This is a genomic window from Haloarcula pelagica (genome assembly GCF_030127105.1).
GTDB classification, from domain to species: domain Archaea; phylum Halobacteriota; class Halobacteria; order Halobacteriales; family Haloarculaceae; genus Haloarcula; species Haloarcula pelagica.
Genome location: NZ_CP126161.1, coordinates 660,667 through 774,290, shown reverse-complemented (window position 1 = coordinate 774,290; position 113,624 = coordinate 660,667). Strand labels below are relative to the sequence as shown.

Below are 113,624 nucleotides of genomic sequence, written 5' to 3'. Positions count from 1 at the left end.
TCCTCGCGCTCGGAGACGGCCTCCACGACCCGGCGGAGGAGCAACTCGGTCTGCTCTTCGGTCGGTGTCTTCTCGATGTACTCCGTGATCCCGAGCGTGATCGCTTCGCGTGCCACCGACTCGTCTCCGTCGTCGGTAAACAGGACGAACGGCATCTCGGGCGCCCGTTCGCGGACCTCGCCTAGCAGCGCCAGCCCCGTCCGGTCGGCCAGGGCGTACTCGCTTACGACACAGTCGATCGACGCCGCTTCAAGTCGCTCGACGGCGTCGGAGACCCGCTCGCAAGTGTGGACCTCGAACGGAGTCCCGAGCGACTGTGCCGTCCGGGTCACAGTCGCTGTCGCGCCGGTGTCGTCGACGTACAGGAGTTCGATCGTCTCTGCGTCTTCGCCGTCGCTCCCCACGCCCCCGAACTGTTCGGGGCTGTTCATACACAGGTATGACGCTACGCGGGTAAAGAACGATGGGCTAGATGACGACCGAACGACCTATTCGTCGGGCGAACGCGCGGCCAGAACTGGCATCTCCTCGATCCGTTCGGGCGGGAGCGCCCCCCAGTCGACGCCGTCGGGACGGTCGTCGGGCGTCTCGGTCTCGACGGTGCGTTCGGGCGTGACTACCCAGTCCATCGGCACGTCGTGGGCGTCGACGGGGACCGAGGCCGACTCGACCGTGCCCGAGGGGCCGCCGACGACCTGCCGTTCGTGGACGGTCGTCACGACCGCCGTCCCGTCGCCGACCAGCCCCAGCTCCCGGAGGACGGCGAACTCCAGGTCGCTGAACCCCTCGCCTTTCCCGACTCGGGCGCCGTCCTCGGTGACGGCGACGCTCCCGGAGACGACGAGATCGATCTCCGGGACGGCCTCGGGGCCGACCTGGCTGGCGTGGTCCGCGACGTTCGAGACGGTGGGCGCCCGTTCGAGGTCGGCCAGTTCGGCGGGATCGAGTTCGTAGAAACACCGCTCGTCGCGTAGCCGCGGCACCGCCATGTAGACGGTCTTGCCCGCTCGCAGCGCACGGCGCCGGACGGGAAGCTGTGGCGCATCGGGGTTCGCCTTGACGATCTCGGCGTCACGCCAGATGTCGGTCTCGGCCAGCCGAGCGGCCGCTTCGTCGGCCCCGGCGACGTTCGGGATGCGCCCGTGTGGCGGAAACGGGAAGCGGGCGAGCCCCGCTTCGTCCAAGGTGTCCCACACGCGCTGGCGGATCGCTTGCTTGTCCATCGTCAGGAGGTCAGTTTCGCCTCGTCGGTCGTCGCGTCCAGTTCGGCCAGCCGCGCCCCACAGTCGACACACTGGACACCCACGACCTCGTGGACGCCACAGCAGGCCTCGACGGTGTCGCTGGTCTCGGCGACGGTCCCGCCACAGGCCGGGCACCGCTCGGTCAGCGTCCGGACGGTCCCGAGCGCGTCGAGTCGCTGTTCCAGGGGCACCGTCGGCCAGTCCTCGCGTCGCTCCCGGAGCACGGCGTCGGCCGCGAGGTCGACCGCCAGCGCGCTCTGTGAGGGCCAGTGGCGGACCCGTCGCTCGACGACGAAGGCCGGATACGGCTCGTCCTCGGGGGTGATCTCGGCCGGGGACACGTCGAACAGGGTCGCCAGGCCGTCCCGGACAGCCGACGCCTCGGCCGCCGGATCGACCCGCTCGGCGAGCGCCGACCGGAACTCGTCGGTCAGCGCCCGCTCGTCGTCGCCGCCTTCCACGACGCCGCCTTCCCGGAGATACTCGTCCACGTCGACGGCGTTCTCGCGGTGGTCTCTGACCCGCTCGATCGTCTCCCACTCCTGGTCGGCAGCCGGGTCCCGCGGTGACGCCGCCTCCTTCCCGAACGCCCGCAACACGGGTTCGGGGAGATACCGGGCCGTCAGCGCCGGCGTCCCGGGGACGAGATACCCCTTGAAGTAGATCGCCGCCAGCGAGAGGCCAAACAGGACGCCCCCGAGTTCGACCGCCAGGAGCGCCGCCGCGCTACAGCCGACCGCGGCGATCCCGAGGTTGAGGACCGTACACGGCCAGCAGCGGTTCTCGCCGGTGTACTCTGGGTGCTTGAGCCGTTCGGTCACCGACGCGCCGTCACTGCTCATAGCTCACGAGTGGGGCGGCCCGCTGGTAAAAGAGTCGGTCGCCCGGTCCTCGATGCGGATCGTCGTCTCCGCAGCGACACCCTTCCCGGCCGCGTCGGGCACGTTCAGCCGCGCCCCGATCGTGTACTCGCCGGGCCCTGCAGGCTCCCACTCGTCCTCGCTGACGCGAACGGACTGCTGCCAGGTCCGGGTGAAGGTCTTTCGCTCCCCGCGATCGAACGCGAACTCCCCGGGCTCGTCGGCGATCGTCCGCTCGACGTGGGACGCCTCCGGCACGCCGTCGACGTGCCAGGTCCACAGCAGCGGCGATTCGGTCGTCAGCGTCACCGGGATCGGGAGGGCGTTGCGCAGCGTCACCCGGATCGGGACGGCCTCCCCGACCGCGAAGTCGGGCTTCGGTGTCTCGACGCCGACCGACAGCGCCCGGTAGCACAGCCACTCCGGGACGAGCAGGCTGCTCAGGCGCTTGCCGGGCACCGACCGCATCGCCTGGGGCTTGACCTCGTCGCGCTCGTTGGGGGCAAACGAGTCGTCGTCGTCCCGGGAGACGGCCCCCGACTCGTAGATTCGACGCATTACAGCGTGTAGGGTGTCGGTCCTGGAAACTGTTTCGAGGGGTCAGTCGTCGGCGGCCGCGCCGCCGGTCGCGCTTGCGTGATCGTCGTCGAACTGGTCCTCGTACAGCAGACAGGCGATCGAGTGGCCCTCGGCGGGCTCGATCATCTCGGGGTGCTGTCGCTCGCAGGGCGACTCGAAGGCCTCGTTCAGGTCCGCGGTCGCGCCCGACAGGTCGCCCGCGTGGAGGTCGTCGATGGCGGCCGAGAGTTCGTCTTCCGCCTGCGGGTCCGGTACCCGTTCGGGGAGGTCGAACTCCTCGCGGACCAGCGCACCCAGCGTCGCCCGGTCGGCCTCGGCCGGGTCGTCGGTCTCCTCGGAGACGGCTGTGACCGACTCCAGACCGTCGGCCTGGCGAAGCCGGAGCTTCAGGTCCATGATCGACCGCCAGACTTCCTGTGGCATGTCGTAGCCCTCGGGCTGGATGATCTCGGGACAGCGGGTGTGGAACCGACAGCCCGACGGCGGGTCCATCGGCGACGGGACGGTGCCGGGCAGGAAGATCTCCTCGCCCTCCCAGAGCGGGTCGGGTTCGGGGACCGCGGACAGCAGCGCCTCCGTGTAGGGGTGATACGGCGGCTCGAACACGTCCCGCGTCGTCCCGACCTCGGCGAACTCGCCCAGGTACATCACGCCGATGCGGTCGGAGATGTGCTCGACCACGCTCAGGTCGTGGGCGATGAAGATGTACGACAGCCCGAGCTCTTCCTGGAGCTCCTCCAAGAGGTTGAGGATCTGGGCCTGCACCGAGACATCCAGCGCCGACACCGGTTCGTCACAGATGATGACTTCGGGGTCGACAGCCAGCGCCCGGGCGATGCCGATCCGCTGGCGCTGGCCGCCCGAGAACTCGTGTGGGTAGCGGTGGGTGTGGCTGGGGTTCAGACCGACGGTCTCCAGCAGGTCGTAGATCCGCTGGGTCCGTGCCTTGCCGGAGGCGATGTCGTGGATGTCCAGCGGTTCGCCGATGATGTCTCCGACCGTCAACCGCGGGTTCAGGCTGGCGAAGGGGTCCTGAAAGATGTACTGGAGGTCCTTCCGGAGGTCACGGAGTTCGCTCGACCCCATCTCCGTGAGGTCGTCGCCGCGGTAGTACACCGAGCCGTCGGTCGGTTCGGTGAGTCGCAACAGGGTCCGTCCGAGCGTCGTCTTCCCGCAGCCGCTCTCGCCGACCACGCCCAGCGTCTCGCCTTCCATGAGTTCCAGGTCGACGCCGTCGACGGCCTTGACGTACTGGTCGCCGCCGAGCAGGCTGTCGAGGAAGCCGCTGGAGGCGTCGTAGTACTTCGTGACGTTCTCCGCGCGGAGGATCGGTTCCTCACCAGGCATCCTGTTCCTCCTCGATGGTTCCGTCGTCGGCGCTGTCCTCGCCATCGCCGGCAACGTCGAGTTCACCGTCGACGACGACTTCGTAGTCGAGGTCACCGTCCAGGTCGCCGGTGTAGGCCAGACAGGCGCTGGCGTGGTCGGCGTCGTCGTCGGCGGGCTCGCCGGTCTCGGGGTCGACCAGCCCCGGCTGTTTGCGCGTACAGGACTCCTCGGCGTAGGGACAGCGCGGGTGGAAGCTACAGCCCGGCGGCACCTCCACGAGGTCCGGCATCGTCCCCGGGATGGTCTGGAGTCGCTCGCGGGTGTCGCCGATCCGGGGGATCGAACTCATCAGCCCCACGGTGTAGGGGTGTTTCGGGTCGTAGTACAGCTCTTCGACCGGCGCCTTCTCGACCGGGCGGCCGGCGTACATCACCATCACGCGCTCGCAGGTCTTCGCCACGACGCCCAGATCGTGGGTGATCAGCTGGACCGCGGTGTCGAACTCGTCGGCCAGATCCTCGATCTGGTCGAGGATCTTCGCCTCGGTGGTCACGTCGAGCGCGGTCGTGGGCTCGTCGGCGATCAACAGGTCCGGGTCACAGGACAGCGCCATCGCGATGACGGCCCGCTGTTGCATCCCGCCGGAGAACTCGTGTGGGTAGTCGTCGTACCGGCTCTCGGCGTCGGGGATCCCGACGCGGTCAAGCAGGCGGACCGTCCGATCGCGGGCGGCCGCGTCGTCGTAGTCCATGTGGTGACGGATCGCCTCGGCGATCTGCTCGCCGACGGAGTAGACGGGGTTGAGCGCGGTCTGTGCGTCCTGGAAGATCATCGCGATCTCGTTGCCCCGCACCGACCGGACCTCCTCCTCGCTCATCGAGAGGATGTCCTCGCCTTTGAACCGGATCTCGCCGCTCTCGATCCGGCCTGGGTCCTCGATGAGCCGCATCAGCGAGAGGGCGGTGACGCTCTTGCCGGCGCCGCTCTCGCCGACGACGCCGAACGTCTCGCCGGCCTCGATGCGATAGGAGAGGCCGTCTGCGGCCGTGACGATCCCGTCTTCGGTGTAGAAGTTCACCGTGAGGTCGTCGACTTCCAGCAGGCTCATCCGCCGCCTCCCTGGTCGACGTTGCCGACCTCCTGGGCGTCTAAGGCGTCGTTGACCCCGTCACCGATCATGTTCATCGCCATCACGAACAGGAAGATGGCGCCGCCGGGGAACACGGTCGCCCACCAGGGAATCGTTCCGGTCGGCCCCTGGATCAGCGTCTCGCGGGTCTGGTCGAGCATCGTCCCCCACTCGGGGGTGCCGGGCTCGAAGCCCAGGCCGAGGAAGCCAAGCGCGGCGACGCCGATGACGACCGTCCCGATGGCAAGCGAGGCCTGGACGATCAGCGGCGCCATGGCGTTGGGAACGATGTGGCGGAAGATGACCGACCGGTCGCGCGCACCGAGCGCCTGGGCGGCCAGCACGTACTCGTTTTCCTTCACCGAGAGGATCTCGCCGCGGATGATCCGCGCGTAGCCGGTCCAGCCGGGCACGGAGAAGGCGATCACGAGCGGCCAGTACCCCCCGCCCAGCAGCGCGACGATGACCAGCGCCAGCACGAGACCGGGGAACGCGATCATCACGTCGACGAACCGCATCAACACCTCGTCGATCCAGCCGCCGTAGTAGGCGGCGACGGCCCCGTAGACGAGGCCAAACGTGGCCGTGATTCCGACGACGACGAAGCCGATAGAGATGCTGCGTCGACCGCCGACGAGCACCCGGGAGAACAGGTCACGCCCGGAGGCGTCGGTCCCCATCGGGTGTGCCAGCGTCGGCGGATCGTACCGACCCACGTCCGCTGTGGGGTCCAGATACAGGATGTTGCTCGGGTCGTAGGGCGCGATGGAGATGGGCTGGACGGGGATCCCGCCGACGGTGATCGGGCGGGCGAGGATCGCCAGCAGCGACATCGCCGTGACGACGACGACGCCGAGCATGGCGACCCGGTTCTGACGGAACCGCCGCAACGCCCGGCGCCACCGACTCACCGTCTCGCCACCCGTGGCTTCGCTCCAGTCCGACAGTGCTTCTCGTTCGGTCACTTGGTCCGTGTCGAACCCGGTTACCCGGATCCGTCCTCGTTCAGTTGACATTGTCAATCGTACCTGATCCGTGGGTCCAGCACCGCGTACATGATGTCGGCCGCGAGGTTCGCCAGGATGATCGCGACCCCGATAAAGAGGGTGATCGCCAGGATGAGGTCGATCTCGCGGTTCCTGACGGCGCCGACGAGTGCCTGTCCAAGCCCCGGCCAGCCAAAGACCGACTCGACGACGACAGAGCCGGCGACGATGCTCGCGGTCAGGAAGGCGGCCACCGTCGTCACCGAGATCAGCGAGTTCCGGAGGACGTGTTTGAGCACGACCGTGCGTTCGGGCAGGCCCTTGGCGCGGGCGGCGGTGACGTACTCCTTGTTCATCTCCTCGGCCATCGACGAGCGCATGATTCGCATCAGCGTCGACGCCGACGCGGTACCGATGGTGATGCCCGGGAGGAGGAGATACCACAGCGTTTCGGGGTGATACAGCGGCTTTCGCGGTGGCAACACCGGCCACGCGCCGACGATGAGCGAGCCGACCAGAATCAACATCAGGCCGAGCCAGAAGTTCGGGATCGAGATGCCCGACAGCGCCACGAAGCGACTGACGTGGTCACCGAGTTCGTCCTTCCGGACGGCGGCGTAGATCCCGGTCGGGATGGCGATGACGACCGCGAACACCCAGCCGAACAGCCCCAGCGCGATCGTCTCGGGGAGCCGTTCGACGATCACGTCGCTGACGGCGCGGTCGGTCGCGATGACCGTCCCGAAGTCGCCCCGTAACACGTCGGTCAGCCACTGGATGTACTGCGACCAGATCGGGTCGTTCAGCCCGTACCGGGCGCGGAGGCGGGCCTCCTCGGCCGGCGAGATGTCCGGGTTCAACGCCACCACTACGTCGATCGGATCACCCGGCGTCAACTGGACGAGCGCGAACGTGATCACCGAGACACCGAACAGTATCGGGAACACCAACAACAACCGCTTGACGATGAAGCGTCGCAGGCTCATGTTCGGACTCGACCGTTACTGGTCGAGGTAGGTGACCTGTTGGTCGGGTGCGTTGTACATCGCGTACCCGACAACGTCCTGGGTACTCGGGTAGGTGTTGAACCCCTTGACGGAGTCGTTGACGACACCTACCAGTGTGCTGTGGGTCCCGTAGGAGTTGGCGTTCTGTTCGAGGATGGTCTCCCAGACCGTCTCGTAGCGCTCGGCACGGAGGGAGGCGTCCTCGACGACATCGACGCCGTAGCGTGCCTCGCGGAGCTGCTGGTTGAGGTCCTGGATGTCGATGTTCTGGAAGTTACAACACTGAGCGAAGTTGTCCGGGTGGTGGACCGACTTCGCGTAGCCGTGGGGGTTGAACCCGCCCGAGAGCCCGATGAAGGCGAGCTTGCCCTCCTCCCAGTAGTTCTCGCTGAGCAGTTGGCTGATGAACGTGAGGAACTCCTTGGTGTTGACAGTCACGTCGAAAAACTCCGTCTGGTTCATCGACTCGGCGATGAGTTCGACGGTGCGGACGCGGTCGTCGTTGTCGGAGTTCGTCTCCAGCGTGACCTCGATCGGTGTCTCGATCCCCATCTCGTCGACGGCTTCCTGGGCGAGCTGGGTAGCCTCCTCGGTGTCGTAGGTGTTGTAGCTCTGGAGGTTCTCGACCATCGCGTCGTAGTCGGTCGAACCGGCACCCGCCGCGAGCGGCGGGAGCGGGACCCAGGCGGGCTTCTCCCAGCCCTGGAAGATCTCGTCGGAGATCGTCTGGCGCGGGATGAGCTTGTTCACGGCGCGGCGGAGCTTCGCGTTGGTCCAGGGTTCCTGGCGGACCGGGAACTGCATGAACGTGTAGCCGGCGCCGTTTGTCGGGGCGGTCCGGAAGCCGTCCGACTCCTGGTAGTTCGTCAGCGTGCTGGCGGTCAGGCCGAAGGCCATGTCGATCTCGTCGTTCTGGAGCGCGGCCGACCGCTGTGCGTCCGAGGGAATGATCGAGATGTCGACCTCGTCGACGGCCGGGCCGTTCGGGAACTCGGAGGGGCCGTCGAACCAGTCTTTCATCCCGGTCTCGAACCAGTGGTCTTCGAACGCCGTGAAGCGGACGAAGTCCTCGTTTGCGAACTCGGCGAGCTGGAACGGGCCGGTTCCCAGCGGGGTGTTCCCCTGTCGGGGGTCCATCTGCCCCAGTTCGAGGTTGTCGGTGATCTCGGAGGGGTAGATCGGGAACTCACCCAGTTCGCGGATCGCGGCGGCGTCGGGCGTCTGAGCGTAGAGGTCGACGGTGTAGTCGCCGTCGGCGGCGATGTGGAGCAGGGAGTCGTACACCTGTCCCGAGAGACTGGAGTTCTGGAGGCGGTTGTAGGAGGCGACCACGTTGTCGGCGGTCATCTCCTCACCGTTGTGGAAGGTGACTCCCTCGTGGAGCTGGAACTGGAAGTGCATCCCGTAGGTGCCGTCGGCGACGGCGTCGGCCGCTTCGTCGACGGTGAGGATGCGGGCCTCGTCGCCGCCCGAGGGGCTGTCGGGGTTGTCCGGGTCCTGGATGACGATCTGTTTGTCCGTGTCGATGAACACGGCGCCCTCCTCGCCTTCGGCGTAGGGGGCTGTCGTCATGTAGTCGGTGTAGTCGGCCGGGCTCGCCTCCTGTACGTCGACTCGCTCGTAGGACTCGGCGAGCCACGAGTAGATCTCGCCGCTGGCGCTGGTCGTGGTCAGCCCCTCGAAGATGAGATTGTGCATGATCGACGCCTGTGCGGAGGTACTCTCGGCGAACTCGAACGTGTCGGGGTTGGCACCGACTGCCGTCCGGAAGCTTCCGCCTTCCTGGATCTCGCTGGGGGTAACTTCGACCCGGTCCTGGACGGGGTCGATAGAGCCGCCGCCACCGCCACCGCTGCCGCCGTCGCCTTGACAGCCGGCCATCGCAGCGGCGGCGATACCGGCCGCGCTCTGCATGAGTCGTCGTCGGGACAGTCCATCAGGGAGGACATCTTCAGGTACGTTAGTCATTGTGGGATCTCCTGAGCTACATTGACACTGAGACGCCTAAATTAAGAATGTTATGTGTGTTTATACTGGACGCAAACGCTGTAATGCGGTGAGGACATCGAGACGAACACCCGAAATACGTGTTGGTAATGCAACTGGCGGTTGGCCGACATCGGACGGCGCCGACCGGCCGGTCGAACCGTTATCGATGTCGCGCGAGCAGCGCACACGCGAGCAGCGCGAGGACGGCGGCGACAGCGGTGAAGCCGGGGCCGTTACCGCTCGTCGTCGGTTCGGCTGTGGTAGTCGTACCCTGATCGGGGGTCGCGGTCGCCGGTGATGTCGGGGTAGCAGTTGCTCGGTCGGTCGGAGTCACAGTCGACTGCGCTGTCGGAGTCGTCGTCGCCTGTTCGTCGTCCGACACAACCGATGAATCGGACCCATCGTCGTTCACGTCACCGGAGTCGTCCGCTGGCGCGGAGCCGCCACCGTTGCCCGATTCGTCGGGGGACTGAGTGGGAGTGGGGGTCGAGGTCGCTGTCGGTGTGGGCTCGGGAATCGGAGTCGCCGTGGGAGTGGACCCGCCGACCGCCGACCGCGGGACGTAACTGTCCTCGCTGTAGGCCTGTGGGTAGAACTGGCTGGTCAGGCTGTGTGCAGCACGGACGACGCTGCGGGGCGCCGGTTGGTTGAGATGTCTCGTCTGAACCTGGACAGTCGCGTTCCGCTGGCCGGCGGTCGTGCTCGCGTAGGGTTGTTGCTGGACGATACCGGGGTTGCGCGTCACCACGAGGACTTCGGGATCGAGTTGCAGGATGACCTCGCTGCTCAACTGGGGGTAGCCGGTGTGGCTCCGTGCGGCGACGTTGTCTCCGCCCGACAACTGGATCAGCGAGTTGATGAACGTGTCGTCGGCGGCGACGAACCCGCTCCCGAGCGGGTAGAGGACTCTCGGACGGCTGTCGATGCCGTCGGTCGTGTCCCTGATCGCGTTGACGTTGGCGTTCATCCAGGCGTTGGCCTGCTCAGCGCCCTGACAGTTACCGGTCAGTCGACCGATCGTGTTCGTCTTCTCGCTGATGGTGTCGATGTTCGTCGCGGCCCGGAGGTGGTAGACTTTCAGCCCCGCGTCGCGGAGCGGCCGCACGTCCCTGGCGCTGGCGTTCGGCGCGAGAACCAGATCCGGGTTCGTTCCGACGACTTTCTCGACGTTGACGCCGAACCCAGCGGAGACGTTCGTCCGCTGGTCGGCCCCGTCGAGATACGAGGCGTACTGGGTGAGTCCGACGACCTGTTCGCGGCCGCCGATCTCCCACATCGTCTGGGCGGCCGAGGGGTTGGTGGTCGTCACGCGCTCGGGCGGTTCCTCGATCGTTACTTCGGTCCCGGTCGCGTCGGTGATCGTGACCGGGAAGCTACAGTGGGAACTCGTCGTGGTCGCGGCAGTCGCCGTCGGCACGGCGGCGACCGCAGACACCACGAGAAGCAGTCCGACACACAGCGTCGTGTACCGTCTCATCGTATACGAGGGAACACAGGAACAATAAATATTTACCTACTCCAACTCAGCTTTCGAACATGCATACGACGGGGCGCGCACTCGGCTGGTCCAGCGGGCTCGGCTGCCTGTTGCTCGTCGTCGTCACGGTGAGTGCGGGTATCGGCCCCGTCTGGATCCCGCCGGCGGACGTGGGGAAGGTCCTGCTGAACGCCGTCGCCGTCCCCACGAGCGTCTCCGTCGCCGGAGGGAGCCCCGAACTCACCACGGCGCCGCTGTTCCAGTTTCCCGTCGAAGACCTCCAGCGCCAGATCGTCATGCAGGTCCGCCTCCCGCGGATCGTCCTGGGGGCGGTCGTCGGCTTCTCGCTGTCGGCCGCCGGGACGGTGATGCAGGGCGTGTTCCGGAACCCGATGGCCGACCCCTCGATCATCGGCGTCTCCTCCGGAGCGGCCGTCGGCGCCGTCGGGTTCATCGTGCTCCCCGTCGCGCTCCCCTGGGGGCTTGGACTACGGGCCGCGGCCTTCGCCGGCGCCTTGCTCGCCGCGTTCGGCGTCTACCTCATCGCGACTCGCAACGGCCAGACTCCCGTCGCGACGCTGCTGCTGGCCGGCGTCGCGGTCCAGACGTTCCTGGGTGCGGTGGTCTCCTTTCTGCTCCTCCAGAGCGGGGAGAGCATGCGCCGGGCCGTGTTCTGGCTGATGGGCCACCTCGCGAACACCGCCTGGGCCGATGTCGGGGTCAGCACGGCGTTCGTCGTCGCTCCGTTCCTCGCACTGCTCGTGTACACACGGGACTTGAACGTCCTCCTCCTGGGCAGCGAGGACGCCCACGCCCTCGGCGTCGAGGTCGAGCGAAGCAAGCGGGTTCTCTTGGCCGGGTCGGCGGTCGTCACGGCCGCCGGCGTGGCCGTGTCGGGCGTCATCGGCTTCGTCGGCCTCATCGTCCCCCACGCGATGCGGCTCGTCGTCGGACCGGACCACCGCGTGCTCCTGCCGACGGCGGCGCTCGCGGGGGCCTCGTTCCTCGTCGCCACGGACACCCTCGCCCGGTCGGGCAGCGCGGAGATCCCCGTCGGGATCGTCACGGCCGCACTCGGCGCGCCCTTCTTCCTGTATCTGCTGCGCAAACGGGAGGTCCACGAGCTGTGACCTGTCCCATCGTCGAGACGACGGACCTGTCGGTGTCGATCGCCGAGCAGGAGATCCTCTCGGGGATCGACCTGGCCGTCGCCGAGGGCTCACTCGTCGGGCTGGTCGGTCCCAACGGGGCCGGGAAGACGACGCTGCTGCGAACCGTCGGCGGCACGCTCGTCCCCGACGAGGGACGCGTCACCGTCGCCGACCACGAGGTCCACGAGCGCAGCGCCAGCGAGATCGGCCGGCTGATCGCCCGACTCCCACAGTCGACCTCGCTGTCGTTCGACTTCACCGTCGAGCAGGTCGTCGAGATGGGACGGACGCCACATCTGGGGCGGTTCGAGCGCGCCGGCTCCGACGACCAGGCGGCCATCGAGCAGGCGATGGAGCGGGCCGAGGTCGCCGAGTTCGCCGACCGGCGCGTGACCTCGCTGTCGGGCGGCGAACGCCAGCGGGTCCTCCTGGCGCGGGCGCTGGCCCAGTCGACGCCGGTGTTGCTGCTGGACGAACCGACCGCCAGCCTGGACATCAACCACGCCGTCCGGACGCTGGAACTGGTCGCCGACCTCGTCGCGGACGGCAAGACGGCCGTCGCCGCCATCCACGACCTCAACCTCGCGGCGCGGTACTGCGACGAACTCGTGTTGGTCGCGGGCGGTGAGATCCGGGCCGCCGGCCCGCCCGAAGACGTGCTGGGCGCCGAGACGCTGGGCGAAGCGTTCGACGCCAACGCCCTCGTCACGGACCACCCCGTGACCGACGCGCCGCTGGTGACGCCCCTGCCCGCACGGACCGCCGGGACGGCCGACGCACGCGTCCACGTCGTCGGGACCGGCCAGTCGGCGGCGACGGCGCTGTCCCGCCTCGCGGGCGCCGGGTTCGAGGTGACACTCGGTGTCGCTCCCGCGGGCGATGTCGCGACCGACCGTGCGGCGGCACTGGACTGTGTGGCGGTGACCGTCCCAGCGTTCGCCGGCATCGACGACGGCACCCGGGAGCGCGCGGTCGAACTGGCGGACCGGGCCGACGCCGTCGTGACGGCCGGCGACGTTGCACCCGGAAACCGCCCGGTCGTCGACGCCGCCGAGACGGTCGTCGCCGGCGACGGAGACGCCGACGCCGTCCTCTCTCGACTCCGTGCCGAACTCGACAGCGACCACCCGCGTCGGTCCCAGCCCCCGCCGGCACAGGACGACTGACCGCACGACTCAACACCGTCGACTCCCAACCGACGCCGTGGACGAGACTATCGACTGGCTCCGTGACCGCCCTTACTACGAGGGCCAGATCGCCGACCAGCGGACGGTGCCCGGCCGGGAGGCGACCGTCGCCGACTGCGATCTCGAATCCCGGCTGGCGACCGTCCTCGCCGACGAGGGGATCGACTCGCTGTACGCCCACCAGACCGCCGCCATCGAGGCGACACGCGACGGCGACAACGTCGTCCTGGCGACCGAGACGGCAAGCGGCAAGAGCCTCGCCTACACCGTCCCGGCGTTCGAGCGCGCGCTGGACCGGCGTGGGACCACGCTGTACGTCGCCCCGCAGGTCGCGCTGATCAACGACCAGACCGAGACCCTCTCGGAGTTGGCTCAGGGGCTCGGTTTCGCCTCCGGCGTCTCGGTCGCCCAGTACACCGGCCGGCAGTCGAAGTCCGAGAAGGAGGCGATCCGCGAGCGCCAACCGACGGTGCTGTTGACGACGCCTGACATGCTCCACTACGGGATTCTCCCCCACGGGCACCGGCTGTGGGACTGGTTCTTCCAGCGGTTAGAGACCGTCGTCGTCGACGAAGTCCACGGCTACCGGGGGATCTTCGGCAGCCACGTCGCGCTCGTCTTCCGCCGCCTCCAGCGGCTCGCAGAGCGGTTCGACAACGACCCCGACTGGATCTGTTGCTCGGCGACGATCGGTAACCCGGTCGAACACGCCGCGGCGGTCACCGGTCGCCCGGCGTCGTCGTTCGCGCTCGTCGACGAGGACACGAGCGCGAGCGGGCCGCGCCACTGGCTGCTGTGGAACCCGCCCGAGTACGAGTCCGACGGTGGCTGGGGCAGCGGCCGCCGGCGGTCCAGCCACGTCGAGACCAAGCGGCTGTTCGTCGATCTCGTCGAGCGGGGCTACCAGACAGTCGTCTTCGCGGGCTCGCGCCAGACCGCCGAGCGCTACGCCGACGAGAGCGCCGGCGACCTGCGGGACCGGGGCGAGTACGACCTCGCGAACGCGGTCGGCGCCTACCAGGCGGCCCTGACCGACGAACGCCGCCGAGACCTCGAATCCCGACTCCAGTCGGGCGACCTCCGGGGAGTGTGGTCGACCAGCGCACTGGAGTTAGGCGTCGACGTAGGCGGGCTGGACGCCGTGCTACTGGACGGCTACCCCGGCACGCGGATGCGCGCGTTCCAGCAGGCCGGCCGCGCGGGCCGCGGGATCGACCCCGCGCTCGTGGTGCTGGTCGGCGGCGAGGACCAACTGGACCAGTTCGTCATGCGGACGCCGGCGGAACTGTTCGAGAAACCGCCCGAGCAAGCCGTCACGAACCCGGAGAACGAGCAGTTGCTCCCCGATCACGTCCACGCGGCCGCCCGCGAGAACTGGCTCTCGCCCGACGACGACCGGCACTTCGGGGGCACGTTCCCCGACGTGGTCGCGGCGCTCGAAGCCGAGGGGACGCTGGACCGCCGGACGACCGACGACGGCGTCCGCTGGCTCGCGAACGGCTCGCCCCACCACGACATGAGCCTGCGGACCGTCGACGACCGCGACGTGAAACTGGTCGCCGACGGCGACGTGCTGGCGACTCTCCCCTTCGAGGACGCGTTACGGGACGCCCACCCCGGCGCGATCTATCACCACCAGGGGCGGCGCTACGAGGTGACCGACCTCGACCTCTCGGCGGGCGTCGCCGAACTCGACCGGACGTGGGCGGACTATTTCACACGTGTGCGCCACGACAAGACGATCACCGTCGAGGAAGACCACGACGAGCGAGCCTTCGACGCGCGGCCGGACGTGCCCGTCCGTTTCGCCTCGGTGACGATGCGCAAGCAGATCACCGGCTATGAGCGCCGCGACGGTTCCTCCGGCGAGGTGCTGGGCCAGCGGCCCCTGGACCTCCCGGAGACGACACTGGAGACGACGGCGCTGTACTACACCGTCCCCGAGGACATCGAGACCGAGATCCGCCGGGTGACCGCCGAAGGCGGCGACACCGACGGCGGACAGCCCACCGACGCCGCGCCGGCGGGTGACTTCCCCGGTTCGATCCACGCGGCCGAACACGCGATGATCTCGCTGTTTCCATTCCAGTATCTCTGTGACCGGGGCGACATCGGCGGGCTGTCGACGCCGCGACATCCACACACGGGCGAGCCGACGATCTTCGTGTACGACGGCTACCCCGGTGGTATCGGATTGACTCGCGCCGGCTACGAGGAGATCGACGCCCTCGCACGGACCACGCTCACGATGCTCCGTGGCTGTGGCTGTGCCGACGGCTGTCCGGCCTGCGTGCAGTCGCCCCACTGTGGCAACGCGAACGACCCGCTCGACAAGGCCGGTGCGATCGCGCTGCTGGACGGGCTCACGGGCGAGGACCGCTGACGAAGCGACTCACGGAACGATGTGGATGCGTCCGTCGCGGTAAATCGTGACCGTACAGCCCCCGTAGGTGAACGTCGCGCGATCGGTGGCAGCCCCCGTCGGCTGCTCGGGCCGGAACAGCGTCTCCAGCGCGTCGGGCTCGACCACATCCGCCAGTGGCGTGGTCGTCGAGACATCGTCGCCGGTCAGTGCCGCGACAGCAGTACAGACAGTGTAGTGCAGCGGGGTCGATCCACTCCAGTCGTGGTGGGTGTGGTAGGTTCCCGTCGCCGGATCGTACCCCCGTCGGCGCTCCGTTGTTCCGTTCGGTGCCGTCATTGTGGTGTGTATCTCTCGGTTCAGGACACACCACCTTTGTTAGCTGGAGCCATTCGAGACACTGTGACAGCTTACCAGACCGATAGCAGCCGGCTATCGGATTCCTTCGTGTGTAACCGAACGCCGGTCGTCGACCCTCCGGAAGGAGTCCTCGCCAGTCGTGCTCCGAGACCGCGTCCCTGGCCCGAACGAGACTCGATACTGACACGAACCCGGAACGACGACCGACGCCAGTGTCCTCAGCCGCCCCACTCCGCCGTCGGGATGGTCACCGTCACCGCGTTCCCGTCGGTAGCTCTGTCGAAACTGACTGCGCCGTCGGCATGAGTCACGACCCACTGCGTGATCCACAACCCCAGTCCCGTGCTGTGGCTCAGTTGGTCGACCGTCCGCTGGCCCGTCAGCACCTCCACCTCGAACTCCGGTATCGCGGGACACTCGTCGACGACACGGATCCGTGCCTCGCCGTCGACTATCCGAACGCTGACATCTACGTGGGGTGTGGACCGACTGCTGTGACTGATCGCGTTCTCTAGTAACTCCGTAATCGCGTGGTTGACGTTGTCTGTCGCCGACCCGACGACGCCGTCTTCGATGTCGGCCTCGATCGACGCCGCCGGGTACTGCCTGGAGAGCGCCTCGACTTCGGACCGGACGACCTCGCCGAGATCGACCGGCCGGACCTCCGGTTCGCCGACCATGATCTTCAGGATCGTCTGTTGCTTGTCCAGTTGCTCGATCAGTCCGAGCGCGGCGTCAAGGATACACTGCCCCGCTTCGGGCGCGGCCCCCGGGTTGTCGATGAGGTACTCCGCCCGACCGCTGATCACGTTGAGTTGGTTTCGCAGGTTGTGCCGGACGAGGTGGGTGACGATTCGCAACTGTCGCTCCCGTTCTTTCCGGTCGGTTATCTCCTGTGCAACGCCGAGTAGCCCTCGCGTGCCCCTCGTCTCGTCCTCCCAGCGGTCCTTCGAGGTCAGGAACCAGCGACCGCTTTCGGCGTAGTACTCCTCCTTGTTGTGTATCGGCTCGCCGGTCTCGATCACGGAGATGTCGTCCTCGTACGGTTCGCGTGCCTCGGCGTCGGGAACGACCCCGTCGATGTCCCGCCGGCCGAGGTACTCGTCGCTCCTGCGGTGGATGCGGTGTGAGATCGCGCTCTCGCTCACGACGACGTGCCGACCGCACTCGTCCTTGACGAACATGTGCTGTGGGATGCCGGTAAAAAACTGGTCGAAGAGCGTGGCTTTCCAGTCGTTCATCGACCGCGCGTCAGGGAAGGGGACGCCCGCGATCTCCGGGTCGTTCGTCTCCGGGATCACGGCCGCTACCGCCCCGGCCAACTCCGCTGCGGACTCGTCGCTGTCGGTGACGGGGACAACGTCGGCGAACGGTTCGCTGACGGCCTCGACCGGGACAGTGCCGTCGCTCGCGGCGACAGCGAGGACGACGGGCGGGTCGGGCCGGTCGGTCGTGGACTGATCCAGCAGTTCGACGGCGGTGCCGCCGGATATCTCGAACCCCGCGACGAGACAGTCGATCGATTCGTCCCGGCGTGCCAGCGCTTCGGAGAGCGTCTCGGCGACTTCGACGGAAAGAGCCGGTCGCTGGTGCCGTAGCTGGTCCGGGTGGATCGTCCAGTCCTGTTTCGGCTGCACGTACAGAATACGCTGGTCCGATCCCCCCGAAGAACTGGACATGCCGTTGATGGGTTGGCCGGGGGCATTAACTCTCGGTTTTCGTGGGGCTAAAACAACCCTCGAACTGGCGATTTCGCGTCTGCGTTGTGACCTCGCCCCGATCAGCCGACTCGCTCGTCTAAAATCAGCCTCGAATCGGCGGATTTCAGGGTGCTCGTCGCTTCAGTCCGATCAGCCGACTCGCTCGTCTAAAATCAGCCTCGTCTTCGTGCTTGCCACCTCGTCCAACTCCCGGGCTTTCGTGATGAGATCGTTGACCGCGTTCGTGTCGGCGGCGTCGACGACGACCACGATGTCTTCCTCGCCGGAGACCTGCCAGACGAAGTCCACTTCGGGCCACTCCGCGATCCGGTCCGAGACGGCCGCGGTGTCGACATCGACATCGACACTCACCTCGATCATCGACTTGACGTTGCCCGTCCGCGTCGCGACGGTGAACCGCTCGATGACGCCGTCGTCGACGAGGCGCTCGACGCGGTTCCGGACCGTCCCCTCGGAGGTCCCGATCGCGTCGGCGATCTCCGTGTACGGGGTGCGGGCGTCCTTCCGAAGGATCGAAAGTATCTCGCGGTCGAGTTCGTCCATCGAGGGTAGAATCTACCCCGGCCCCCCTCTTGAGGATTACGAAATTCGTAACTCGACTTCGAAAGCAACCCTTATCAGCCACTATAGTATACGCATCTCGTAATGGCAGACGCATACGTGGCGCTGGAAGGCGAGCGCGTCGTCGAGGCGCGCGCTCGCGCCCCCGGCACAGCACGCGGCGAACTGGTGTTTACGACCGCCTACACCGGCTACGAGGAGAGCCTGACCGACCCGTCCTACGAGGAGCAGGTCCTGACGTTCTCGTACCCGCTGATCGGCAACTACGGCGTCCGGGAGGAACGCTTCGAGTCCGACCGCGTCCACCCGCGCGCCGCCGTCGCCCGCGAGATGACCGACGACGTGGCCGAGTGGCTCGAAAGCGAGGGCGTCCCCGCCGTCGATCACCTCGACACCCGCGACATCGTCACCGAGATCCGCGACGAGGGCGCGATGAAGTGCGGGATCGCGGCCGGCCCCGACGCGACAGCGGACGACGCGCTCGAACAGCTCGCCCAGTGTAAGCACATGTCCGACCACACCGACATCGGCGAGCAGGTCTCCGTCGACGAGGTCCAGACCCACAACGCCGACGGCGACGGCGCCACGGTCGCGCTGGTCGACTGCGGTGCGAAGGGCTCGATCGTCGAGTCGCTCGTCGAGCGCGACGCCGCCGTCCACGTCTTCCCCTACGACGCGAGCGAGAGCGACGTGGCCGAGGTCGACCCCGACCTGCTCTTTATCTCGAACGGTCCCGGCGACCCACAGAACTTCGAACAGGCCGGCGAACTGGTCGATACCTATGTGGGGGACGTTCCGCTGGCCGGGATCTGTCTGGGCCAGCAGGTCGTCGCAAACGCCCTCGGCGGCGAGACGGAGAAGATGGAGTTCGGCCACCGCGGGGTCAATCAGCCGGTGCGTGACCTGCGCTCGAACCAGGTCGTGATGACAACGCAGAACCACGGTTACACGGTCGCCGACCCGGGTGACAATCTCAACGTCACGCAGGTCAACGTCAACGACGACACGCCGGAGGGGCTGGAGAACGATGACCTCGACATCATCACCCGCCAGTACCACCCCGAGGCCAACCCCGGTCCCCACGACTCGCTGGGCTTCTTCGACGACGTACTGGCGATGGCAGAGAAGTAACGCCGGTCAGGGAACGGGTGACGGGCGGGTTTCGCTCCCCGTCTACAGCCGGACGGCGCCCACGACGAACGCCGTGATCGGAACGGCGACCACGAGGTGCAAGACGACCAGCACTGCTTGTCCGACGGCTGTCACGCCCAGCGCCGGCGCCACGGCGACGACCGGGACGAGCATCCCGAGGAACACGACGGCCACCAGCGCCGCGAAGTTCCGGACCGGCCGGGCAGTCGTCCGGACCAGCCCCGCGTACACGAGGGCGGCACCGACACCGGCGACGACGACGCTCGTGACGATCGGGAACGACGCGAACGGGCTCGTCGCTCCGGAGGGACCGACCGGGAGGCCGAGCGTGGTGACGACGGCACGGACGAGCAACGCTGCGACGACGGCGACCAGGACACCGGCGGTCGTCCGCCGGGTCAGATCGCCGGCCCCCGTCGGCGCCGGATAGCGGGTTGTTGTCTCCATACCGACGGAGACGCTCCCCACGAGCATAACCTGTATAGTATCCAAGGGGTACCGCCCCGTCGTCACGTCAACCGGACCGAGACGGCCGTCCCGTCGCCGTCCGTCTCGAAATCGATCTCCCCACCGAGCATCGAGACGCCCCAGCTGACGATCCAGAGGCCGATCCCGGTCGAGTGCTCCAGCGATGTCTCTTCGCCCTTCCGGATCGGCGCCAGTTCGTCGGCCTCGATCCCCGGGCCGTTGTCGCTGATCGTGAGCTCGATCCCGTCGGCAGCCGAGGCCACTGCCGCGACTGCCCTCGGATCGTCGGTCTCGTTGTGTGCCAGCGCGTTCTCCAGGAGGCTCGACACGACGAGAGATAGCACCTGTGGGTCGGTCTCGACGATCGTCGGGGTCGACGGGAGATCCGCCTCGACGGTGGCGTTCGGGAACTCGATGTCGATCTCGGTCGTGAGCGCGTCGACGAGTTCCACAACGTCGACGGGGTCCGACCGCGGCTCTCTGCCCCGGAGACGCTCGAACTCCCGCGCTTTCTCGCCGGTGGCAAGCAGCCGCTCGCCGCTCGCTTTGATCGTCTCGGCGGAGGCGTCGATCTCCTCGTCGTCGCTGCGCCGGCTGACGAGATCGGCGTGGCCCATGATGACCGTCATCTCGTTGCGGAGGTTGTGCCGGATGACGCGGTTGAGTACGTCCAGTCGCTGTTCGCGTTCCCGCTCGCGCGTGATCTCCTGGAAGACGACGGTTCGGCCCACGCGACGGTCGGCCGGATCGGTCAGCGGTGACGTGACCACCGAGAACTGCCGGTCGCGGCTGTCGGTGGTAACCGAGACGATCTGCCGGTCGGCGCCGTCCGTCAGGTCCACGTCGACGAGGGCGGACAGTCGACTGCCCAGCACCGTCTCCCGGTCCAGACAGAACACGTCCGCAGCAGCGTCGTTGACCGTGACCACCCGGTCGGCGGTGTCGAGAACGAACGTCGGGCTCCCGAGGTCCTCGACGGCGGACCGTTCGGCCGCCCGTTCCGTCGTCGGGTTCGTCTCGAACATGTTGCTCCCGACGAACGCGTAGCCGTCCAGGGCGATGTGCCCGAGGAACAGAAGTGGCGCGAGGTTGAGCTGTGGAGCCGGGCCGACGTTGAACAGCCACGGCAGTGCACCCGCCGCCGGCGGGAGCGTGCTGAGCGCGACCGCGGCCGCCTCCGTCCGATACAGCGGGCCGTAGTTGAGCACCGTCTCGACGAGCAACAGCGCGCCGACGCCGGTACACACGAGCACGAAGACCGTGATCAGATACAGGAGCGGGCCGATCGTGTAGGTCGGCACGGAGAGCCCGAACACTGGTGCCGGCCGGACCCCGCTCCACAGCAGCGAGTGGTACTGCGGGGCCAGGATCAACCCCGAGATCGCCGCCGCCGGGGCCATAATCACTCCCGCCTGCCAGCTCCGGGTCGTCGCCGTGCGGCCGGTGTACTCCAGCGTGAACATCAGGAACAGCGGTCCGGTCCAGACTGCGGCGATCAGCCCGACCGCTTCGAGGGACATCCGGAGCGGGTAGCTGTCGACGAGCAAGCCGGCGCCGTAGGTGAGACACCAGAGCCCGATCGCCAGAAACGAGCTGACGAACCAACTCACCCCCGGACTGCCGCGGTGGCGCAGCAGATAGGCGGCCAGCCCGAACGCGCAGAGTCCGGCGCTCACGGTGCCCCCGACGATCAGGTAACCCAGAGGGGTTCCAACGACCAAGGTCCGCAACGCTTTCGGCGGAAGCGTCTTAGCAGTTTTGCCACAGAAACCGGTCGGTAGTGTTCGCCTACCGAGCGCGAACCGGCGGTGTCGAACCCGTCAGCGGCCCCACTCGCGCTGGGTCTTCGGGCGCTCGCCGACGGCCTGGACGGCCAGGGGCTGGTCGTCGGAGTTGATAGCTTCCAGCGCGGCCTCGGCGCTCTCGCGGGTCGAGAAGTAGGTCACGGTCTCCTCGACACACGCTTCGAGCACGTCCCGGTCCCGGGAGGCGACCAGGTCGATCTCGCCGTTCTGGATGGCCTCGACGACGGCCTCGGTGTCCTCGTAGTCGTCGAGACTCTTGACATCGAAGTGTTCCTCGTAGCCAAGCACCGGCAGGTCGACGATGGCGGTCCCCGACAGCGGGATCGGCTTGTCGACACACATCTGGGCCTTCTGGTAGGCCTTGCCGAAGGAGCCGGCGGTGCCCATGACCTCGCCGGTCGATTTCATCTCGGGACCGAGCCGCGGGTCCGAACCCGGCAGACGGTCGAACGGCAGTACGACCTCCTTGACCGACACCTGCTCGGGGATCTGTTCTGCCACGTTCAGGTCGGCCAGGGAGCCGCCGGCCATCACCTTCGCGGCGAGCTTCGCGATCGGAACGCCCGTCGTCTTCGAGATGAACGGCACCGTCCGGGAGGACCGTGGGTTCGCCTCCAGCACGTACACCTCGCCGTCACGGACCGCGAGCTGGACGTTCAGCAGGCCCACCGTGTCCAGCGCCTCGGCGATGTCCTCGGTGACCTCGCGGATGCGCGGCATCACGTCCTTGATCTCCTGGGAGCGGGGCGGGATCATACACGCGGAGTCGCCCGAGTGGACCCCGGCGGTCTCGACGTGTTCCATCACGCCGCCGATGAGCACGTCGTCCTCGTCGGCCACGGCGTCGACATCCAGTTCGACGGCGTCGGCCAGGAAGTCGTCGATGAGGATGGGCTTGTCCGGGGAGACACGCACTGCCTCCTCGATGTAGGTCTTCAGGTCGTCGTCGTTGTAGACCACGTCCATCGCGCGCCCGCCCAGCACGTAGCTCGGGCGGACCAGGACGGGGTAGCCGATCTCTTCTGCCAGTTCGAGGGCCTCGTCCTCGCTGGTGGCGGTGCCACCCTCGGCCTGGGCGATGCCCAGGTCGTCCATCAGTTTGTTGAACCGGTCCCGGTCCTCCGCGAGGTCCATCGCCTCGACGGAGGTCCCCATGATCTCACAGTCCAGCCCGCGGCGGTCGAGTTCCTGTTCGAGCGGGTGACCGATGTCGACGGAGGTCTGGCCGCCGAACTGGACCATCACGCCGTCGGCGTTGGTCGCCTCGACCACGTCGGCGACCTCCTCTGCGGTGACCGGCTCGAAGAACAGCCCGTCTGAGGTGTCGTAGTCCGTCGAGACGGTCTCGGGGTTGTTGTTGACGACGTGGGCGTCGATCCCCAGTTCCTCCAGAGCACGGACCGCGTGGACCGAACAGTAGTCGAACTCGACACCCTGGCCGATCCGGATCGGGCCGCCCCCGACCACGACGACGCTCTCGACATCGGGATCGATCTGGAGTTCGTTGCGGTCGATCCCCGAGATCGGATCGCGGGTCGAGTAGTAGTACGGGGTCGTCGCCTTGAACTCGCCCGCGCAGGTGTCGACGAGCTTGTAGTCCCGGTCGGTGGTGTCGGTCTCGACGGTGTCGACCGTGACACCGGAGCCATCTGTGGCTGCTTCGACTTCCGGTTCGTCGCCGCCGTCGTCCTCGATCCCCGCGGGGAGCCAGGAGACGTGGGTGTCCTCGAACTCGCCGCCGGCCAGTGCGGTGATCTCCTGGTCGGTGAAGCCGGCCTGTGCGGCGGCCTCGTAGTCGCCGTCCATCGCCGCCCGCGCGGCTTCGGCGACCTGCTCAAACCGCTCGACGTACCACTCGTGGATGTCGGTGAAGTCGACGACTGCGTCGACGCTGTAGCCGCGCAGGAACGCCTCGAAGATGGCGTAGGGCCGGTCGGGCGAGGCCCGTTCGAGGTACTCCGACTCGAGTTCGCCGTCGCCGACCTCGTTGAAGTCGACGGCCGGGTCGTACTCCGAGGAGCGCAACGCCTTCAGGAGGCTCTCGGGGAAGGTCCGGCCGATGGACATCGCCTCCCCGGTCGATTTCATCGCCGTCGACAGCTCGAAGTCCACGTCGGTGAACTTGTCGATGGGCCAGCGTGGCACCTTCGTCACGACGTAGTCGATGGCGGGCTCGAAGGCGGCGGTCGTCTCGCCGGTGATCTCGTTTTCGATCTCGTGGAGCCGCTTGCCGAGCGCGACCTTCGCGGTCACGCGGGCGATGGGGTAGCCCGTCGCCTTCGAGGCCAGCGCCGAGGAGCGGGAGACGCGGGGGTTGACCTCGACGACGCGGTACTCGCCGCCGGGCGTGCCGTCGTCACGCCAGGCGTGTTGGATGTTACACCCACCCTGAATCCCGAGTTCGCGGATGACCTTCAGCGCGGAGTCGCGCATCTCCTGGTGACCCTCGTCGGGGATGACCTGCGAGGGCGTCACGACCGTCGACTCCCCGGTGTGGATCCCCATCGGGTCGATGTTCTCCATGTTACAGATGATGATACAGGAGTCGTCGGCGTCCCGCATCACCTCGTATTCGAGTTCGACCCAGCCCTCGATGGACTCGGTGACGAGCACCTCGCCGTTCCGGGAGAGGCGAAGGCCCTTGCGCACCCGCTCGACGAGTTCGTCGAACTCGTGGACGACGCCGGAGCCGGAGCCACCCAGCGTGTAGGTCGTCCGGGCGATGACCGGTAGGCCGCCGACCTCGTCGACGGCGTCCTCGACCTTCTGCCGGAACGTCTCTTCGTCGAAGTCCGTGACGGACTCGTCGTCGTCGAGCGCGATGGTCGTCGACGCACACACCGGTTCGTCGATGTCCTCCATGCGCTGGCGGAACAGGTCGCGGTCCTCGGTCGCGTAGATGGTGTCCAGTGGCGTCCCCATCACGTCCACGTCGTACTCGTCCAAGACGCCCTCCTCGGCGAGTTCGGCGGTGACGTTGAGGCCGGTCTGGCCGCCCAGGCCGGCGATGACGCCGTCGGGGTCTTCCTTCCGGATGATCTCGCTGATGGCCTCGGTGTTGATCGGTTCGAGGTACACCTTGTCGGCCATCTCGGGATCGGTCATGATGGTCGCCGGGTTCGAGTTCACCAGGACGACTCGGGCCCCTTCCTCCTGCAGGGCGCGACACGCCTGTGCGCCGGAGTAGTCGAACTCGGCGGCCTGTCCGATCTTGATCGGGCCGCTCCCGATGAGAAGTATCGTGCGGTCTTCCTCGGCTGTCATTACCCGACCGGAGTCTACACATCGTAATAAGCCCGGCGAAAAGGTACGAAGCTCGAAGCCGAATTTCGAATATCGTAATGTGTCCGGTTCACACGGGTCCCGTTCACACCCGGTCGGTGTGTCAGTTCTCCGCGTCGCCCAACTGGTACCGGTAGGGTTGGCCCTGGATGACCTCTACCTCGCCGGTCTGGGCGCGCCGCCCCAGTACCGTCGCGACACGGTGGGCGCTGTCGAAGTCCTCGTCGTGTGCTGCGAGCACGTCGAGAATTTCGCGCGCGGTCAGGGGCCCCTCGGTGTCGGCGTCTTCGAGCACCGACCGGATGCGCTCGAACTCACCGTGACGTATGCGCATACCATTCCTTACAGCTCAATCCTCATATAACGCCGTCAGACAGCAGTCAGACGCCCGATCTCACGAAACCGCACGACGGCGACGACCCGCGTTTGTCACCCGCTGTCAGACAGTCGCTGTCTATCGCCGCCGGTCGCGTTGGGCCACACCTGCTTGACCCAGGTCGGGCGGTCCACAGCGGTCTCGTCGAGGGCGGTGTACTCGAAGCTGTAGCGCACGGTCGTGTTCTGTCTGGGGTTCCGGAAGGCGAGGTCCATCGAGCGCACGAGCCCGGTCGGATCGACGCGCGCACGGGCACGGAAGTCGTGTACGTCGTCCAGTGACGGCGGTTCCGGATGGGTCGTCCGTACCAGGTAGTACCGGCCCGTCTCGCCCTCGCGAACCGTGACGGTGCTGTTGCCCACTCCGAGAAAGTTCCGAACGAGGCGGCGAGTGAGCCCGCTGACTCGCTCGCGTGCGGGCACCGCTTCTCCGGTGACGTATTCGACGCCCAGCGGGCGCTCGTGGCGGCTGAACCGGGTCCCGCCGTCGACGAACGACCGGTCGCCGTAGCCGCCGGTCGCGGTCTCGCTCCGGTAGCGGTAGCGGCGTTCGTTCTCGACGCGCAACAGGCTCTCACGCTCCTGTCCCGCCGCCGCCCAGTCCATCGACAGCGTGTACGATCGGTTACGGACCTGCCCGGCGTGTGCGGCCGCGAGCGCCTCCGCGTCGACGACTCGCTCCGTCGCCAGCCCCGGAACCAGCGAGCGCCCGTTCTCGCCCGGCGTCTGCTCGGGGACCGGCGCGGGCGTCACCGCCGTGGGCTCGGCCGACTGCCCGCTCAGGGTGGTACAGCCGGCAGTCACCACGAGTACCGCCGTGACTGCCAGCAGGACGGGACGCCAGGCCATACCGACACTACGGCTCGACGGAGGAAACAGTACGGGTCGCTCTCGCCTCTCAGACCGCGCTGTCGTGGCGGTCCTCGAAGTCCCGCTCTGCGCGGTACTGGTCGACGAACGCCTCGACATCGAACTGCAGCATCTGTTCTTCGAACTCGTCCATCACCGCGTCGTCCTCGGCGTGGCTGACGGCGTGTTCCATCAGCTCGACGAGCAACTCCACGACGACTTCGTGGAGGCGTCGGGAGTCGAAGTCCGTCACCCAGGCCATCGAGTAGCCGACCGCACCGTCCTCGCTCGTGTCGGCGACGGCGACCGAGTCGGGGAACTCCTCCATCACCACGCCCAGCAGGTGGACGGTCGTGAATTCGTCGTGGTCGTCGCTCGGTTCCACGGTGGCCTGTAACACCTCGACGAGGAACTCCGGGACGAACCGGGCCAGCGGGTGCGGGTCGAGTACGACTGCGTGTGTGCCGCCACAGGCGCAGTCGAACTCCCGCAGTCCCAGATGGAGGTCGTGTGTGTCGACGTGTTCGCCACAGGGGAGTTCGAGCGCGGAGTCGCGGCTCCCGGGCACGCGCGGTTCTGCCATTACCCCGTGTTGGACCGTCCGGGGGTTAAACGCCGCGGTGTCGCCCGCTCAGAACTCGTCGGCCTGCTGGTCGGCCGTGGACTGCTCGTCGGCCATCGCCTGCTGGTATGCGCTGGTGACCACGGCGATCCCGAACACCGAGGCGATCTGGCCCAGTAGCGTCGTCAGCGCCGAGGAGATCGATCCCGGGAGTCCCAGCGAGGCCGCCCCGAGCGGGAGCGTGATCACGGCCCCCAGCGCGAACGTGACGATGATGAGGGCGACCACGCCACCGATGTTGTCTCCGACGAGGTCGATGCTGTTTTTCAGCGACTCGACGACGCCGCTGTCGTTGAGCGCGACCTCCTGCATGACGAAGAAGAACAACACCGCGAGGACGAGGCCGGGGATGACGAGCAACAGGAACCCGATCGCCAGCAGGACGGTCATCACGACCGACGCGCCCAGTGCGGTGAGTACGGTCGGGACGAGGTTGTCCGTCGCGGCCGACGGGAGCGGACTCGGCCCCTCGAAGGCGAACGACCGGATGGCGACGACACGGAGCGCGGTACCGAGCGCCCACAGCAGGACCGTCAGGGCGGCCGCGACGGCGATCGGGAGCTCCAGCCCCAGCGCGTTCGAGGCGCCGCCGAACCCGCCCTGCTGTTGCATCGCCGACGCCGGAACGTCGAGTGCGGAGGCGATCGACCGGTTGATCGCCAGCGAGAGCGACTGACTCACCACGGTGTTGAGTAGTCCGAACAGCACGAACACGGCGACGAAGAGGAGGCCGCGTTCGCTCGTCAGATCGTCGATTCCGTCTCGGAGGGCTTGCCCGACTTCCAGGGACATATTCGATTCCCACTCGGACAGCGTAATAAAGCTATCTGTCCCCGCGACCAGGACAGGTATCGACCCCCGCTACAGCACAGCGCCGTCGGCGTCACCGACCGTATCGCTCTCCGGGACGCCTCCAGCGGTTCCGGTGCTGACGGCCTGCTGGTAGGCGTCGGTCATCACCGCCAGCGCGTACACCGTCACATAGGTGGGAGCGACCGCCAGGACGAGCTGCGAACGGAAATCGGGAACTCGATTTGGTGCGGAAAAACTGTCGGGTCGTCCCGATCAGGGCCAGTCGTCGCGCTCGTCGTCCTCGTTAGCAGTCGCGGCCGGTGCCGACGGTTCGCCCAGTTCCCACTCGGCCGCCTCGGCGGCGTCCTCGACCGCCAGATACTCCCAGTCGACCCGCTCGGCGAGGGCGGCGTCGTCGTCGCCGCTCCCGACGTAGACGTGTCGGTCGGTGTCGAACTGCTCTTTGACGTTCTCCAGGCTCTCCTCGCGGCTCCGGGGGCCGGAGAAGAAGTCCTGCCGGACCCGGTGTTTCCGCGTGAAGTTCGTCACCACGTAGGTGGGTTGATCGGAGATGACGCCCACGTACTCGGACCACTGACGCGCGTCGTTGAACACGCTGTCCGGGTGGGCGAGTCGCTTCAGGGCGTCGAGGTCGAACGCGAGGGTCATGTCGCCGTTGCCGCCGTCCATACACCACTCTGGGCTACCTGTCGAAAAAAGGCCGTCGTTTGCTCGTTCGGTCCTGCGAGCGGGTTACTCGGCCTGGGGCGCCTGGGCTTTCACTTCCTCGACATCGACATCCTTCTCCAGCAGGAGCTCCTTCCTGTCCGCGACCCGGAGCTCCTCGCGCATGATCTGTTTGAACGCGGACTGCTGGGAGAGGTCCCCGATGAGCACGCCACCGACGAGCTGGCCGTCCTCGAACGCGAGGCGGCGCCACTCGGTGTCGCTGTACTTGCGTTCGGCCTCGTCGTCGCCACGGGTCGGGTGGCCAAAGGAGAGGAACGGGAAGTCGAAGTGCGTGATCGAGTACGAGGAGACCCAGCGGAACGCCTCGTCCTCGGCGTCGGCGACCATGTTGGTGCCGGCGACCGAGCCCTGCTCTTTCGCCGAGCCCCACGAGCCGTTCTGGGCGCGGTCGTTCAGGATCGTATCGTAGTACTGGGTGAGGTCACCGGCCGCGTAGACATCCTCGACGCTGGTCTGCATGTACTCGTCGACGACGATGCCGTCGTCCTCCTCGATGTCGAGGTCGCCCAGGAACTCGGTGTTGAAGTCCAGCCCGATGGCGACGCCGGCCCAGGACCCCTCGTAGCGGTTCCCGTCGGGGTCGACCGCGGCTTCGACGCGGCCGTCGTCGTCGACCTCGAAGCGGTCGACGCCGGAGTCGAACACCGGTTCGACGCCGTTGTCCCGCAGCGCCTCGTGGATGATCTCGGCGCCGTCCTCCGAGAGCGCGTAGCGCCACCAGCGGTTGCCACGCATCAGGTACTTCGCGTCGATGCCCTGGGCGCCACAGACCGCCGCCAGGTCGATCCCCAGCAGGCCGGCGCCGACGATGATGCCCTTCTCGCACTCCTCGGCGTGTCGCTTGATGCTCCGGGCGTCCTGGAACGTCCAGAAGTGGTCGATCCCGTCGGCGTCGGAGTGCTCGACGGGCAGTTGGGAGGGCGTCCCGCCCGTCGCCACCAGTAGTTTGTCGTACTCGTAGGTGACGCCCTTGTGCGTGTGGATCTCGTGAGCGTCGGCGTCGACACTCGTGACGTGTGTGTTCAGTTCGAGATCGATGTCGCGCTCCTCGTACCACTCCGGCTCGTGGATGGAGATCGGTGCCTCGGGTAGTTTCCCCTTTGCGAACTCCTTGATGAGGATGCGGTTGTACAGGGCTTCCCCCTCGTCGGTGATGACCGTCACGTTGGCGTCCGGGTCTGCCTCCCGAATCGTCTCGGCCGCGGATGCGCCCGCGATGCCGTCACCGATAATCACGTGCGACGTGCTCATAGGGGAGTGTTTGCTATCGGCCTTAATGTGGATTGCTATCTCCGTATCGGACCTGCGCCGCCGCCAGGACTGTACAAACAGTCAGTAGGCACGCCATTCAAGACGCTCGCGCCCCGAGTAAGCCGTGATGAAGCTCCGTCAGAACGTCAAGCACTTCGCGGCCAAGCAGGCACTGACACTCCCGGTCGTCGGCGAGAAGGTCAACGACCGCCTGGTCGGCCTGCACACCAACGTCTTCGCGGACAAGGCCGACCCCGACCACGCCGACGAGCGGCGTGCTCACCTCGACGACTTCTTCGACGCCACGATGGACACCTACGTCGCGGCGCTGGAGGCGGGCTACCCGGAGGCCGAGGCCCGCGAGATCACACACGTCCAGGCGAACTTCGACTTCTACAACCACGGCTGGACCGAGATGATGGAGTTCCCCGGCGACGAACTCCAGGACCACTACGACCGCTACGCTGAGTTTTTCGACCGCCACGGCATCACCATCTCGGACCCGCTAGGGGCGTTCGAACCGGCAGACGGCATCGCCGAGGCCCCTTCGACACCCGAGCGGCTCGACGACCCGGAACACCCCCACGCCGAGGGCGGCTTCGCCGACGATGTCTACGTCGAGACCGAGGACGGCGAGGTGATCGTCGGCGGACAGGACGAACCCGACGACGTTTCGCCGACCGAGGCGCCCGGCGTCGACGACGACGCGGAGAACGCCGCCGGCGACTGACCCCGCTCACTCCTTGCGTGTGTCGGTCCACCGCTTGCGGAGGTCAAAGAGCGCGATCACGGCAAGCCGAGTGCCGTCGCGGTGGTCGCCGGTGACGGCGAAGGCGTGGCGCCCGTTCCTGGTGTCGACGACTACGTCGTGATGTCCCGGCTCCGACTCGACCGAGCCGTTCAGCCCCAGCGTCCAGACGAAGGCGTCGCTCGGGCCGACGCTGGCCCGTTCCTGTCGCTGGCCCTCGTCGACGACGGTCCAGCCGTCCGGGTCGCGCCGGGCGAGCGTCCACCAGTCACCGCCGGTCGAGAACGGGACGAGCGAGCTGTTACTGAGGACGAACTCCATCCGCTTGCCGACCTCGCTGAGGGTGTCGACGAAGAACACGTCGCTGCCGGCCGTGAGCTGTATCGGCCGGCCGCTGGTCTCGACGCTCGAACAGACGTACCGCTCGGCGTCGCGTGGCAGCGCCGGACACGGGCCGACGGTGTCGTCCCCCTGTGACCGGTCGGCGGTCGCCGTGACCGTCGGCACCGGAGCCGGTGTGACTTGTTCACGCCCACCGCTGCCGGCACACCCGGCGACGGCGCCGGACACACAGCCCAGCGCAGCGAGGAGCTCCCGACGGCGCATACACCGGCTACGCGCTCCGCCCGGAAGCGTCTGACGCCGCTCCGTCGCTGGCCGGTTCTCCGTCGCCGGGCCACGGCGGCGCTCGCGGGTCATTCCACGCCCGGTTCGTCACGCCGACACCACGTCGAACAGGGCGACACACTCCGTGTGCAGCGGCAGGTCGCTGCTCACCGTCTGGACGACCAGGGCGTGTCGGCCGGGGGTGAGCGTCGTCGTCACGGGCTCACCGTCGTTTCGCCGAGGCGCGCTGTCGCCGACGACCCAGTGCAGGCGGCCGGTCCCGTCGAGCTCCGTCGCCGGAGTGTCCCCGGTACCGGCCGCGACGCGTGTCCAGCCGTCTTCCGTCCGGCGAACGTGGTACCAGTCGCTCGCCAGCACCGTCAGCGGCCGCCGGGCACGCCAGACGAGCGTGATCCGGAGCGGCTCGACCGGTGTGCCGTCGCTCGCGCGGACGACCGGCCGGTCCGGCCGGAAGGTCAGCGTGTCGCTCGTGCTGTCCGTCTGCGAACAGACCGTCTGGTCGGTGCCCTCGTCGAACCGCGGGCAGGGCTGGCCCCTGAACCACCGTCGCCGCTCGCCAGTGTCACCGTCGACGGCCGGGACCGGGGCCGGGGTGACGCCGCTGGCGTCGCTCGAAATGTCGCGGCCGAGTCCTCCACACCCCGCCAGCAGCCCCGCCAGGCCCGCGAGCACCTGTCGCCGTCGCATCGAACGGTGTGACGGTCGCCAGCGAGAAAAAGCCCGCTCCGGCTCAGTCGGTCCGCGTCGCCTGCGCGCCGACGGGCTCGCCCGCCCGCTCGGCGATCCGGTCGGCGCACTCGTAGCCGGCGACGATCCCGCCGTTGAGCGACCGCTCGGGATACTGGGCGCGGGAGGCCATCCCCGCGTAGTAGAGTCCGTCGGCCACCGCCTCACCCAGGTCGTAGGGGATCACCATGTCCAGGTACCCTCGTTCGTACACCGGTGCAGTCCGCGGGTTGCGCGCGGTCCGGACCCAGTTGACCGCCTCGCGGTCGAACGCCGGGAACAGGTCCTCGATGCCGGCGAGCCAGGTCTCCCGGACGCCGTCGTCGTCCTGCTGCCAGATGTCCTCCTCGGGGGACTGGACGTAGCGGGCGACATAGAGGAGGTGTTCGCCGCCGTAGCGATCGGCCGAGACGAAGTTCGTGTGTTCGATCAGCGCGCCGAAGGGCGCCTCGTCGGCGATGTTCAGCCAGTACGTCTCCAGCAGGGGTTCGTCCATGCTGACGACCGAGCAGACCGTCCCCTGGAAGTCGATCCCGCAGGTGTAGCCGGTCAACTCCTCTAAGACGTTGGGCATCGCCGCGACGACGACGCCGTCGACCTCGTGGACGGTCTCGTCGGTCCCGTCGGTGGCGGTCAGGGCGGAGACGGTCCCCCCGGCGGTGTCGATGTCGGTCACGCGCGTGCCCGTTTGGATGTTTTTCCGCCCGACCGCCTCGACCAGGGCGTCCAGTAGCCGGCCGAACCCGCCGTCGAGGTAGCCCAGGATCTCCCCGCGAAGGATGTCGCGCTCGCCGCGGAACTTGATCCGGCCCAGCAGCCAGGCGGCGCTCACGTCGTCTTTGCGGGCGCCGAACTTGGCGTCAAGCAGCGGCTCGAAGAAGTTGTCGTACACGCTCTGTGTGGTGTGTTCGACGACGAACTCCTCGATCGGTACGTCCTCGAAGTCTTCGAGGCGCTCGTACGTGTCGAACTTCGGAACCCCACCGCGGATGTCGATGTCGAGCGTCAACAGGCCGAGCCGGAACGTATCGTACAGGCTGAAGTGAGGGTACGCGAGGATCTCCCAGGGGGTGTCCATCGGATGGACGATGCCGTCGACGTAGTAGCCGTTCTCGCCGACGTGCCACTCCACGTCGCCGCCCAGCCCCAGTTCCTCGGCCAACTCGACGATGGTCTCCTCGGACTTCGAGAGGTGGTGATAGAACTTCTCGATGGGGTCTCCGGCGGTCTCGTACACGGCTGCAAGCCCGCCCAGGTCCTCGCTCGCTTCGAAGACGCGGACCTCGTGCCCGCGCTGTTCGAGTCTGTAGGCCGCCGAGAGTCCGGCGATTCCGCCGCCGACGACGCCGATCATACTCCGGCGTATCAGCCGTCGTGGGATTTAGTTTGCGTTTCGACCGTCACTGCGTGGGTTCGCTACCTTTTTCACCACACTGCTGAAATTCGCAGGCATGCTCACCGTCCGGGCACCTGCGACCAGTGCGAACCTCGGGAGCGGCTTCGACGTGTTCGGAGCCGCCCTCGAACGCCCGGCGGACGTGGTCCGGCTGTCCCGGGCAGACCGGACTACCATCGAGGTGACCGGCGCCGGGAGCCAGTTCATCCCCGAGGACCCGGAGAAGAACACGGTCGGTGCCGTCGCCGAGGCGCTGGACGCGCCGGCCCACATCCAGATCGACAAGGGCGTCAGACCCGCCTCGGGGCTGGGCTCCTCGGCGGCGAGCGCCGCCGCCGCGGCCGTCGGCCTCAACGAACTGTACGATCGGGGGTACTCCCGCGAGGAACTCGTCCCCATCGCCGCCAAAGGCGAGGCGGTCGTCTCCGGCGACGCCCACGACGACAACGTCGCGCCGTCGATCATGGGCGGGTTCACGATCGCCACGGAGTCCGGTGTCACCCAGATCGACGCCGACATCCCGCTCGTGGCCTGTCTCCCCGATATCGTCGTCTCGACGCGGGACGCCCGCCGGGTCGTCCCGGAACACGCCCGCGTCGACCAGCTCGTCGAGACCGTCGGGAACGCGGCCACGCTGACGACGGGGATGCACCGCGACGACCCCCACCTGGTCGGCCGCGGCATGCACGACACCGTCGTCACGCCGGCCCGCGCGGAACTCATCGACGGCTACGAGCGGGTCCGCGAGGCGGCGCTCGATGCCGGTGCCACCGGCGTGACGATCTCCGGGGCCGGGCCGACGGTGATCGCCGCCTGCGAGGAACCCGCTCAGAGGGCTATCGCCAGCGCCATGCTCGACGCCTTCGGCGAGCGCGGCGTCGACGCCCGGGCCTACCAGACCCGTATCGGCGCCGGCGCGCGCGTCTTCTGAGCAGTTACGACCGGTTCCGGACCGGTGTGTGAAACCCCCGATCGTGTGTCTCTGGCTCTGAAACACTGCTTCGGGACCTTTTGTGACTTGGTGTGTCGGTCCACCTGTCATGAGCACTGTCGCACTTTCGCCCGAACCGCTCGTTCGATCACCGACCGAACCCGGGGGTCGGCGATGAGACGCGCCCTGGTGCTGGCGACGCTGGTCGTCGCCGCCTCACTCTCCGTCCCGGTCGCCGTCTCCGGCCAGCAAGGCGGTGTGATCTCCGTCGCGACGACGACCACGCCGGACCGACCGACCCCCGATCAGGACGTGACCGTCAGGGTGAACCTGACGAACCCGACCGACGACCAGTCGTACAACGTCGGCTGGGTCGCGCTGCACAACACCACCGACCCGGACAGTACGATGCACGACCGGGTCAAACCCACCGAGACCCTCAGCGGCGGCGAGTCGGTGAGCTACGAACTGACGATGCCGGTCGACGAGACCGGGACACGGCAGGGTGTCGTCCACATCTTCGTCGATACCCTCCACGGTGACACCTACACGTTCACCCGGAACGTCAGCGTCACCGCAGTCCAGCCCCACCCGGCGCTGTCGCTGTCGACCAGTCCCGTCGGGCCGGACGGCCGGACCGATGTCTCGCTGTCTCTCTCGAACGGGCTCTCCGAGGAGATCCGGGGCGTCTCGGTCGAACTGTCGGGACAGAACTCCTCGCTGACACTCGACGAGGACCGCCGGGTCCGCTCGTCGGTCAGCGCGGGCAACGAGACGACGATGACGTTCCCTGCCAGTGACGCCGACCCCGGCCGACAGACGTTCGAGGCGAACCTCACGTACATCACCGAGAGCGGCCAGTACCGCACCGTCACGCGCTCGCTCTCGACGACGGTCGATCCCGTCGAGAACCCCGCGAACCTCACGCTGACCGGCGTCCGGGTCACCGAGGCCGACGGCCATCTCACCGTCCGCGGGAGCGCGAGCAACCTCGGCGGTGGCAACGCCACCGGCGCGATGGTCTCGGTCGGCGACTCCGGCGCCGTCGACCCGGCACAGTCCCAGTCTCGCTTTTTCGTCGGCGAGGTGCCTGCAAGCGACTTCTCGTCGTTCGAGGTCCACGCGACGACGACGGCGAACGGAACCGTCACGGTCCCGCTGAACGTGAGCTACGTCGTCGACGACACTCGCGTGACAAGCACCACGACGGTGACGTTCACGCCCAACGAGACCGACACCGAGCAGCCCAGCACCAGACAGTCCGCGCTCCCAGTCCCGCCGCTCGCTGCCGGCGGAGCGCTCGTGGTCGTCCTGTTCGGCGTCGTCGGCTGGCGGCGGCTCCGGGGGTGACGACGATGGCCGTCATCAGCACGACCGACGCGGTCAAGGAGTACGACTCCGGGGACAAGACGCTGCGAGCGCTCGACGGCGTCGACCTCGCGGTCGATCCCGGCGAGTTCGTCGCCATCGTCGGCCCCAGCGGTAGCGGCAAGTCGACGCTGTTGAACCTGTTGGGACTGCTCGACGAACCGACCGACGGCTCGGTGACCGTCGAGGACGAACCGGTCTCGGAGCTGTCGATCCGCGAACGGACGGACCTCCGCCGGGAGACGGTCGGGTTCGTCTTCCAGTCGTTCTACCTGGTGCCGACGCTGACCGCCCGGGAGAACGTCACGGTGCCGGCGCTGATCCGTGGGAACCGATCACGGTTACTCGACCGCGCCGAGGGGTTGCTAGAGCGGGTCGGGATGGGCGACCGACTGGAGCACTACCCCGACGAACTCTCCGGGGGCCAGAAACAGCGGGTCGCAGTCGCGCGCTCGCTGATCAACGACCCCGACATCCTGCTGGCCGACGAGCCGACCGGGAACCTCGATCAGGACACCGGCGCACAGGTTCTGGACGTGTTCGGCCGGGTCGCAGCCGAGGATGTCGCCATCGTCACCGTCACCCACGACGAACAGGTGACCGAGTACGCCGACCGGACCGTCACGCTGGTCGACGGGAGCCTCGACACATGATGGAGTCGGTCCTCTCGCGGCGCCTGCCGCTTGTCGCCTACGCCTGGGAGAACCTCACCAGGGCGCGCGCCCGGACGGCGCTGGCGATGGCTGGAATCACCATCGGGGTCGTCGCCATCGCCTCGCTGGGGATGTTCGGGGCCGCCTTCGAGCAGTCGACGCTGAACCGCGTCGACGACATAACCCGCAGCGTCTGGCTCACGCCCGGCGAGGACGCCGAGTTCGAGGAGTTCTCCAGGGACCACGTGGCGATGATCGAGCGGTCGACGGACAGTCCGGTCTACACGATCAAACAGCAGTCGACGGGGGTGACCGGGCTCAGAGCGACCGAGCAGGCCACGGTGTACGGCCTCTCTGATCCCGGGGCGTTCGTCGCGGCCGAAGACGGTCGCGTCCCGGAGACGTGGCGGTCCGGCGCGGCCGTCGGCCCCGACCTCGCGGAGACGCTGGATGTCGGTGTCGGCGACAGCGTCACGGTCGACGGGGAGACCTACCGCGTCGTCGCCGTGCTTGAATCCACCAGCCGCTCGTCGCTCGTCCGGACCGACAGCGCCGTCGTGCTCCCCCAGTCCCAGGTCGAGACCGACGGCTACCAGTCCGCGATCATCCGGGAGGACTCCCCCGAGGCGGCCTTCCGGACCGCCGATTCCCTCGACGCGGAGCTCAACGGCCGTAAGGAGCTCTACGCCGTCCAGGACGCAGAGCAGGCCATCGAACGGTTCAATCAGCAGATGGCACAGATCGACACGTTCCTGCTGGGCGTCGGGGGCGTCTCGATGCTCGTGGCCGCGGTCAGTATCCTCAACGTGATGTTGATGTCGACCATCGAGCGTCGGGGTGAGATCGGTGTCCTCCGGGCGGTCGGCTACCACCGCCTGGACGTGTTGCGCCTGATGCTCAACGAGGCGATGCTGCTGGGTGTCGTCGGCGCGGTCCTGGGGGTCGGCCTCAGCGTCCTGCTGGGCATGGCGATCAACGCTCAACTGCTGTCGGACCCGCTCGCGTTCACCGCAGAGGCGCTCCGCTACACCGTCGTCGGGTTCGTCTTCGGGACGGCGTCGAGCTTCCTCAGTGGGCTCTACCCCGCCTGGAAGGCCGCCAACGCCCGTCCGGTCGAGGCGCTGCGGGACTGACCCACTGTCTCTGGCCGTGAAACGCTGCGGCGGGTGTTTTTTTCCCTACCGGTCGTCCGTCTAACTGCCCGTCGGCCGGTCCCGACGCCGCTCCCCTACCCACCCCGCTGCCTGCGTGCACCCCCCGCTGACCCCCCCCGAGGCGTCTCCGACCGGCTTCGGTCGCCAACCGTCCCCCGACGGGCGCCCCTGTCACCGTTCCACGACCCCCACCGCCGTTCCGAACCCAGCAGGATTTTGGCAGTCTACGGGTAACACAGACCCGTGTCGTCACGAACGACCCTCCTCGCGCTCACTGCCGTCGTTGCCCTCCTCGTGGGGACGATCGGTGTCCTCGCGACCGCCGGCGGGACCCTCGTCGCCGGCACCTCGGTCGCCGACCCCTCTGTCACCGACGAGCCGCCACCGCCCGACACCACACCCCGGTCGCCGACCCGGGGCTCGGACATCGATCGGATGCACACGGCCGGCATCACCGGCGAGGGCGTCAGCGTCGGTGTCGTCGACGTGACCGGCTTCGATCCGGACCACCCCGGGCTGGACGGCCACGTCGTTGCCGCACGCTCGTTCTCGCCCGGTGACGGCGTCGAGAACGGCGGCCGGAACAGCCACGGGACCGCGGCGGCGTCGCTGGTCGCGCGCAGCGCCCCGGATAGCGACCTCTACCTCGCCAGCGTCGACACCGCGACGAGCTACGAGGCGGCGGTCGAGTGGCTCGTCGCGGAAAATGTCGATGTCATCGTCGCGCCGATGTCGTTCTACGGGAAGCCCGACGACGGGGAGTCCCACGTCGCCGACGTGGCGCGGGCGGCGACCGAGCGGGGTATCGTCTTCGTCGCGCCGACCGGAAACCTCGCGAGCGCACACTGGAACGGGACTTACCAGCCGGTCAACGGGGGCGTCCACAGCTTCAACGGGGGCACGCGGAACTACCTCCGGGCGACTGACCAGTCACGCCTGCGCCTGTGGCTCTCCTGGGACAGTTCCCGTCGCGGTGAGGACTACACCGCCGAACTCTACTGGACCAACGGGACGGCGCACCGACTGGTCGCTCGCTCGCAGCCGTACCTGGCCGACAGCGTCCCCAACGAGCGGATCGTCGCCGGCCTCCGCTCGGGTACGTACTACGTTCGGATCACCGGGCCCGCCAACGCGACCGGCGCGACGCTGGACCTCGAATCGCCGACCCACACCTTCCAGTTTCACTCCTCCGGAAGCATCACCGCGCCCGCGACGGCGCCGGCCGTCCTCTCCGTCGGCGCCTACGACCCACAGACCGGCGGGGTCAGGTCCTACAGCTCCCGGGCTACCGGGGGTGATGCCACCACCGTCGACATCGTCGCCCCCGACGGCCAGTCGGCCGCGACCAAACCGGAGGGGTTCACCGGTACGTCGGCCGCGGCCGCCTACACCGCTGGGACGGTCGCGCTGATGCTTGACGCCAACCGATCGCTGACGCCGGCGGGCGTCGAACGGGGAGTGACTTCGACGGCAAACGACGTTCGGGCCACCGGCCCCGACCGGGCCTCCGGCGCCGGGAGAATCCAGCCCGCGCGGGCTATAGTGGTCGTTCACAACCATTCAAACGACGATTTGAGTAACGGATAGGGATTTGTGGCTCTGCCCTGAAGGTTCGGCCACAGTCACATGTCGGGACTCATCTCACGTCTGCAAGACCGTTCGACGACGACCACGGCCGAGACGCCGCGTGTGATCGAGATGGCCGACGGTGACGCCGACGAGGTCCTCGACGCGCTGGGCTCGGAGACGCGGCGGGCGACGTTCCGAGCGCTGTTCGAGGAGCCCGGCACCGCCTCGGAGATCGCCGATCGGCTCGACACCTCGATCCAGAACATCGACTACCACCTCTCGAACCTGGAGTCGACGGGACTGGTCGAACCCGTCGAGACGGTCTACTCCGAGAAGGGCAACGAGATGACGGTGTACGGCCCGGCGAACGACCCGCTCGTCTTCGTCGGCAACCGACAGCCCCGCGAGACGGCCGACCAGTCGCTGACCGAACTCGTCGGCGGGATCGGCCTGCTCGCCGCCGCAGCCCTGTTCGTCCAGTGGGGTGCCGAACTGCTCGTCAGGAACCGGACCGCGCTCGGTGCGGCCGGCCCCTCCGGACAGGGCGCGGTCGCGTTCCCGGACGGCTCTGTCGGCTGGATGGTGTTCGAGGTCATCGAACCCGGTGTGCTCTTTTTCATGCTGTGTCTGGTCCTCGCCGCGGCGACGGCTCTGGCGACACGCCGGTGAGTCCGACCGACCGCTCCGCCGAACTGTCCGGTAGTTCACAGCTAGCGGGTTTCACGCCCCTTCATTTATTACCCTATTGCCCCGTGTCTGATATGGGGTGACAATGTGCAGACGACTGGGGACGCAATCCGTGTCCTCCACGTCGACGACGAACCGGAGTTCGTAGAGATGGCTGCGACCTTCATCGAAGCCGAAGACGGCCGGCTCGATGTCGAACCGGTGACCAGCGTCAGCGACGGGCTGGAGCGACTCGCGGCGGACGAGTTCAACTGTATCGTCTCGGACTACGACATGCCGGGGCAGAACGGGATCGAGTTCCTCGAAACCGTCCGGGACGAGTACTCCGACCTCCCCTTCATCCTCTACACGGGCAAGGGTAGCGAGGAGGTCGCCAGCGAGGCCATCTCTGCGGGTGTGACCGACTATCTACAGAAGAAAGGCGGGACCGAGCAGTACGAACTGCTCGCGAACCGTATCCGGACCTCGGTCGAAGGCTATCTCGCACAGCAGGAAGCCGACTGGCAAGAGACGATCATCGAGAACATGGGCGAGGGCGTCTACGTCTTCGACGACGCCTATACTCTCCAGTACGTCAACTTCCGGGTGTCGGATATCGACGTAATCTCCGAAGAAGACTGGGCTGGGCGCCCCATCTCGTACTTCGAAGCGACCGAACTCCTCTCTCCGGCCGAGATCGAAGAGGTCAAAGACGGGATCGACCGGATTCTCGACGACCGAACGGACGAGTGTCGGCTCGAAATCGAACCGTCACTCCCCGAATCGGTGGAGACACTCAGTCTCCGTCTGGTTCCCGTCCGGACACGGAGCGACGAGAACCTGGTCCTCGCCACGTCCCGAGACATCACCGGACGCAAAGAGCGTGAACGGAGTCTCCAGGAACTGAAACGCCAGTACGAGACGCTCGCCGAGCACTTTCCCGACGGTGCGGTGTACCTGATCGACGCCGACTTCGAGTACGTCCGCGCCCGGGGGAAAGAACTGCGGAACGTCGGTCTCTCGCCCGACGAGATCGAGGGGAAGACCCCCCACGACCTGTTCCCGAAAGAGATCGCCGACGAACTGTGTGAGGCGTACACGAGAGCCTTGGAGGGTACCGCCAACACGATCGAACAGGTGTACCAGGGCGAACGATACCGGGTACAGACGGCCCCCGTGCGGGCCGAGGAGGGGTCGATCGACCAACTCATCGCCGTCTCCCAGAACATCACGGAGTCCGCCCGGAAGAAAGAGCGTCTCGAACGCCAGAACGAACGTCTCGAGGAGTTCGCCAGTGTCGTCTCCCACGACCTTCGGAACCCGCTGAACGTGGCCGACGGCCGACTCGAACTCGCTCGACAGGAGTGTGACAGCGAGCATCTCGACGTGGCTGGGCGTGCACTCACCCGGATGGAGACACTGATCGAGGACCTGCTCGCGCTCGCACAACAGGGGCTCTCCGTCGGCGAGACGACCGCTGTCGCGCTCGCGGACCTCGCAGAGAGTTGCTGGCAGGCCGTCGAGACGGCGGACGCGACGCTCAGTGCCGAGACGGATTGCGTGATCCAGGCCGACCCGAAGCGGTGTCAACAACTGCTTGAGAACCTGATCCGGAACTGTGTGGAGCACGGCGGCGAGGACGTGACGATCACGGTCGGAGCGCTCGACGACGGAGACGGCTTCTACGTCGCCGACGACGGGCCTGGCATCCCTACAGACGAACGCGAGGCGGTGTTCAAGAGCGGCTATTCCACGACCGACGGGGGGAGCGGGTTCGGGTTGGCGATCGTCAGGGAGATCGTCCAGGCCCACGGCTGGGCGATCACCGTGACCGAGAGCGAGCACGGTGGCGCACGCTTCGAGATCAGCGGTGTCGAACAGGCTTGCTGAGCTACCCCTCGGCGACTGATTTCCATAGCCCCTGTTCGACCGTCTGATCGCTGCTTTCACACGATATCGGCAGGAACAGTGGGGGACCGGAACGGGGTGTGGCGTCAGTTACGGAACAGGCCCAACACGAGCCCCAGTCCCGCGATAGCCAGGACGCCGCCGACGGCGAGGGCACCGCTGCCCAGCAGCGACGACTGGGACTCCTCGCTCGGCGTCGCCGGCGGGGTCGAGTCGGTGTCGTTGGTCAGCGACCCCTGGACGGAGAGCGTGCCGATGTCCTCGGGGGAGCCCTCGGCCGACGAGCCGGCGTAGATGTCGATGTCGTAGTCACCGGGCGCGACCGCGCCGTCGGCTCGCTGTGTCGTCACGGTGACCGAATCGCCTTCCTGTGCGGCGACCAGCGCCGGCTGGTCCCCGTCGCCGGTCGCGGTCGTATCGAACAGGAGGGGGACCGCCCCGTCACCGGTGCCGTCCTCGACGGTCGCGATCACCTCGACACCGCTCTCGGGGGTTCCGATGGCGACCGTCGCGGTGCTCTCGTTCCCCATGCGCAGCGCCAGCGTCGTCTGCTGGCCCGTCCGGGTTCTGACGATCGTCTCGTCGAGCCCCAGTCCGGTTTCCGTGTCGCTCGCGGCGCTGGACTCGCTCGACTCGGCCGGCTCGCCGTCGGTTTCGCCGGCGTGGAGGACGATCGTCCCCTCCATCACTGGGTCACCGGTCGGAGCCTCGCTGGCAAACAGTGCCGTGTCGTAGCTCGCGGGGTCGAGTCGGTCGACGTTCAGGTCCGGCTCCGAGCGGATCGTCACGGTGTCGCCGTCGTCCCTGGCGGTCAGGGTCGGCTCGTCCGACCCGACCGCGCCGGTGTGGAACTGCACCATGACGTAGCGGTCGCCGTTGCCGTCCCGGACGGTCGCGTTCAGTTGGTAGTTCACCGCCGGCCCGCCGATGACGAGCGACGCGTTGTCGCGGTCACCGACGGAGACGTTGAGCGGGACGGTCCCGCCGGCCACACCTTCCGCGATGGGCGACATGTCGACGGTGCCGGTGTCGACACTGGCGGCCCGCGTCACGGACTTCTCGTCTTCCGGCGTCGGCGTCGGGGTCACGTCACGACAGTCGCTGTCGCACTCGACGACGGTGCCGCCAGTCTCGACGACCGTCTCGCCGCCGCTGAGGACAGTCACCTCGAAGTCGGTCCCGACGGGGACGCTACTCATGTCCGTGGCCGTCCGGAACGAGCCGTCGGACTGTACCGTCGCGGACCCCTGGCGAAGGAACGGCGCCGAGGGATCCGCAGAGCGGAGCCGCACGGTCAGCGCCGTCCCGGGATCGATGTCGGTCTGTCCCGTGATCAGCTGGCCCGGCGCACTGGCGACACGGACCGTCTCGCCCTCGTGTTCGAGGGTGGTCCCGTTGGAACCCGTCTGTGACTCGGAATCGGCCGGCACTTCACAGCCGCCCTCACAGGGGACGACCGTCCCGGTCGTGTTGGTGAGGATTCGGCTGTCGTACCGGACACTGGCGTTGAACGCCGTCTCGGGTTCGACCATCGTCATATCGAACTGCGCGGCGAAGGTGCCGTCCTCGTTCACGGTCACCGTCTGCTGTTTGAGGAACGGGGACGATTCGTTTTGCTGGGATTGGAGCCGGACCAGCACCGTCGTCCCGGGATCGAGGTCGGTCTCGCCGCTGACAGTCTGGTTCGCACCGGGTGCGAGCGTCACGGTTCCGCCGTCGGCGTCGAGCTGCGTCCCGCCGGTGTCGGCGGCACTGACCGGAGCCGCGAGCGCGGTTCCGACGAGCGCCAGGGCCAGCAGGACCGCACCGGCCCGGCTCATCGTCTCACCGCTCGGCGTCGGCTGTTCGCTGGCTGTGCTGTGCGCGTTCGACTGTGGTCGGTCGGTGGAGGGCACGGTTTCATGCCAGCTACTCGTACAACGGGCGTATAAAAAACCGCGCCGGAAACTCAAATCCGCAGTTGAACAGCAGTGCTGGACGACGGCCCCGACGGCCGGTCTAGGGCGACCGGTTGATCGGGACGAACGGCAGCGTCGCCATCGTCTGTGCGTCGTAGGACAGCGCGTCGGACTGGTCTACGCCCGACGGCGTGAAGATGTCCATCAGCCGCGGCGCGTTGTCGATCGCACCGGACTTGCCGCCGCCGAAGGTGTAGCCGCCGGCGGTCTCGGTGACCGGACGGAGCGACCCGCGGTCTTCCGAGCCAAGCGCCGGGACGATCTCCAGGTCCTCGATGTCGGTCCCGCCGAACGCCTCGGCCGGGACGACGATGCTGACCGTACCGGCCTGTCTGTCGACATCCCAGGCGAAACTCACCGGATCGCCGTTGCTGTCGGTGAGCGTGGTGCCGGTCGGGTCGACGGCGCTGTTGGTGAAGCCGCTGAGTTCGACCCGGTAGTGCCACGGCTCCTCGAACTCGACGGCCGGGTTGATGCCGTTGGACACCGGCTGGGTCGAGCCGCCGCTGCGAGTCGGGTCACGGACCCACAGGATAAACCAGTGGGGCGAGAAGTTGTTGAACCCGCTGAAGGCGTCGTTGAGCGTCTCGACCTCGAAGGTGAACGTGTACTGACTCGGCGTCGCCTCGATCTCCAGGGATTCGAGGTCGAACACGCCGTCGGGGAAGGCGTTCGCCGTCGGGTAGGTGTACCCGCCGGGACCGTTGTCGTCGCCGGTCGGGTCCTGGAGCGTGGTGATCGTCTGTGGCCCCTGGACGCTCACCTGCTCGGACGCGTAGGTCTGGCCGCCGGGCGAGCGGACCTCGACCTGGTAGGTTCCGGGCTCGTCGATGGTCTGGCGGAAGGTGAACGTCGCCCCGCTGGCCCCCGGTGCGAACCGGGCGTTCTCGACGCTCTGGACCTCGCCGTCGACCAGGACTTCCAGTTCCTGCCCGCCGATACGGCTGCTGTTGTTCGTCCCCGTCGCCTCGACGAACGTCTCCCGGATGAAGAACTGGCTCTCGACCGAGACGGAGACGGACTGGCTGGGTCGGGAGTAGGCCGGAAGCTGTGACACGTCCGAGGCCGACGCGGGGCGGAGCCTGACTGCCGTCCCGCCCGAGGCGGCCATCGTCACGAACAGGTCCGTGCTGCTGTCGACGACGACGTCGTCGATGGCGACATCGGTGAGGTTCGAATCGAACTTCGCGTCGGCGCCGTCCTCGTAGATCTCGGCCACGTAGTCCTGGCCGCTCTCGAGGAACGACAGCGACACGTCGAGCGTCCGGCCACCCTCGTCGGTCATGGCGCCGAGATACCACTCGTCGCCGCTCTGGCGAGCGGTCGCCATGTACTCCCCGATCTCGGCGTCGAGGACCCGCGTGTCGTCCCAGGCTGCCGGTACGTCCTCGATGAACTGGAAAGCGTCGACGGTCTCACCGGTGATCGGCGGCTCGCTGGGGGTCGGCATCGACCCGTCGGCCTCGGTGACCGCGATCGAGTCGAGGTTGAACCCGCCGTACTCGTCTTCGGTGATCCGCAGAGAGAGGTCGTTGTCGCCGGCGCTCAGCCGCACCGGCACCGAGACGGTGTCCCACTCGTCCCAGTAGCCGGTGTCGGGGATTCCGACCCACTTCTGTGACTCGCCGTCGACGTGGACCTGCGCGGAGGCGTAGGCGTCGACGCCGTTGTTGTCGTTGTCGTTTGCGACCCGGAGGTGGAGGTAGTACTCGCCGTCGCTGGGGACGTTCTCGACGGTCCAGTACGCTCCCGACCCCCGGTCGGCGGAGGCGGCGAACTCGACGTACTTCTCGCCTTGTGCGTTGGCCCAGGAGGCGCCCGAGCCGACCCCGTCGAGGTCGGCCCACTCGGCCTGGATCACGTCACCGAGCTCGCCCGTCGGCGGCTGATCGGCGAGGTAGGAACTCGGGAGGTCGGCGACCATCTGGAGGCCGCTGAAGTAGTTCGGGTACATCGCGAGCTGTTTCGCGCGCGTGGTCTCGATGCCGCCCGACCCCGAGTCCATGTCGAAGATGCCGGGCGTGAACTCGGCGGGACCGCCGAGCATCCGGGTAAAGGGGAAGGTGACGTGGTGTTCCGGGGTGATCGTCCCGAAGGAGTCGTACTCCTGGCCGAAGACGCCCTCACGGGTCAGCAGGTTGGGGTACTGGCGGCGGCGACCGGTCGGGTGGATCGGCTCGTGGACTTCGAGCATCTGCCGGTTGGCCGCGGCGGTCTCCGTGATGTTCGTGTGGTGGTTGACGAGGACCTGGTTGTGGTGGTTGTGGCCCTCGCCCGCGAGGTTCCCGCTGTCGTTGACGTAGCCGGTCTTGATCGTCCGGATACCCAGATCGTCGTACAGCCCGAAGGCGTTCGAGGCCTGGGACTGGTAGTTCTGGAAGTCCCCGGCCGTCTCGTTGTGCATCGTCATCTGGGTCGGTGGGTTGAGACTCGCCCCGTAGCTGGTGACCGCTTCCAGATCGAAGTCCGGGTACGGCTGGGAGAAGTCGAACTCGCTCCCGTCACCCGGGTACGAGGACCAGCCGACGTTCCAGCCCTCGACGAGGACGCCGGGGATGCCGTGTTCGCTGGCGAAGTCCATGTACATCTGCGCCCGGCCGGTCTGTGCGCCGTGGTTCCCGACCCGAACTCCGGGCGGGTTCGCGCCCGGCTGGAACGAGTTGGTGTCCGGGTTGTACTCCCAGTCGGCGCGGCCGGTGATCATCAGCCACCAGACGCCGATGAACTTCTGGGGTTCGATCCAGTTCGTCCCCTGCGTGAACACGCTCGGATCGTAGTCCTCGTTGAGGTTGAGCACGAGACTGGACTCGATCAACGCACCGGGACGGTCCGCGATCTGGACCGTCCGCCAGGGCGTCATGTGCGGTGCGGTCGCCGAGACCTTCGTCCCGTCGGGCAGGGGTGCCAGGTCGGATTCGAGGGTCGTGCCGTCGTTCGGGTTCGGCGACACCGACAGCGACGCGTAGTCGTCCAGATTGGCCTCGTGGATGCTGAGATAGAGGTCCCGGTCGTCGTTCGCCATCGTCACCGGGGTGTGGACCCCGCCGTTCGAGCCGGTGAGGCCGTCCAGTTCCGTCTGGATCTCGCTCAGCGCAGTCTGGTTGTACTCGTATTCGAAGCTGTTCCAGTCGTTCTGGATCCACCAGGCGTCGTGGTCCGCCGTCAGGTTGTACTCGGTCCGCTCGGAACTGATGACGAAGTTCCCGTTCGCGGACGTGTTGAAGTCGTCGTCGAAGACGAACCGGAAGCCGAAGCCGTCGTCGAACACCCGGATCTGGAGGTTCCCGGACCGACCGGGTCCGCTGTCTTCCTCCAGGCCGACGACGAGTTCGTTGTAGTTCTCCCGGATCGAGTCGTACTGGTCCCAGACCGGCTGCCAGGTCTGGTCGACGCTGTCACGGCTGCTCCCGGTGACGTTCAGGTCGGGCGCCGAGTTACCGACCGCGAAGTCGGTCTGGTTCTGGAGTTCGAAGCCCAGTCCCGAGGTGTCGATCACCGTCGCCCCCTCGTAGTCGACAGTGTAGGTCGGCCGCCCCGAGGAGACATCGACCGTCAGGAGGATGCTCCCGTCCGGAGACGCGACCGTCTGTGTCGGTGTGTTCTGCCCGCTTGTCACCTGTGCGGCGACGCTGTCGGGCACTTCAAGCGAGTACGCTGCGGCTGCCAGGACTGACGTGACTCCCCCCAGGAAGCCACGCCGGCTCAGACCACTCGAAGAGTGTTCCGATTGTTCATCAACCATTAACGAGTACAATCCTTACCCGTGACGAGATAAATCTACTGGATTTTTCATGCAGGTGGTGGCCGAAAGACGGGTACCCTGCTGGGACGTTCTCTCGGAGTGACTGGTCACTACCGGAACGCGTCGTCGACAGTGTTTGGACAACCATTTAACCCGGGCCACAGAAGTCGCGCCCATGTCGAACCCGCGACTGCTGATCCTGGGGCCACCCGGCGCCGGGAAAGGGACCCAGAGCGCGAACCTGGCCGAGGAGTACGGTATCGAACACGTCACGACCGGTGACGCGCTCCGGGCGAACAAGGACATGGACATCAGCGACATGGACACGGAGTACGACACGCCGCGTGCGTACATGGAGGCCGGCGACCTCGTGCCCGACGCCGTGGTCAACGCCATCGTCGACGAGGCGCTCTCACAGGCCGACGGCTTCGTCCTGGACGGCTATCCCCGCAATCTCGAACAGGCCGAGGAGCTCGAAGGGATGACCGACCTCGACGTGATCCTCAACCTCGAAGTCGACCGCGAGGAGCTCGTCGACCGGCTGACCGGCCGCCGGGTCTGTGACGACTGTGGCGCCAACTACCACGTCGAGTTCAGCCCGCCCGAGACAGAGGGCGTCTGTGACGAGTGTGGTGGCGAGTTGATCCAGCGCGAGGACGACAACGAGGAGTCGGTGCGCAACCGACTGGATGTCTTCCAGGACAACACCGCACCGGTCATCGATCACTACGCGGACCACGACGGCTTCGTCACCATCGACGGCGAGGGGTCCCCGGACGAGGTGTGGGCGGCCATCCGTGACGCCGTCGACGCACGGATAGAGTAAAACGTTGATAAACCGTCGCTGCTGTACTATTCCACAATGGCACGCACCGCGCCGAAGGTAGAACGACTGGCCGAGGACGGCGAGGCTCTGACCGACGCCCTCCAGGAGGTCCTCTCTGTGGCCGAGGAGAAAGGAACCGTCACCTGGAGCGATGTCAGCGACGAGATGACGAGCGGCGAGTGGGGCCGGCTGATCGAGTCCGGTCTGCTCGTCGACGCCGACGGCGAGGGGTTCGTCATCGAGGACCCCGAGGGCGTCCGCGAAGCGCTCGAAGAGTCCGACGCCGCGCCGAGCGACGACGAGGACGACGGCGGCTGGACGACCTGGGACAAGCTCGCGGGGCTCGCGACGCTGGGGATGTTCGCCGGCTACTCGCTCAACTCCGTCCGGGACGCCATCGGCGGCGTCCTCGACATCGCGCTCGGCCCGCTCGCGGACATCCTCCCGTTCTACGTCGTCATCCTCGTGTTGGCAGTCATCACTGGCGCCAACTCGACGATCCTACAGGACAACCTGATGGACATGTCAGGGATGGAGGACCACCAGCAGAAGATGCAGGACCTCCAGGACCGCCGGAAGAAGGCCAAGGAACGGGACGACCAGGAGGCTCTGGACCGTCTCGAAGAGGAGCAGATGGAGATGATGGGCGACCAGCTCGGGATGTTCAAGAAACAGTTCCGCCCGATGGTGTGGATCATGGTCATCAACATCCCCATCTTCCTGTGGCTCTACTGGATGGTCTTCGGCCCGGGACTGAGCCTGGAGGCACCGGTCATCACGTTCCCCATCTACGGGGAGGTCGAGGCCTGGCGCCAGGGCGTCGTCGGGCCGATGCAGGCCTGGATCGTCTGGTACTTCCTGTGTTCGCTCTCGTTCACCCAGGTCATCCGGAAGGCCCTGAACGTCCAGACCTCGCCCGGCGCCGGGTGAGAAAGACAGCCTCTTTTAGCCCGCCGCTTCGAGTGGGTGTATGTTGATCACCGTCTCCGGCCCAGCCGGGAGCGGCAAGAGCACGCTCGCGAAGAGCCTCGCCGACGCCCTGGACTACGACCACGTCAGCGGCGGCGATATCTTCCGCTCGCTCGCCGAGGAACGCGGGATGACGCCCCTGGAACTGAACAAGGCCGCCGAAGAGGAGGACCAGATCGACCGGGATCTGGACCGGCGGCTCCGGGACATCGCCAAGGAACGTGACGATCTCGTGCTGGAATCCCGCCTGGCAGGGTGGATGGCCGGGGAGTACGCCGACATCAAGCTCTGGCTCACCGCGCCGCTCGATGTCCGCGCCGACCGCATCGCACAACGGGAGAACAAGCCGTTCGATCAGGCCCGGACCGAGACCAGAGAGCGGGGGGCGAGTGAGGCCCAGCGCTACAGCGACTACTACGACATCGACTTCGACGACCTCTCGATCTACGACCTGTCGGTCAACACGGCCCGCTGGGACCCACAGGGCGTGTTGAGTGTCACCCTCCACGCCGTCGAGTCCTACAGTAGCGACGGCGACGAGGGGAAGGCGCCGATCGAGGGCATCCGCTACGAGTTCTGATGGCGCTCCGTGGCCCACCCGGCGACCGTGATCTCGATGCGCTCCGCACCTTCGGCGTCGTCAACCTCGACAAACCGCCCGGTCCGTCGGCCCACCAGGTCGCCGCGTGGGTCCGGGACGCGACCGGCCAGGACCGGGTGGCCCACGGCGGGACCCTCGATCCGAAAGTGACCGGCTGTCTCCCGGTCCTGCTCGGCGACGCCGCTCGGATGGCTCGGGTCTTCGACGACGCGATCAAGGAGTACGTCGCCGTCCTCGAACTGCACGGTACCGCACCGGCTGACTTCGATGCCGTCGTCGCCGAGTTCGAGACCGATGTCTACCAGAAACCGCCCCGCAAGAGCGCCGTCAAACGACAGCTCCGGAGCCGGCGGATTCACGCGCTGGACGTGCTCGAACGGGCCGATCGCCGCGCACTCCTGCGGGTCCGCTGTGCGTCGGGCACCTACATCCGGAAGCTCTGTCACGACATCGGCCTGGCGCTGGGGACCGGCGCCCACATGGGTGACCTGCGGCGGACGGCCACCGGGAGCTTCGACGACACGACGCTGGTGACGATGCACGACCTCGTCGACGCCCTGGCGTTCGCAGACGAGGGCGACGAGGGCCCACTACGCGAGGCAATCCAGCCGGCCGAGCGTTCCCTCGTCGCCCTCCCACGGGTGACGATCGCCCCCAGCGCCGCCCGCGAAGTGGCGAACGGCGCACCGGTGTACGCCCCCGGCGTGATCGGTGTCGAACCGGCCCCGGACGGGAAGCGAGGCCCCGAACAGGGCGATCCGGTCGCCTGCTACACCCCCAACGGGGCCGCTGTCTGTCTGGGAACCCTCGCCGGCGATCCCGACGCCGAGTCCGGTCTCGTGGTCGCACTGGAACGTGTCCTCGTCTGAGAGGTGCGCGCTCGGTGGGCCGAGACGGCGGCGCCGTCCGGCGACTCCACGTGTGCAACACTCACTCGTGACGCGCCGAAAACGACACCCCTAAGAGGGCGACCCTCGTCTGCCGAAGTACGGGACCGTGGGGTAGTGGTATCCTCGGCGCATGGGGTGCGTCGGACCTGAGTTCGAGTCTCGGCGGTCCCACTTCACAACACCTGAGAGTGGCTTCTTCGCCGCTCTTTCACGCTACAGTACACCGGGCGTGAGCCGCGCCCGAACAGCCGTCACGCGGTACAGTAGTCGATCGCTTCACGGACCGCTTCGGTCCGGCCGATAAACGTCGCGTGGTCGCCCCGATACACCTGGTCGTCGCGGTGTGGCATCCGGTTGTCACCGTCCCGGCTGATCAACGCGAGGTGGCAGTCGTCGGGGAGGTCGTCGGTCAGGGCGGCGACGGTCATCCCGTCCAGTTCGTCGCGGTCGATCTCGACCTCCTGTACGTCGCCCATGCGGTCGAGTTCGGTCATCCACTTCGAGATGGCCGGCCGCTCGATGACGTTGTCCATCGACCAGGCGACGGACATGCCGGTCTGGATCGGCTCGACATCGAGCGCTTCGAACGCGTCGATGTTGCCCGGATCGTTCACACGGGAGACGACCGTCTCCACGTCGAAGGTGGTCGCCGCGAGCTGTGCGATCAGGAGGTTCACGTCGTCGGTGCTGGTCGCACAGGCGACGACTTTCGCGTTCTCGGCGCCGGCCGCTCGGAGGACATCTTTGTCCCCGCCGTCGCCGAGTTTCGCCGAGAAGCCGGCTTCCCGGGCGGCCTCGACCGCCGCCTCGTCGTTGTCGACGATGATGATGTCTTCGCCCCTGTCCTCCAGTCGTTCGGCGAGCGCGGTGCCGACCCGCCCGCCGCCGATGATGATGACACGCATTGGAATCACGTCGAGTGCTTCGGCGATGTGGCGGGCGAACCCGCCCTGGACGACGACCGTCGAGAGGATCACCAGGAAGACCGTCCCGACCAGTGTCGTCGCCGCCTCGGGGTTGGTCGGCTGGAGCTCCAGGGCGAACAGCGTCGCCACGCTGGCAGGGATGATCCCGCGGGGGCCGATCACGCCGATGAAGGTCCGCTCGGCGAGGGTAAAGCGGTCGCCGGCCGTACAGAGCGCGACCACGACCGGTCTGATGACTGCCATCACGACCACGACGACGACGAGCCCGCCGACGCCCAGCGCGAGGAGATCACCCACCGAGAGCAGCGACGCCAGCGTGATGAAGACGAAGGCAAGCACCAGCAGCGTCACGTCGCCTTTGAACTGCTCGATCTCCTCGCGGTGTGGGAGATCGAGGTTCCCCAGAACGAGGCCGCCGGCCGCCACTGCCGCGATCCCGGCCTCCGAGACCACCGCGTCCGCGAGCCCGTACATCACGAGTGCCGCCACGAGGACGAGCAGTCGCGCGTTCTGTGGGGCGTTCTCCGCGGTGAGTTCGGTGTGTCGGAGCAGGTACCACACGCCGACGGCGACCGCACAGCCGACGCCGATCCCGACACCGAGGCGGACGGTGAACTCCCGCACGAACCGCAAGACACCGCTGTCGGCCAACACGACGTACTCGAAGGTGACGACCGCGAGGATCGCCGCGACGACATCGTTGACCACGCCCTCGGTCTCTAAGGTCGTCGAGACTCGCTCCCGGACGGCGATGACGTTCATGATCGGCGTGATCACGGTCGGTCCCGTCGCGACCAGCAAGGCGCCGATCAGCAGCGCGATCGGCCAGGCGGCACCGAGGACCGCGTAGACGACGGCTGCCGTCGCGAACAGCGAGATGGCGGCTCCGATGGTCACCAGCCGGATTGTCTCTCGGGGGGCTCGCCGGAGTCGTTCGACCCGCAAGTGGAACGCGCCCTCGAAGACGATGATCGCGACGCTGAAGCTCACGACCGCCGGCAGGGCGTCGCCGAACGAGTCCCGGGTGACGATCGGATCGATCGCCGTGATCCACGCCGGCGTCTCCCCGCCCAGCAGCGCCTGGGCGGCCACCGGGAGCCAGTAGCCGACCCCTTCCGGCCCAACAGCGATCCCGGCGAGGATGAGAAAGAGGACGCTCGGGACCGCCAGCCGGTCGGCGAGCACCTGTGCGGCGACCCCCAGCGCGACGATGGTGATAACCGGCCCCAACAGGGCGAGCGCTCCGCTCATCGTGGTGGGATCGGTGACTGCCGTCCGTCCGGATGTCCAACAGCCATGTACCGACACGAACGGGGAGGACGAACTTAATTATACGCGCCGTCGCGCAGTGACACCACACCGAGAGAACAGGGAGACTGCAAACCCCGGAGGCTCGGGATTTTTCGGCCACAGGCGGAGGAGGATGTCCACCGATACCGAAATCGATCGGTGCAACTCCCGAAACAATGACGTGAATCCGCGACTGACTGTCCCTACGATGGGGACGCGTGAGGACCGGTCCGTGCTACTCGTACCCGGAGCAGGTGTCGACGCCGAGGCGGCCGAGTCGACGTTCGCCGAGGCGCCGTTCTCGTCGACGATCCTGCCCACGCTTCCCGACATCTTCGATAGACTGACCAACGAGGTGCACCACTGCCTGGTCCTCCCCGAACGCGTCGGCGAGCAGGCGGGGACCGACATCGCATACGGCGTCAGGAAGCTGTTTCCGGAGCTTCCGATCGTTCTCGTCGGCGTCGAGCCGTCCACGGTGCCGGACGAACTCGACGTGACCGCGCTCCCCCACACGTCCCTCCGGGACCCCGATGTCGTCGACACCGTCCGGGGGGTCCTCGACGACGACGCGCCGTCGGTCGCCGGGCGGGAGCCCTCACCGATGGAGACGCTGTTGCTCTCGCTGTTCGACGAGATGCCCGATCACCTCTACGCGAAAGACGACGCGGCCCGACACGTCATGATGGGGCGGGGGTTCAACCAGCCCACCGACCGGATCGGACTCACCGACACCGAGGTGGGCGAACTCGTCGACGAACACGCCGAGGCGGCCTACCGCGACGAGATGGCAATCCTCGACGGCGAGACCGATCGGATCGAGGTCGAGGAGTTTCTCGACCTGACCGCGGAGTACGTCCTCACGAAGAAGGTCCCGTGGTACGACAGCGACGGGAACATCCGGGGGTTGGTCGGCCTCACACAGGACATCACCGACCGGAAGGCCCGCGAACACGACACTCGCCGGCAACACGAACGGATGGTGAAAGTCGCGCTCCTGGCCGCCCACAAGTTCCGGAACGAACTCCAGATCGCCCACGGCCGGCTGGAACTGCTGGACTGTGACGCCGAGGAGCTCACCCTCGTCGAGGAGTCGCTCTCGCGGATCTCCGCTGTCGTCGATACGGTCGTCACCCTCTCGACACAGGAGACCGACGTGAGCGACCGGAAGCCGGTGTGGCTCTCCCGACTCAGCCGTGAAGTCTGGGACACGCTCGCCGAGAGCCAGGCCGAACTCCGGATCGAGGACGACGCCCGCCTCGTGGCCGACCAGGAGTCCGCCGGACTGCTCATGCAGTTTCTCTTCCAGAACGCGCTGGAACACGTCGGTCCGTCGGTCACCGTGACGGTCGGGTCGACGCCGGAGGGGTTCTCCGTCGCGGACGACGGGCCCGGGTCCGAGATCGACCCGCCCGAACGGGTGTTCGACGCCGGCTACACTACCGTCGAGGGAAACACCGGGTTCGGGCTCTACATCGCCCGGATGGTCGCCGAGGACCACGGCTGGGAGATCGAACTCTCGGAGTCGTCCGACGGCGGGATGCGGTTCGATGTCGTGAACGTCGATCTCCACGACTAGGACGTGGACCGACGCCGAGCGAGCGGGAAGGAGCCGCTGACCGGGATCACTAGCCGCCGCGAACGAACTCGTTTCGCACGTCGGTCAGCACGTCCTGTGCGTGACCGTTCGGATCGACGGACGCGTAGACTGCGACCACTTCGCCGTTTGCCAGGACGAACGTGTGCCGGCCGGTGTGGCCCGCGCTCGTGTCGACGCCGAAGGCGGCGGCCACTTCGCCGTCCGGATCGGCCAGCAGGTCGAACACGAGCCCCTCGGCCTCGGCGAAGTCGGCGTGGCTCTCGACGGTGTCCATCGAGACGCCGTAGACCTCGATCCCGCCCTCCCGGAACTGCGGGAGCGCGGCCTGGAACTCGTTTGCCTCGACGGTACAGCCCCGCGTGTCGTCTTTCGGGTAGAAGTAGACGACCGTCGGCGTCGAGAACTCCGGCGAGACCGTCTCGCCGTGCTGGTTCGTCGCGCTGATCGCTGGTGCGCCGGCACCGGGTTCGAGCATACGCGACCGTTGTAGCGGCGACACAATACGGGTTCGGATCAGGATCGGGTCAACTGGATGAGGCCGCGCTTGAGCGCGTCCTGGAACCGTTCGTCGAGGGCCATCGTCTCCCACTCCTCGGGTCGGTCCGACTCCGGGATCGACTCCAGGGAGTCGACCAGCGACGTATGCAGGAACCGCCCGTTCCGACCGCACTCATCACAGGTCCGGATCACCGACCGAACGGCGAACTCCCTGGTCGCCGTCGCGCGACAGTTCGCACACAGGTACGTCTCTGACACACCCGTCACTAGTCGCCGCGGCTACTCGGGTGTTGCGGGTCGGCGGCGTGAGGACACCCACCCGAAGCCGGGAGCCTGTCGCGCAGGTCAGTCCCCCCGGGAGACGGCGTCGGAGATGATCTTGTACTGCAGGCCGGCGAATCCGGCGAAGAGCACGACGATCGCCGTGAGTGTCACGGCGAAGCCGAACAGCCCGAGGATCGCCGTCACGATGCCGTTGTCGACGCTGAGTGCGCCGGTGAGAAACGCGCCACCGATCCCGTTGACGACGGCGGTGACGAGCAACAACGCGAGGATGTAGACGATGAGCCCCAGTCCGTAGGAGATCCCCTCTCGGACGCCGACGACGCCCGTCTGATCACTCTGAACGTACGACAGGAACGAGCCCACCGCGTCGCCGCCGCCTCGCTCCGTTCGGGTCCCCTGACTGTTCTCGGCCGTCGAGTTCGCGTCCGTCTGACTCATGCTTCACCACCGGCAACCGACGGGCAGGATATAATTTCTTCGGTAAAGATATTCATTAAAATCCTGTAATTGATAAACCATACGACGGATGGGGGAATCTGAGTACTACCGTGGCGTGCCTCTCCATCAACTGTTTCCGCCGGGTGGCCTCGCTACGATCGGTCGCTACTCCTCGAAAAACGTGGGCGAAACGGCCGGACGTTCACCCGTTCGAGTCCGGTCGTCGTCGCCTACCGTCCTGCCCTCAGTCCCACTTCGCGCCGGGGTTCGTCACCGCGCCGTTGGCCGCGGACCCGAAGTCCCGGCAGTACTTCGCCAACACTCCGTTGTCGTAGGCGGGTTCGGGGTCGTGGTCGTCGAGGCGCTGTTCGATCTCCTCGTCGCTGAGATCGATCGACAGCTCCAGGTTGTCGATGTCGATGGTGATTCGGTCGCCGTCCTCCAGGGCGGCGATGGGGCCGCCGACGTAGGCTTCGGGGGCGACGTGGCCGATGGAGAAGCCACGCGTCGCACCGGAGAAGCGGCCGTCGGTCAGCAGCGCCACGTCCTCTGAGTGGCCCTGGCCGGCGACGGCCGAGGTGACGCCGAGCATCTCGCGCATCCCCGGGCCGCCACGGGGACCCTCGTTGCGGATGACGATGGCATCGCCGGACTCGACGCGGCCTTCCTGGACGTACTGCATCGCGTTCTCCTCCTCGTCGAAGACCCGGACCGGCCCCTCGTGGTGGAGGTGGTCCTCGCCCGTGATCTTGATGACCGCGCCGTCGGGCGCGAGGTTGCCCGTGAGGATACGGATGGCGCCCTGCTCGTTCTTGGGCTCCTCGACGGTGTAGAGGTAGTCGGCATCAAGGTCCTCGATGGCCGGCGAGTCGTACGCTTCCAGTTCCTCGCCGATCGTGTTGCCGGTGACCGTCAGCGCGTCGCCGTGCAGCAGGTCGGCCTCGTACAGCGCGTTGAGGACCACCGGGACGCCACCGACCTCGTGGAGGTCGTTCATCACCCGCTCGCCGCCGGGCTGGAGGTCGGCGATCTTGGGCGTGCGTTCGCTGATCTCGTTGAACGCCTCGATGTCCAAGTCGACGCCGGCCTCGGCGGCCAGCGCGAGCAGGTGGAGGACGGCGTTTGTCGACCCGCCGACCGCGACCTGGAGGGCGATGGCGTTCTCGAAGGACTCCCGCGTGAGGAAATCGGAGGGCCGGCGCCGTTCCTGGACGACCTCGACGGCGAGTTCACCGGCGCGTTCGGCCGCCTCGTAGCGGGACTCGTGTTCGGCCGGCGGGCTGGCGCTGCCAAGCGGCGCGAACCCGAGCGCCTCGGAGATCGAGGCCATCGTGTTGGCCGTGAACATCCCGCCACAGGAGCCCGCACCGGGACAGGCGTTGCGCTCCATCTCGTCGAGTTCGTCCTCGGTCATGTCGCCGTCGGCGACGGCGCCGACGCCCTCGAAGACGTTCTGGATGGTGATCTCGCGGCCGTCGTGCTCGCCGGGCATGATCGACCCGCCGTAGAGGAAGACACTCGGGAGGTCGGTCCGGATCGAGGCCATCATCATCCCCGGCATGTTCTTGTCACAGCCGCCGATGGTGACCAGTCCGTCCATGCGCTCGCCAAAGGAGACCAGTTCGACGGAGTCGGCGATCATCTCACGGGAGATGAGCGAGGCCTTCATCCCCTCGGTGCCCATCGAGATCGCGTCGGAGATAGTGATGGTGCCGAACTCGATTGGCATCCCGCCGGCGTCGTCGATACCGTCGTAGGCAGCTTCGGCCACGTCGTCTAAGTGGACGTTACACGGCGTGATGTCCGCGGCGGGGTTTGCCAGGCCGATCATCGGCGAGGCCAGGTCCTCGTCGTCGTAGCCCATCGCCCGGAACATCGCCCGGTGAGGGGCGTGTTCAGGCCCTTCGGTGACTTCGTTACTCCGGAGATCGGGGTCTTTCTCCGGTCGCTCGTGGTGTTCCTGCTGGCTCATACCACCACCGAAGCCGCGGGCGACCTTAAATAACTTGTAGTCGCGGTACCGTCACCCACGGTCGCCCGGCGAATCTCCGGTGACAGTAGATTCTTTCGGGGCCGGCGTCAACCCCGAGTCATGCCGACGGTCACGACCGCCGCGCGACTCCACTTCGGGTTCCAGAACCTCTCGCTGGCCCACGAACGGCTGTACGGTGGCGTCGGGCTGGCACTGGCGGAGCCGCGGCTCGTCGTCGAGGCCGACCCCGCCGACGAACTCCGGTGTGACGACGAGGCGGCCCGGCCCTACGTCGAGCGCGCCGTCGAGACGCTGGACGTTCCCGGCGCGGCGGTGTCGATCACCGAGCGGTTCCCGCGCCACGTCGGGCTGGGCAGCGGCACCCAGCTCTCGCTCGCGGCGCTGATCGCCGTCGCCCGCGCCCACGATCTGACCGCCGACGTGCGGACCTACGCGCCGGAACTGGGCCGCGGTGGCCGCAGCGGCGTCGGCGTCGCGACCTTCCTCCAGGGCGGGTTCGTCGTCGACGGCGGCCACCCGACCGAGCGCTTCACCGCCGAACCGCCCGCGGAGGGCGACTGGGAGGTCCCGCCGGTGCTGGCCCGTCACAACGTACCGGCCGACTGGCGGTTCCTCCTCGTCGTCCCCGATGTCGACCACGGCCGGAGCGGCGCGGCCGAAGACCGGAGCATGCGCGACGCCGTCGAGCGTGCCGACCCCGGCATCGCCGATCAGATCTCGACGCTGCTGACCCGAGAGCTGCTCCCCGCGATCGCGACCCGGGATCGACGGGCGTTCGGGACGGCAGCGGCCACACTCGGCCGACTCAACGGGGCCTGGTACGCCGACGAGCAGGGCGGCGTCTACCGCCCGCCCGCGGGCGAACTCGTCGAACACCTCGCCGACGCGCCGGCGATCACCGGTTCGGGGCAGTCCTCGTGGGGGCCGACGGTCTGGGGACTGACCGATGTCGACAGCGAGCGCGCGGCACGCGACGCGGGCCGGGCGGCCCTCGACGCGGCGGGCGTCGACGGGACGGTCCAGGTCGTCGCGCCGCGCAACACGGGCGCCGACCTCGTGGAGTGAGCGGTGAGAACGGCGCGACAGCGCTACTCGTACTCGATGGTCGCCGGCGGCTTGTGGGTCACGTCGTAGACGACCCGGGCGACGTTCTCGTGGGCGCCGGTGATGCGGCTCTGGATGCGCTGGAGCGTCTCCCAGTCCAGTTCCTGAGCGCGGGCGGTCATGCCGTCGCGGCTCTCGACCGATCGGACCGCGACGACCCAGCCGTGGACGCGGTTGTCGCCCTTGACGCCGGTGGCCTTGCCGATGACCGCGGCCAGTGCCTGCCAGGGCTCGTACTCGACCAGTTCCTCCTCGACGACGTGGTTGGCCTCGCGGGCGACTTCGAGTTTCTCCTCGGTGACCTCGCCGATGATACGGACGGCGAGGCCGGGACCGGGGAACGGCATCCGCTCGGAGATGATCTCCTCCAGATCGAGCGCTCGGGCCACCTCGCGGACCTCGTCCTTGTAGAGGTCACGCATCGGTTCGACGATGCCCTCGAAGTCGATGCGCTCGGGGAGGCCACCGACGTTGTGGTGGGACTTGATCGTCCCCTCGCTCTCGATCCGGTCGGGGTAGATCGTCCCCTGGACGAGGTAGTCGGCGTCGACCTCGCGGGCGACCTCCTCGAACTCCCGGATGAACTGCTCGCCGATGATGTGGCGCTTCTCCTCGGGATCGGTCTCTCCCTCCAGCGCGTCGAGGAATCGGTCCTGGGCCTCGACGATCCGCAGCGAGTCCATGTAGTCGAACGTCTCGCGGATCTCGTCGGTCTCGCCTTTCCGCATGAGCCCGGTGTCGACGTACACCGCGGTCAGTTGGTCGCCGATGGCCTCGTAGGCCAGGGCGGCGGCCGTCGAGGAGTCGACGCCACCCGAGAGGCCGATGACGGCGTGTGCGTCGCCGATCTCCTCGGCGATCTCGGCTTTGGCCTCGTCGATGAACGACTCGACTTCGACCATCAGTGGCTCACCTCCCGACCCTCGACGGCGTGTGGGTCCTCGCCCAGCACGGCCTCCAGCAGGCCGACGAAGGGCGGACTCGCCCGCGTGGGCCGCGAGCGGAACTCGGGGTGGAACTGCGTCCCGATGAAGTAGGGGTGGGCCTCGTGATCGAGTTCCAGAATCTCCATGCGGTTGCCCGACCGGCCGGAGAAGACCAGGCCGGCGTCCTCCAGGTCGTCGATGTACTCGGGGTTGACCTCGTAGCGGTGGCGGTGGCGTTCGGTACAGGAGTCGCCGCCGTACAGCGTGGCCGCGAGCGTCCCCGGTTCGATGGCGGTCTCGTTGGCGCCGAGTCGCATCGTCCCGCCCATGTCCTCGATCTCGTACTGCTCGGGGAGGATGTCGATGACCGGGTGGGGCGTGTCCTCGTCGAGTTCGGCCGAGTGTGCGCCGGTCAGCCCCAGGACGTTCCGGGCGTACTCGACGACGGCCATCTGGAAGCCGAGACAGAGCCCGAGGAACGGAACGCCGTTCTCGCGGGCGTACTGGATCGCCTCGATCTTCCCTTCGGTCCCGCGGGAGCCAAAGCCGCCGGGGACGACGATCCCGTCGGCGTCTCTCATCCGGCCCGCGTGGCGGTCGTTCATCTTCTCGGAGTCGACCCACTGGACGTTTACGTCGACGTTTTTCTCCAGGCCGGCGTGTTTCAGCGCCTCGTGGACGGACATGTAGGCGTCCTCCAGATCGTACTTCCCGACGAGCGCGATGTCGACCTCGCCCTCGGTCCGCTGGGTGACCAGTTCGCGCCAGCGGTTCTCCCGCTCGTCCGCGGGCAGTGCCTCGTCTGCGATGTCCAGGCGCTCCATGACGTACTCGTCGAGCCCCTCTTCCTCGACCATCAGCGGGACGTGGTAGATGTCGTCGACATCCGGGTTCGAGAAGACGGCCTCGGTCGGTACGTCACAGAACAGCGCGATCTTCTCTTTCGTGTCGATATCGAGTTTGTCCGAACAGCGGCCCACGAGCACGTCGGGCTGGAGCCCGATGCTGCGCAGCTCCTTCACCGAGTGCTGGGTCGGCTTGGTCTTCTGCTCGCCGTTCTTGGAGTACGGGACGAGCGTGACGTGCGTAAAGAGGATGTCGCCCTCGTCTTCCTCGTGGGCGAACTGCCGCAGCGCCTCCAGATAGGGCATCCCCTCGATGTCACCGACGGTCCCTCCGACCTCGATGATACAGACATCGTTGCCCTCGGCGGCCTCGCGGATGCGCCGTTTGATGTCGTCGGTGATGTGTGGGATGATCTGGACGGTCCGGCCCAGGTAGTCGCCCGCGCGCTCCTTCTCGATGACGTGCTGGTAGGTCTTGCCCGTCGTGACGTTGTGATCGAACGTCATGTCGATATCGAGGAACCGCTCGTAGTTCCCCAGGTCCAGGTCGACCTCGCCGCCGTCTTTCAGGACGTACACCTCGCCGTGCTGGAACGGGTTCATCGTGCCAGCGTCGACGTTGAGGTACGGATCGATCTTGACGGCGGTGACATCGAACCCGGCGTTCTTGAGCAATCGGCCGGTACTGGCGGCGGTGATGCCTTTCCCCAGCCCTGACATCACACCGCCCGTGACAAAGATGAACTTCCGACCCAGCTCCGGGTCGTAGTCCGTTTCGGGTTCGGTCGGCATACCGACGGTGCGCCGTGGGTCGCCAAAACGGTTTCGGGACCACCCTACTTCGTGAGCATGTGTCAACCGCGGGCCCCGCTCAGTCGTCCAGCGAGGGGCCGTCGGCGGAGTGGTCGAGGACGAACTGGCCGGCGGCGCCCGTCCGCTGTGAGACGGTGGTCACGCGGCCGACGTAGGCCGCAAGCAGGGCGAAGGGAGCGTAGCCGACGGTGTGGACCGACAGGACGAGCAGGTGGGTGTCCGGCAGGTCGTCGAGGTGCAACAGGAGGAAGGCCAGCAACACGATGACCGGGATGGCGACGTACAGCAGGTGTTTCGAGAGCGCGGCGAACTCCCGAGCGAAGTACAGCGTCTTGAAGTACTCCCGGGCGGTCGCGAAGTACTCCAGCAGATCCAGTAGCGTCTCGATGGTCTCGCGGGCCGACTCGGGGATGTCGTCGTAGTCGGTCCGGATCTGCCGGAGATCGTGGCTCATCCGGCCGTAGTCGTACTCCATGGTCGCCCGGACGATGCCGAAGGGGGTGTCGGCCGCCGAGAGCCGGTCGCCGACCTGACGGGTCTGCTCGGTGACGCCCTCTAGAAAGCGGGTCACGTCGGCCTGGAGGTCGGCGTCGGCGTCGGCCAGGTCGTCTTCGAGCGTCTGGACCTGTGTCAACACCGTCTGGGTCAGCACCGAGAGGAAACGGGCCGGTTCGGTCGGGCTGATGGCCTGATCGGTCGTCGACTCCAGTTCGCGGCGAAAGGCACCGATCTCCTGGATGTGGTCGAGTTGCTGGCCCAGCGGTTGTTGTTCGTTGGAGACGAACAGGGAGTTGATCGAGACGACGATCGAGACGAGCAGGAAGACGCCGCTCAACTGGGTCGACAGCAGCGGCGAGAGCGTGTGCGTGGCGGCGAGGCCGTCGCCGGTCGCTCCCGCGACGGCGTGCCCGATCGGCCCCAGGACGAGGCCGATCCCGACCAGCAGCGCGGCCGTGACGACCGTCCGCCGGCCGTCGAGCAGCAGCCACCGGCGTATCCGCGCGACGGGCCCGTCTTTGGGTGGCATCTACCGCCAGGTAGGGATCGGGTACCGAAAGACTGTGGGTCTCGGCAGGGCGTCACAGCGAGAGGAGCCGGCTGACCGTCGCGATCGTCGCGATCGACAGCGCCGACATCACGGCGTCGTTGACGCCAGCGCCGATCAACAGGAACAGTACCACGCCGGCGATGAACCCCGCAGTCAGTGAGACCATCCCGTGACGAGTCGTTCGTGAGACACGCTGCTGGCGAGCTGTCGCCATATATTCCTATTTATCATTATATACTATAAGGATACTGGGCGCCCACTCACACCGGCTGGCCGCCGAACCGCCGACCGACGCGCCGGAGTCCGTACTCGAACGCGCCCGGCAGGAGCGCGACCGCGAGGAAGACGAACCACCCGCCAGCGTACAGTGCGTGGGGGTCGCCCGGGCCGGCGTACTGTTGTGCGTGGACGCTGTTGACGAACAGCAGAGTCGCGACGAGCGTGGGCCAGACCACGTCCGCGGTCAGGAGGAGAGACACCGGCACGCCGACCACGGCGACGCCGCCGACGAGCGCCCAGCCCGCGCCCACCGGCGTCCCCGACATGCCCCAGCCCCACGCGTAGGCCACCGACGCGAGTGCGTGGGCGAGGCCGGCCACGACGGCCACGAGCCGCGGATTCGTGGCCAACGTCGCGCTCGGGACGCCGGAGTCCGGCACCCACCCGCGACGGCGGCGGACGACGGCCTCCCAGAGGCCGACCAGCCCGGCCGCGACGGTCCAGACGTACCACGGTCCAGCGTACTTCGCGAGGTGGAGGCCGTTCTCGACCACGGTGATGCCGGTCGGCCCCTCGACGCTCGGTTCGAGTTCGGCGACATCGCGGAACACCGGGTCCGGCGGCGTCAGTTCGGCGTGGAAGGCGACTGCGGCCAACACGGCGACGAGCGCCAGCGGCGTGACCAGCCGGTACCGGAGCGCGAGCCAGACCTGGACGGCGCCGAGGACGACGAGGCCGCCGTAGCGCCACAGCGTCACGTGGAGCGGAGACGCTGCCGGCCCGACATCGTAGCCGTACCGGAGCTGGACGCCGATAACGGCGACGGCGTGTATCAGGCCGACGAGCAGTGCGACGAGGAGGGGGAGAGACGGGCGGCGCACAGCGGCGTTCGTTCCGGCTGAGAGATATGTCTTCGGGTGGGTCACCGCTCGGGCACGAGGTGTAACCGGAAGAACGGGGCGATCAGATCGGCGACCGTACCGGCGTGGCCGGCGAACCCGTGGCCGGCGGCCACCGACTCGACAACAGCGCCCCGGTCACGCGCCCGTTCGACCACCGGCCCCCACGCAACCGCTTCGTCGCGGTCACCGTAGACGACCTGGAGCGGGCACGGGACGGCGTCGACGGCCTCGGCGGCGTCCCGCTGGCCCGTCAGGCCGGCCGGCGGCGCGAGGACCGAGCAGGCCCGCGGGGCGACCGGACCGTCGGCCAGGCTGGCAGCCGCACGGAGCGCCACCGCAGCGCCGAAGCTGTACCCGAACAGGCCGACGGCGTCGTAACGGTCGGCGGCCCACGCCAGGGCGTTCTCGGCGTCGATGCGCTCGCCACGTCCCTCGTCCCAGGGGCCGTAGTCGATCCGGAGACAGGCCAGGTCGGGCCCGAGCGCGTCGCCGACCGCGCGGAGCCGCGGGTCCGACCGCGACCCACCCTGCTGGGGGTGTGGCGGGCAGGCGACGACGGCGGCGTCGGCGTCGGGCGCGTCCAGCGAGCCGACGACCCGCCTGCCGCCCGGAACGTGGACCGGATCGGTCATACCGGCGCGTCGCTCTCTGTCGGCCTGAACCTGTCGGCTGGGCCGGTTACCTCCCGAAACTCTCTCCGGCTGAAACGCCATGTAAGAAATTTAAGTCAGGAGCCACGAATCAGACCATATGGGAATCCTCTCGCGCGCGTCGTACGTCATCCGGTCCAAGCTCAACGCCGTCCTGAACCGGGCCGAAGACCCCACCGAGACCCTCGATTACAGCTACGAGCAGCTGCGCAACGAGCTGCAAGACGTGAAGCAGGGCATCGCGGACCTGACGACCCAGAAGAAACGCCTCGAGATCCAGAAGCGCCGCCTCGAAGAGAACGTCGAGAAACACAACGAACAGGCCCGCCAGGCCGTCAAACAGGACCGCGAGGACCTGGCCCGGCAGGCCCTAGAGAAGAAGAAACAGAAGATGACTCAGATCGAGGAACTGGAGACCCAGATCAGCCAGCTCCAGTCCCAGCAGGACCAGCTCGTCGAGCAGAAAAACGAGCTCCAGAAACAGATCGAGCAGTTCCGCACGAAAAAGGAGACGATGAAGGCCCGCCACGAGGCCGCCAAGGCATCGAAACGGGTCAACGAGGCGATGACCGGCGCCGGCGACGAGATGGAGGATGTCAACCGCGCGATCGAGCGCGCCGAGGAACGCACCGAGGACATGGAGGCCCGCGCGCAGGCCATGGACGAACTCCGGGACGACGGCGTCCTCGAAGACCAGCTCTCGGACAAGAGCTCGCTGGAGAAGGAACTCGACGAGGTCCAACAGCAGGGCGCGGTCGACGCCGAACTGGACACGCTGAAAGCGGAGATGGGCAAGGGCGAGGAGCCCGAGCCCGAAACCGATACCGAGTCTACCGGGACCGAGGACCTCTCGGAGAGCGACCTCGAACAGGAACTGGCGAGCGACGGTGATGTCGATGTCGAGGCCCCGGAGGTCTCGGACGGCGAGGTCGACGCCGAACTCGAAGAGCTGAAAGACGACGAGAAGACGAGCTAGTCGTTCAGCCACCACCAGCCCACGCCCAGCAGGACGGCGACAACGACCGCGCCGGCGATCAGGACGAGCGTACTTCCCGCGCGCTCCTCGCGCTCGATGCGCACCGCCACCTCGTGTGGCCCCGACCGGACGGTGTCGTCGTCTGGCGTCGTCGCCGTGACGTTGAGCCGGACCGACTGGGTGCTGGGGACCGCGTCCTCGGCGACCGTGAGCTGGAAGGTGACGACCGTCGACTCGCCGGGAGCGAGCCGTGACACGTAGCTCCGCGGTCCCTCGCTCGTGAACGGCGGTGCCGGGTCGATCCGGGGGGTGAGATCGGTCAGTGGCACCGAGCCGACGTTCTCGATACGCACGTCCAGGTGGCCGTCGGTATCGGGCGGTACCGTCGCGTTGACGCCGGTGACCGCCAGTAGGTCCGTATCGACGATAGTCACCGGCACGTCCCGTGTCTCGGAGCGGACGGTGTCGCCGTCCGCTGTCCTCGCCGTGACGTTGACCGGCAGCGAGTGGGTGCTGGCGACGGCGTCGCCGGCGACGGTCACCGGGAAGGCGACGGTCCGTGACTCGCCCGGGGCGAGCGAATCGACGTACGCGCCCGGCGCGTCGCTGGCGAACGGCGGCGTCGTCGAGAGCCGTGGCTCGATGTCCGTGAGCCGGCGGTCGCCGACGTTCTCGACGGTGACGCGCAGCCGTCCGTCGGTTCCGGGCCGGTACGTCGTGTTGGTGGCCGTGACCGCGAGCAGGTCCGCGTCGCTCACGGGGACCGACAGCGTGCGCACGACGGTCCGCCGTCGGTCGACCTCGTCGTCGCCGTCGAGTTCGTAGGTGACCGCGACCGTCACCGGGCGCGGGCCGCCGTCGGCGGCCGCCGGGACCGCGATCGGCACCGAGAACGCGCTCGACCCGCCGGGTTCGACATCGCCGACGGGGTGGCCGGCTCCGGGAACCGGAGCGTCTCCGAGGACGAACTGAGTTCGACGATGGCGGCCCGGGCGACCCGGTCGCCGTCGTTGACGAGCACACCCTGGAGGCGCCCCTCGACGCCGGTCGTGAGATCGCTCCGGACCTCCCGGAGCTCGAAGCCCAGCGCGGGCCGTGGGGTGATACCGACCGCCCCGAGGTCCTGGCTGACTTCGAAGCCGTCCTGATCGGTGAACGTCGCCGTCGCCGCCAGCGCGTAGCGTTCGCTGCGTGCGCTCCCGGTGGCCCTGACGGCGACCTCGACGGTCTCGCGCTCGAACCGGCTGAGGTCGCCCAGCAGCCGGCTGGCTTGGGTCCCGCCGCCCAGTTCGAGGTCGGCGTCGTCGGTCGAGAGCGCGAGGCGGGCGTCGCGTGCGGTCGTCGTCCCGACGTTCTGGACAGTCACGGTGACGGTGCCCCGGTCCCCGACGGCGAGGTCGGTCTCCGTGTCGATCACGCGCAGTCGGGGTCGCTCGGGGACGCGGACGGTGGCGGTGACGGTGCGGGTCTCGTCCTCGTCGAAGTCCCGGACGTAGCTGACCCGGAGCCGGAGCTGGTAGGTCCCCGGCTCGGCGTCCGCCGGGACGACCAGCCGAACGGGGACGGGTTCGCGCTGGCCGTCGCTCATCCGCCCGATGAACCGCGGGCCGGACTGTACGGTGAACGGCGTGTCGCCAGCGCGGGCCTCGACGGTGACATCCGTCGCGTCCTCGACGACATCGTCGGGGTCTCTGGCGTCGTTCGCGAGTTCCACCGTGATCGTCTGCTCGGCCCCCGGCGTGAGCGTCGGCTCCGGGACGCTGGCTTCGAAGCGGGGGTTGCGGACGCCGCCAGCGACGACCAGCGACTGTGTGAGGAGGAGGCTGGCCACGACGAGGACGAGGAGCAACTGGGTGGAGTGACGAGCCATGCGACGTGGTACTGTGGAGTGACGGTCGGCTGGGTGATAAGTATTCGTCGCCCTACAAGTCCGCCCGGCGAAAGCGGAGCCGAGCGAGCCCGAGCAGCGCGACGGCCGCGACGGCGAGGACAATCGCGCCCTCGATGTCGTAGCTCGTCTCGACGAGAATCTCCGTCGTGTCGTAGTATCTCGTCGGCGAGAGCGCCCCAAGCACCTCGTAGTCGGTCGAAGCGGTCACCGAGTCCAGCACGAACAGGAGGAACACGGCCGCCATCCCGCCCCGCTGGGCGAGGTCCCCGCGGGGCAACAGCACCGACAGCACCAGTCCGATGCTCGTACAGACCAGCAGATAGGGGATCGAGAGGGCGTGGACGGCCAGCAGATCGACCACGGACAGCGACTCGTCGACGAGGATGGTGCCGCCGTAGACGAACAGCGGGACCACGAGGTTGAGCACGACAATGGGCGTCAGCAGCGAGAGGTACTTCTCGACGAGCAGCCGCGACCGGGTTATCGGCGTCGCCAGCAGCAGGTCCAGCCGGCCGTTCTCGACATCGCCGGCGACCGTTCCGCCGGCGGTGTAGGCCATGTAGAGGCCAAAGAGCAGGACCCAGACGAACTGGTAGAACTCGGCGGCGAGGAACCCCTCGATGGTGCCGAACGCCTCGGCCCCGAAGCTGGCCCGGAACGCCTCGGGCAGGCTCTCGATGTAGGCCTCGAAGTCCACCCCGGAGGCCTCGATCGACGGGAACACGCCGATGATGAGCAGCGCGAACAGCCCCAGGCCGACCGTGAGTCCGAGCGTCCCCCTGGCGCGCCGGCGGGCCTCGTACCGGGTCACCTCAAACATCGTCGGTCTCCGTCGCTGGGGCAGTGGACTGCGCTCGGGTGTCGGGTTCCGCGTCGGCGTCCGCGCCGTCGTCCCGGTCGCCGTAGAAGTGCATGAACACGTCTTCGAGGGGCGGTTCCTCGATGTCGAGGTCGACGATGTCGTAGTCTCCCAACTCCGCCACGAGGTCGTCGTAGTCGCCGGTGAAGGTGAACTGCAACTGCCGGCCGACGGCGCGGCAGTCGACGACACCGGGGAACGCGAACGAGTCGGGGTCGACCGACTCGGCGGTCGTGACACGGACGTGTTTCCCGCCGCGTTCGAGCAGGTCGCCGACCTCCTCCAGCGCGGCGAGACGGCCCTCTCGGATGATCCCCACGCGGTCACAGACCCGCCGGACCTCGCCCAACACGTGCGAAGAGAAGAAGACGGTGACGCCTCGCTCTCGCTCCCGGCGGATGAAGTCGTTGAACTGCTCCTGTTTCAGCGGGTCCAGGCCCGCCGTCGGTTCGTCCATGACGACCAGGGCGGGGTCGTGCATGAACGTCTGGACGATGCCGAGCATCTGCTTGTTTCCCGTCGAGTAGGCCCTGATCTTCCGGTCCAGCGGCGGGTCGAACAGCTCCAGCAGTTCCTCGCGGCGCTGGTCGCCTTTCAGTTCGGCCTGGTACTCCAGGAACGTCCGGCCGGTGACGCCGCCGTCGAAGCCCGGCGTCGCGGGGAGGTACCCGATGTCGGCTTTGGCCTCCAGCAGGGCGTCCTCGTCCCGGATGTCCCGGCCGAGGACCCGCGCGGTCCCGGCGGTCGGGGTCTGGAAGCCCAGCAGCATCCGGATGAGCGTACTCTTGCCGGCGCCGTTGGGGCCGAGAAAGCCGAAGATCTCGCCCTCACGGACCGTGAAGGAGAGCTCGTCGTTGGCGACCGTCTCGCCGTACGCCTTGGTGAGCCCCTCGACTTCGATGGCGCCCATGTCTCGACCTGACGCGGGGCTCGCCCTTAGAGGTACGCCGCCTACAGCGGCCAGAGCGCAGCCACCGACAGCGTCGTCACCGCACAGAGCAGCAACTGCAGCGGCAGCCCGACCCGGGCGTAGTCGGTAAAGCGGTAGCCGCCGGGGCCGTACACCATCAGGTTCGTCTGGTAGCCCATCGGCGTCAGGAAGGCGGTGGCGACGGCGAAGGTGACGATGAGGAGGAACGGCTGGCCGGCGGCCCCGATATCCCGTGCCGTCGCGACGGCGACCGGGATCATCAGGACGACCGTCGCGACGGGCGTGAGGACGCTCGCCAGCACGGCCGTCAGGAGGTAGACCAGCGCCAGCAGCGCGAGCGGCGGCAGGACGCCGGCCGCGTCGACGAGCAGGCCGCCCAGGAACGCCGCGCCGCCGGTCGCCTGCATCGCCAGGCCCAGCGGGAGCAGCCCCGCAAGCAGGAAGACGACGTTCCAGCTCACCGCGTCGTAGGCCCGCGAGGCGCTGAGCTGCCCCGAGCCGACCATCGTGACGACACCGCCGAGCGCGGCGATGTAGATCGGCAACAGCCCCAGCGCGGCGATCCCGATGGCGGCGAGCAGGATGGCGACCGGGACCAGCGCCGATCGCTCCAGCGACGGGGCCTCGCCGGGGTGGATCACGTCGAACAGCTCCGGTGGCCCCTCGGTCAGGACGAGATAGCCCTCCTCCTGGAGGTGGGTGATCTCCTCGATCGGCGTCTGGAGCAACAGCGTGTCACCGGCCGAGAACTCGATGTCGGCCAGCCCCTCACGGACGAGTTCCTCGCCGCGCCGGACCGCGAGCACCGTCGCGTCGAACCGGGAGCGAAGCTGGACATCGGAGAGGGTCCGCCCGCGCAGCCGTGATTCGCGGTGGACGATCGCTTCGGCCAGTATCCCGGCGTGGCCGCTCTCGGCCAGCAGTTCCTCGGTGACCGACTCGCGAGCGAGTTGGCGCAGTCCCAGCGTCTCCCCGAAGCGGTTGACCGACTGCCGGTTGCCACGGACCGTCAGCACGTCCCCCGGTTCGACCGGCCGGTCGGTCGCGGTCGCGAAGAAGGACTCCCCGTCCCGGTCGATCTGGAGGACATCGATGTCGAGCACCGTCCCGACGGCGGCGACCGCTTCGGTCTCTGCCTCCGGCTCCAGGGGTTGACCCAGTGTCTCCACGGCATCCGTCGCCGCCAGCTCTCCGACCGATCGGTCGAGGGCTTCGGCGACGGTGAGCCCGACCAGCGGAGACTCCTCGCGCACGCGGAGCTGTGCGAGGTGCCGGTCCATGTCGAACTCCTCGGTGAAGTCCGCCGCCGGGTGGACGCGCTCGGGCACCAGCGCCCGCCCGACTGTCAGCAGATACGCGACGCCGACGACGAGGACGACGATGCCGACCGGCGTCAGCGTGAACATCGAGAACGGTTCGCCAAGCAGTTGTGCCGACAGGTCACTCGCCAGCAGGTTCGTCGCCGTCCCCACGAGCGTCAACGTCCCGCCGAGCATCGCGGCGAACGACAGCGGGAGCAAGAGCGTCGACGGCGAGAGACCGTAACGTTCGGAGAGTCCGGTCACCAGCGGGATGAAGACGGCGACGACGGGCGTGTTGTTGACGAAGCCCGCACTCACGCCGGTCGTCCCGACGATCGCCGCCAGGAGCCGCCCCTCGTCGCCGCCGGTGAGGGCGGCGAGTTTCGCCCCCAGCCAGTCGACGACGCCGGCCCGCTCGACGCCGGCACTGAGGATGTACATGGCGACGATAGTGACGACTGCCGGGCTGGCGAACCCGCGGATCGACTCGCGGGCCGGGACGTGGGTGTACGGCTCCAGGACGACGAGCGCGACCAGGACCCCGACGGCGGTCATATCCGGCGGGAGCCACTCGGTCACGAACAACAGCAGGGCGACGGCGACGAGCGCGAACACTACCAGCGCGTCCGTCGATAGCGGCGCCATACCCGCTCGACACACGACGGATAGAAAAGCTTAGTCCCAGCTTACGTCGACCGAGCGATCCGTCTCGCGGAGGATGAACGGGCCGATCGAGAGCGTCCGCTTGGTGACGGTGACGATCCGGAGGATGTACGCAAGCAGGATCGTAAACGGCAGGATCGCCACGGTGGTGGTCACCGCGATGACGAGCAGCGAGTCGGCGATTCCCAACGTCGCGCCCGTGATGTCCCGCGGGTCCAGGAACAGGAGTGCGGTGATCGCGACGCCCAGCGCCGGGATGGCGACGTACAGCAGGGTCCGGGACAGCGCCGACAGCTCCCACTGGAAGTACAGCGTCTTGAAGTGCTCGCGGGCCGGGCCGAACAGCTCCAGGGTCTCGACAAGTGCCGCGAGTTCGTCGTCGACCGCGGCCGGCAGGCTGTCGGCGTAGGCCTCGCGGATGCGCCGGCCGGCGTAGAGCTTCCAGGAGTAGTTGTAGTCAAGCGCCGCCCTGACGACATCGAACTCGCCGAAGGCCGCCCCGTCCAGCCGGTCGGCGACCGCCTCGGCGTTGTCGGTCACGGAGTCGAGATACCGCGACAGCAGTTGGTCGAGGTCCTCGCCGAGCCCCTCCCCGTCGGCCGCGTCATCGACTGCCTGGGCCTGCTCGGCCGTCGCGCGCACGAGCGAACGGAGGAACGCCGACGGTTCGGCCGGGCTGACCGCCGCGTCGACGGCGTCGGCCACGTCCTCGCGGAACGACAGCGCCCCGTCCATCCGCTCGCGCTGGTCGCCGACGGCACCGAGCTCCTGCGAGAGGACGAGCTGGCTCAGCGTCAACACGAGCGTCACGCCCGTGATCGTCGCCGTGACGAGCGCCTGATACAGCGTCTCGATCGGATCGCCCCGCGTCAGGAGCGTCTGTGCCGGCGTCGGGTGGAGCGTCCCGATCACGACGATCCCGAGCAACACCGCGATCGAGAACAGCCCGCTGACGAGCCAGCGGTCGGCGTCGAGCGCGAACCACAACAGTGCCGACTGCTCGCCCGCCCGTTCGCGGAGCTGGTCGTCGGGCTGACCGTCGGCCTCGTCGTCTGCCATGCGAAGGCTGTCGGGGGCCGGCGGGAAAAGTCGGGGGGCTACCGACCGGCGAAGAAAGTCACGTCGGTACGCTTCTGGTCGATCTCGGTCGCCAGGTGGTCACGGAACTCGTCGAGAGCGATGTCTTTCTCCTCGTTTTCCTTCCGATCCCGCACCGAGATGGTACCGGCCTCTTCCTCGTTGTCACCGATGATGAACATGTAGGGGACCCGGTCGTCGTGGGCCTGCTGGATCTTCCGGCCGACCGTCCAGGAGCGGTCCTCGATCTCGACGCGGTAGTCGCCGAGGTCGGCGGCCAGTTCCTCGCAGTAGGGGATGTTGTCGTCGCTGACCGGGAGGAGACGGACCTGCTCGGGCGCGAGCCACGGCGGGAACTTCCCGTTGTAGTGTTCGGTCAACACCATGAAGAACCGCTCGTAGGAGCCATACAGCGCGCGGTGGATCATCACCGGGCGGTGCTCCTCGTTGTCCTCGCCCGTGTAGGAGAGGTCGAACCGCTCGGGCATGTTGAAGTCCAGTTGGACCGTCGGGCCGTCCCAGTGGCGACCCAGCGCGTCCTCGAAGGCGAAGTCGATCTTCGGGCCGTAGAAGGCGCCGTCGCCGGGTTCGACCTCGTAGTCGATCCCCTGTTCTTCGAGCACCGACTCCAGTTGGGACTCGGCTTTCTCCCAGATCTCGTCGCCGCCGACGGACTTCTCGGGCCGGGTGGCGAACTGGACGGTGTAGTCTAAGTTGAACGTATCCAGCGTGTCGAGGATGATGTCGACGGTCGCCAGCACCTCCTGTTCGATCTGGTCCGGGCGGACGAACAGGTGGCCGTCGTCGATCGTGAAGGCCCAGGTCCGGGAGAGCCCCGACAGTTCGCCGCGCTGTTCCTTGCGGTAGACCTTCCCGTCCTCGAAGTACCGGACCGGCAGGTCTCGATATGACCAGGAGTTCTGCTCGAAGATCGTCGCGTGGCCCGGGCAGTTCATCGGCTTGAGGCCGTACTCCTCGTCGTTGACATCGAGCAGGAACATGTCATCGACGTAGTTCTCGTAGTGGCCGGACTTCTTCCAGAGTTCGGTGCGGAAGACGTGTGGCGTCTCGATCTCGTCGTAGCCGGCCGCCCGGTTGAGCTTGGCGACGTAGTCCGAGAGTTCGTTGAGGATCTTCTTACCGTTTGGCTCGTACAGCGGGAGCCCCGGCCCGGTCGTCTCGGCGATGGAGAACAGGTCCATCTCCTGGCCGATCTTTCGGTGGTCTCGCTCCTGGGCCTTCCGGCGGCGTTCGAGGAACTCGTCGAGTTCGTCTTCGGTCGGGAAGGCGGTGCCGTACACCCGCGTGAGCGTCTCGTTGTCCTCCTCGCCGCGCCAGAACGCCGCCGAGATCTCCAGCAGCGCGAAGCCGCCAATCTCGCCGGTCGACTCGACGTGGGGACCCTGACAGAGGTCGTAGAACTCCGCCTGCTCGTAGAAGGAGACGGGGTCCTCGCCGGCCGCTTCGGTCTCCAAGATGTCCTGTTTGAACGGGTTGTCCTCGTAGCGTTCGAAGGCCTCCCCGCGGTCGATCAGTTCCCGCTCGATGTCGTAGTCGGCCGCGATGATGTCGTGGGCCTCCTCGCTGATCTCCTCGAGGTCGTCCTCGTCGATGTCGACGCCGGTGATGTCGTAGTAGAAGCCGTCGTCGGTCCACGGTCCGATAGTGAGTGTCGCCTCGGGGTACAGCCGCTGGAGCGCCTGCGCGAAGACGTGCGCGGCGGAGTGACGTAGCACGTCGAGGTACTCGTCGCTGCTCGGTGTGACGATCTCCAGTCGCACGTCGGTCTCGATGGGCTCGTGTTTGTCGACCAGCTCGCCGTCGACGACGCCGGCGACGGTGTCGTCTCCGAGCCCGGGCCCGATTTCGTAGGCGACATCCTCGACCGTGCTGCCGGCGGCCAGCTCTAGCGTGGAGCCGTCCGGCAGCGTGACCGTGACCGTACTCATATCCGTGATTAGGATAGCCGCCGGGGATAAGTGTATTGAGACGCCCGCGCTACTCGGAGGGCACCGGCCCGTCGCTCCCGGCCGTTCCGCTCGGCGCTTCCACTCGGGGCGGCTCGGGATGCGTACTCGATCGCTCGACCGCGGTAAACGTCGCTGCTGTGCCCGCTTCGAGGGCGGCGAGTCGGTCCGTGACTGAGACGATGCCGTCGCCGCTCGCGTGTGGCGTGACACACTGCAAGGCGTCGCCCTCGTACTCCGCCAGTAGCACCTGTGGCAACACGAGCGCACGGTACCGCTCGCCGAGGAGGTCCGCCTCGACGGTACGGACGGTGAACGCCGGCGACAGCGACCGATCGTTGACCGTCGCCCACTCCCTGAACGCCGCGATCTGCTCGTGGGCCAGCCGGCCGACGGTCGTCTCGGTCTCGGCCGGCGTCGCGGGCAGTTGCTTCCCCCAGACCGTTACCGAGTGCGCCGAGAACCGGTCGTCGTCGAGCGAACGCAGGCGGTCGGTGATCGACTGCTGGTGTGATCGGGCCGCCTCGGGTAGGAGGGACCGGACGAACAGCTCTGCCCGTCCTCCCTCGGACTGGGTTGGTTCCATCGCTGTTCAAGCAATTAACATGAGATTACTAAAATATTTCTGTTGACATTATTAGCCAGCCGGGGTGGATCGCTAAACACTGGTAACTTCCCGCGTGGCGGGGGTCGGCACGGACAACTATGTACCGCCGGTGTCCATGCAGGGGTATGTACGACGATATCCTCGTCGCCACCGACGGCAGTTCCGGCACGATGGAGACGGTCGAGCACGCGGTCTCGATCGCGCGCGACAACGACGCCGTACTCCACGGGCTCTACGTCGTCGACAAGCGCCAGTACCGGGCGGCCGACGCGGACGCGAAAGAGACCGTCCGGCAGTCCCTCGAAGAGGAAGGCCAGGTCGCGCTCGACGACGTTGCCGTCCGCGGCGAAGAGGCGGGCCTGGAGGTCGTGACGGCCATGGAAGTGGGGATTCCGGACAAGACGATCGTCGACTACGCCGAGCGGGAGGGGATCGACCTGATCGTGATGGGGACGCACGGCCGGACCGGTCGTCACCGCGTCTCGACGCTGGGGAGTGTCACCGAACGGGTCACCGAGAGCGCGCCCGTCCCGGTGTTGATCGTCCACATCGAGTAACCCTCCGTCACCCCGATGTCCCGTGGTCGTCCGAGACTCAAACTCGATAGTCAGACGGTACGCCTTTCCGACGCCGGCCCGATAAACGAGTATCATCAATGCCGGTCCAGACAGGTACCGAGACACTCGACGACATTCTCGACGGCGGGTTGCCCGAGAACCGGACCGCCCTGGTCACCGGCGGCCCGGGGACGGGCAAGTCCACGCTCGCGATGCAGTTCCTCCAGCAGGGGCTGGATCGGGGCGAGGAGTGTCTCTACATCAGCACGGAACAGACGTTCGACGAACTTGTCGACACCTTCGAGGCGTACCCGTTCGAACTCGATCACGAGAACCTCACGGTCACGTCGCTGCACGCGACACCCGGCCAGACCGTCGACGGCGACGAAGACCGGGAACTCACCCTCGAAACGCTCGAAGGCGGGAAGATGCTCGGCGGGGACTACTCGGCGCCGTTCGAGAGCAAATACATCACCCGATATCTCGAACGGTTCGCGCCCGCGGACCGCGTCGTCCTGGACTCGGTGTCCGGCCTGTCGGCTATCGGCGAGGACCGCGATGTCTTCCGGCGGACGCTGCTGGATTTCATCCGCTTGCTCAACGACGAGTTCGACGCGACCGCGATCTTCACGGCCGAGGAGTCCCAGCCCAGCGCTTCCCAGGCCGACGTGAAGACCGTCGCCGCGAGCGACGCGGTCCAGTTCAACACTCACGGCGTCATCCGGCTCTGGCGCGAGAACGTCGGCGGCGACTACCACCGCTTTCTGGAGGTCGTCAAGATGCGCGGCGTCGATCACGACACGCGCGTCCACGAGGTGTCGTTCACCGACGCGGGGCTGCGCATCTCGCCCCGCCTGCGGACCCACCCCGGCGAGTTCGTCCCTTCGGACCACATGTCGACGGGCATCCCCGGGCTCGACCAGCTCATGGGCGGCGGTATCGTCCGCGGCGGGACGCTCCTGATGGAACACGACGGCCAGGCCAGTCCCCACTCGATCCTGACGAACTTGCTGGCCAGGGCCAGCGAGGAGGACATGGCGCTCACCATCGTCCCGCCGGTCGAACTGCCGCCCAAGCGACTCCGCAGCATCATCGACGAGCGGATCGGCGACATGGAGGAGCTTTTGGCCGACGACCGGCTCTTTCTCGTCGACTTCGCCAACATCTGGGAGAACACCAAGCGGAACGTGTTCAAGCCACAGGAACACGACACCGACAACCCCGCGGCAGTGTTGCGAACCGTCGACGACCGCCGGGGCGACCGGCCGATGTTCACGGCGCTCAACGTCGAGGCACAGCTCCCGGTGTTAGACAACGACGAGCTCCGACAGATGCGGTTCTGGGAGGAGGAGAACCTCTACCAGCCCGAGGACACGACGATGTACCTCTACAACCCCGACACGCTCTCCGACGAACTCGCGGCGTTCTACCGCAACGGCGCCTGGCAGAACCTCCGGACCTGGGTCAACGACAACGGCCTCCAGTACATCAAACTCAAGAAGTCCCCCAGCGGGTACATGGGTTCGACCCGCCTCGTCGAGTACGTGACCGACGAACCGTATATGCGCGTCCAGCGGCTGCCGGGCGCCGGGGACGGTGACTCGTAGATGGCCGGTCCGCGACCCGGAACGAACGTTCTGGTGCTTGCCCCGTCACTGAGTGACGCCAAACGGACGACCTGCCTGAGTCTCCTCACTCCGGGCGACCTCCAGCAGCTCGATGTGCTCCGGATCACGTATTCGGCGTCGCCACGGGAACTGGTCGACGAGTGGCAAGCGGAGTACGACGAACTGCCCGGGCGAATGGGCATCATCAACGTCGGCGATCAGGCCGGTCTCGGCGGTACCGACGACGCGGAACTCCCCGACCGCGTCTTCGTCACCGACGCCAACCCCAACGACATCACCGGCCTCGGGATGCGTCTGAACAACTACCTCAACGACGTGTCCGACGAGAGCCAACTGGTCGTCTGTTTCGACTCGCTGACGGAACTCCTCCAGTTCGCCGACGTGCAGTCGGCGTTCAAGTTCCTCCACATGTTCGCCGGGCAACTCAGACAGGTCGACGCCATCGGGCACTTCCACCTGGACCCCGGCGCCCACGACACCCAGGTCATCAGCCGACTCAAACCCCTCTTCGACGACGCGATCGATCACACGTAACGGGCCGACCGGTAACTTTTCGGAGGGCCGTACCGCCCTAAGGGTATGGACAGTCGTGAGTACGAGTTCGAGGGGGCGAAACCGGACATCCACGGGTACGCGCACGTCAGCCGCGAGGCGACGCTCGTCGGGGACGTGACGGTCGGCCCGAACGCGAACGTCTGGCCGGGGACGGTCCTGCGCGGTGATGTGGGTCCCGTCGAGGTCGGTCGCCAGACGGCGATCGGTGACGGTGCGGTCCTGCACGCCTCGACGGTCGGCGAGAAGGTGATGGTCGGCCACGGCGCCGTCCTGAACGACGCACACGTCGCGGACGGCGCGCTCGTCGGGTTCAACTCCACCGTCAGCGACGCCGACATCGGCGAGCGTTCGATCGTCGCCATGGGCACGGTCGTCCCGCCGGGCTACGAGGTGCCCGCCGAGTCGTTCGTCCGTGGCAGCCCGGCCCAGGTGACCCCGCTGTCGGAGACGACGATCGATCCCGACGAGGTGTTCGAAGCCTTCTCCTCGGGCGACTACGCCAACCTCGCGGCCCGCCACGAGGACCTCTTCGAGTGACGACGGCCAGAATGACAGACGATACCACCGACGACATCGTTGCCCTCGTCCGACGGTCGCTGTCCGAGGCGACCGACGAGACCTTCGACGCGCGGGTCGAGGAACAGGCCGAGTCGCTCAGGACGGCGATCCGGAACGGCACCTTCGACAACGAGGAGTTCTCGGTCGGCCTGGAGGTCGAACTGTACGCGATCAACAGCGTCCCCGAGGTCCCCGAACCCGACGACGAGGAGGGCGAAGCGGAGGACAACGCCGGAGGCGACGAGCCGGCCGACGACCCCGACGCCGACCTCGCCGGCGGTAGCGGGGGCGCCTGGGACGGGTCGCTGGAGCCAGGCACCACCGGTGACGCCAGCGGCGCCTCGCTGGACCCCGCGGGCGACGACGAGATCCTCGGGGACCCACCAGCATCCGACGACGGCGACGACGGCGACGACAGCTTCGGCCCGGGCGAGGGACCCTCTCTCGATGTCGACCCCGACAGCCCCCTGGCACCGGACGAACCAGACGACGCCGACACCGACGAGGGCGAACCCGCCGTCGAGGAGACCGACGACGACGGCGAACCGTACATGGACCCCGACGAGTGGGAGGGGCGCCTCACCAGGCTCCCCGACGTGGTGTTCGAGGGCGAGGCCAACAAGGAACTGGGGCTGCACAACGCCGAGGTCAACACCGAGCCCAACAGCTTCGACCAGACCGGGATGGAGGTCCAGACGACCGCCGTCGAGATGCAGACTAAACAGGCCCGCCAGCAGGCCTCGAACCAGCACTGTGAGTTGATCCTCGACGCCATGTGGACGGTCCCGCCCGAGGAGGGCAGCGAGGCGTACCTCTCGGCCCACGAACGCCACGACGATGTCGTGATCGCGGACAACATGCGGCCCGCGCCCCGCTACGTCGCGCTGGACAACGAGGCCCTGGGCCACGCCGGCGGCGAGATCGACTTCGACGTACCGGGCTACTCGGGGGCGTTCCCGACGATCCTCTTCGAGTCGCTGGCGACCTCGATCCAGCCCCACCTCCAGATCCCCGACACCGACACGTTCCCGGACTACTACAACGCGGCGATCCGGACGCTGGGGCCGCTGCTGGCGCTGTCGGCGAACTCGCCGTTCCTCCCGGCCGATTTCTACGACGACGTAGACCCCGAGTGGCTCTGCGAGGCGACCCACCACGAACTCCGTATCGCCGCCTTCGAGCAGTCGGTCAACACCAGCGCGAACCCGAAGGTCAAGGTGCCACGGGACATCGACGCCACGACCGATGTCGTCGACCGCGTCGTCGCCGACGACTGTTTCGCCCCGTTCCTTCGGGAGTGGCTGGACGAGAGCGACCGGAAGTCCCTGGCCGACGACATCTGGGAGTTCGACCACAAGCGGGGCACCTACTGGCGCTGGCTGCGCTGTGTGATCGGCGGCGACGAGGTGGCCGGCGCGAGCACCGAGGAGTCCCTGCGCATCGAGTACCGCCCGCTGCCGACCCAGCCCCACGCCAACGACATGATCGGTCTCCAGGCGCTGACGGTCGGGCTCATCCGCGGGCTCGTCGTCGAGGACCACCCCCTCGAAGAGCTCCCCTGGCAGGAGGCCCGGCGGAGCTTCTACGACGCGGCCAAGAACGGGCTGGACGCCGATCTGGCCTGGGTCACCGTCCACGGCGAACGGACGACCGACCCCGAGGTCGTCTACGACGAGGTGTTCCGCTACGCCCGCCGCGGCCTCGAAGCCCAGGAGATCCCCGAGGCCCGCATCGACGAGTACCTTGGCCCCATCGAACGCCGCTGGGCGGCCGGCGAGACGCCGAGTTCCTGGAAGATCGATCGCGTCCGCGAGTACGCGGCCGACGGTCACACGCTGGCAGACGCCATCTGTGCGATGCAGCGGGACTACTTCGAACACAGCCGCGAGCACCACGCCTTCGACGAGTGGGTCTGAGGATCGCCCGCGGCCGCCTCGATCGCTGTGAGTAGTTTTATCCTACCGACACCCCTAGGTGCGATCGATGGTAGAAACTGGTGATTCCGCCCCGAACATCACGGCAACGGTAGCAAACGGCGAGGTCGAAGCGTTCGACCTCTCGGAGCACCTGGGCGACGGCCCGGTCGTGCTCGCCTTCTTCCCCGGTGCGTTCACACCGCCGTGTTCCAACGAGATGGTCGCGCTGCAGGACCACATCGACGAGTTCCACGACGCCGGCGCGACGGTGCTCGGTGTCAGTGCCGACTCGGCGTTCTCGCAGAACGCCTTCCGCGACGAACACGGCCTGGAGTTCTCCCTGGTCAGCGACATGAGCCGGCAGGCGATCCAGGACTACGGGCTGGAAATCGACATCGAGGACCTGGGCCTGCTGGGCGTCGCCAACCGCGCCGTCTTCGTCCTCGACGACGAGGGGACGGTGACCTACACCTGGACGACCGACGACCCGACGAACGAGCCCGACTACGAGGAACTGGTCGAAGCGGTCCAGAACGCCTGAAGACGGCATACGACCGATTTTTCACTCGAAGACGTACGGCTTTCCGGGCCCCGAAAGCGAGGGTGCGCCGACGACACCGGTAGTGCCGGCCTCGCTCAGTGCGACCGCCGCGCCGAACCTGTCGCCGGGTGCCGACCAGGGTCCGAGAACGGCAGTTCGGCGCCATCGACTACCGTCACGCCGGAACCGGTAGGCTGCGCCGGGGAGCGACGAGGCGGAGTCGTCTGTCGCCGCGGCGCCGACGAGCGCGGTTCGACCGTCGGCCGACAGCGCGAGGGCAGTGCCGACCCGCCGCCCCGAAGCGACATCGGCGACCGGCAGGCTGCCACGGTGGTACCACCCCCCGCTCGTCCGCTCGAAGATCCGGGGCGGAGAACCGGTGTCCGGGGAGCCGACCAGTGCGGTCCCGGCGTCGTCCGCGAGCGCGACCGTCCCGCCGAACGACGCGCCGCCCTCGCCGTTCGGCGCGAGGAGGACCGACCGCCGGTCCCAGGTCCCGCCCTCACGCGCGAAGACGTACGCGCCGCCCCGTTGTGCCGCTCGCTCGGCCGGTGAGGACGGCGTTCCCGAGACGGCCCCGGAGGCCGGGGTTGCATTCAAGAGCGCGACGGTCCCGTTGCCGGAGACGGCGAGGTCGGTCCCGAAGGTCCGGTGGTGTCCGTCCCCGGGCGGGGTGAGATCGGCCGCGCGCTGCCAGTCTTCGCCGTCGTGGTCGTAGACGAGCACCCGGTTCGGTCCGTCGGTCGCTCGGACGCCGCTGGTGTGCCCGAGGCCGACGAGTACGGTTCCCCCGGCGGCCGACGCGTCCAGTGTGAGTCCGAGTATCCCCTCGCCGATGTCGGGCGCGAGCGTGTCGGTCCGGTCCCAGCCGTCTCCCGCTCGCTCAAAGACGGACACCCTGGGAGCACCGTCGCCGATCGCGCCGACGAACGCCGTCGTCCCGTCGTCGGCCAGTGCGACCGCGGTTCCGAAGCGGGCGAGACTGTCTGTCGGGACTGCGAGGACCGCCTGTCGGTCCCAGCCTCTCCCCGCTCGCTCGAAGACCGTGACCGGTGTCGGTCGGGGCTGATTCGGCCCTTTGACCGATCCGGCGAGGACGGTCTGGCCGTCGCCGGCGACGGCGACCTCGTGACCGACGACACCGCCGCGAACACGGGGCGGCGGAGTCAGGGCGGTCGATCGCTGCCAGTCTTCCGGTGGCCGTCCGTCCGTCGCTGCCGGCTCCGGTGTGTCGCCCCGGGCTGTCGACGGCTTCCCCTCGACACGCTCGCCGGAACGAGCCGCGCACCCACCTAGCACACCCACGGCGCAACTGGAGAGCACGGCGAGCAACTCACGTCTGCTGGGGGACATGTCACTTCGATCGCCACTCGCTCGGATAAAACTCCCGCCGTCGTCCGTGCGGTCGACTGCTACACGGCGAGTGCAGCTGTCGAGACGGATCGCCGGTGTCGGACCTCTCGACCTCGCTCAGCCTTTGAACCCCGGGTCCGACCGGACGCCAGTCCCGGCCGCCACGGCGCGCAAGTCGAACACGTCCCCCTCCAGCGGCACGCCCTCGTATGGGTCCGCATCGAGCAACAGCGCGCCGTCCAGATCGACGTAGTCGACCAGGGGTGCGAGGTGGACCGCGCCGGCGATGGCGGCGTTCGAGGCGACCATACAGCCGAGCATCGTCGAGAGCCCGTGTGCGTCGGCGGTGTGGAGCAGGCGCAACGCCGGGCGGATGCCGCCACACTTGACGAGTTTGGCGTTGACCACGTCGCAGGCGTCGGCGAGCCGTGGTACGTCCTCGGGTGTCACGCAGGACTCGTCGGCACAGACGGGGATGGGTGTCTCCTCGGTGACCCGGCGCAGCCCCTCGCGGTCGCCGGCGTCGACGGGCTGTTCGAGCAGCGTCACGCCGGCGGCCTCAAGCCAGCCAAGCGCCGCGACGGCCTCGTCGGGCGTCCAGGCGGCGTTGGCGTCCACGCGGAGTTCGGCCTCGGGAACCGCCTCCCGAACGGCGTCCAGGCGCGCCCGGTCGTCGTCGGTCCCGAGCTTGATCTTCAGGTGCGAGAAGCCGGCGTCGGCCGCTGCGCGGGCCTTCTCGGCCATGCGCTCGGGCGGGTCGATGCCGACGGTGTAGGTCGTCGGGGGCACCGCGTCGGGGTCCAGGCCCAGTTGGCGGTACAGCGGCGTCCCGAGTTCGCGGGCCGCGAGATCCGACAGCGCGATGGAGACGGCGGCGCGTGCGGCCGGCTGGGCGGGCCACTCCTCGTGGAAGCGGCGGTCGAGCCGCTGGCCGTTGTGTGGGTCGTCCAGGTCGGCGACCACTGCGAGCAGCTCGGGCAGGACCTCGGCGACGCTGGCGGCCGTCTCGTCGTAGTACGGCGAGGGTGCGACGCCGCCGACGCCGGTCGCGCCGCCCCGTCCGAGTTCGACCACGACTGTCTCGCTGGTCGCGCTCGTCCCGCGGGCGATGCCGAAGGGCGTCGCGAGCGGGAGGTCGTACCGTCGGACGGTCCAGTTCATACGAGGGCGTCGAGCACGTCGTCGGCGACGCCGTCCCGGACCGGGTCACACGCCGGTGCGTCGATGGCGTCGGCGTACTCCGCGACGGCCCGCTCGGCGGCCGTGTCGTCCAGGCGTCGGGTGTTCAACGCGCCGGCGACCACCTCGGCGTCCGAGACCGGCGCGGCCAGCCGGTCGTAGAGGTCGACGACTTCGGAGAGGGGTGGGATGGCGAACGATTCGTAGCCGTTGATCGTCTCGCGGCCGGCCTCGTGACACAACACGAGGGCGTCCGGCGCCGAGCCGTGGAGGATGCTCGTCGTCACGCCGGAGTACGCGGGGTGGACGATCGCTCCCTGGCCCTCGACGATCAGCAGGTCCACGTCCTCGGGTGTCTGGACGAGACGCTCGACGGCGCCGGCGGCGTAGTCGGCGATGACACGATCGACGGACAGCCCCCAGCCGGTGATAGCGACGCCGGTCTGACCGGTCGGGACGACGGCGGCGTCCAGGCCGCGCTCGCGGGCGGCGTCACGCAACTCGAAGGAGACCGTCATCTTCCCCGTCGAGCAGTCGGTCCCGACGGTGGTGACGACGGTGGCGTCGACCTCGCCGGCGGTCCCCTCGGCGACGGTCAGGTCGTCGGGCGGCTTCCGGAGGTCCCGAAGCTCGCCGCCGTGTTCGGCCGCCAGTTCCGCGAACTCCTCGTCGTCGATCAGGAAGTCGTGCAGTCCCGACAGCACGTCACAGCCCCGTTCCAGCGCCGCCCGAACGTCGGGCCGCCAGGACTCCTCGAAGCGGCCGCCGATGGGCGCGATACCGATGACCAGCGCGTCGACTTCGGGGGCGTCGTCCATCGACGCGACGATGGGGGCGTCCTGGACGCCCTCCAGCACGTCCGCGACGCGCTGGCCGGCGAACTCGCGGTCGATCACCGCACGGACCTCGTGGTCGCCGTACCGCAACAGCCCGACGGCGGTCTTGGCTTCGTCGGGAAACGCCTCGTGTGTGAGCAGGGCGACTCTCATACGCGGACTTCGACTGGGGGGTGGGTAAAGTTACGCCCTCATGGGACCCGGAGCCGCACCGTCCAGAACGACTCGACGGCGTCGGCAAGCGCCGGTTCGGGGTCACCGGTCGCGTCGACGGCGCTGGTCACCGCGGCGAGGTCCTCGAACTCGTGGATCACAGACCCCTCGCCGACGACGTAGAGCCGCTCTGGGCCGACCGCCTCGATGGCCGCCCGACAGCGATCGAGGTGGCTGTCGATCTGCTGGTCGCGCAGCCGTTCGAAGCGCGCCTGCGAGAACCCGCCCTTGGAGTGTTGACTCTTCAGCTCCGAGTCGAAACCGTGGAACGCGGTCCGCTGGCGGCCCTCGTACTCGCCCAGCGCGAACAGGTCCGACCGGACCAGCGCCACGCTGTAGCTCCCGGTCGGCTCGAACCACGACCGTTCCAGTTCCACACGGTCGCCCCACTCGGCGAACGGCTCGGGAGGGTTCGGCACGGAGAGACACGCCGAGAGCAGCCCGCTGTCGTCTGCCACGGCCAGACAGGGTGCGGCCCGGGCGACGAGTTCGGCCCGGTCGCCGAAAGCGGTCGAGACGGCGTCCGGAACCGTCCCCTCGCTGTCGACGTAGGCGGTGAGGACGCCCTCCGGACCGGTCTCGACGCTCGCGAGTCGATCGAGGACCGCCGAGAGACGGTCCCGACGGAGCCGTTCCTCGGCCCGGAAGCTCGCCTCCTGGCCGTCGCGCTGGAGCCGCTCGACGCGGTCTTCTAGCTCCTCGATCCGGTCTTCGAGCCTGTTCTCCCGCTCCTCGGCGCGCTGCCGAGCGGTCGTCGCCTCCGCACGGCGCTCCTCCTCGGCTTCGAGTTGCCGTTCGAGGTGGCGCTTCTCCTCTTCGAGGTCGGCGACGCGTTCTTTCAGCGACGCCCGACCCAGCACCCGGTCCAGCATGTGGTAGATGGCCGGCAGCGACGTGTATAAAGGTACAGCAGTCGCGCCGGCGGCTGACGCCGCTCGGGCTACGAGAACATCGAGTCGTCGTCCAGCGAGAAGTCGACGCTGTCACCGACCTGGGACCACAGCAGTCCCAGCAACGGCCCGGAGACGGCCAGGAAGAACAGGTTCCCGAGCGGGTGGGGCGGGAGCAGTCCCCAGAACGACCGGGGGTGAACGGAGATGGCCGGTCCGACGAGGAGGGCGACCCACCACCCGGCCCAGAGTGTCGTCGCGACGAACCGCGTGGCGACGAGCAGCCAGACGGCACTGACCGCGAGGACCCAGCCCGTCGACACGGCGGGTCCGGTCTCCCAGACGCCGATGGCGAGCACCACGAGGGTGGCAAGCAGGGCCACCGGACCGGTGATCGCGCCGAGGACGACCCTGGAGAGCAGCGACTGGCTGCCGGACTGTGACTGCTGTCGGTCCCGTGAGCGACTGGCTCGGGACTGTGGCTGCCCCTGTGAACGACTGGGCCGCTCGGTGGCAATCTCGTGATCGTGGGCGCTGTCGTGACACGCTTCACACAACGTGACGAGGTTGTTCAGGCCGTTCGAGCCGCCGTGACTCAGCGGGGTCTGATGATGCGCGTGGAGGGCGGGGCTGTCCTGGCCGCCGTGTGGCCCACTCGCGGTCCCACACCGCTGGCAGGTCCAGTCGTCCCGTTCGTAGACGTAGCGACGCCGGGCATCCCAGTCGGGCGGGTAGTCCCCGCTGTATGTGTTTGGATCAGTGTATTTGGAATTCATTTCACTCTCCGTCACTGTAGGTGTAACGTCCATCGGCACAGTACGTAAATTTCGGGGATCGGCCGTCGGCCTGCGATCAGTCCCCTGCGTGCCCACGGTCTCGATCGGACGTGACCACCGCTGGCGCCCACAGGTTTAAGCGAGTCCCGTAGCGACTGGGTGTATGGAGCGGATTCCGTTCGGTGTCAGGCAACTGGACTCCATCGTCAACGGTGGGGCGCCGACCGGGAGTGTGGTTCTCCTGTCGGGCGAGGCCGGTGCCGGCGCCCGGGAGTTCATGCACACGAGCGCCGTCGTCAACGGCCTCGCTCACGCCGACGACGAACTGTTCGACCTCCACTACGGGACGCCGTCGGCCAACGCCGTCCTGCCCGAGGAGGTCCACTACATCTCGTTTACCGCAAGCGGCTCACAGCTCGTCGAGGAGATGCGCATCGCGATGGACGACGACGTGGTCGACGCCGGGACCGAGGCCGTCGACTTTCACGACCTCTCCGAGCGGTACTTCCACATCAGCCCGGTGCCCCGCGAGTGGTACGCCGACCGGACGCCCAACATCAAGGACCTCCGGACACGCCACGAGCGCGAGGACCTGTTGGGCGCGCTCGGCATGTTGTTGAACGATGTCGCCGGCGGAAACCTCGTCGTCATCGACTCCCTCTCGGACCTGATCAGCGGCATGGGCGAGGAGATCACCTGGGCCGACATCAGCTTCCTCGTCTCCGGCCTCCAGAAGGCGGCCTACGAGTGGGGCGGACTGATCCTGCTGTATGTCAACCACGACACGCTCTCGGATGTCAGGCACGGCCAACTCAGCGACGCCGCCCACGGCACCATGCGCTTCGCCTGGGAGTCCGGCGGATCGACCCGTGCCCGTACGCTCGTCATCAAGCAGTTCCGGGGCGTCCTCTCGGAGATCGAAGACGAGAACATCGTCCAGTTCGAGACGGAGATCGGCGACGCGGGCTTCGACATCAGCGACGTTCGCAAGATCCGATAGGCCCGGTTTCGCCGGCTGAAATCGGCGGCAAACGCTTAACTGTCTGGTTCAAATACCGGTACGTAATGGCCAGTGAGTCGACGGAGGAGGGGAGTATCACCGTCGAGCTCTCGGGGGAGCTCGACGAGTGGCTCGACGACCGGGCCGCCCGGCTGGGGGTCTCCCGAGACGAAGTCGTCCGACAGCTACTGGCGTCGTATCGGGCTGCCGACGAGCTAGACGACGACCTGGGGGTATCGTCGCTCGTCGACGGGGACGCCACCGAGGCCGACATCGCTGCAACCGTCGACGACCGCGTCACGGACCGGGCAGAGCAGATCATCGGCGACCGACTGCCCGACATCGTCGACGCCGTCGAGGGCCGTCTCGACGCCGACATCAGCGATGTCGAGACCGAGTTCCAGGAGAAAGTCGAAGACGTTCGCGAGCGGGTCATCCAGCTCAAACGGGAACTCGACCGGAAGGCGCCCAAAGACCACGACCACGAGGCCTTCGAGGAACTCGACCGACTCGACGACGAAGTCGAGCGGCTGACCGCCGACCTGGCGTCGTTTCGCGACGAGGTCGACGCCTCACTCGCCGACCGGGGCGACCGGATCGAGGCCCTCGCCGAGCGGCTCGACGACGTGGAGGACAAACTCGAACGGGTCGCCTGGGTCGTCACCGACCTCCGGGAGGAACAGGGCGGCCAGAACACCCACAGACGGGCCGTCGATCGGATCAAACGTGCTGCTGCCCAGGAGGGCATCACCGCTGCCAGTTGTGAGAGCTGTGGCGAGCAGGTCGACATCGCGTTGCTCACCGAGCCACAGTGTCCCCACTGCGAGACGACCGTCACGGATGTCCGCCCCGACGGCGGCTTCCTCCGGAAGAAGGCCCGGCTGGTGACCGCTTCGCAACTGGAAGCGGGCGATACCGATGAGTGACGACGAGCGCGAGGACCCGTTCGCGGACCTCGAAACGGGCGACGACCGCGAGGGGGACCCGTTCGAACGGCTCGACGACGAGGGAGACGCGGAGACAGGCGAGCCGGAGTCGGATCTCGACGACGTGTTCGACGGCCCCCGGTCGACACCGAACGAGGGCGTCGCGGACGTGTTCGAGGGGAGCGGGACGGACGAGGACGACGCTGACAACGCCTTCGAGCAGGCCGGGGCCGACACCGACCGCTCTACGGGTGGCGCCGGCGACGACGCGGCCGACACCACGGCCGACACGTCCACGACGGTCGAGGACAACCCTTTCGACGGCCCGGAGCAGTTCGACCGCACCGCCTCGGCCGACACAGCGGCGACACGAGAGGGAGTGACCGACCAATCCGGGACAACTGCCAGTGGATCACCCGCCGACGAGCCCGGTCCGGCTTCGAGTGACGACCCCTTCGCCGGCATGGACGACCGGGACGGCGACCCCTTCGAGGGCGGGGAGAGCGCCTTCGAGCGGGTCGACGTGGGCGGCGTCGACGCCGAGTCCGTCTGGGAGGGGCTCACCGCCGAGGACGACGACCCCACTGACACGTCGGCCGACGAAGTGCCCGACGTGGGCTACGTCGAGGTGTCCAAACACCGGTACTGCGAGCAGTGCGAGTTCTTCTCCGGCCCCCCGGAAGTGAGCTGTTCGAACGAGGACGCACAGATCATCGAGTTCGTCGACATGGAGACGGTCCGGCTGGCAGACTGTCCGGTCGTCGCCGAGCAGCGCGCTCTGGAGAACGAGGAGTAACCGTTTTCTCCGCGGACCGACGACCGCCCGGTATGCAGTTCTGCGACGACTGCGGTTCGATGATGCACGCCGACGGCGACGAGATGGTCTGTCAGTCCTGTGGCACACGGACGGCCAAAGACCAGGACCGCGCCGCCGACTTTGTCACCACGGACGAACAGAGCGACGACGACCTCATCGAGACCGAGGAGGGCGCGAACTTCGAGGGGAAACCGACCGCGAACGACGTGACCTGCGACGAGTGTGGGCACGGGAAGGCCTGGTACACGATCAAACAGACCGGCTCTGCCGACGAACCGCCGACGAGGTTCTTCAAGTGTCAGGACTGTGGCCACCGCTGGCGGGAGTACAATTAACCCCTTCCCCCGCCCCGTTCCGGTATGACGCTCGAAGAACGAACGCGGGAGGCGGTCCGGGCGGAGCTGGAACGGCTCGTCGACCGCTACGGCGAGGTCGAGGTCGACCGCCAGACCGTGACCAACGAGCCAGAGCTGTTCGAACAGGGGCGCCAACTGGCCCGGGAGGGGTGGCTGGGCGACGCGGGCGTCTGGGTCACCGACGACGAGGGCCGGGTGCTGCTCATCCGCCACGAGGGCGCGCCCGACACCTGGGGGACGCCGGGTGGCGGCCACGACCCGGCGACCGACGACGGCCTCGACGCCACGGCGTCGCGGACGCTGACCGAGCAGACAGGCGTCGAGGCAGACCTGTCGTCGTTGGACTATGCCCGCTGGCAGACCATCGTCAACGACGCCGACGCCGACGACCGCCTCCACATGCTCAGCGTGGAGTTCGAGGGGACGGCCGTCTCGACCGACATCACCGAAGGCAAGGCCGAACACGGAATCCTCGCCGCGGCGTGGTTCCGGAACCTCCCGGAGTCGCTCCACGAGATTCCCGGGCGAAAAGCCGCCGAGGCCGGGGAAGCCGACGACACCGAGTGAACGGTCAAAACCCGCTCGAAGCCACCTGAAGGCACTTACACCGACGGGCGAAAGCGGCTCGTATGCGCCGCCGCCGCCTCCTCGCACTCTGTGGCTCGCTCGCCGCCGGGACCGCCGGCTGTCTCCAGACGACCGACGGGCCGGCCGACCCGCCGGAGAACCTGACGGTCGGCTCCTCGACGACGCCGACGACAGCGCCTGGCACGGACTCTACATCCGTCGAGATCACGGGCGCGGCCGTCCAGCCGGGGGTGGTCGGCCCGATCACCCCCGACTCGATCGGCGTCTTCGACCGGTTCGGACAGTACCTCGTCGTCGAGGTCGCCGGTGGCGGTCCCGGCTACGACGACTTCGAGCTGTGGTTCGACGGTCAGCGGTTCCCGCCGATCACGCTCCAGAGCGGGCTCTACCGCGAGGACGAGTGGGGGGTCGAGTACGCCGACGGCAGCGGGCCGGTGCTGTTCGGGCTGCCCGAGCAGGGCGACGCCGCCGACGCTCGCCTCCAGTTCGGCCAGCGAACGTGGGAACCGCCACAGCGGGTGAAACGCCGGCTCGAAGCGCCGCTGCCGACCTTCGACGTGGCGATGACCGGACCAGAGCGGGTCGGTCCCGACGCCGACCCGACGCTGTCGCTGACGGTGCGAAACGAGGGCGACGGTTCGGGCCGGTACACGCTGGCGCTCAATCGCTCCGGCCCGCTGATCGCCTCGGCGCCGATCGGGCGTCTCGTCGGGACGCTCGATCCCGGTGCGGAGCGGACGATCACCCACGACGCCCCGAGTCCGTTCCCGTCGGACGCCGAACCGAGTGCGATGACCTACCGGCTCGACATCCCCGGCGAGGACCGGGGGCTCTCACACACGATCAAGCCGACGGAACGGACGAAGACGCCGGGCTGGACCGACGAGGGAACCGCGACCGCGGGCGGAACGGAGTGACTCACTCGGATACGGCCGCGGGGTCCCTGCGGACGAGTTCGTCGCGTTTGCGGTCGACCCAGAGGGCGATGGGCCAGTCCTCGGGGTCGTACGGAGCGGCGCCTTCGAGCAGTTCCATCCGCCCGACCGGCTCGGGCGGCATCGTCACGAGGCCCTCGTGTCGCTCGTCGCCGATCGCCTCGATCGTGTGGCGGGCGCCGCCCGGGAGGTAGACGAACTCACGCGGTTCGACTTCGATGACCTGCTCACTGCCGTCTTCCTGTGCCAGCGTGTAGCGAGCTTTCCCGGCGAGACACAGACAGAACTCGTCGAAACTGGGCGTGTGGGTGTGCCAGTCGATGGTCGCGCCGGGTCCCATCTCGAAGTACAGTTGCTTGAACTCGTTCGTGACACAGACCGGGTACGTTCGGATGTCCTCGCCGCCCTGCTGGACGCTACTCGCGTCGTCGAGGGACACTTTGTACATCGTCTGGTCGGGGAGGTGAGTGTAATCGAGGGACTGGGGGGTCAGGTCGGAGCGGCTGTTCGGGTCGCGTTCGTCGCTCATAACGAAACAGTACCGACGACCGAGGCGAGAGTGAAAAACGCTTCCCCGGCTCAGGCCGGGAGCGCGAGCCAGGCGGCGACGACGACGGCCGACCCGACGACGGTCGACCCGACGGCGTGGGTCCGCAACTCGTCGAGCAGGTCGTGGGAGTGTTCGTGCAGCGAACAGACCTCGTCGATCTCGCTCCCGGCCTCGCAGTTGGGCAGGAAGTCCATCGCGACGTGGAGGAAGATCCCCGCGGCGAACCCGAAGACGACGGCGTTGAGCGCGGGGGCCTGCGGGACGGCCAGCAGCGCCGACGGGATCGCCGTCAGGCCGACGCCGGCCGCGGGGAGCAAGAGCGCGGTCACGGACTTCCCGTTCCGAGCCAGCCGTCGAGCGGCCGCGTAGCCGGCCGGCCCCTTGTGCGAGACGATCGCCAGCCCGAGCAAGAGCCCGAGCGTCGGCATCGAGCCGTACACGAGGCCGATGATGAGGCCGGCCGAGAGCGCGTGAGCGGCGATGGCGGCCGTCGTCGTGTCGAAACTCGTCTCGACGTGGGTGAGCCGGTGGCCGATGGTGTGGCTGCCGTAGCCGACGACAAGACCCAGCGCGATGCCGATACCGCCCAGACGCGGCGACCCCGCCTGTCCGCCAAGTCCCATCGCCTGCGGGACCAGAAACATCGCCGCCGAGGTGACCATCGCGCCGCTGGCGAGGCCGTACCCCCAGACGAGCCGGTGTGGGTTGGTCCGCTCGGTCCGGACGCTCAGCCACGCCCCGAGCGCCATCGCTGCGAACGCGACCCACGAGATGACCAGTACCTTCGTGAGCCCGCCGGCGAACGCCAACGCCGACAGCGCAGCCAGGGCGACCACGCTGGCGATACCGGCGATCGACGGCCGGGTCGCATTATTAAAAACTGTAACGTCGTTAATAGCCATTAGCTACCACCAATGGATGGTTACTAATAAATCCCTCGGGTATCGGGCGGGTCCTGTGAGGTGCGTGAGGCGATGGCACGTACCATACACAACGCTGTTGGGCGACCGTTTTATGGTCGTTCCGGCCCGCTCTACAGACAATGAGTTCCTTCTCCGGAACGACGGTTACGGTCGTCGGTGGTGGCTTCGGCGGACTCTCTGCGGCCTGCTATCTGGCCGACGCCGGTGCCGATGTCCGCGTGCTGGAAAAGAACGACCACGTCGGCGGCCGCGCCTCCCGGTTGGAGGCCGACGGGTTCCGGTTCGACATGGGTCCCTCCTGGTACCTGATGCCCGATGTCTTCGAGCGCTTCTTCGCGTACTTCGGGCGCGAGCCGAGCGACTTCTACGAGCTAGAACGGCTCGACCCCCACTACCGTATCTTCTTCAAGGACGGCGACCAGCTGGACGTGACCGGCGACCACGAGGAGATGCGCGAGCTGTTCGAGTCCTACGAACCCGGTGCCGGCGAGGCGTTCGAGGACTACCTCGCCACGAGCGAGCGCCACTACGAGACGGCGATGAACAAGTTCGTCTACGAGGACCGGTCGCGCCTGCGGGACTGGATCGATCTGGACGTGATGACGGCCGCCCCGGTCGGGCTCCAGTTGATCGGGTCGATGCAGGGCCACGTCGAGGACTACTTCGAGCACCCGAAGCTCCAGCAGATCATGCAGTACACGCTGGTCTTCCTCGGCGGGTCCCCGAAGAACACTCCGGCGCTGTACAACATGATGAGCCACGTCGACTTCAACCTCGGCGTCTACTACCCCGAGGGCGGCATCTACAGCGTCGTCGACGGGCTCGTGGAACTGGGGACCGAACTCGGTGTCACCTACGAGCCCGGCGCCGAGGTCGACGAGATCACCCGCCGGAAGGACGGCTTCCTCGTCCAGACGACAGACGGCGACGTGTCCCACCCTGACCGCGTGGTCGTCAACGCCGACTACGCCCACGCCGAACGGGAACTCCTGCCCGACCACGAACGCCAGTACGACGACGACTACTGGGACGACCGGACGTACGCCCCCTCGGCGTTTCTCATGTACATGGGCGTCGAGGGCGATGTCGAGCCCCTGAAACACCACACGCTCGTGCTCCCGACCGACTGGGAGCCCCACTTCGACGACATCTTCGAGGAACCCGACTGGCCCGACGACCCGGCCTACTACCTCTGTGTCCCCTCGAAGACCGACGACACGGTCGCTCCCGAGGGCCACTCGAACCTGTTCGTCCTCGTTCCCATCGCGCCCGGACTCCACGACGGCGACGAGATCCGCGAGGAGTACCGCGAGAAGATACTGGCCGACATCGCCGACAACACCGGCGTCGACCTGCGGGACCGAATCGTCTACGAGAAACAGTTCGCCGTCTCGGACTTCGGCGAGCGGTACAACGCCACCGAGGGGACCGCCCTCGGTCTGGCGCACACGCTGCGCCAGACCGCACTCCTGCGGCCGAACAACCGCTCCTCGGCCGTCGACGGGCTCTACTTCACGGGGTCGTTCACGACGCCCGGCATCGGGGTCCCGATGTGTCTCATCAGCGGCGAACACACCGCCAAGGCTCTGATCGACGACGCCCAATGAGCACCGTCACGGACCGTCTCGCCGAGGTCGTCCCCTCCGAGGAGACGCGAGTGGGCTACCTCCTGCGGCTCTCCCGGCCGCGGTTCTGGCTCTACCAGGGCGGGCCGGTCATCGTCGCGGCGACCTACGCGGCCGACGACCCGACACAGCTGTTCTCGCCGCTGTCTGTCGCGCTGTTGCTCTACTTCACGCTGCCGGCGAACGTCTTCCTCTACGGCGTCAACGACATCTTCGACGCCGACATCGACGAGCACAACCCGAAGAAAGACGAGGGTCGCGAGGTCAGCTTCCGCAGCGACGACACCGCGATCACCGCGACGATCGTCGCCTCGGGGCTGCTCGCACTGGCGTTCGTCCCGTGGCTCCCGCCGCTCGGCCTGGTCGCGCTGGGCGCGTGGGCCGTCCTCTCGGTGGAGTACTCCGCACCCCCACTGCGGTTCAAGACCACACCCTTCCTCGACTCGCTCTCGAACGGGCTGTACATCCTCCCCGGCGTGGTCGCCTACGCAGCCATCGAGGGGGTCGCCCCGCCGGCGACGGCCGTCGCGGGCGCTTGGCTCTGGACGATGGGGATGCACACCTTCTCCGCGATCCCGGACATCGAACCGGATCGGGAGGCCGGCATCGAGACCACCGCGACGTTCCTGGGCGAGTCGAACACCTACTACTACTGCGTGATGTGCTGGCTCACCGCCGCCTTCGTGTTCACCTACACGCACTGGGTGTTCGGCCTGCTGCTGTTGATCTATCCGGGGCTGGTCTTCGGTATCCTCGGCATCGGCGTCGACATCGACGAGGCTTACTGGTGGTACCCGGCGATCAACACCGTCGTCGGGATGGCCTTCACGATGCTCGGCCTGTGGGTGATGCTGTATGGCTGACCTGCCGGGCTGGCGGCTCCCCGCCGACCGGGCCGAAGCCGAGCGACGGCTGGACGCGCTCGTGCGCGAACACCGCTTTACGATCGCCGTCGTCTTCCCGCTCGTCGGCGCGGTGACCCTGCTCGCAAGCGCCGAGAACCTCTTGCCGCCGCCGCTCGCTTTCAACCCCTTCTTCGTCCTCTTCGGGACGCTCGTGATGCGCCTGCCGCTTGCCGCCGGGGTCGCGCCCCTGCTCGACCGCAAGGCCGTCGCCGCGCTCGCGCTCCTGACGGCGTACTCCTACGGCATCGAACTGCTCGGCGTCCGCACCGGCTGGCCCTACGGCCAGTTCAGCTACGGCGTCGACCTGGGACCGATGCTGTTCGGCGAAGTCCCGCTGGGCCTGCCGGTCTTTTTCTTCCCGCTGGTGTTGAACAGCTACCTGCTCGTGCTCCTCCTGCTCGGTCGCCGGGCGGAGTCCGTGCTCCCGCGCCTGCTGGCGACGCTCGCGACGGTCATGCTCGTCGACCTGGTGCTCGATCCGGGCGCGGTCGCCATCGGGTTCTGGGAGTACGAACTCCAGCAATTCTACGGGGTCCCCTGGCAGAACTACCGGGGCTGGCTGCTGTCGGGGTCGATCGCCGTCCTCCTGTTCGACCTGGGCTTCGATCGCGCGGGCCTGCGCCGCCGCCTGGAGTCCTGTGAGTTCATGCTCGACGACCTGGTGAGTTTCGTCCTCCTCTGGGGCGGGATCAACCTCTTCTACGCGAACTGGGTCCCGGTCGGACTGGCCGCACTGCTCGGGGTCAGTCTGCTCTGGACCGACCGCTTCGACTTCGATCTCTCGGAGACGCGACTGGGCCGGGCGGTCTGGCGCTGAGAAACCGGCAGGATCGACGGCCGCCGGCGGGCCTATTGCCCTCCTTCCCCAACACCGCCCGATGACCGCGCTGTTTTCCCCACTCGAACTCCGCGGGACGACGATTCCCAACCGCGTGATGGTCTCGCCGATGTGTCAGTACTCCTGTGAGGATCGGGACGGCCTGGCGACCGACTGGCATCGGGTCCACCTGGGCTCCCGTGCCGTCGGCGGCGCCGGCCTCGTGATGACGGAGGCTACTGCCGTCGAACCTCGGGGGCGCATCTCCCCGGAGGACCTCGGTATCTGGAGCGACGACCATCGGGCCGCTCTCGAACCCGTCGCCGAGTTCGTCCGCGCGCAGGGGAGCACCCCGGCGATCCAACTGGCCCACGCCGGCCGGAAGGCGTCGACGAGTCGGCCCTGGGACGGGCACGAGCCAGTCGCGCCTGACGAGGGCGGCTGGGACGTTGTCGGCCCCAGCGGCGAGCCCTGGCCCTACGATGGCGAGGCCCCGCGGACCGAACGACTGGACCAGCAGGGGATCGAAGACGTGATCGACGCCTTCCGGAGCGGCGCCGAGCGCGCGCTTGCAGCGGGCTTCGAGGTCGCCGAGGTCCACGCCGCCCACGGCTACTTGCTCCACGAGTTCCTCTCGCCGGTGACCAACCACCGCGAGGACGACTACGGCGGCGACTTCGAGGGCCGAACTCGGCTGGCTCGCGAGGTGACCGCCGCCGTCCGCGAGGTCTGGCCCGACGAGAAGCCGGTCTTCGTCCGGATCTCGGCGACCGACTGGCTCCCGGATCGCGAGTCCTGGACCGTTGAGGACTCCGTTCGACTGGCCGACCGCCTGGCCGACGCCGGCGCGGACCTGATCGATGTCAGCGGCGGCGGCATCCACCCCGAGTCACGGCCGGAGTACGCCGGCCCGAACTACCAACTGCGCTACGCAGAGCCCATCCGCGCCGAGACCGAGCGCGACATCGCCGTCGGTGCGGTCGGCGGGATCACCACGCCCGAACAGGCCGAAGCCGTGATCGCCACCGACCGGGCCGACCTGGCGATCGTCGGCCGGGAACACCTGCGGGACCCGTACTTCGCGCTGCACGCCGCCGAGGCGCTGGACGCGACCGACGAGGTCGAGGGGCCGCCACAGTACCGACGGGCCTTCGGGTTCTGAAGGGATCAGACCGAATCCAGATCGAGGTCGACCGCGTACCAGTCGAGCACGAGCAACAGCGCCGCGCCGACGACGCCGGCGGCCAGGAACGCCGCGGCGACTTCCGGCGTGAATCCGACCTCGGTCTGGACCTCCTGCACCGGTGCGCGGAGCGCCCCGACCACGAGCGCGACGAGGAAGGCGAGCGTCGCCCGCCGGTTCCGGTCGAGCGCGCGCCGGACGATCCGGGAGATGGTGAACAGACCGGTCAGTCCCCCCAGCATGAACGTGACGACGACGGTGCCGTGGGTGACGACGGCGTCGACACCGCCGCCGGTGACCAGGCCGAGCAGAGCGTCGACGAAGTCACTGAGTGTCTCGGACATCCGGGTGTACTGGCCGAGGATGACGAGCAACAGCGAGCCCGAGATCCCCGGCAGGATCATCGCACTGACGGCGACGGCACCGGCGACGAACACCAACAACAGTCCGCCGCCGTCGAGGAACTCGATCTCGCCCGACAGCAGGAAGGCCAGGAGGAACCCGGTCACGCCGGCGACGGCCTGGAACCGCGTCTCGACGGAGAGATCGCGCAACAACACGACGGCCGACGCCGCGATGAGTCCGAAGAAGAAGCCAAACAGCAGCGTCGGCGCGGTCTGGTCGAGGACGTGGATCGCGCGAGTGACCAGCACGACCGCGATCGCGATGCCGGCACAGAGGCCGGCGACGAACCAGCCGTCGATCTCCTCGAAGACGACGAGCGCGTCCCGGAGCGAGATCCCGCCGTCCAGCGGTGTCAGCGCAACGAGGAACTGACCGACCCGCTCGGGCGTGATCGCGTTGACAGCGCCGATGAGCCGCTCGTAGATACCGGCGATGAGCGCGATCGTCCCCCCCGAGACGCCCGGCACGGCGTCGGCGCTCCCCATACAGAGCCCGATCACGAAGGTCCGGAGCCACTCGCGGGCCGACGGCACCGAACTACGCAGCGTCGGCATCTCCTCGGGAACGGTCGTCATTGCCGGTCATTTCTCCGATGGTGGTCAAGTCTCTTGTGAAGTCCCGACCCGATACCGGTTCGCGTTCCGTCGGGAAGCGGGCCGTCGAGCTACGGCCCGAGATACCCCCACGCGTGGAGTCGGTCGCCGTCGCCGTCGATCCAGCGCTCGCCGATGTCGTCACGGTAGTACATGTTCGGTATCACGATATCGTCGAGCCGGTCGTAACACTGCTTGCGGGCCTGTTGCATCGTCTCGCCCGTGCCGGTGACGACGATCGGCATGCCGTTGTCGCCCGCGACCCGCCACTGGCCGTCGACCTTCTTCGCGTCCTCGATGTGGATCCCCTCGGGGCGCTCGGTCTCGAAGACGACGGCGGCGTTCCGGGAGTTCTCGTCGTAGGTCGTCGGGTCGTCGAACGGGAACGGCGGCAGGACGACCCGGACCGCGACCTGATAGCCGTCGTGGACCTCCACCTCGGGGGCGTTGCCGTGTGCGAGATCGTAGAAGAACTCGGCGGTCGAGGACTCGACCGACTCCTGCTGGAGCGCGATCGTGGGGTAGCCAAACCGGGGGGTAAACTCCAGCGGGTAGATGCCGGTGTCGTTGACGATGCAGTTGATGTCGATACTGCCGACGTAGCCTTCGTCGGCCAGCCACCCCGCCAGTTTGCCCAGCGTCTCCTCGAACAGCCTGTTCCGGCCCGCCCAGAACATCGAGGTACCCATCTCGCCGGTCGAGGGGCCGATGTTCCCCGGAAACAGCTTCTTGTGCTCGAAGTTGAAGTTGATCCGGTCGACGAACCGCTCACCGTCGAAGAAGCCACAGATCGCGACTTCGACCCCTTCGACTTTCCGCTGGAGCTGGAACCCCGTCATCCGGTGGCCCCACGCCTTCTCGTAGGCCCGGAGCACGTCCACGACATCGCTGCCGTCGTTCTCGTTGCCGACGTAGAGGAGTCGCTTGACGTTCTGGACCTCGCCCAGCGGTTTGATGACGTATGGAGCGGGGTTCGCCTGGACGTGGCGGATTCCGGCGTCGAAGTCGTGGAAGACGTGGTGTGCGACGGTGTTGACCCCGTGGTCCTCCAGAACGTCCATCGCGTACCCTCGGTCCGCTTCCAGGCGGTCCGTGTTCGGGGTGCCACCGACGACGGCCTTTCCCTGCTCGCGCAACTCCCGTGCGAGTTCGCCGGTACCCACCTCTGAACCGACCCAGATGTCGTCGAAGACGATCACGTCGGCCCACGCCACGTTCCCGCGCCAGTCGTCGGTCTTCGGGACGAACCCGTCGCCGATCTCCCGATCACGCTCGGCCTCGATGTAGTATTTCACGTCGTGGCCCTCCCGGTGGACCTGCCAAGCGAGGTCGGCTATCAACGCGGCGTCGAGCGAACAAAAGAGGAAGTTCTTGGTGTCCATACGGTGACATCCGCTCGGGCCGGTAAATAGCTCCGCGTCGCAACGGTTTTACCACCGTTCGGCGAACGGCCGAGTATGACTCGCGAGGAACTCAGTGCTGCGAGCGAAGCGCTCGAATCGGCCGCCGAATCGACAGCCAGTGACGCCGCCCGGGAACGGCTCTCTGACCTGGCGGCACAGCTCGACCGGCTCTCGACCGCCGACCGGGGTCCCGACCACGGCCGGCTCGCGCGGATCCAGTCGGCGCTCGACGACATCGGGAGCGGCGACGGGAGCGATGTCGCGGAGACGCTCTCGGTGGCCGACGACCACATCGACGACTACCGGTCCGATCTGGAAGGCGTCTGAAGCCGTCTCAGTAGATCGTCAGGTCGGTGAGCAGACTTCGGAGCCGTTCCTGTGGCCCGGCGTCGACGCTTCCGGTCGGCCGCTGCGCGGTCGCGGTGCCGTAGCGATCGAACTCGGTCACACGGCGGAACGTGATCGTCCGGGGCGCCGCGGGCAGGTCGTCCGCTCTCGGCTCGTCGGCCAGTTCGCTGGGGTCGGAGATCACGATACAGTCGTCGACGACGCGGCTGAGCCGCCCGTTCTCGTCGAGCGTGACGCGGACCCGACAGCCACCGCCCAACCGATCGGTCCGCCGGGGGAGGACCACCGCTCTGGCGTAGTCGTCGAGCGTGGTGAGCTCGTAGGTCCGCGCGCTGTCGACGGGCGTCCACTCGGCCTCGTGGGGGCGGAGTACGTCCCTGAACATCCCCGACCCGTCGGTCGCCTGCTGTGAGTATCGCGGCTCGGCGCCCAGATCCGGCCGTGCCGTGGTGCTGTCGGGGGCCGGCGCCGACCAGTTCTGGACGCTCTCGCTGTCGGTCATGAAGACGATCGAACTCAGCGGCAGCGACTCGTCGGTGACGTGTGACCAGTGCAGCAGGCCGATGAGGCCCTGATACGGTTGTGGCGTCGGCAGCGGCGGCGTCCGTTCGGTCGTGAGGACGTAGAGGTGTTTCCGCCGGGAGTGTTGGTGGTGTTCACGAATCCGGCCGACTCGATAGCCGCTCTCGCCGGCACTGTCGCGTGTCACCGTCACCGTCGTGATCGCCCGGTGGTCGGCGGCGTAGCGGTGTCGAGCGGCGGCGACGATCCGCTCCTGGGGTGTCTCACCGGAGGGAAGTTCGGGATCGTACGGCCGGACATCCGCGACCCGGACACCGGCGTAACCGAACAGCCCGGCCACCGTGGTCCCCGCGGCCGCGAGGTAGCCCCGGCGGTTCATTCCGTTCCCTCCGTGGTCGTCGGTGCGGAATACTCGTAGCTGTCGAACGCGACCGAGTTGTCTCCGTCGGCGCTCTCCCAGACGACGCGGAGCCGCGTCGCTCGCTTGCAGGGATGGAGCAGCGACGCGCCGGGTTCGACGGGGAACGAGCCGGCCGGCGGGCCGATCTCGTCGTGCCCGCTGCCCTCGCTGGCGGCCCAGAGCGTCTCTGTGTCGTCGTCGGAAGTGACGTACAGGGCCGCGGTGTTGGCGGCCGTCATGGCGTTCCCGCGGTCGAAGCGCACCTCGTACCCGGATTCGTCGGGGCGCCACTCGAAGGAGAAGAGGGCGTTGGGCGGGGACTGGGGATACCCTTCGGTCGAGGGGTCCGAGGGGGCGAGTCCACAGCCGGCCAGGGTGGTCGCGGCCGCTGTGAGGAGGGTTCGTCGGAGCACGGCGTTGATTTTTCCACTCACTGGCATAAGCCTATCTCCACCCCCGCGTCGCCCACGACTCACTCCCCGTCGACCAACTGCTCGGCCAGCAAGGGGACGAAGGTCCCGATGTCGGTGACCATCCCGACGGCCTGTGCGGAGCCGCGGTCGAGCAACTGCGTGACCGTCGCGGGATTGATATCCACACAGACGACCCGCGTCGTCGAGGGGAGGCAGTTCCCGACGGCCACCGAGTGCAACAGCGTCGAAAGCATGAGCACCATGTCGGCCTCGTGGGCCTGCTCGCGGATCGCCTCCTGTGCCTCGACGGCGTCGGTGATGGTGTCGGGCAGCGGACCGTCGTCACGGATCGACCCTGCCAGCACGAACGGCCGGTCGTTCTCGACACACTCGTACATCACACCGGACTCGATCGTGCCCGACTCGACGGCCGCCTCGATGGAACCCTCGCGGATCACCTCGCTGATGGTGTAGATGTGGTGTTTGTGGCCGTGACGCGGGTGATCGAGCGTCTCGGTGTCCATCCCCAGCGAGGTGCCATAGAGGTCCCGCTCGATGTCGTGGACGGCGAAGCCGTTGCCGGCCGAGAGCATGTCGACGTACCCCTCTCGAACCAGGCGGGCGAGGTCCTCGCGGGCGCCCGAGTGGATGAGCGCCGGGCCACAGACCGCGAGCACCTCCCCGCCCTCGTTTTTCGTCTCCTCGATTGCGGTCGCGATCTTGCGGATCGTCGACTCCGAGGGCCGTTCCGAGGAGACGCCGCCTTTCATGAAGCCGAAGGCGCCGCCGGTGTCCCGCGGTCGGTCGGGCGGTCGGACTCGGATCCCGGTGTCGCCCGTGACGACCAGATCGCCCGCTTCGACGGCGTTGAGGACCTTCGTGTACGCTCGCGGTTCGTCCGTGGGACTCCGCTCGGCGTCTTCGACGACGACCGCACAGTCCATCTCGACGTGTTCGACGGGGAGCCACTCGCCCTCGTAGCGGATGTCGGTCGGGTGGTTCGTCGTCGAGTAGAAGCCGTGTGGCACCACCTTGTCGGCGGGTGCGGGTTCGAACGTCGCGTCCTTGGGGTCGGCCGGGTTCGCGCCGATCTGGTGGAGTTCGTGGACGATGGTCTGGAGCGTGGCCTCGTCGTCGGCCTCGACCAGCAGGCGGGCGTAGGATTCCTCCTCTTTCCGGCGTCCGATGTCGAACGCCTCGACGGTGAAGGAGCCGTCCAGATCCATGATGAGGCCGAAACAGGACTGCATCGTTCCGGAGTCGATGATGTGACCCTCTAGTTCGACGACACGAGAGACAGCCATGGGAGCACTGAGACGACCGGCGAGTAAGTCGGTTGGGGTGCTCCCTCTGTCGAAACCCACGAACCGGCACACGTCCGGTACGGAGCGTCCCCGGATCCTCGGGCGACGCGACGGGCTTCGTCGGGGCATCGGTCGGTAGGTGAACCCGAACGTGAACGTCTCGGTCGATCACTCGCCGTAATTATGCACGAACCTTCATATCGAGTGACACGAAATACAGTACAATGGAGCACGAAATCTCCTACAGCCCGTCGTTCTCACTCCTGACCGTTACACTCGACCAGGACGAGAGCATCCGTGCCGAGTCCGGCGCGATGGTCAGCCACGACACGACGATCGATATGGAGACGAACGCGACCGGCGGGTTCCTCAAGTCGCTCGCCAGATCGCTCGGTGGCGAGAGTTTCTTCCAGAACACCTTCCACGCGAGGGCGCCCGGGGAAGTCCAGCTCGCGTCGGTGCTCCCCGGCGACATCGTCCACCGAGAACTGGACGACGAAGCCCTCTACGTCCAGTCCACCTCGTACATCGCCGGTGATCCCGCTCTCGACATCGACACCGAGTTCGGCGGCGCGAAGTCGTTCCTCGGCGGGGAAGGGCTGTTTCTGCTGAAAGCCGCGGGAAGCGGGCCGCTGTTCATGTCGAGCTACGGGGCCATCCAGGCGGTGGACGTGAGCGACCGGGACGACTTCGTGGTCGATACGGGCCACATCGTCGCGTTCGAAGAGAGCCTCAACTTCACGGTCCGGCGGGTAGGCGGGCTCAAATCGACACTCGTCAGCGGCGAGGGGATCGTCTGTCGGTTCAGTGGCGACGGGACGGTCTGGCTCCAGTCACGCAGTCAAGGGGCGCTGCTCGCCTGGCTCATCCCGAAGATCCCGCAGCGATCCAACTGAGCCCCCATCCTGGTCGAGCGGCCTCGCCGCCGCCGCAACGACCGGCCCGCCGCCGCTATCGGCGGGTGCGGACGGCGGACGATCCATTCGTTTCGGTCCCGGTGGAGTTGCGCTCGGGGTGCTGTCGCGTCTGTGAGCGTCAGTGAGCCGACATCGAGGACAGGACGTTCAGGCAGTACACGCCCGCGACGACGAGACCGATGCCGACGAGCCCGGGTATGTCGACCGGTTCCGAGAACACGATCACACCGATCGCCGCGACGCCGACGACACCGAGCGCGGCCCAGGTCCCGTAGACGACACCGATCGGGAGTTCGTCCAGAGTGAGCGAGACGAGATAGAAGGCCAGTCCGTAGCCGACCACGACCCCGAGGCTCGGGAGCGGGTTGCTGAAGCCGTCGGAGAGCTTCAGCGCGGTGGTTCCGACGAGTTCGGAGACGATGGCGCCGGCGAGCAACACGTACGGGTTCATGGGTATCGCTGGCTGCTCGCCGTGATTGGTCGTTCCGAAATACGCTGCCACTTGCGGGCCGTTTCTCGACACCGCCGAGGCCCGTCGGAGCCTCTTCCCGGTTCCCGTAGCTACTACTCGTCGGCAGGCACTACCGGCCAGCGATGACTGCCCTCGCAGAACTCGGTCTGTCGAGCTACGAAGAGCAGGTCTACCGGACGTTACTCGTGACCGGCGCCGCGACGGCGTCGACCGTCTCCGAGGCGAGCGACGTACCACGGGGCCGGATCTACGATATCCTCAACGGCCTCGAAGCCCGCCAACTGGTCCGGACGCGGGCGACGGACCCGACGGAGTACGCGGCGGTGGCGCCCGACGAGGCCGTGACCGAACTCCTCGCCGAACGGGCGGCCGAACTCCACGCGGAGTGGGCGCGGTACCGCCGGGTCGCGGACACGGTTCGGTCGACCCTGCTCCCGAGCGTTCCGGCGGACGCGAACATCTGGCTCGGAGGGCTCGGCAGTGCGGAGATGGAGACGGCGCTGCAAGAGCACGTCCGAACGGCCACCTCGTCGGTACACGCGGTGGTCGGGCCACCCTACGGGTCTGCCCCGTGGGAGACGCTCCGGCGGGAGGTCACGGCGTTTTTCGACGGCACAGACCCGGACGTGAGTGTCTCGCTGGTGGTCAGCGAAGACGTGCTCGACACGCTCCCAGCGAGCGTCTTCGACACGATCGAGACAGGGCGACCCGAGACCGACCTGCGCGCGGTCCCCGAACTCCCGGTGTCGTTCGACGTGCTCGACCGGACGGTCGCGACGGTCGACATCCCGCACCCCCGGACCGCTTCAGATCGGTTGGGTGTCCTCGCGGTACAGGACAGCGAAGTCGTCGCCGCGTTCGAACGCCAGTTCCGGGCGCTGTGGGCGGACGCGGTTCCGGTCGTGTGTCACGGCAGTATATAGATATCCCCGGGTCTGGGAGGGTGCTCATGCAGCGACATATCCGGTTATATGATTTGCATTCGCGGGGGGACTAGTACGACGTACCCCGTCCTTTGCCGAATTATACAAAACGCTAATAAATCGCGAAAAAGTCAGATCTCTATGTAACATGAGCGGCAGTATATCCGACGAACGTAGCAAAAATATTCGAAGAAGACGGTTTATTCAATCTGCTGGTACCGCGACGCTCGCGGGGCTCGCTGGCTGCGGTGGCGGTGCGGGAAGCACCGAGAGCGGCACGCAGACGGGCGACGGTGGCGACGGCCCGTCCCCGAGCGAGAGCAGTCCGCTGAACGTCGAGTTCTTCGGCGGCGTGTTCAAGGAGGTGATGGACGAGCACCTGGTCGCACCGTTCGAGGAAGACACCGGGATTCCGGTCGAGAGTTCCGCCGGCGTGAGCGCCCAGGACACGCTGAAACTCCAGTCGGCGGTCCAGGCCGGCGAAGCACCGATCGACCTGGTGGTCGCCTCGCCGGTCAACCGGATCAGAGGGCAGCGACTCGGCATCTGGCACAACTACGATCCGGGCGAACTCACGCGCTCGGACATCGTCCTGGAAGACCTGCTGCCGACGACCGACGACGGCCAGATCGTCGGGGCCGGGGCGTTTGGCTGGTTCGCGACGCTGGTCAGCCAGACCGACATCGTCGACGACCCCCTCTCTAGCTGGAGCGTCTACTGGGACGAGCAGTATCAGGACTCCCTGGGGATCAGCAGCGACTACGACGCCGGCATCCTCGACATCGCGGCCCGGATGTTCTTCGACGGCACGGAGACGATGCAGACCGAGGAGGGGCTGACTGACATCCTGGAGAAGGTCAGCGAGATCAAGCCACAGGTGTCGCTGTGGTACGACGGCGAGGCCGAGCCACAGCAGGCCCTGCTGGACGAGAACCTCACCGCCTCCTGGCTGTTCCACGACGTGACCCTGGTGATGGAAGAGGAAGGCCAGCCCGTCGAGTCCGTCTTCCCCGAGGAAGGAGCGCTCCAGAACGACGGCGCCTGGGTCATCCTCGACTCGACCGACTACCCGGACGAGGCCATCGAGTTCATCGACTACTCCCTGCGACCGGAGGTCCAGAAACGGATCACGGAGAACCTCTACACCGCGCCGGTCATCCAGGAGTCCGAACTGGACATGAGCGACGAGCTCTATTCGCGGGTGTACGGTCCCGGTCCGGAGGCGTCCATCCGGCCGAGTCACGAGGTGTACCTCGACAACGAGGACTTCCTCTCACAGAAGTGGCGGGAGCTGATCCAATGACCGATCCGGGCCACCTGCGGCTCCACGACCTGACGAAGGTGTACGACGGGTCGGTCCGTGCCGTCGATGGCGTCGACCTCTCGGTCGCGGAAGGGGAGTTCGTCACGCTGGTCGGTCCCAGCGGCTGCGGGAAATCGACCACGCTGCGGATGCTCGCGGGCTTCGTCGAGCCGACAGACGGCGTCGTCGAGATGGACTACACCGACATCACGCACCACCTCCCGGAGAAGCGCGACATCGGGATGGTGTTCCAGTCCATCGCGCTGTTCCCCCACAAGACCGTCAAGGAGAACATCGCCTACGGGATGCGGGTCGCCGACGAGTCCTACTCCGAGTCCGAGATCGACGACCGCGTCGCGGAGATGCTGGAACTGATCGAGATGCCCGGCTACCAGGACCGGATGCCGGACCAGCTCTCGGGCGGGCAGGCCCAGCGGATCGGCCTGGCCCGCGCGCTCGCGCCACAACCCGAGATCCTGCTGCTCGACGAGCCGCTGTCGGCGCTAGACGAGAAGCTCCGTCAGCGGATGGAGACGGAACTGACCCGCATCCAGCGCGAACTGGGCGTGACGACCATCTTCGTCACCCACAACCAGGAGGAGGCGATGACCATGTCGGACCGGATCGTCGTGATGGACGACGGGGAGTTCGCACAGATCGGGAGCCCGAGCGAGGTCTACGACGAGCCCAGTACCCTGTTCGTCGGCGAGTTCATGGGGAAGTCCAACGTCTTCGCGGGGACCGTCGACGACGACGGCAGGACCCTCCACACGAACCGCCGCTCGATCACCTTCGACGCCGACGTGTCGCCGGGCACGGAGGCGACGGTGCTGCTCCGCCCGGAACACATCTCGATCGCGAGCGAGGAACCGACGAGTGCGGCCAACGTCATGACAGGGACCGTCGAACTCGCACAGCTGACCGGGCCAACCGTCGAGTACGAGGTCAAAGTCGACGACGAGACGGTCCTGACGGTGGCCGAGCAGTCGAGCGGATCGACGAACTTCGCCGAGGGCGACACCGTCGCCGTCAGTTTCGAGGCCGGCCAGGAGTCGGTGTTCCCCGCGTCCGACGACCCGGCGGTCGACGAGACGGCGACGCCGGAGGGTGCGATGGCCCATGAGTAGCTCCGAGGCGATCGACCAGGGGCGATTCGACCGTCGGCCGCTGACCGCCGCGAAGGGGTTCCTCCGGGCACACATCAAGGAGCTGCTGGTGGGCTACCCGCTGGCGATGTTGCTGGTGTTTTTCGTGCTCCCCTCGGCCTACCTCGTGGTCGTCTCGTTCTTCCCGAAACCGGCCGGCGAGTTCTACTCGGTCGGGTTCACGCTGGCGAACTACGGGCAGTTGCTGGAGTCGCCGATCTACCTGGACTACCTGCTGAAGACCCTGGAGTTCGCCGGCATCACGGCAGTTCTCAGCACCGCGATGGGCTACCCCGTCGCCTACTGGATCGCCCGCGTCGACTCCGAACTCAAACGGCAGGTGTACCTCCTGACGATCATCGCCTCGATGTGGCTGACGGTCATCATCCGGGCCTACGCGATCAAGGTCGTCTTCGCGGGCAACGGGCTGTTCAACCAGGCACTCCAGGCCGGGGGCGTCATCGAAGAGCCGATCACCGGCGGAAACGGCTATCTGACGGTCGTGCTCGGAATGTTGTACGGCTTCCTCCCCTTTGCGATCCTCACGATGTACACGAGCGTCAAGAACATCGATCCCGAGCTCGAACAGGCTTCCCGGAACCTCGGGGCCTCGAAGCTCCGGACGATCCGCGAGGTGACCCTGCCGCTGTCGCGCAACGGGATCGTCGCCTCCGCGGCGCTCGTCTTTATCCTCTCGATCGGTTCCTATGCCGTCCCGATGTTGCTTGGCAACCCCTCGGAGTGGACGCTGCCCGTGATCATCACGAACACCGTCCGCGATCAGCTCAACGTCCCCTTCGGCTCGGTGCTGGCCATCGTGATGACGCTGCTGATCGTGGTCCTGTTCTGGGCCTCGGTCCGGTATCTCGGTCTGGGCTCGGAACAGCTCGTCGGGGACGCCCCGGAGGAGGAGGCCGATGGCTGAGGCCGACGTGACCGACAACGTCCGGCCCGGGCAGTCTTCGGGACGGCTGGTCCGGAAGCTCTTCGCGTCGCTGCTCGCCCGGGGCTACGTCGGGTTCGTCTACCTCGTGCTCGTGCTCCCGATGATCATCATCGTCGCCGTGGCGTTCACGAGCGGCGACTTCCTCACGTTCCCGCCCGAGGAGTTCTCGACCCGCTACTTCAGCGAGGTGCTGGCCTCGTCGACGTGGTTGGGCGGGCTCCGGCTGTCGGTGACGATCGCCGTCGGGGCGGCCGTCGTCTCGACCAGCGTCGGGGGCGCGCTCGCGTTCGGGCTGAACCGGTACGACATCACGTACTCGAAACAGCTCTGGGGGCTGGGCGTGCTCCCCCTGCTCGTGCCACCGGTCATCGTTGCCGTCGCGCTGATGAGCTTCTTCCTCCTGATCGACCTCTGGGGGACGCGACTCGCCGTCGTCCTCGCACACGGACTGGTGTACTCGCCGTTCCCGTTCGTCCTCATCAGCTCGGGCCTGGACGAGATCGACGAGGCCGTCGAGGAGGTCTCGCGGAGTCTGGGCGCCAGCCGCTTCCAGACGCTCCGGCAGATCACCGTCCCGCTGTTGGCCTCGAACTTCCTCGTGGCGATCCTCTTTACGTTCATCCTCTCGCTCAACGAGTACCTCATCGCCTCCTTCGTCGGCGGCCCCGGCCTGGAGACGATCCCGGTGTTGATCTTCGCGAGCCTGCGGTACAACTACTCGCCGGTCATCGCCGCGGTGAGCGTCCTCTACATGACCGTCACGGTCGGTATCGTGGCGCTGATCAACTACCGGCTCGACGGGCAACTCTGGTGAGCCGACCGCCGGTCGGAGACCTGCCGTTCCGTCCCTGCCCGGCGCCATTATCGATCTCGACGGCGTCACCGTCCCTGCCTGCAACCGTAGTTTGAACACAGCAGGGAACGAACCGGTGACAGGATGGGGGGCCTCGCACTGTCGCCGGATCTCGCCGGGAGTCTCATGACTGTGAGTGTCCTCCCCGCCGTGCTCCTCGTCGGCTACCTCTGGCGGATACGGGAACGGCCCGGAATCCGGTGGTTCATCATCAGCATCGGCGCGACCGGCGGGTGGGGCATCGCGGCCGGGGTCGAACGGATCGCCGACGGACGGCTGCTGACACTCGCCGGCGATCACGTCGTCGTGTTCCTGTCGACAGTCGCCGTCGTGACGTGGTTCCTGTTCGCCGTGGAGTTCGTCCACCAGCGCCGGGTGCCGTGGCCGACCTTCGGGGCGCTGATGGTGGTCCCGTTCGTGATCCAGGTCGCGCTCTGGTCCGACCTCGGCCACAACCTCGTCTACGCGCCCGGGACGACAGTCTCCGACTCCGGGCTCTTGCAGCCGGTGGCCGGCCCCCTGTACCCCGTAAGCGTCGGCTACGGCGCCCTGATCGCGGTCGCGGTCGTCAGCGTCCTCGTCGGGGAGTGGCTGACAGTCTCCGGCCAGCGGCGCCGACAGCTCACACTGCTGTTGTTCGGCTGGCTGGTGCTCAGCGTCGGGGGCGTGTTCACCATCGCAGACACGTTCGCCCCGCTCGATCCGACACCGATCGCGTTCACCGTCACCGCGTCGGTGTTCACCTACGCGCTGAACCGGTACCAGTTCCTCCAGTTGAACGTCGCCGGCCACGAGACGATCCTCGACACCCTCACCGACCCGGTTATCGTCTCCGCGACCGACGGAACGATCGTCGAGACGAACGCCGCAGCCGACCGACTCAGCACCGACGGGACCGTACCAGCCGGGGTGTCCGTCGGCGACGCGTTCGTCGACCGACCGTCGGTCGTGCGGTGCGTTCGGGACGGCCGCGACGACGCTATCGAACTGGTCGTCGACGGCGAGACACGCCACTACCGTCCGGCCCGTCTCCCGATCCAGTACGGGCGCAACGTCATCGGCGTCCTGACGTTTCTCCGCGACGTGACCACAGAGAGCCGCCGAGAACAACAGCTCCAACGACAGAACGACCGGCTCGATCAGTTCGCCAACGTCGTCAGCCACGACCTCCGGAACCCCCTGCACGTCGCCGACAGCACGCTCGCGCTCGCTGCCGACTCGGGCGACACCGGCCGGATCGCGGACGCCAGAACGCATCTCAGTCGGATGGAAGAGATGATACACGATCTGTTGGTGATGGCCCGGAACGGCCAGACCGTCGACGAGACCACGGCTGTCACGCTCGAAGACGCCGCCGCCGAAGCCTGGGCACACGCCGATATCGCCGACTGCGAGTTCGAATATACGGTTCCGTCGGGCACGAGAGTCGATGCCGACCGCGACCGACTGCTACACGTGTTCGAGAACCTCTATCGGAACGCGGCCGACCACAACGACTCGCCGGTCACTGTCCGGGTCGGGGCGCTCGGCGACCACGACGGGGCCACCGACGGCGGCCGGGCAGGCCTCTTCGTCGAGGACACCGGAACGGGTATCCCGGACGAACAGCGGGACGAGATCTTCGAGCGAGGCGTCACGACCAGTGACGGCGGGACCGGCTTCGGCCTCTCGATCGTCAGGGACATCGTCGAAGCACACGGCTGGGAGATCCGCGTGACCGACGGGAGCGACGGTGGCGCACGGTTCGAGATCACCGGTGTCGACATCGATCACTGACCGACCGGCACAGTCCCGGTCGGTCGAGGGCGTCCGTCTCCCAGCCCCCTCGGGAGCGCCGGTCAGGCGACCTGCTCGTAGAAGTACGACTGGAGGAACCGCGAGAGGGCGTTCGCGCCGAGCAGCGAGGTCGTGTTCGTCGGGTCCAGCGTCGGTGCGACCTCCATCAGGTCGACGGCACCGATCTCGCGACACTCCCCGAGCAGATCGACCGCTCTCAGGAGGTCGGAACTGGTCAGGCCGCCCGGCTGTGGCGTCCCGGTCCCCGGCGCGAACGAAGGGTCGACCCCGTCGATGTCGATGGTCAGGTAGACGTGATCGACCCCGTCGGTCGCGTGCTCGATCGCGCCCTGGACCGACTCGGTGATCCCTTTGTCCGCGACTTCGTGTGCGTAGTCGACGTAGAGGCCGCGGTCGTCGAGGATGTCGAGGAACTCCATGTCGGCGTGGCCCCGAATCCCGATCATCGCGTGGTTCTCGTAGCCGCCGTACTCGCTCTCGTCGATGCGGGCCATCGGCGAGCCGTGGTGGTGCTCGCCGTAGAGTTCGTTCGACCCCCAGGTGTCGGTGTGGGCGTCGATCTGGATCAGTCCCACATCCTCGCCGACGGACTGCGAGTAGCCGACGAAGGACGGATACGTCAGGTAGTGGTCGCCGCCCAGCAGAATCGGCATCGTCTGCTCGGCGATGGCACCGACGTAGGCCTCGACGGCGTCGTAGGTCGCCTCGATGTCGTTGGGGACGACCGGCGCGTCCCCGCAGTCACGCAGTTCCAGGGCGTCGTAGGCCGCGCTGCGGTCGGTCGCGATGTTGTACCGTCTCTCCTCGGAGTCGAACGTTCTGGACAGGAGCGAACTGGCCGCGCGCAGTCCCTGGGGGCCGTAGCGGGTCCCTGGTTGATTCGTCACGCCGCCGTCGAACGGGACGCCGAAGGCCGCTGCGTCGACCTCGGGTGTCACTGCGTCGGGTTCGCAGGTGTCCGCGCCCATGAACGTCTTGATGCCGGCGTATCCCGGAGACGGTGCCGTCGTCAACTGCGGATCGGTTACCGAACGTGCCATACTCCCATGCGGCCCCGGACGAGCATAAGCGACGATTTTGACGCAACTCGAATATCGATTAACCGTGTATCCTGCGCTGCGTGCTGTTATAGGAACTGGAAGAATCAATGCCCGGCCGGACACGTTTGTCGAGTACGAACGAATCCAAGCGATTCCGGAACGTATTATGTATTTTCCGTTGTATTATCTGCTATTGGGCAATTCTTTTGCGGGGTCCCGTGAGTCGTTACACGAACGATGGGACCGACACACACGCCGTCCACGCGGGCGCCGCCGAGCGGACACACCGAACGCAGCGACCTGATCCCGGGAGTGGTCTGAGTGGCCGTCTACCGGACGTTTCCCGACGATCAGGACGAACTGTTCTACGAGTACATGCAGTACGGGTTCAGCCCCGAAGACGGCCCCGCCGAGTACGACGCGTCGGACCGGCGATACCCGGTCGGGGACCGGCGGGGACTCTACCGGAGCCACGAGCGCGCCGAGGACCCGCTGAGCATCTGCCGGCACTACTGGCTCGACGCGACTGTCCGGGGCAGCGTCCACCCCATCGCGGGGCTGACTTCGGTCATCACGCCTCCGGAACACCGACGTGACGGCTACGTCACCGAACTCCTCGAAGAAGTGATGCGGGAGTACCGCGAACGCGACCGGCATTTCACCGTCCTCTGGCCGTTCGACTACGGCTTCTATCGATCGTTCGGCTGGGAGACGGTCAGCAACAAGCGGGTGTACAGCGGCGACCTCGACGCACTGGCCTTCGCCGCGGCCGAGGCACCGCCGGGTCGATTCCGCCGGATTCCCACCGACGACTACGCGTCCGTCGAACCGGTCTACGACGCCTTCAGCGCCGACTACTCCTTTACCCTCGTTCGGGACGCCGAGTGGTGGCAGACCCGCGTCTGTCGGGCCCGGGACACGGAGCCGTTCGTCTACGTCTGGGAGCGTGAAGGCGACCCGGAAGCGTACCTCGTCTACACGTTCGAGGACGACACCGACGGCCGAACGCTGTCGGTCCGCGAGGTCGGCTACACCGGCGTCGACGGCCTCCTGGCCGCGCTGGCGTTTTGTTACAACCACGACTCCCAGGCCGAGCGGTTCGAACTGACGGTGCCCGACGACACCGTCGTCCAGGACTTACTCACTCGGCCCAACGAACTGGACTGCGAACTGCACACCCGTCCGATGGCCCGCCTCGTCGACGTGGTTGCGGCGCTGGACGCGATGCGGTACCCGCTCGTCGACAAGTCCGTGACCGTCGGCGTCGCCGACGATCTGGCTCCCTGGAACGACGACACGTTCGAACTGTCCGTCACCGATGGGGACGGGATCTGTCGGCCGGTCGACGGGTCCGCCGCCGTCGAACTCGACGTGGGATCGCTCACACAGCTGGTCACGGGCTACCGGACCGCCGGCGAGCTCGCCCGCGCCGACCGCATCGAGGCGGTCGATCCGACGGCCGTCCAGACGCTCGACCGGCTGTTTCCGGCGACGACGACCTTCTTCAACGACGGGTTCTAGCCGACCGGCGGTCAGTCCAGCCCCTCGGTCGCTTTGGCGTCTGTGGGCCCGGACTCGCCGACAGCGGACGTGGTCGCGGGGAACAGCCGACCGGTCACCGCGTACAGCCCGGCGACCAGTATCGCGCCGGCCAGCAGCGGGAAGACGGCCGAGATCGTGTAGACCGGGAGAAAGCCGTAGGCGTCGATCAGCGGCAGCGAGACGATCGGCCCCAGTCCTCCGCCGATGTCGCTGAAGACGTTCGTCGTCCCGCTGGCACGGCCCATCCGGTCCTCCGCCGTGAGGTCGGCAAGCAGCGCCATCAGCGGTCCGAGCGTCCCGCCCATCCCGGCACCCATCATGAGACACGCCGGGATCAGCGTGGGAGCCGAAGTGGCCCGCGGGAGCGTGAAGAATCCGCCGGCGAGCAACACCAGGAAGACGAGCATCGTCGGGACCCGCGACTCGCCGAGGTCGCTCAGACGGCCGCCGACGTACATGAAGGTCGCAGCCGACAGGACGGTGACGGCCATGAAGATGCCCGACGAGCCCTGCGCGTCGAACCCGAGGGCGCTGATCCCCCTTGCCTGGAGGAACAACACGAGCGAGGCAAACAGCACGCCCATGTAGGCGAACCAGGTAGCGAAGTTCACCAGGCCGAGCGTCAGCGTCGGGAGCGACGTGTCGATGTCCCACGGTTTGACCGACGAACGAGACTCGCCGGTCACGTGGGTCTCCGGGACGGTGGCGTAGGCCAGGGCCGTCGCGACCACCGAGAACCCGGTCGCGAGGACGAACGCCGTCGTCGACCCGGAGAGCTCGCTGACGACGCCGCCCAGCAGGAGTCCGGTCGGGAACCCGAGGATGCTCCCGCCGCGGATCAACCCCATGCTGGTGCCCCGCGATTCGGAGAGGCTGACGTTCGCGGCGATCGTGTAGGAGGTCGCGAACACGAGCGCGCTCCCGGCGCCGTGTAACAGCCGCGCGCCGAGGAACCACGCCTCCGGGAGCGGTGCGCGGACCGCGATCACGTAGCCGACGGTCGCGACCGCCTGGATCGCGAGACCGGCGACGAACGGCTGGCGCGCGCCGAGGCGGTCCACGAGCGACCCCGCCGGCGCGTTGGCGACGAGGCGGGTGAACCGGTTCGCGCTGAGGATGACCCCGACCAACAGCGGGGAGATGCCGAGCACCTGCCCCAGCGTCGGGAAGATCGGGAAGACGACGCCGCCGCCGAAACCGATGAAGAAGGTACTGACGACTACCGAGAGGATCACGGTCCGTGCCGACCGCTCGCCCCCGTCCGATACGTCACGCTCGATCGTCGAGTCTCGTGTCATCTCGAAGAGAGACCGCGTATCCGGGAGCCGTCGGTCAGACCACCGAGTCGTAGAGCTTCGCTTCGAGGAACCGCGAGAGGGCGTTCGACCCCAGCAGCGAGGTCGTGTTGCTGGAGTCGAGCCGCGGGGCGACCTCCATGAGGTCGGCGGCGCCGATCGCCTCGCACTGGCCGAGGCGGTCGACCGCCCTGAGGAACTGGTCGCTCGTCAGCCCGCCGTGTTCCGGCGTCCCCGTGCCGGGCGCGAAGCCCGGGTCGACCACGTCGATGTCGAGCGTGAGGTAGACGTGGCCGGTCTTGGCGGTCACGTGGTCGATGGCGTCCTCGACGGAGGCCTCGATCCCCTTCCGGTGAACGTCACTGGCGTAGTCGACGAAGATGTCCCGCTCCTCGAAGATCTCCAGCGTCGAGGGCCGGGAGTGGCCCCGAATTCCGATCATCGCGTGAGTGTCGTAACTCCCGTACTCGCTCTCGTCGATGCGGGCCATCGGCGAGCCGTGGTAGTGTTTCCCGTACAGGTCGCTGTCGTCGGAGGTATCGGAGTG

The 113,624-nt window shown here is 67.5% G+C and carries 106 protein-coding genes and 1 tRNA gene (2 of these 107 only partly in view); 45 read left to right on the top strand and 62 right to left on the bottom strand.

What is annotated here, in order from left to right; translation table 11 throughout:
• From P1L40_RS04155 to P1L40_RS04110, 10 genes are all read right to left on the bottom strand, one after another.
• Positions 1-431, bottom strand: partial view of a hybrid sensor histidine kinase/response regulator gene (locus P1L40_RS04155; RefSeq protein WP_284010054.1) — the 5' end (the start) only. The gene continues 1,603 nt to the left of window position 1, outside the view; 431 of the gene's 2,034 nt are visible here — the first part of the coding sequence; the start codon lies at positions 429-431; its stop codon lies off the left edge, out of view.
• Positions 432-488: 57 nt separating this feature from the next.
• On the bottom strand, positions 489-1,223 hold the full coding sequence (locus P1L40_RS04150; protein WP_284010053.1) for a 5-formyltetrahydrofolate cyclo-ligase: 735 nt from the start codon (positions 1,221-1,223) through the stop codon (positions 489-491).
• 2 nt (positions 1,224-1,225) lie between these two features.
• Positions 1,226-2,086: a DUF8054 domain-containing protein gene (locus tag P1L40_RS04145; protein WP_284010052.1), complete on the bottom strand. Its 861-nt coding sequence runs from the start codon at positions 2,084-2,086 to the stop codon at positions 1,226-1,228.
• 3 nt (positions 2,087-2,089) lie between these two features.
• Positions 2,090-2,662: a DUF7974 family protein gene (locus P1L40_RS04140; protein ID WP_284010051.1), complete on the bottom strand. Its 573-nt coding sequence runs from the start codon at positions 2,660-2,662 to the stop codon at positions 2,090-2,092.
• A gap of 42 nt (positions 2,663-2,704) precedes the next feature.
• On the bottom strand, positions 2,705-4,030 hold the full coding sequence (locus P1L40_RS04135; RefSeq protein WP_284010050.1) for an ABC transporter ATP-binding protein: 1,326 nt from the start codon (positions 4,028-4,030) through the stop codon (positions 2,705-2,707).
• Positions 4,020-5,120 (bottom strand): ABC transporter ATP-binding protein, encoded by a 1,101-nt coding sequence (locus P1L40_RS04130; RefSeq protein WP_284010049.1) that lies wholly within the window; start codon positions 5,118-5,120, stop codon positions 4,020-4,022. The genes P1L40_RS04135 and P1L40_RS04130 overlap by 11 nt, the downstream gene beginning before the upstream one ends.
• Complete coding sequence (locus tag P1L40_RS04125) at positions 5,117-6,157, bottom strand: ABC transporter permease (protein WP_284010048.1); 1,041 nt, start codon at positions 6,155-6,157, stop codon at positions 5,117-5,119. The genes P1L40_RS04130 and P1L40_RS04125 overlap by 4 nt, the downstream gene beginning before the upstream one ends.
• Positions 6,158-6,159: 2 nt before the next feature.
• Positions 6,160-7,113 (bottom strand): ABC transporter permease, encoded by a 954-nt coding sequence (locus P1L40_RS04120; protein WP_284010047.1) that lies wholly within the window; start codon positions 7,111-7,113, stop codon positions 6,160-6,162.
• A gap of 15 nt (positions 7,114-7,128) precedes the next feature.
• Entirely contained in the window at positions 7,129-9,102 is a 1,974-nt protein-coding gene (locus tag P1L40_RS04115; RefSeq protein ID WP_284010046.1) for an ABC transporter substrate-binding protein, read from the bottom strand.
• Between the two features lie 181 nt (positions 9,103-9,283).
• A complete protein-coding gene (locus tag P1L40_RS04110; RefSeq protein ID WP_284010045.1) occupies positions 9,284-10,600 on the bottom strand; it encodes a PGF-CTERM-anchored ABC transporter substrate-binding protein in 1,317 nt (438 codons plus the stop codon).
• Positions 10,601-10,659: 59 nt separating this feature from the next.
• On the opposite strand from P1L40_RS04110, the gene btuC reads away from it, so the two are divergent.
• From btuC to P1L40_RS04095, 3 genes are read left to right on the top strand one after another with little or no spacing between them, the layout of a single operon-like run.
• Positions 10,660-11,730, top strand: coding sequence for a vitamin B12 ABC transporter permease BtuC (gene btuC, locus P1L40_RS04105; protein ID WP_284010044.1), 1,071 nt, complete (start codon positions 10,660-10,662; stop codon positions 11,728-11,730).
• A complete protein-coding gene (locus P1L40_RS04100; protein WP_284010043.1) occupies positions 11,727-12,917 on the top strand; it encodes a heme ABC transporter ATP-binding protein in 1,191 nt (396 codons plus the stop codon). Before btuC ends, P1L40_RS04100 begins: the two co-directional genes overlap by 4 nt.
• Before the next feature lie 37 nt (positions 12,918-12,954).
• Positions 12,955-15,321, top strand: a complete 2,367-nt coding sequence (locus P1L40_RS04095; protein ID WP_284010042.1) for a DEAD/DEAH box helicase — start codon at positions 12,955-12,957, stop codon at positions 15,319-15,321.
• A 9-nt stretch (positions 15,322-15,330) separates the two neighbouring features.
• Here the strand turns inward: P1L40_RS04095 and P1L40_RS04090 are convergent, their stop codons facing one another.
• From P1L40_RS04090 to P1L40_RS04080, 3 genes are all read right to left on the bottom strand, one after another.
• Entirely contained in the window at positions 15,331-15,639 is a 309-nt protein-coding gene (locus P1L40_RS04090) for a HalOD1 output domain-containing protein (protein ID WP_284010041.1), read from the bottom strand.
• Between the two features lie 239 nt (positions 15,640-15,878).
• The gene (locus P1L40_RS04085) at positions 15,879-17,339 is read right to left on the bottom strand and encodes a sensor histidine kinase (protein ID WP_284010040.1); all 1,461 of its coding nucleotides are present in this window, start codon (positions 17,337-17,339) and stop codon (positions 15,879-15,881) included.
• 171 nt (positions 17,340-17,510) lie between these two features.
• The gene (locus tag P1L40_RS04080) at positions 17,511-17,924 is read right to left on the bottom strand and encodes an Lrp/AsnC family transcriptional regulator (RefSeq protein ID WP_284010039.1); all 414 of its coding nucleotides are present in this window, start codon (positions 17,922-17,924) and stop codon (positions 17,511-17,513) included.
• A 102-nt stretch (positions 17,925-18,026) separates the two neighbouring features.
• On the opposite strand from P1L40_RS04080, the gene carA reads away from it, so the two are divergent.
• A complete protein-coding gene (carA, locus tag P1L40_RS04075) occupies positions 18,027-19,073 on the top strand; it encodes a glutamine-hydrolyzing carbamoyl-phosphate synthase small subunit (RefSeq protein ID WP_284010038.1) in 1,047 nt (348 codons plus the stop codon).
• 42 nt (positions 19,074-19,115) lie between these two features.
• On the opposite strand, the gene P1L40_RS04070 is transcribed toward carA, so the two are convergent.
• The 9 genes from P1L40_RS04070 to P1L40_RS04030 all read right to left on the bottom strand — a co-directional run bounded on the left by P1L40_RS04070 (position 19,116) and on the right by P1L40_RS04030 (position 29,288).
• Positions 19,116-19,541 (bottom strand): DUF6069 family protein, encoded by a 426-nt coding sequence (locus P1L40_RS04070; protein WP_284010037.1) that lies wholly within the window; start codon positions 19,539-19,541, stop codon positions 19,116-19,118.
• A 62-nt stretch (positions 19,542-19,603) separates the two neighbouring features.
• Complete coding sequence (locus P1L40_RS04065; RefSeq protein ID WP_284010036.1) at positions 19,604-21,238, bottom strand: sensor histidine kinase; 1,635 nt, start codon at positions 21,236-21,238, stop codon at positions 19,604-19,606.
• A gap of 144 nt (positions 21,239-21,382) precedes the next feature.
• The gene (carB, locus tag P1L40_RS04060; RefSeq protein WP_284010035.1) at positions 21,383-24,631 is read right to left on the bottom strand and encodes a carbamoyl-phosphate synthase large subunit; all 3,249 of its coding nucleotides are present in this window, start codon (positions 24,629-24,631) and stop codon (positions 21,383-21,385) included.
• Between the two features lie 121 nt (positions 24,632-24,752).
• Positions 24,753-24,983, bottom strand: coding sequence for a hypothetical protein (locus P1L40_RS04055; RefSeq protein ID WP_284010034.1), 231 nt, complete (start codon positions 24,981-24,983; stop codon positions 24,753-24,755).
• Between the two features lie 95 nt (positions 24,984-25,078).
• Positions 25,079-25,873, bottom strand: coding sequence for a hypothetical protein (locus tag P1L40_RS04050; protein WP_284010033.1), 795 nt, complete (start codon positions 25,871-25,873; stop codon positions 25,079-25,081).
• Positions 25,874-25,922: 49 nt separating this feature from the next.
• Positions 25,923-26,456, bottom strand: a complete 534-nt coding sequence (locus P1L40_RS04045) for a DUF5815 family protein (protein WP_284010032.1) — start codon at positions 26,454-26,456, stop codon at positions 25,923-25,925.
• 48 nt (positions 26,457-26,504) lie between these two features.
• Positions 26,505-27,287 (bottom strand): DUF7847 domain-containing protein, encoded by a 783-nt coding sequence (locus P1L40_RS04040; RefSeq protein WP_284010031.1) that lies wholly within the window; start codon positions 27,285-27,287, stop codon positions 26,505-26,507.
• A gap of 273 nt (positions 27,288-27,560) precedes the next feature.
• Complete coding sequence (locus P1L40_RS04035) at positions 27,561-27,977, bottom strand: DUF7124 domain-containing protein (RefSeq protein WP_284010030.1); 417 nt, start codon at positions 27,975-27,977, stop codon at positions 27,561-27,563.
• Positions 27,978-28,040: 63 nt separating this feature from the next.
• Positions 28,041-29,288, bottom strand: a complete 1,248-nt coding sequence (locus P1L40_RS04030) for an NAD(P)/FAD-dependent oxidoreductase (RefSeq protein WP_284010029.1) — start codon at positions 29,286-29,288, stop codon at positions 28,041-28,043.
• Positions 29,289-29,415: 127 nt separating this feature from the next.
• Between P1L40_RS04030 and P1L40_RS04025 the strand changes: the two genes are divergently transcribed.
• Positions 29,416-30,018, top strand: a complete 603-nt coding sequence (locus P1L40_RS04025) for a DUF6149 family protein (protein ID WP_284010028.1) — start codon at positions 29,416-29,418, stop codon at positions 30,016-30,018.
• Positions 30,019-30,024: 6 nt separating this feature from the next.
• Here the strand turns inward: P1L40_RS04025 and P1L40_RS04020 are convergent, their stop codons facing one another.
• The 3 genes from P1L40_RS04020 to P1L40_RS04010 all read right to left on the bottom strand — a co-directional run bounded on the left by P1L40_RS04020 (position 30,025) and on the right by P1L40_RS04010 (position 32,743).
• A complete protein-coding gene (locus P1L40_RS04020; RefSeq protein WP_284010027.1) occupies positions 30,025-30,642 on the bottom strand; it encodes a hypothetical protein in 618 nt (205 codons plus the stop codon).
• A gap of 108 nt (positions 30,643-30,750) precedes the next feature.
• The gene (locus P1L40_RS04015) at positions 30,751-31,350 is read right to left on the bottom strand and encodes a hypothetical protein (protein ID WP_284010026.1); all 600 of its coding nucleotides are present in this window, start codon (positions 31,348-31,350) and stop codon (positions 30,751-30,753) included.
• Positions 31,351-31,393: 43 nt separating this feature from the next.
• Positions 31,394-32,743 carry an NAD(P)/FAD-dependent oxidoreductase gene (locus tag P1L40_RS04010; protein WP_284010025.1) on the bottom strand — a complete coding sequence of 450 codons (1,350 nt, stop codon included), beginning with the start codon at positions 32,741-32,743 and terminating at the stop codon, positions 31,394-31,396.
• A 97-nt stretch (positions 32,744-32,840) separates the two neighbouring features.
• Here P1L40_RS04010 and P1L40_RS04005 point away from each other — a divergent pair, with 97 nt between their 5' ends.
• The 7 genes from P1L40_RS04005 to P1L40_RS03975 all read left to right on the top strand — a co-directional run bounded on the left by P1L40_RS04005 (position 32,841) and on the right by P1L40_RS03975 (position 41,016).
• Complete coding sequence (locus tag P1L40_RS04005) at positions 32,841-33,716, top strand: homoserine kinase (RefSeq protein ID WP_284010024.1); 876 nt, start codon at positions 32,841-32,843, stop codon at positions 33,714-33,716.
• Positions 33,717-33,890: 174 nt separating this feature from the next.
• Positions 33,891-35,066, top strand: coding sequence for a COG1361 family protein (locus P1L40_RS04000; RefSeq protein ID WP_284010023.1), 1,176 nt, complete (start codon positions 33,891-33,893; stop codon positions 35,064-35,066).
• A 5-nt stretch (positions 35,067-35,071) separates the two neighbouring features.
• Positions 35,072-35,737 (top strand): ABC transporter ATP-binding protein, encoded by a 666-nt coding sequence (locus P1L40_RS03995; protein ID WP_284010022.1) that lies wholly within the window; start codon positions 35,072-35,074, stop codon positions 35,735-35,737.
• Positions 35,734-36,870: an ABC transporter permease gene (locus P1L40_RS03990; RefSeq protein WP_284010021.1), complete on the top strand. Its 1,137-nt coding sequence runs from the start codon at positions 35,734-35,736 to the stop codon at positions 36,868-36,870. The genes P1L40_RS03995 and P1L40_RS03990 overlap by 4 nt, the downstream gene beginning before the upstream one ends.
• Positions 36,871-37,134: 264 nt before the next feature.
• A complete protein-coding gene (locus P1L40_RS03985; RefSeq protein ID WP_284010020.1) occupies positions 37,135-38,478 on the top strand; it encodes a S8 family peptidase in 1,344 nt (447 codons plus the stop codon).
• A gap of 39 nt (positions 38,479-38,517) precedes the next feature.
• Entirely contained in the window at positions 38,518-39,129 is a 612-nt protein-coding gene (locus P1L40_RS03980) for an ArsR/SmtB family transcription factor (RefSeq protein WP_284010019.1), read from the top strand.
• Positions 39,130-39,234: 105 nt separating this feature from the next.
• Positions 39,235-41,016: a hybrid sensor histidine kinase/response regulator gene (locus P1L40_RS03975; protein WP_284010018.1), complete on the top strand. Its 1,782-nt coding sequence runs from the start codon at positions 39,235-39,237 to the stop codon at positions 41,014-41,016.
• A 104-nt stretch (positions 41,017-41,120) separates the two neighbouring features.
• Here P1L40_RS03975 and P1L40_RS03970 read toward each other — a convergent pair whose 3' ends face one another.
• Both P1L40_RS03970 and P1L40_RS03965 read right to left on the bottom strand, forming a co-directional pair.
• A complete protein-coding gene (locus P1L40_RS03970; RefSeq protein ID WP_284010017.1) occupies positions 41,121-42,854 on the bottom strand; it encodes a BGTF surface domain-containing protein in 1,734 nt (577 codons plus the stop codon).
• A 178-nt stretch (positions 42,855-43,032) separates the two neighbouring features.
• Positions 43,033-46,734 carry a glycoside hydrolase family 97 N-terminal domain-containing protein gene (locus P1L40_RS03965; RefSeq protein WP_284010016.1) on the bottom strand — a complete coding sequence of 1,234 codons (3,702 nt, stop codon included), beginning with the start codon at positions 46,732-46,734 and terminating at the stop codon, positions 43,033-43,035.
• 175 nt (positions 46,735-46,909) lie between these two features.
• Here P1L40_RS03965 and P1L40_RS03960 point away from each other — a divergent pair, with 175 nt between their 5' ends.
• From P1L40_RS03960 to P1L40_RS03940, 5 genes are all read left to right on the top strand, one after another.
• Positions 46,910-47,560 carry an adenylate kinase gene (locus P1L40_RS03960; protein WP_284010015.1) on the top strand — a complete coding sequence of 217 codons (651 nt, stop codon included), beginning with the start codon at positions 46,910-46,912 and terminating at the stop codon, positions 47,558-47,560.
• Positions 47,561-47,596: 36 nt separating this feature from the next.
• The gene (locus tag P1L40_RS03955; RefSeq protein WP_284010014.1) at positions 47,597-48,490 is read left to right on the top strand and encodes a DUF106 domain-containing protein; all 894 of its coding nucleotides are present in this window, start codon (positions 47,597-47,599) and stop codon (positions 48,488-48,490) included.
• A 40-nt stretch (positions 48,491-48,530) separates the two neighbouring features.
• On the top strand, positions 48,531-49,109 hold the full coding sequence (gene cmk, locus P1L40_RS03950; RefSeq protein ID WP_284010013.1) for a (d)CMP kinase: 579 nt from the start codon (positions 48,531-48,533) through the stop codon (positions 49,107-49,109).
• Positions 49,109-49,999 (top strand): RNA-guided pseudouridylation complex pseudouridine synthase subunit Cbf5, encoded by an 891-nt coding sequence (locus tag P1L40_RS03945; RefSeq protein WP_284010012.1) that lies wholly within the window; start codon positions 49,109-49,111, stop codon positions 49,997-49,999. The genes cmk and P1L40_RS03945 overlap by 1 nt, the downstream gene beginning before the upstream one ends.
• A gap of 121 nt (positions 50,000-50,120) precedes the next feature.
• Positions 50,121-50,191 (top strand) — tRNA-Pro (locus tag P1L40_RS03940).
• Positions 50,192-50,271: 80 nt separating this feature from the next.
• Here the strand turns inward: P1L40_RS03940 and P1L40_RS03935 are convergent.
• On the bottom strand, positions 50,272-52,197 hold the full coding sequence (locus tag P1L40_RS03935; protein ID WP_284010011.1) for a cation:proton antiporter domain-containing protein: 1,926 nt from the start codon (positions 52,195-52,197) through the stop codon (positions 50,272-50,274).
• A gap of 247 nt (positions 52,198-52,444) precedes the next feature.
• Here P1L40_RS03935 and P1L40_RS03930 point away from each other — a divergent pair, with 247 nt between their 5' ends.
• On the top strand, positions 52,445-53,815 hold the full coding sequence (locus P1L40_RS03930) for a sensor histidine kinase (protein ID WP_284010010.1): 1,371 nt from the start codon (positions 52,445-52,447) through the stop codon (positions 53,813-53,815).
• A gap of 49 nt (positions 53,816-53,864) precedes the next feature.
• On the opposite strand, the gene P1L40_RS03925 is transcribed toward P1L40_RS03930, so the two are convergent.
• The 4 genes from P1L40_RS03925 to ilvD form a co-directional block, all read right to left on the bottom strand.
• A complete protein-coding gene (locus tag P1L40_RS03925; protein ID WP_284010009.1) occupies positions 53,865-54,311 on the bottom strand; it encodes a peroxiredoxin in 447 nt (148 codons plus the stop codon).
• Between the two features lie 38 nt (positions 54,312-54,349).
• Positions 54,350-54,592, bottom strand: a complete 243-nt coding sequence (locus P1L40_RS03920; protein WP_284010008.1) for a hypothetical protein — start codon at positions 54,590-54,592, stop codon at positions 54,350-54,352.
• An 87-nt stretch (positions 54,593-54,679) separates the two neighbouring features.
• Positions 54,680-55,057, bottom strand: coding sequence for a hypothetical protein (locus P1L40_RS03915; protein ID WP_284010007.1), 378 nt, complete (start codon positions 55,055-55,057; stop codon positions 54,680-54,682).
• A 244-nt stretch (positions 55,058-55,301) separates the two neighbouring features.
• Complete coding sequence (gene ilvD, locus P1L40_RS03910; RefSeq protein ID WP_284010006.1) at positions 55,302-57,029, bottom strand: dihydroxy-acid dehydratase; 1,728 nt, start codon at positions 57,027-57,029, stop codon at positions 55,302-55,304.
• Positions 57,030-57,149: 120 nt separating this feature from the next.
• On the opposite strand from ilvD, the gene P1L40_RS03905 reads away from it, so the two are divergent.
• Complete coding sequence (locus P1L40_RS03905; protein ID WP_284010005.1) at positions 57,150-58,115, top strand: beta-ribofuranosylaminobenzene 5'-phosphate synthase family protein; 966 nt, start codon at positions 57,150-57,152, stop codon at positions 58,113-58,115.
• A 23-nt stretch (positions 58,116-58,138) separates the two neighbouring features.
• Here P1L40_RS03905 and guaA read toward each other — a convergent pair whose 3' ends face one another.
• The 6 genes from guaA to P1L40_RS03875 form a co-directional block, all read right to left on the bottom strand.
• Entirely contained in the window at positions 58,139-59,056 is a 918-nt protein-coding gene (guaA, locus tag P1L40_RS03900; RefSeq protein ID WP_284010004.1) for a glutamine-hydrolyzing GMP synthase, read from the bottom strand.
• Entirely contained in the window at positions 59,056-60,717 is a 1,662-nt protein-coding gene (gene pyrG / locus P1L40_RS03895) for a glutamine hydrolyzing CTP synthase (RefSeq protein ID WP_284010003.1), read from the bottom strand. Before pyrG ends, guaA begins: the two co-directional genes overlap by 1 nt.
• A 79-nt stretch (positions 60,718-60,796) precedes the next feature.
• Positions 60,797-61,765, bottom strand: coding sequence for a DUF7972 family membrane protein (locus P1L40_RS03890; RefSeq protein ID WP_284010002.1), 969 nt, complete (start codon positions 61,763-61,765; stop codon positions 60,797-60,799).
• 52 nt (positions 61,766-61,817) lie between these two features.
• Positions 61,818-61,952 carry a hypothetical protein gene (locus P1L40_RS03885; RefSeq protein ID WP_284010001.1) on the bottom strand — a complete coding sequence of 45 codons (135 nt, stop codon included), beginning with the start codon at positions 61,950-61,952 and terminating at the stop codon, positions 61,818-61,820.
• A 94-nt stretch (positions 61,953-62,046) separates the two neighbouring features.
• Positions 62,047-62,886: a hypothetical protein gene (locus P1L40_RS03880; RefSeq protein ID WP_284010000.1), complete on the bottom strand. Its 840-nt coding sequence runs from the start codon at positions 62,884-62,886 to the stop codon at positions 62,047-62,049.
• A 41-nt stretch (positions 62,887-62,927) separates the two neighbouring features.
• Positions 62,928-63,539: an alpha/beta hydrolase gene (locus tag P1L40_RS03875; RefSeq protein ID WP_284009999.1), complete on the bottom strand. Its 612-nt coding sequence runs from the start codon at positions 63,537-63,539 to the stop codon at positions 62,928-62,930.
• A gap of 118 nt (positions 63,540-63,657) precedes the next feature.
• Between P1L40_RS03875 and P1L40_RS03870 the strand changes: the two genes are divergently transcribed.
• The gene (locus P1L40_RS03870; protein ID WP_284009998.1) at positions 63,658-64,533 is read left to right on the top strand and encodes a PspA/IM30 family protein; all 876 of its coding nucleotides are present in this window, start codon (positions 63,658-63,660) and stop codon (positions 64,531-64,533) included.
• On the opposite strand, the gene P1L40_RS03865 is transcribed toward P1L40_RS03870, so the two are convergent.
• The 8 genes from P1L40_RS03865 to P1L40_RS03830 are packed head-to-tail and all read right to left on the bottom strand — an operon-like array spanning position 64,530 to position 73,808.
• A complete protein-coding gene (locus tag P1L40_RS03865) occupies positions 64,530-65,420 on the bottom strand; it encodes a COG1361 S-layer family protein (protein WP_284009997.1) in 891 nt (296 codons plus the stop codon). The two genes, P1L40_RS03870 and P1L40_RS03865, sit on opposite strands and share 4 nt — an antisense overlap.
• Positions 65,372-66,403, bottom strand: a complete 1,032-nt coding sequence (locus tag P1L40_RS03860) for a COG1361 S-layer family protein (RefSeq protein ID WP_284009996.1) — start codon at positions 66,401-66,403, stop codon at positions 65,372-65,374. The genes P1L40_RS03865 and P1L40_RS03860 overlap by 49 nt, the downstream gene beginning before the upstream one ends.
• A gap of 52 nt (positions 66,404-66,455) precedes the next feature.
• A complete protein-coding gene (locus P1L40_RS03855) occupies positions 66,456-67,244 on the bottom strand; it encodes an ABC transporter permease subunit (protein WP_284009995.1) in 789 nt (262 codons plus the stop codon).
• Positions 67,237-68,193 (bottom strand): ABC transporter ATP-binding protein, encoded by a 957-nt coding sequence (locus P1L40_RS03850; protein WP_284009994.1) that lies wholly within the window; start codon positions 68,191-68,193, stop codon positions 67,237-67,239. The genes P1L40_RS03855 and P1L40_RS03850 overlap by 8 nt, the downstream gene beginning before the upstream one ends.
• Before the next feature lie 41 nt (positions 68,194-68,234).
• The gene (locus P1L40_RS03845; protein WP_284009993.1) at positions 68,235-70,160 is read right to left on the bottom strand and encodes an SLC13 family permease; all 1,926 of its coding nucleotides are present in this window, start codon (positions 70,158-70,160) and stop codon (positions 68,235-68,237) included.
• A gap of 30 nt (positions 70,161-70,190) precedes the next feature.
• The gene (locus P1L40_RS03840) at positions 70,191-71,237 is read right to left on the bottom strand and encodes a DUF7972 family membrane protein (protein ID WP_284009992.1); all 1,047 of its coding nucleotides are present in this window, start codon (positions 71,235-71,237) and stop codon (positions 70,191-70,193) included.
• A 38-nt stretch (positions 71,238-71,275) separates the two neighbouring features.
• On the bottom strand, positions 71,276-73,204 hold the full coding sequence (gene thrS / locus P1L40_RS03835) for a threonine--tRNA ligase (RefSeq protein WP_284009991.1): 1,929 nt from the start codon (positions 73,202-73,204) through the stop codon (positions 71,276-71,278).
• A gap of 49 nt (positions 73,205-73,253) precedes the next feature.
• Positions 73,254-73,808, bottom strand: a complete 555-nt coding sequence (locus P1L40_RS03830) for an HTH domain-containing protein (RefSeq protein WP_284009990.1) — start codon at positions 73,806-73,808, stop codon at positions 73,254-73,256.
• A gap of 146 nt (positions 73,809-73,954) precedes the next feature.
• Between P1L40_RS03830 and P1L40_RS03825 the strand changes: the two genes are divergently transcribed.
• The 6 genes from P1L40_RS03825 to P1L40_RS03800 all read left to right on the top strand — a co-directional run bounded on the left by P1L40_RS03825 (position 73,955) and on the right by P1L40_RS03800 (position 79,584).
• Entirely contained in the window at positions 73,955-74,386 is a 432-nt protein-coding gene (locus P1L40_RS03825) for a universal stress protein (protein ID WP_284009989.1), read from the top strand.
• Between the two features lie 98 nt (positions 74,387-74,484).
• On the top strand, positions 74,485-75,993 hold the full coding sequence (locus P1L40_RS03820; RefSeq protein ID WP_284009988.1) for an ATPase domain-containing protein: 1,509 nt from the start codon (positions 74,485-74,487) through the stop codon (positions 75,991-75,993).
• On the top strand, positions 75,994-76,548 hold the full coding sequence (locus tag P1L40_RS03815) for a DUF7504 family protein (RefSeq protein WP_284009987.1): 555 nt from the start codon (positions 75,994-75,996) through the stop codon (positions 76,546-76,548).
• A 45-nt stretch (positions 76,549-76,593) separates the two neighbouring features.
• Positions 76,594-77,106 (top strand): gamma carbonic anhydrase family protein, encoded by a 513-nt coding sequence (locus tag P1L40_RS03810; protein WP_284009986.1) that lies wholly within the window; start codon positions 76,594-76,596, stop codon positions 77,104-77,106.
• An 11-nt stretch (positions 77,107-77,117) separates the two neighbouring features.
• Entirely contained in the window at positions 77,118-79,043 is a 1,926-nt protein-coding gene (locus P1L40_RS03805) for a glutamate-cysteine ligase family protein (RefSeq protein WP_284009985.1), read from the top strand.
• A gap of 67 nt (positions 79,044-79,110) precedes the next feature.
• Entirely contained in the window at positions 79,111-79,584 is a 474-nt protein-coding gene (locus P1L40_RS03800) for a redoxin domain-containing protein (protein ID WP_284009984.1), read from the top strand.
• A gap of 21 nt (positions 79,585-79,605) precedes the next feature.
• Here P1L40_RS03800 and P1L40_RS03795 read toward each other — a convergent pair whose 3' ends face one another.
• The 5 genes from P1L40_RS03795 to P1L40_RS03775 form a co-directional block, all read right to left on the bottom strand.
• Entirely contained in the window at positions 79,606-80,937 is a 1,332-nt protein-coding gene (locus tag P1L40_RS03795) for a hypothetical protein (protein WP_284009983.1), read from the bottom strand.
• A gap of 117 nt (positions 80,938-81,054) precedes the next feature.
• Positions 81,055-82,098 (bottom strand): dipeptide epimerase, encoded by a 1,044-nt coding sequence (locus P1L40_RS03790; RefSeq protein WP_284009982.1) that lies wholly within the window; start codon positions 82,096-82,098, stop codon positions 81,055-81,057.
• The gene (locus P1L40_RS03785; protein ID WP_284009981.1) at positions 82,095-83,105 is read right to left on the bottom strand and encodes an N-acetyltransferase DgcN family protein; all 1,011 of its coding nucleotides are present in this window, start codon (positions 83,103-83,105) and stop codon (positions 82,095-82,097) included. The genes P1L40_RS03790 and P1L40_RS03785 overlap by 4 nt, the downstream gene beginning before the upstream one ends.
• 38 nt (positions 83,106-83,143) lie before the next feature.
• Complete coding sequence (locus P1L40_RS03780) at positions 83,144-84,037, bottom strand: Vms1/Ankzf1 family peptidyl-tRNA hydrolase (protein ID WP_284009980.1); 894 nt, start codon at positions 84,035-84,037, stop codon at positions 83,144-83,146.
• Positions 84,038-84,105: 68 nt separating this feature from the next.
• Positions 84,106-84,831 (bottom strand): HNH endonuclease, encoded by a 726-nt coding sequence (locus P1L40_RS03775; protein WP_284009979.1) that lies wholly within the window; start codon positions 84,829-84,831, stop codon positions 84,106-84,108.
• Between the two features lie 163 nt (positions 84,832-84,994).
• Between P1L40_RS03775 and P1L40_RS03770 the strand changes: the two genes are divergently transcribed.
• From P1L40_RS03770 to P1L40_RS03745, 6 genes are all read left to right on the top strand, one after another.
• Complete coding sequence (locus P1L40_RS03770; RefSeq protein WP_284009978.1) at positions 84,995-85,831, top strand: HTR-like protein; 837 nt, start codon at positions 84,995-84,997, stop codon at positions 85,829-85,831.
• 65 nt (positions 85,832-85,896) lie between these two features.
• A complete protein-coding gene (locus P1L40_RS03765) occupies positions 85,897-86,757 on the top strand; it encodes a ribbon-helix-helix protein, CopG family (RefSeq protein ID WP_284009977.1) in 861 nt (286 codons plus the stop codon).
• On the top strand, positions 86,750-87,553 hold the full coding sequence (locus P1L40_RS03760; protein WP_284009976.1) for a DUF8135 domain-containing protein: 804 nt from the start codon (positions 86,750-86,752) through the stop codon (positions 87,551-87,553). Before P1L40_RS03765 ends, P1L40_RS03760 begins: the two co-directional genes overlap by 8 nt.
• Positions 87,554-87,585: 32 nt before the next feature.
• The gene (locus P1L40_RS03755; RefSeq protein ID WP_284009975.1) at positions 87,586-87,909 is read left to right on the top strand and encodes a transcription factor S; all 324 of its coding nucleotides are present in this window, start codon (positions 87,586-87,588) and stop codon (positions 87,907-87,909) included.
• Positions 87,910-87,933: 24 nt separating this feature from the next.
• A complete protein-coding gene (locus P1L40_RS03750; RefSeq protein ID WP_284009974.1) occupies positions 87,934-88,497 on the top strand; it encodes an NUDIX hydrolase in 564 nt (187 codons plus the stop codon).
• A 62-nt stretch (positions 88,498-88,559) separates the two neighbouring features.
• Positions 88,560-89,435 carry a hypothetical protein gene (locus P1L40_RS03745; RefSeq protein WP_284009973.1) on the top strand — a complete coding sequence of 292 codons (876 nt, stop codon included), beginning with the start codon at positions 88,560-88,562 and terminating at the stop codon, positions 89,433-89,435.
• 1 nt (position 89,436) lies between these two features.
• On the opposite strand, the gene P1L40_RS03740 is transcribed toward P1L40_RS03745, so the two are convergent.
• Together P1L40_RS03740 and P1L40_RS03735 are read right to left on the bottom strand one after the other, a co-directional pair.
• On the bottom strand, positions 89,437-89,982 hold the full coding sequence (locus P1L40_RS03740) for a cupin domain-containing protein (protein ID WP_284009972.1): 546 nt from the start codon (positions 89,980-89,982) through the stop codon (positions 89,437-89,439).
• Positions 89,983-90,032: 50 nt separating this feature from the next.
• Positions 90,033-90,905, bottom strand: a complete 873-nt coding sequence (locus tag P1L40_RS03735; RefSeq protein WP_284009971.1) for a ZIP family metal transporter — start codon at positions 90,903-90,905, stop codon at positions 90,033-90,035.
• Positions 90,906-91,045: 140 nt separating this feature from the next.
• Between P1L40_RS03735 and crtD the strand changes: the two genes are divergently transcribed.
• The 4 genes from crtD to P1L40_RS03715 all read left to right on the top strand — a co-directional run bounded on the left by crtD (position 91,046) and on the right by P1L40_RS03715 (position 95,435).
• A complete protein-coding gene (crtD, locus tag P1L40_RS03730; RefSeq protein WP_284009970.1) occupies positions 91,046-92,533 on the top strand; it encodes a carotenoid 3,4-desaturase in 1,488 nt (495 codons plus the stop codon).
• On the top strand, positions 92,530-93,414 hold the full coding sequence (locus P1L40_RS03725) for a prenyltransferase (RefSeq protein WP_284009969.1): 885 nt from the start codon (positions 92,530-92,532) through the stop codon (positions 93,412-93,414). Before crtD ends, P1L40_RS03725 begins: the two co-directional genes overlap by 4 nt.
• Entirely contained in the window at positions 93,407-94,273 is an 867-nt protein-coding gene (gene cruF, locus P1L40_RS03720) for a bisanhydrobacterioruberin hydratase (RefSeq protein WP_284009968.1), read from the top strand. Before P1L40_RS03725 ends, cruF begins: the two co-directional genes overlap by 8 nt.
• 61 nt (positions 94,274-94,334) lie before the next feature.
• The gene (locus tag P1L40_RS03715) at positions 94,335-95,435 is read left to right on the top strand and encodes an NADH:flavin oxidoreductase/NADH oxidase (protein ID WP_284009967.1); all 1,101 of its coding nucleotides are present in this window, start codon (positions 94,335-94,337) and stop codon (positions 95,433-95,435) included.
• Between the two features lie 5 nt (positions 95,436-95,440).
• Here the strand turns inward: P1L40_RS03715 and P1L40_RS03710 are convergent, their stop codons facing one another.
• Together P1L40_RS03710 and P1L40_RS03705 are read right to left on the bottom strand one after the other, a co-directional pair.
• Positions 95,441-96,436 carry a DUF368 domain-containing protein gene (locus tag P1L40_RS03710; protein ID WP_284009966.1) on the bottom strand — a complete coding sequence of 332 codons (996 nt, stop codon included), beginning with the start codon at positions 96,434-96,436 and terminating at the stop codon, positions 95,441-95,443.
• A gap of 89 nt (positions 96,437-96,525) precedes the next feature.
• Positions 96,526-97,836: a phosphoribosylamine--glycine ligase gene (locus P1L40_RS03705; protein WP_284009965.1), complete on the bottom strand. Its 1,311-nt coding sequence runs from the start codon at positions 97,834-97,836 to the stop codon at positions 96,526-96,528.
• Between the two features lie 75 nt (positions 97,837-97,911).
• On the opposite strand from P1L40_RS03705, the gene P1L40_RS03700 reads away from it, so the two are divergent.
• On the top strand, positions 97,912-98,184 hold the full coding sequence (locus P1L40_RS03700; RefSeq protein ID WP_284009964.1) for a DUF7553 family protein: 273 nt from the start codon (positions 97,912-97,914) through the stop codon (positions 98,182-98,184).
• Between the two features lie 7 nt (positions 98,185-98,191).
• Here the strand turns inward: P1L40_RS03700 and P1L40_RS03695 are convergent, their stop codons facing one another.
• The 3 genes from P1L40_RS03695 to P1L40_RS03685 are packed head-to-tail and all read right to left on the bottom strand — an operon-like array spanning position 98,192 to position 100,844.
• Positions 98,192-99,106: a hypothetical protein gene (locus tag P1L40_RS03695; RefSeq protein ID WP_284009963.1), complete on the bottom strand. Its 915-nt coding sequence runs from the start codon at positions 99,104-99,106 to the stop codon at positions 98,192-98,194.
• Positions 99,103-99,540 carry a hypothetical protein gene (locus tag P1L40_RS03690; RefSeq protein WP_284009962.1) on the bottom strand — a complete coding sequence of 146 codons (438 nt, stop codon included), beginning with the start codon at positions 99,538-99,540 and terminating at the stop codon, positions 99,103-99,105. Before P1L40_RS03690 ends, P1L40_RS03695 begins: the two co-directional genes overlap by 4 nt.
• A 59-nt stretch (positions 99,541-99,599) precedes the next feature.
• Positions 99,600-100,844, bottom strand: coding sequence for an ornithine cyclodeaminase, nickel-pincer nucleotide-dependent (locus tag P1L40_RS03685; RefSeq protein ID WP_284009961.1), 1,245 nt, complete (start codon positions 100,842-100,844; stop codon positions 99,600-99,602).
• A gap of 224 nt (positions 100,845-101,068) precedes the next feature.
• Here P1L40_RS03685 and P1L40_RS03680 point away from each other — a divergent pair, with 224 nt between their 5' ends.
• Entirely contained in the window at positions 101,069-101,740 is a 672-nt protein-coding gene (locus P1L40_RS03680) for a TIGR00266 family protein (protein ID WP_284009960.1), read from the top strand.
• A 139-nt stretch (positions 101,741-101,879) separates the two neighbouring features.
• On the opposite strand, the gene P1L40_RS03675 is transcribed toward P1L40_RS03680, so the two are convergent.
• A complete protein-coding gene (locus P1L40_RS03675; protein ID WP_284009959.1) occupies positions 101,880-102,212 on the bottom strand; it encodes a DMT family transporter in 333 nt (110 codons plus the stop codon).
• Between the two features lie 143 nt (positions 102,213-102,355).
• Between P1L40_RS03675 and P1L40_RS03670 the strand changes: the two genes are divergently transcribed.
• The 6 genes from P1L40_RS03670 to P1L40_RS03645 all read left to right on the top strand — a co-directional run bounded on the left by P1L40_RS03670 (position 102,356) and on the right by P1L40_RS03645 (position 109,179).
• Positions 102,356-103,156: a TrmB family transcriptional regulator gene (locus tag P1L40_RS03670; RefSeq protein ID WP_284009958.1), complete on the top strand. Its 801-nt coding sequence runs from the start codon at positions 102,356-102,358 to the stop codon at positions 103,154-103,156.
• Between the two features lie 148 nt (positions 103,157-103,304).
• A complete protein-coding gene (locus tag P1L40_RS03665; protein ID WP_284009957.1) occupies positions 103,305-104,459 on the top strand; it encodes an ABC transporter substrate-binding protein in 1,155 nt (384 codons plus the stop codon).
• Complete coding sequence (locus P1L40_RS03660) at positions 104,456-105,586, top strand: ABC transporter ATP-binding protein (RefSeq protein ID WP_284009956.1); 1,131 nt, start codon at positions 104,456-104,458, stop codon at positions 105,584-105,586. The genes P1L40_RS03665 and P1L40_RS03660 overlap by 4 nt, the downstream gene beginning before the upstream one ends.
• A complete protein-coding gene (locus tag P1L40_RS03655; protein ID WP_284009955.1) occupies positions 105,579-106,529 on the top strand; it encodes an ABC transporter permease in 951 nt (316 codons plus the stop codon). The genes P1L40_RS03660 and P1L40_RS03655 overlap by 8 nt, the downstream gene beginning before the upstream one ends.
• Entirely contained in the window at positions 106,522-107,364 is an 843-nt protein-coding gene (locus P1L40_RS03650; protein ID WP_284009954.1) for an ABC transporter permease, read from the top strand. Before P1L40_RS03655 ends, P1L40_RS03650 begins: the two co-directional genes overlap by 8 nt.
• Before the next feature lie 123 nt (positions 107,365-107,487).
• On the top strand, positions 107,488-109,179 hold the full coding sequence (locus P1L40_RS03645) for a sensor histidine kinase (protein WP_284009953.1): 1,692 nt from the start codon (positions 107,488-107,490) through the stop codon (positions 109,177-109,179).
• 62 nt (positions 109,180-109,241) lie between these two features.
• Here the strand turns inward: P1L40_RS03645 and P1L40_RS03640 are convergent, their stop codons facing one another.
• Positions 109,242-110,240 carry an agmatinase family protein gene (locus P1L40_RS03640; protein ID WP_284009952.1) on the bottom strand — a complete coding sequence of 333 codons (999 nt, stop codon included), beginning with the start codon at positions 110,238-110,240 and terminating at the stop codon, positions 109,242-109,244.
• Positions 110,241-110,561: 321 nt separating this feature from the next.
• Between P1L40_RS03640 and P1L40_RS03635 the strand changes: the two genes are divergently transcribed.
• A complete protein-coding gene (locus P1L40_RS03635; protein ID WP_284009951.1) occupies positions 110,562-111,761 on the top strand; it encodes a GNAT family N-acetyltransferase in 1,200 nt (399 codons plus the stop codon).
• 11 nt (positions 111,762-111,772) lie between these two features.
• Here the strand turns inward: P1L40_RS03635 and P1L40_RS03630 are convergent, their stop codons facing one another.
• Both P1L40_RS03630 and P1L40_RS03625 read right to left on the bottom strand, forming a co-directional pair.
• Positions 111,773-113,080 (bottom strand): MFS transporter, encoded by a 1,308-nt coding sequence (locus P1L40_RS03630; protein WP_284009950.1) that lies wholly within the window; start codon positions 113,078-113,080, stop codon positions 111,773-111,775.
• 34 nt (positions 113,081-113,114) lie between these two features.
• Positions 113,115-113,624 carry the 3' end of an agmatinase family protein gene (locus tag P1L40_RS03625; RefSeq protein ID WP_284009949.1) on the bottom strand. Its footprint extends 534 nt past the window's final position, so 510 of the gene's 1,044 nt are visible here — the last part of the coding sequence; its start codon lies off the right edge, out of view — the gene reads right to left on this strand; its stop codon occupies positions 113,115-113,117.

Bases quoted from the DNA above. Each gene is read 5' to 3' on its own strand.
- P1L40_RS04150 (WP_284010053.1), bottom strand. From the start codon at position 1,223: ATGGACAAGCAAGCGATCCGCCAGCGCGTGTGGGACACCTTGGACGAA.
- P1L40_RS04145 (WP_284010052.1), bottom strand. From the start codon at position 2,086: ATGAGCAGTGACGGCGCGTCGGTGACCGAACGGCTCAAGCACCCAGAG.
- P1L40_RS04140 (WP_284010051.1), bottom strand. From the start codon at position 2,662: ATGCGTCGAATCTACGAGTCGGGGGCCGTCTCCCGGGACGACGACGAC.
- P1L40_RS04135 (WP_284010050.1), bottom strand. From the start codon at position 4,030: ATGCCTGGTGAGGAACCGATCCTCCGCGCGGAGAACGTCACGAAGTAC.
- P1L40_RS04130 (WP_284010049.1), bottom strand. From the start codon at position 5,120: ATGAGCCTGCTGGAAGTCGACGACCTCACGGTGAACTTCTACACCGAA.
- P1L40_RS04125 (WP_284010048.1), bottom strand. From the start codon at position 6,157: ATGTCAACTGAACGAGGACGGATCCGGGTAACCGGGTTCGACACGGAC.
- P1L40_RS04120 (WP_284010047.1), bottom strand. From the start codon at position 7,113: ATGAGCCTGCGACGCTTCATCGTCAAGCGGTTGTTGTTGGTGTTCCCG.
- P1L40_RS04115 (WP_284010046.1), bottom strand. From the start codon at position 9,102: ATGACTAACGTACCTGAAGATGTCCTCCCTGATGGACTGTCCCGACGA.
- P1L40_RS04110 (WP_284010045.1), bottom strand. From the start codon at position 10,600: ATGAGACGGTACACGACGCTGTGTGTCGGACTGCTTCTCGTGGTGTCT.
- btuC (WP_284010044.1), top strand. From the start codon at position 10,660: ATGCATACGACGGGGCGCGCACTCGGCTGGTCCAGCGGGCTCGGCTGC.
- P1L40_RS04090 (WP_284010041.1), bottom strand. From the start codon at position 15,639: ATGACGGCACCGAACGGAACAACGGAGCGCCGACGGGGGTACGATCCG.
- P1L40_RS04085 (WP_284010040.1), bottom strand. From the start codon at position 17,339: ATGTCCAGTTCTTCGGGGGGATCGGACCAGCGTATTCTGTACGTGCAG.
- P1L40_RS04080 (WP_284010039.1), bottom strand. From the start codon at position 17,924: ATGGACGAACTCGACCGCGAGATACTTTCGATCCTTCGGAAGGACGCC.
- carA (WP_284010038.1), top strand. From the start codon at position 18,027: ATGGCAGACGCATACGTGGCGCTGGAAGGCGAGCGCGTCGTCGAGGCG.
- P1L40_RS04070 (WP_284010037.1), bottom strand. From the start codon at position 19,541: ATGGAGACAACAACCCGCTATCCGGCGCCGACGGGGGCCGGCGATCTG.
- carB (WP_284010035.1), bottom strand. From the start codon at position 24,631: ATGACAGCCGAGGAAGACCGCACGATACTTCTCATCGGGAGCGGCCCG.
- P1L40_RS04055 (WP_284010034.1), bottom strand. From the start codon at position 24,983: ATGCGCATACGTCACGGTGAGTTCGAGCGCATCCGGTCGGTGCTCGAA.
- P1L40_RS04050 (WP_284010033.1), bottom strand. From the start codon at position 25,873: ATGGCCTGGCGTCCCGTCCTGCTGGCAGTCACGGCGGTACTCGTGGTG.
- P1L40_RS04045 (WP_284010032.1), bottom strand. From the start codon at position 26,456: ATGGCAGAACCGCGCGTGCCCGGGAGCCGCGACTCCGCGCTCGAACTC.
- P1L40_RS04040 (WP_284010031.1), bottom strand. From the start codon at position 27,287: ATGTCCCTGGAAGTCGGGCAAGCCCTCCGAGACGGAATCGACGATCTG.
- P1L40_RS04035 (WP_284010030.1), bottom strand. From the start codon at position 27,977: ATGGACGGCGGCAACGGCGACATGACCCTCGCGTTCGACCTCGACGCC.
- P1L40_RS04030 (WP_284010029.1), bottom strand. From the start codon at position 29,288: ATGAGCACGTCGCACGTGATTATCGGTGACGGCATCGCGGGCGCATCC.
- P1L40_RS04025 (WP_284010028.1), top strand. From the start codon at position 29,416: ATGAAGCTCCGTCAGAACGTCAAGCACTTCGCGGCCAAGCAGGCACTG.
- P1L40_RS04020 (WP_284010027.1), bottom strand. From the start codon at position 30,642: ATGCGCCGTCGGGAGCTCCTCGCTGCGCTGGGCTGTGTGTCCGGCGCC.
- P1L40_RS04015 (WP_284010026.1), bottom strand. From the start codon at position 31,350: ATGCGACGGCGACAGGTGCTCGCGGGCCTGGCGGGGCTGCTGGCGGGG.
- P1L40_RS04010 (WP_284010025.1), bottom strand. From the start codon at position 32,743: ATGATCGGCGTCGTCGGCGGCGGAATCGCCGGACTCTCGGCGGCCTAC.
- P1L40_RS04005 (WP_284010024.1), top strand. From the start codon at position 32,841: ATGCTCACCGTCCGGGCACCTGCGACCAGTGCGAACCTCGGGAGCGGC.
- P1L40_RS04000 (WP_284010023.1), top strand. From the start codon at position 33,891: ATGAGACGCGCCCTGGTGCTGGCGACGCTGGTCGTCGCCGCCTCACTC.
- P1L40_RS03995 (WP_284010022.1), top strand. From the start codon at position 35,072: ATGGCCGTCATCAGCACGACCGACGCGGTCAAGGAGTACGACTCCGGG.
- P1L40_RS03990 (WP_284010021.1), top strand. From the start codon at position 35,734: ATGATGGAGTCGGTCCTCTCGCGGCGCCTGCCGCTTGTCGCCTACGCC.
- P1L40_RS03980 (WP_284010019.1), top strand. From the start codon at position 38,518: ATGTCGGGACTCATCTCACGTCTGCAAGACCGTTCGACGACGACCACG.
- P1L40_RS03970 (WP_284010017.1), bottom strand. From the start codon at position 42,854: ATGAGCCGGGCCGGTGCGGTCCTGCTGGCCCTGGCGCTCGTCGGAACC.
- P1L40_RS03965 (WP_284010016.1), bottom strand. From the start codon at position 46,734: ATGGTTGATGAACAATCGGAACACTCTTCGAGTGGTCTGAGCCGGCGT.
- P1L40_RS03960 (WP_284010015.1), top strand. From the start codon at position 46,910: ATGTCGAACCCGCGACTGCTGATCCTGGGGCCACCCGGCGCCGGGAAA.
- P1L40_RS03955 (WP_284010014.1), top strand. From the start codon at position 47,597: ATGGCACGCACCGCGCCGAAGGTAGAACGACTGGCCGAGGACGGCGAG.
- cmk (WP_284010013.1), top strand. From the start codon at position 48,531: ATGTTGATCACCGTCTCCGGCCCAGCCGGGAGCGGCAAGAGCACGCTC.
- P1L40_RS03945 (WP_284010012.1), top strand. From the start codon at position 49,109: ATGGCGCTCCGTGGCCCACCCGGCGACCGTGATCTCGATGCGCTCCGC.
- P1L40_RS03935 (WP_284010011.1), bottom strand. From the start codon at position 52,197: ATGAGCGGAGCGCTCGCCCTGTTGGGGCCGGTTATCACCATCGTCGCG.
- P1L40_RS03930 (WP_284010010.1), top strand. From the start codon at position 52,445: ATGGGGACGCGTGAGGACCGGTCCGTGCTACTCGTACCCGGAGCAGGT.
- P1L40_RS03925 (WP_284010009.1), bottom strand. From the start codon at position 54,311: ATGCTCGAACCCGGTGCCGGCGCACCAGCGATCAGCGCGACGAACCAG.
- P1L40_RS03915 (WP_284010007.1), bottom strand. From the start codon at position 55,057: ATGAGTCAGACGGACGCGAACTCGACGGCCGAGAACAGTCAGGGGACC.
- ilvD (WP_284010006.1), bottom strand. From the start codon at position 57,029: ATGAGCCAGCAGGAACACCACGAGCGACCGGAGAAAGACCCCGATCTC.
- P1L40_RS03905 (WP_284010005.1), top strand. From the start codon at position 57,150: ATGCCGACGGTCACGACCGCCGCGCGACTCCACTTCGGGTTCCAGAAC.
- guaA (WP_284010004.1), bottom strand. From the start codon at position 59,056: ATGGTCGAAGTCGAGTCGTTCATCGACGAGGCCAAAGCCGAGATCGCC.
- pyrG (WP_284010003.1), bottom strand. From the start codon at position 60,717: ATGCCGACCGAACCCGAAACGGACTACGACCCGGAGCTGGGTCGGAAG.
- P1L40_RS03890 (WP_284010002.1), bottom strand. From the start codon at position 61,765: ATGCCACCCAAAGACGGGCCCGTCGCGCGGATACGCCGGTGGCTGCTG.
- P1L40_RS03885 (WP_284010001.1), bottom strand. From the start codon at position 61,952: ATGGTCTCACTGACTGCGGGGTTCATCGCCGGCGTGGTACTGTTCCTG.
- P1L40_RS03875 (WP_284009999.1), bottom strand. From the start codon at position 63,539: ATGACCGATCCGGTCCACGTTCCGGGCGGCAGGCGGGTCGTCGGCTCG.
- P1L40_RS03870 (WP_284009998.1), top strand. From the start codon at position 63,658: ATGGGAATCCTCTCGCGCGCGTCGTACGTCATCCGGTCCAAGCTCAAC.
- P1L40_RS03860 (WP_284009996.1), bottom strand. From the start codon at position 66,403: ATGGCTCGTCACTCCACCCAGTTGCTCCTCGTCCTCGTCGTGGCCAGC.
- P1L40_RS03855 (WP_284009995.1), bottom strand. From the start codon at position 67,244: ATGTTTGAGGTGACCCGGTACGAGGCCCGCCGGCGCGCCAGGGGGACG.
- P1L40_RS03850 (WP_284009994.1), bottom strand. From the start codon at position 68,193: ATGGGCGCCATCGAAGTCGAGGGGCTCACCAAGGCGTACGGCGAGACG.
- P1L40_RS03845 (WP_284009993.1), bottom strand. From the start codon at position 70,160: ATGGCGCCGCTATCGACGGACGCGCTGGTAGTGTTCGCGCTCGTCGCC.
- P1L40_RS03840 (WP_284009992.1), bottom strand. From the start codon at position 71,237: ATGGCAGACGACGAGGCCGACGGTCAGCCCGACGACCAGCTCCGCGAA.
- thrS (WP_284009991.1), bottom strand. From the start codon at position 73,204: ATGAGTACGGTCACGGTCACGCTGCCGGACGGCTCCACGCTAGAGCTG.
- P1L40_RS03830 (WP_284009990.1), bottom strand. From the start codon at position 73,808: ATGGAACCAACCCAGTCCGAGGGAGGACGGGCAGAGCTGTTCGTCCGG.
- P1L40_RS03825 (WP_284009989.1), top strand. From the start codon at position 73,955: ATGTACGACGATATCCTCGTCGCCACCGACGGCAGTTCCGGCACGATG.
- P1L40_RS03820 (WP_284009988.1), top strand. From the start codon at position 74,485: ATGCCGGTCCAGACAGGTACCGAGACACTCGACGACATTCTCGACGGC.
- P1L40_RS03815 (WP_284009987.1), top strand. From the start codon at position 75,994: ATGGCCGGTCCGCGACCCGGAACGAACGTTCTGGTGCTTGCCCCGTCA.
- P1L40_RS03810 (WP_284009986.1), top strand. From the start codon at position 76,594: ATGGACAGTCGTGAGTACGAGTTCGAGGGGGCGAAACCGGACATCCAC.
- P1L40_RS03805 (WP_284009985.1), top strand. From the start codon at position 77,118: ATGACAGACGATACCACCGACGACATCGTTGCCCTCGTCCGACGGTCG.
- P1L40_RS03800 (WP_284009984.1), top strand. From the start codon at position 79,111: ATGGTAGAAACTGGTGATTCCGCCCCGAACATCACGGCAACGGTAGCA.
- P1L40_RS03795 (WP_284009983.1), bottom strand. From the start codon at position 80,937: ATGTCCCCCAGCAGACGTGAGTTGCTCGCCGTGCTCTCCAGTTGCGCC.
- P1L40_RS03790 (WP_284009982.1), bottom strand. From the start codon at position 82,098: ATGAACTGGACCGTCCGACGGTACGACCTCCCGCTCGCGACGCCCTTC.
- P1L40_RS03785 (WP_284009981.1), bottom strand. From the start codon at position 83,105: ATGAGAGTCGCCCTGCTCACACACGAGGCGTTTCCCGACGAAGCCAAG.
- P1L40_RS03780 (WP_284009980.1), bottom strand. From the start codon at position 84,037: ATGCTGGACCGGGTGCTGGGTCGGGCGTCGCTGAAAGAACGCGTCGCC.
- P1L40_RS03775 (WP_284009979.1), bottom strand. From the start codon at position 84,831: ATGAATTCCAAATACACTGATCCAAACACATACAGCGGGGACTACCCG.
- P1L40_RS03770 (WP_284009978.1), top strand. From the start codon at position 84,995: ATGGAGCGGATTCCGTTCGGTGTCAGGCAACTGGACTCCATCGTCAAC.
- P1L40_RS03765 (WP_284009977.1), top strand. From the start codon at position 85,897: ATGGCCAGTGAGTCGACGGAGGAGGGGAGTATCACCGTCGAGCTCTCG.
- P1L40_RS03760 (WP_284009976.1), top strand. From the start codon at position 86,750: ATGAGTGACGACGAGCGCGAGGACCCGTTCGCGGACCTCGAAACGGGC.
- P1L40_RS03755 (WP_284009975.1), top strand. From the start codon at position 87,586: ATGCAGTTCTGCGACGACTGCGGTTCGATGATGCACGCCGACGGCGAC.
- P1L40_RS03750 (WP_284009974.1), top strand. From the start codon at position 87,934: ATGACGCTCGAAGAACGAACGCGGGAGGCGGTCCGGGCGGAGCTGGAA.
- P1L40_RS03745 (WP_284009973.1), top strand. From the start codon at position 88,560: ATGCGCCGCCGCCGCCTCCTCGCACTCTGTGGCTCGCTCGCCGCCGGG.
- P1L40_RS03740 (WP_284009972.1), bottom strand. From the start codon at position 89,982: ATGAGCGACGAACGCGACCCGAACAGCCGCTCCGACCTGACCCCCCAG.
- P1L40_RS03735 (WP_284009971.1), bottom strand. From the start codon at position 90,905: ATGGCTATTAACGACGTTACAGTTTTTAATAATGCGACCCGGCCGTCG.
- crtD (WP_284009970.1), top strand. From the start codon at position 91,046: ATGAGTTCCTTCTCCGGAACGACGGTTACGGTCGTCGGTGGTGGCTTC.
- P1L40_RS03725 (WP_284009969.1), top strand. From the start codon at position 92,530: ATGAGCACCGTCACGGACCGTCTCGCCGAGGTCGTCCCCTCCGAGGAG.
- cruF (WP_284009968.1), top strand. From the start codon at position 93,407: ATGGCTGACCTGCCGGGCTGGCGGCTCCCCGCCGACCGGGCCGAAGCC.
- P1L40_RS03715 (WP_284009967.1), top strand. From the start codon at position 94,335: ATGACCGCGCTGTTTTCCCCACTCGAACTCCGCGGGACGACGATTCCC.
- P1L40_RS03710 (WP_284009966.1), bottom strand. From the start codon at position 96,436: ATGACGACCGTTCCCGAGGAGATGCCGACGCTGCGTAGTTCGGTGCCG.
- P1L40_RS03705 (WP_284009965.1), bottom strand. From the start codon at position 97,836: ATGGACACCAAGAACTTCCTCTTTTGTTCGCTCGACGCCGCGTTGATA.
- P1L40_RS03700 (WP_284009964.1), top strand. From the start codon at position 97,912: ATGACTCGCGAGGAACTCAGTGCTGCGAGCGAAGCGCTCGAATCGGCC.
- P1L40_RS03695 (WP_284009963.1), bottom strand. From the start codon at position 99,106: ATGAACCGCCGGGGCTACCTCGCGGCCGCGGGGACCACGGTGGCCGGG.
- P1L40_RS03685 (WP_284009961.1), bottom strand. From the start codon at position 100,844: ATGGCTGTCTCTCGTGTCGTCGAACTAGAGGGTCACATCATCGACTCC.
- P1L40_RS03680 (WP_284009960.1), top strand. From the start codon at position 101,069: ATGGAGCACGAAATCTCCTACAGCCCGTCGTTCTCACTCCTGACCGTT.
- P1L40_RS03675 (WP_284009959.1), bottom strand. From the start codon at position 102,212: ATGAACCCGTACGTGTTGCTCGCCGGCGCCATCGTCTCCGAACTCGTC.
- P1L40_RS03670 (WP_284009958.1), top strand. From the start codon at position 102,356: ATGACTGCCCTCGCAGAACTCGGTCTGTCGAGCTACGAAGAGCAGGTC.
- P1L40_RS03665 (WP_284009957.1), top strand. From the start codon at position 103,305: ATGAGCGGCAGTATATCCGACGAACGTAGCAAAAATATTCGAAGAAGA.
- P1L40_RS03660 (WP_284009956.1), top strand. From the start codon at position 104,456: ATGACCGATCCGGGCCACCTGCGGCTCCACGACCTGACGAAGGTGTAC.
- P1L40_RS03655 (WP_284009955.1), top strand. From the start codon at position 105,579: ATGAGTAGCTCCGAGGCGATCGACCAGGGGCGATTCGACCGTCGGCCG.
- P1L40_RS03650 (WP_284009954.1), top strand. From the start codon at position 106,522: ATGGCTGAGGCCGACGTGACCGACAACGTCCGGCCCGGGCAGTCTTCG.
- P1L40_RS03645 (WP_284009953.1), top strand. From the start codon at position 107,488: ATGGGGGGCCTCGCACTGTCGCCGGATCTCGCCGGGAGTCTCATGACT.
- P1L40_RS03640 (WP_284009952.1), bottom strand. From the start codon at position 110,240: ATGGCACGTTCGGTAACCGATCCGCAGTTGACGACGGCACCGTCTCCG.
- P1L40_RS03630 (WP_284009950.1), bottom strand. From the start codon at position 113,080: ATGACACGAGACTCGACGATCGAGCGTGACGTATCGGACGGGGGCGAG.